Annotated in this window: 76 protein-coding genes and 1 tRNA gene (2 of these 77 running past the window's edge); 35 read left to right on the top strand and 42 right to left on the bottom strand. The window is 61.1% G+C overall.

Translation table 11 applies throughout. The features are described 5' to 3' along the window. Positions 1 to 5,480 carry the 3' portion of a T9SS type A sorting domain-containing protein gene (locus ABD903_RS22125; RefSeq protein WP_345227860.1) on the top strand. Its footprint begins 1,282 nt before the window's first position, so 5,480 of the gene's 6,762 nt are visible here — the last part of the coding sequence; its start codon lies beyond the left edge, outside the window; its stop codon occupies positions 5,478 to 5,480. Between the two features lie 98 nt (positions 5,481 to 5,578). On the opposite strand, the gene ABD903_RS22120 is transcribed toward ABD903_RS22125, so the two are convergent. Together ABD903_RS22120 and galK are read right to left on the bottom strand one after the other, a co-directional pair. Next, positions 5,579 to 6,634, bottom strand: coding sequence for a UDP-glucose--hexose-1-phosphate uridylyltransferase (locus ABD903_RS22120; protein WP_345227859.1), 1,056 nt, complete (start codon positions 6,632 to 6,634; stop codon positions 5,579 to 5,581). 21 nt (positions 6,635 to 6,655) lie between these two features. Beyond that, positions 6,656 to 7,819, bottom strand: coding sequence for a galactokinase (galK, locus tag ABD903_RS22115; RefSeq protein ID WP_345227857.1), 1,164 nt, complete (start codon positions 7,817 to 7,819; stop codon positions 6,656 to 6,658). A 745-nt stretch (positions 7,820 to 8,564) separates the two neighbouring features. On the opposite strand from galK, the gene ABD903_RS22110 reads away from it, so the two are divergent. Further along, a complete protein-coding gene (locus ABD903_RS22110) occupies positions 8,565 to 10,145 on the top strand; it encodes a family 43 glycosylhydrolase (RefSeq protein WP_345227855.1) in 1,581 nt (526 codons plus the stop codon). Positions 10,146 to 10,387: 242 nt separating this feature from the next. Next, a complete protein-coding gene (locus ABD903_RS22105) occupies positions 10,388 to 13,438 on the top strand; it encodes a M16 family metallopeptidase (RefSeq protein ID WP_345227853.1) in 3,051 nt (1,016 codons plus the stop codon). A gap of 84 nt (positions 13,439 to 13,522) precedes the next feature. On the opposite strand, the gene ABD903_RS22100 is transcribed toward ABD903_RS22105, so the two are convergent. Continuing rightward, positions 13,523 to 14,947 (bottom strand): T9SS type A sorting domain-containing protein, encoded by a 1,425-nt coding sequence (locus ABD903_RS22100; protein ID WP_345227851.1) that lies wholly within the window; start codon positions 14,945 to 14,947, stop codon positions 13,523 to 13,525. A 312-nt stretch (positions 14,948 to 15,259) separates the two neighbouring features. Between ABD903_RS22100 and ABD903_RS22095 the strand changes: the two genes are divergently transcribed. Further along, a complete protein-coding gene (locus ABD903_RS22095) occupies positions 15,260 to 18,271 on the top strand; it encodes a M16 family metallopeptidase (protein ID WP_345227850.1) in 3,012 nt (1,003 codons plus the stop codon). A 399-nt stretch (positions 18,272 to 18,670) separates the two neighbouring features. Here the strand turns inward: ABD903_RS22095 and ABD903_RS22090 are convergent, their stop codons facing one another. From ABD903_RS22090 to radA, 5 genes are all read right to left on the bottom strand, one after another. Continuing rightward, positions 18,671 to 20,485: a T9SS type A sorting domain-containing protein gene (locus tag ABD903_RS22090; RefSeq protein ID WP_345227848.1), complete on the bottom strand. Its 1,815-nt coding sequence runs from the start codon at positions 20,483 to 20,485 to the stop codon at positions 18,671 to 18,673. A gap of 376 nt (positions 20,486 to 20,861) precedes the next feature. Then, positions 20,862 to 21,350 (bottom strand): hypothetical protein, encoded by a 489-nt coding sequence (locus ABD903_RS22085; RefSeq protein ID WP_345227847.1) that lies wholly within the window; start codon positions 21,348 to 21,350, stop codon positions 20,862 to 20,864. A 268-nt stretch (positions 21,351 to 21,618) separates the two neighbouring features. Then, complete coding sequence (locus tag ABD903_RS22080; protein ID WP_345227845.1) at positions 21,619 to 22,641, bottom strand: SPASM domain-containing protein; 1,023 nt, start codon at positions 22,639 to 22,641, stop codon at positions 21,619 to 21,621. Between the two features lie 140 nt (positions 22,642 to 22,781). Continuing rightward, positions 22,782 to 24,251, bottom strand: a complete 1,470-nt coding sequence (locus ABD903_RS22075) for a TlpA family protein disulfide reductase (RefSeq protein WP_345227844.1) — start codon at positions 24,249 to 24,251, stop codon at positions 22,782 to 22,784. A 249-nt stretch (positions 24,252 to 24,500) separates the two neighbouring features. Then, positions 24,501 to 25,889: a DNA repair protein RadA gene (gene radA / locus ABD903_RS22070; RefSeq protein WP_345227842.1), complete on the bottom strand. Its 1,389-nt coding sequence runs from the start codon at positions 25,887 to 25,889 to the stop codon at positions 24,501 to 24,503. A gap of 218 nt (positions 25,890 to 26,107) precedes the next feature. Here radA and ABD903_RS22065 point away from each other — a divergent pair, with 218 nt between their 5' ends. The 5 genes from ABD903_RS22065 (at position 26,108) to ABD903_RS22045 (ending at position 35,522) form a co-directional block, all read left to right on the top strand. Further along, complete coding sequence (locus tag ABD903_RS22065; RefSeq protein ID WP_345227841.1) at positions 26,108 to 29,941, top strand: S8 family serine peptidase; 3,834 nt, start codon at positions 26,108 to 26,110, stop codon at positions 29,939 to 29,941. Positions 29,942 to 30,272: 331 nt separating this feature from the next. Beyond that, a complete protein-coding gene (locus ABD903_RS22060) occupies positions 30,273 to 31,670 on the top strand; it encodes a sensor histidine kinase (protein ID WP_345227839.1) in 1,398 nt (465 codons plus the stop codon). Positions 31,671 to 31,940: 270 nt separating this feature from the next. Then, a complete protein-coding gene (locus ABD903_RS22055) occupies positions 31,941 to 33,602 on the top strand; it encodes an FAD-dependent oxidoreductase (protein ID WP_345227837.1) in 1,662 nt (553 codons plus the stop codon). Between the two features lie 409 nt (positions 33,603 to 34,011). Then, entirely contained in the window at positions 34,012 to 34,860 is an 849-nt protein-coding gene (locus ABD903_RS22050; RefSeq protein ID WP_345227835.1) for a metallophosphoesterase family protein, read from the top strand. After that, complete coding sequence (locus ABD903_RS22045; RefSeq protein WP_345227833.1) at positions 34,860 to 35,522, top strand: hypothetical protein; 663 nt, start codon at positions 34,860 to 34,862, stop codon at positions 35,520 to 35,522. Before ABD903_RS22050 ends, ABD903_RS22045 begins: the two co-directional genes overlap by 1 nt. A 68-nt stretch (positions 35,523 to 35,590) precedes the next feature. On the opposite strand, the gene ABD903_RS22040 is transcribed toward ABD903_RS22045, so the two are convergent. Beyond that, the gene (locus ABD903_RS22040) at positions 35,591 to 36,973 is read right to left on the bottom strand and encodes a lysophospholipid acyltransferase family protein (protein WP_345227832.1); all 1,383 of its coding nucleotides are present in this window, start codon (positions 36,971 to 36,973) and stop codon (positions 35,591 to 35,593) included. 495 nt (positions 36,974 to 37,468) lie between these two features. On the opposite strand from ABD903_RS22040, the gene ABD903_RS22035 reads away from it, so the two are divergent. From ABD903_RS22035 to ABD903_RS22020, 4 genes are all read left to right on the top strand, one after another. Next, positions 37,469 to 38,023 carry a Riean_0653 family protein gene (locus tag ABD903_RS22035; RefSeq protein WP_345227830.1) on the top strand — a complete coding sequence of 185 codons (555 nt, stop codon included), beginning with the start codon at positions 37,469 to 37,471 and terminating at the stop codon, positions 38,021 to 38,023. Between the two features lie 106 nt (positions 38,024 to 38,129). Further along, positions 38,130 to 39,215, top strand: coding sequence for an aldose epimerase family protein (locus tag ABD903_RS22030; protein ID WP_345227829.1), 1,086 nt, complete (start codon positions 38,130 to 38,132; stop codon positions 39,213 to 39,215). A gap of 695 nt (positions 39,216 to 39,910) precedes the next feature. Next, positions 39,911 to 40,795, top strand: a complete 885-nt coding sequence (locus tag ABD903_RS22025) for a hypothetical protein (protein WP_345227827.1) — start codon at positions 39,911 to 39,913, stop codon at positions 40,793 to 40,795. Positions 40,796 to 42,180: 1,385 nt separating this feature from the next. Then, positions 42,181 to 48,771, top strand: a complete 6,591-nt coding sequence (locus ABD903_RS22020) for an MBG domain-containing protein (RefSeq protein ID WP_345227826.1) — start codon at positions 42,181 to 42,183, stop codon at positions 48,769 to 48,771. A gap of 175 nt (positions 48,772 to 48,946) precedes the next feature. On the opposite strand, the gene ABD903_RS22015 is transcribed toward ABD903_RS22020, so the two are convergent. The 10 genes from ABD903_RS22015 to ABD903_RS21970 all read right to left on the bottom strand — a co-directional run bounded on the left by ABD903_RS22015 (position 48,947) and on the right by ABD903_RS21970 (position 61,958). Next, positions 48,947 to 50,275: a sensor histidine kinase gene (locus ABD903_RS22015; RefSeq protein ID WP_345227824.1), complete on the bottom strand. Its 1,329-nt coding sequence runs from the start codon at positions 50,273 to 50,275 to the stop codon at positions 48,947 to 48,949. A gap of 18 nt (positions 50,276 to 50,293) precedes the next feature. Continuing rightward, positions 50,294 to 51,682: a sigma-54-dependent transcriptional regulator gene (locus ABD903_RS22010; RefSeq protein WP_345227823.1), complete on the bottom strand. Its 1,389-nt coding sequence runs from the start codon at positions 51,680 to 51,682 to the stop codon at positions 50,294 to 50,296. A gap of 103 nt (positions 51,683 to 51,785) precedes the next feature. Next, positions 51,786 to 52,970, bottom strand: a complete 1,185-nt coding sequence (locus ABD903_RS22005; RefSeq protein ID WP_345227821.1) for an ABC transporter permease — start codon at positions 52,968 to 52,970, stop codon at positions 51,786 to 51,788. Further along, positions 52,967 to 54,217, bottom strand: coding sequence for an ABC transporter permease (locus tag ABD903_RS22000; RefSeq protein WP_345227819.1), 1,251 nt, complete (start codon positions 54,215 to 54,217; stop codon positions 52,967 to 52,969). The genes ABD903_RS22005 and ABD903_RS22000 overlap by 4 nt, the downstream gene beginning before the upstream one ends. Positions 54,218 to 54,261: 44 nt before the next feature. Next, a complete protein-coding gene (locus ABD903_RS21995) occupies positions 54,262 to 55,695 on the bottom strand; it encodes a serine hydrolase domain-containing protein (RefSeq protein ID WP_345227818.1) in 1,434 nt (477 codons plus the stop codon). A gap of 69 nt (positions 55,696 to 55,764) precedes the next feature. After that, complete coding sequence (locus ABD903_RS21990; protein WP_425555554.1) at positions 55,765 to 56,508, bottom strand: ABC transporter ATP-binding protein; 744 nt, start codon at positions 56,506 to 56,508, stop codon at positions 55,765 to 55,767. Positions 56,509 to 56,859: 351 nt separating this feature from the next. Next, positions 56,860 to 58,032, bottom strand: coding sequence for a hypothetical protein (locus ABD903_RS21985; RefSeq protein WP_345227816.1), 1,173 nt, complete (start codon positions 58,030 to 58,032; stop codon positions 56,860 to 56,862). 313 nt (positions 58,033 to 58,345) lie between these two features. Further along, positions 58,346 to 59,020 (bottom strand): MCP four helix bundle domain-containing protein, encoded by a 675-nt coding sequence (locus ABD903_RS21980; RefSeq protein ID WP_345227814.1) that lies wholly within the window; start codon positions 59,018 to 59,020, stop codon positions 58,346 to 58,348. Between the two features lie 148 nt (positions 59,021 to 59,168). Beyond that, positions 59,169 to 60,683, bottom strand: a complete 1,515-nt coding sequence (locus ABD903_RS21975) for a TolC family protein (protein WP_345227813.1) — start codon at positions 60,681 to 60,683, stop codon at positions 59,169 to 59,171. Between the two features lie 27 nt (positions 60,684 to 60,710). Further along, positions 60,711 to 61,958 (bottom strand): efflux RND transporter periplasmic adaptor subunit, encoded by a 1,248-nt coding sequence (locus ABD903_RS21970; RefSeq protein ID WP_345227812.1) that lies wholly within the window; start codon positions 61,956 to 61,958, stop codon positions 60,711 to 60,713. A 271-nt stretch (positions 61,959 to 62,229) separates the two neighbouring features. On the opposite strand from ABD903_RS21970, the gene ABD903_RS21965 reads away from it, so the two are divergent. The 3 genes from ABD903_RS21965 to ABD903_RS21955 all read left to right on the top strand — a co-directional run bounded on the left by ABD903_RS21965 (position 62,230) and on the right by ABD903_RS21955 (position 65,460). Beyond that, positions 62,230 to 62,628 (top strand): hypothetical protein, encoded by a 399-nt coding sequence (locus ABD903_RS21965; RefSeq protein WP_345227810.1) that lies wholly within the window; start codon positions 62,230 to 62,232, stop codon positions 62,626 to 62,628. 126 nt (positions 62,629 to 62,754) lie between these two features. Then, complete coding sequence (locus tag ABD903_RS21960) at positions 62,755 to 65,271, top strand: DUF4132 domain-containing protein (protein WP_345227809.1); 2,517 nt, start codon at positions 62,755 to 62,757, stop codon at positions 65,269 to 65,271. Positions 65,272 to 65,286: 15 nt separating this feature from the next. Further along, complete coding sequence (locus ABD903_RS21955; protein WP_345227807.1) at positions 65,287 to 65,460, top strand: hypothetical protein; 174 nt, start codon at positions 65,287 to 65,289, stop codon at positions 65,458 to 65,460. A 102-nt stretch (positions 65,461 to 65,562) separates the two neighbouring features. On the opposite strand, the gene ABD903_RS21950 is transcribed toward ABD903_RS21955, so the two are convergent. Continuing rightward, on the bottom strand, positions 65,563 to 66,900 hold the full coding sequence (locus ABD903_RS21950; protein WP_345227806.1) for a M20/M25/M40 family metallo-hydrolase: 1,338 nt from the start codon (positions 66,898 to 66,900) through the stop codon (positions 65,563 to 65,565). 155 nt (positions 66,901 to 67,055) lie between these two features. Here ABD903_RS21950 and ABD903_RS21945 point away from each other — a divergent pair, with 155 nt between their 5' ends. Next, on the top strand, positions 67,056 to 68,543 hold the full coding sequence (locus ABD903_RS21945) for a nicotinate phosphoribosyltransferase (RefSeq protein WP_345227805.1): 1,488 nt from the start codon (positions 67,056 to 67,058) through the stop codon (positions 68,541 to 68,543). 586 nt (positions 68,544 to 69,129) lie between these two features. On the opposite strand, the gene ABD903_RS21940 is transcribed toward ABD903_RS21945, so the two are convergent. The 12 genes from ABD903_RS21940 to ABD903_RS21885 all read right to left on the bottom strand — a co-directional run bounded on the left by ABD903_RS21940 (position 69,130) and on the right by ABD903_RS21885 (position 83,176). Continuing rightward, the gene (locus ABD903_RS21940) at positions 69,130 to 70,248 is read right to left on the bottom strand and encodes an AIR synthase-related protein (RefSeq protein WP_345227804.1); all 1,119 of its coding nucleotides are present in this window, start codon (positions 70,246 to 70,248) and stop codon (positions 69,130 to 69,132) included. Between the two features lie 220 nt (positions 70,249 to 70,468). Next, complete coding sequence (purF, locus tag ABD903_RS21935) at positions 70,469 to 71,974, bottom strand: amidophosphoribosyltransferase (RefSeq protein ID WP_345227803.1); 1,506 nt, start codon at positions 71,972 to 71,974, stop codon at positions 70,469 to 70,471. Between the two features lie 75 nt (positions 71,975 to 72,049). Further along, complete coding sequence (purN, locus tag ABD903_RS21930) at positions 72,050 to 72,739, bottom strand: phosphoribosylglycinamide formyltransferase (protein WP_345227801.1); 690 nt, start codon at positions 72,737 to 72,739, stop codon at positions 72,050 to 72,052. Beyond that, on the bottom strand, positions 72,687 to 73,973 hold the full coding sequence (purD, locus tag ABD903_RS21925; protein ID WP_345227800.1) for a phosphoribosylamine--glycine ligase: 1,287 nt from the start codon (positions 73,971 to 73,973) through the stop codon (positions 72,687 to 72,689). Before purD ends, purN begins: the two co-directional genes overlap by 53 nt. Further along, a complete protein-coding gene (locus tag ABD903_RS21920; protein ID WP_345227798.1) occupies positions 73,960 to 74,472 on the bottom strand; it encodes a GNAT family N-acetyltransferase in 513 nt (170 codons plus the stop codon). Before ABD903_RS21920 ends, purD begins: the two co-directional genes overlap by 14 nt. Before the next feature lie 88 nt (positions 74,473 to 74,560). Continuing rightward, positions 74,561 to 75,508: a phosphoribosylaminoimidazolesuccinocarboxamide synthase gene (locus ABD903_RS21915; protein WP_345227797.1), complete on the bottom strand. Its 948-nt coding sequence runs from the start codon at positions 75,506 to 75,508 to the stop codon at positions 74,561 to 74,563. A gap of 58 nt (positions 75,509 to 75,566) precedes the next feature. Further along, complete coding sequence (locus ABD903_RS21910) at positions 75,567 to 76,955, bottom strand: phosphoribosylformylglycinamidine synthase subunit PurQ (RefSeq protein WP_345227795.1); 1,389 nt, start codon at positions 76,953 to 76,955, stop codon at positions 75,567 to 75,569. 12 nt (positions 76,956 to 76,967) lie between these two features. Beyond that, positions 76,968 to 80,009: a phosphoribosylformylglycinamidine synthase subunit PurL gene (locus ABD903_RS21905; protein ID WP_345227793.1), complete on the bottom strand. Its 3,042-nt coding sequence runs from the start codon at positions 80,007 to 80,009 to the stop codon at positions 76,968 to 76,970. Between the two features lie 524 nt (positions 80,010 to 80,533). Beyond that, positions 80,534 to 81,151 (bottom strand): orotate phosphoribosyltransferase, encoded by a 618-nt coding sequence (pyrE, locus tag ABD903_RS21900; protein WP_345227791.1) that lies wholly within the window; start codon positions 81,149 to 81,151, stop codon positions 80,534 to 80,536. Beyond that, complete coding sequence (gene pyrF, locus ABD903_RS21895; protein ID WP_345227789.1) at positions 81,114 to 81,893, bottom strand: orotidine-5'-phosphate decarboxylase; 780 nt, start codon at positions 81,891 to 81,893, stop codon at positions 81,114 to 81,116. The genes pyrE and pyrF overlap by 38 nt, the downstream gene beginning before the upstream one ends. After that, a complete protein-coding gene (locus tag ABD903_RS21890) occupies positions 81,881 to 82,750 on the bottom strand; it encodes a dihydroorotate dehydrogenase (RefSeq protein ID WP_345227788.1) in 870 nt (289 codons plus the stop codon). Before ABD903_RS21890 ends, pyrF begins: the two co-directional genes overlap by 13 nt. 45 nt (positions 82,751 to 82,795) lie before the next feature. Next, positions 82,796 to 83,176: a hypothetical protein gene (locus tag ABD903_RS21885; protein ID WP_345227786.1), complete on the bottom strand. Its 381-nt coding sequence runs from the start codon at positions 83,174 to 83,176 to the stop codon at positions 82,796 to 82,798. A 381-nt stretch (positions 83,177 to 83,557) separates the two neighbouring features. On the opposite strand from ABD903_RS21885, the gene ABD903_RS21880 reads away from it, so the two are divergent. Beyond that, positions 83,558 to 84,124, top strand: a complete 567-nt coding sequence (locus ABD903_RS21880; protein ID WP_345227785.1) for a DUF4468 domain-containing protein — start codon at positions 83,558 to 83,560, stop codon at positions 84,122 to 84,124. Positions 84,125 to 84,210: 86 nt separating this feature from the next. Here the strand turns inward: ABD903_RS21880 and ABD903_RS21875 are convergent, their stop codons facing one another. After that, entirely contained in the window at positions 84,211 to 85,980 is a 1,770-nt protein-coding gene (locus tag ABD903_RS21875; RefSeq protein ID WP_345227784.1) for a bifunctional lysophospholipid acyltransferase family protein/GNAT family N-acetyltransferase, read from the bottom strand. Between the two features lie 288 nt (positions 85,981 to 86,268). Between ABD903_RS21875 and ABD903_RS21870 the strand changes: the two genes are divergently transcribed. Further along, positions 86,269 to 87,060 carry a porin family protein gene (locus ABD903_RS21870; protein WP_345227782.1) on the top strand — a complete coding sequence of 264 codons (792 nt, stop codon included), beginning with the start codon at positions 86,269 to 86,271 and terminating at the stop codon, positions 87,058 to 87,060. A 185-nt stretch (positions 87,061 to 87,245) separates the two neighbouring features. Here the strand turns inward: ABD903_RS21870 and ABD903_RS21865 are convergent, their stop codons facing one another. Further along, the gene (locus ABD903_RS21865; RefSeq protein WP_345227781.1) at positions 87,246 to 88,127 is read right to left on the bottom strand and encodes a DNA/RNA non-specific endonuclease; all 882 of its coding nucleotides are present in this window, start codon (positions 88,125 to 88,127) and stop codon (positions 87,246 to 87,248) included. 548 nt (positions 88,128 to 88,675) lie between these two features. On the opposite strand from ABD903_RS21865, the gene ABD903_RS21860 reads away from it, so the two are divergent. Further along, entirely contained in the window at positions 88,676 to 89,539 is an 864-nt protein-coding gene (locus ABD903_RS21860) for a hypothetical protein (RefSeq protein WP_345227779.1), read from the top strand. After that, a complete protein-coding gene (locus ABD903_RS21855; protein WP_345227777.1) occupies positions 89,530 to 90,252 on the top strand; it encodes a T9SS type A sorting domain-containing protein in 723 nt (240 codons plus the stop codon). The genes ABD903_RS21860 and ABD903_RS21855 overlap by 10 nt, the downstream gene beginning before the upstream one ends. A gap of 85 nt (positions 90,253 to 90,337) precedes the next feature. On the opposite strand, the gene ABD903_RS21850 is transcribed toward ABD903_RS21855, so the two are convergent. Beyond that, positions 90,338 to 92,524 carry a T9SS type A sorting domain-containing protein gene (locus ABD903_RS21850; RefSeq protein WP_345227776.1) on the bottom strand — a complete coding sequence of 729 codons (2,187 nt, stop codon included), beginning with the start codon at positions 92,522 to 92,524 and terminating at the stop codon, positions 90,338 to 90,340. 311 nt (positions 92,525 to 92,835) lie between these two features. Between ABD903_RS21850 and ABD903_RS21845 the strand changes: the two genes are divergently transcribed. The 11 genes from ABD903_RS21845 to ABD903_RS21795 all read left to right on the top strand — a co-directional run bounded on the left by ABD903_RS21845 (position 92,836) and on the right by ABD903_RS21795 (position 106,593). Further along, a complete protein-coding gene (locus ABD903_RS21845; RefSeq protein WP_345227775.1) occupies positions 92,836 to 94,212 on the top strand; it encodes a sigma-54-dependent transcriptional regulator in 1,377 nt (458 codons plus the stop codon). 25 nt (positions 94,213 to 94,237) lie between these two features. After that, on the top strand, positions 94,238 to 97,855 hold the full coding sequence (locus ABD903_RS21840) for a PAS domain-containing sensor histidine kinase (protein WP_345227774.1): 3,618 nt from the start codon (positions 94,238 to 94,240) through the stop codon (positions 97,853 to 97,855). 93 nt (positions 97,856 to 97,948) lie between these two features. Continuing rightward, on the top strand, positions 97,949 to 98,365 hold the full coding sequence (locus ABD903_RS21835; protein ID WP_345227772.1) for a hypothetical protein: 417 nt from the start codon (positions 97,949 to 97,951) through the stop codon (positions 98,363 to 98,365). Positions 98,366 to 98,485: 120 nt separating this feature from the next. Continuing rightward, positions 98,486 to 99,205, top strand: a complete 720-nt coding sequence (locus tag ABD903_RS21830) for an ABC transporter ATP-binding protein (RefSeq protein ID WP_345227771.1) — start codon at positions 98,486 to 98,488, stop codon at positions 99,203 to 99,205. Positions 99,206 to 99,207: 2 nt separating this feature from the next. Further along, on the top strand, positions 99,208 to 99,711 hold the full coding sequence (locus tag ABD903_RS21825; RefSeq protein WP_345227769.1) for a hypothetical protein: 504 nt from the start codon (positions 99,208 to 99,210) through the stop codon (positions 99,709 to 99,711). A gap of 125 nt (positions 99,712 to 99,836) precedes the next feature. Beyond that, complete coding sequence (locus tag ABD903_RS21820; RefSeq protein WP_345227767.1) at positions 99,837 to 101,081, top strand: ABC transporter permease; 1,245 nt, start codon at positions 99,837 to 99,839, stop codon at positions 101,079 to 101,081. A gap of 337 nt (positions 101,082 to 101,418) precedes the next feature. Then, a complete protein-coding gene (locus ABD903_RS21815; protein WP_345227766.1) occupies positions 101,419 to 102,660 on the top strand; it encodes an ABC transporter permease in 1,242 nt (413 codons plus the stop codon). A 168-nt stretch (positions 102,661 to 102,828) separates the two neighbouring features. Next, positions 102,829 to 103,941, top strand: coding sequence for an efflux RND transporter periplasmic adaptor subunit (locus ABD903_RS21810; protein ID WP_345227764.1), 1,113 nt, complete (start codon positions 102,829 to 102,831; stop codon positions 103,939 to 103,941). Between the two features lie 113 nt (positions 103,942 to 104,054). Then, positions 104,055 to 105,317, top strand: coding sequence for a DUF3616 domain-containing protein (locus tag ABD903_RS21805; RefSeq protein WP_345227763.1), 1,263 nt, complete (start codon positions 104,055 to 104,057; stop codon positions 105,315 to 105,317). 53 nt (positions 105,318 to 105,370) lie between these two features. Then, positions 105,371 to 105,904, top strand: coding sequence for an acyl-CoA thioesterase (locus tag ABD903_RS21800; RefSeq protein WP_345227762.1), 534 nt, complete (start codon positions 105,371 to 105,373; stop codon positions 105,902 to 105,904). Between the two features lie 116 nt (positions 105,905 to 106,020). Next, positions 106,021 to 106,593 carry a type 1 glutamine amidotransferase domain-containing protein gene (locus ABD903_RS21795; RefSeq protein WP_345227760.1) on the top strand — a complete coding sequence of 191 codons (573 nt, stop codon included), beginning with the start codon at positions 106,021 to 106,023 and terminating at the stop codon, positions 106,591 to 106,593. A gap of 64 nt (positions 106,594 to 106,657) precedes the next feature. On the opposite strand, the gene ABD903_RS21790 is transcribed toward ABD903_RS21795, so the two are convergent. Both ABD903_RS21790 and ABD903_RS21785 read right to left on the bottom strand, forming a co-directional pair. Then, entirely contained in the window at positions 106,658 to 107,161 is a 504-nt protein-coding gene (locus ABD903_RS21790; RefSeq protein ID WP_345227758.1) for a DUF6992 family protein, read from the bottom strand. Between the two features lie 92 nt (positions 107,162 to 107,253). Next, on the bottom strand, positions 107,254 to 107,943 hold the full coding sequence (locus tag ABD903_RS21785) for an outer membrane beta-barrel protein (protein ID WP_345227756.1): 690 nt from the start codon (positions 107,941 to 107,943) through the stop codon (positions 107,254 to 107,256). Positions 107,944 to 108,139: 196 nt separating this feature from the next. On the opposite strand from ABD903_RS21785, the gene ABD903_RS21780 reads away from it, so the two are divergent. Next, positions 108,140 to 108,214: transfer RNA gene (locus ABD903_RS21780), tRNA-Val, on the top strand. A gap of 86 nt (positions 108,215 to 108,300) precedes the next feature. Continuing rightward, complete coding sequence (locus ABD903_RS21775; protein ID WP_345227754.1) at positions 108,301 to 109,227, top strand: histone deacetylase family protein; 927 nt, start codon at positions 108,301 to 108,303, stop codon at positions 109,225 to 109,227. Positions 109,228 to 109,300: 73 nt separating this feature from the next. On the opposite strand, the gene ABD903_RS21770 is transcribed toward ABD903_RS21775, so the two are convergent. The 3 genes from ABD903_RS21770 to ABD903_RS21760 form a co-directional block, all read right to left on the bottom strand. Next, positions 109,301 to 110,014, bottom strand: coding sequence for a methyltransferase domain-containing protein (locus ABD903_RS21770; protein ID WP_345227753.1), 714 nt, complete (start codon positions 110,012 to 110,014; stop codon positions 109,301 to 109,303). Positions 110,015 to 110,042: 28 nt separating this feature from the next. Further along, on the bottom strand, positions 110,043 to 111,158 hold the full coding sequence (locus ABD903_RS21765; RefSeq protein ID WP_345227751.1) for a type III polyketide synthase: 1,116 nt from the start codon (positions 111,156 to 111,158) through the stop codon (positions 110,043 to 110,045). A 146-nt stretch (positions 111,159 to 111,304) separates the two neighbouring features. Beyond that, entirely contained in the window at positions 111,305 to 112,441 is a 1,137-nt protein-coding gene (locus ABD903_RS21760) for an NAD(P)/FAD-dependent oxidoreductase (RefSeq protein ID WP_345227749.1), read from the bottom strand. A gap of 187 nt (positions 112,442 to 112,628) precedes the next feature. Between ABD903_RS21760 and ABD903_RS21755 the strand changes: the two genes are divergently transcribed. Beyond that, entirely contained in the window at positions 112,629 to 113,006 is a 378-nt protein-coding gene (locus tag ABD903_RS21755) for a T9SS type A sorting domain-containing protein (RefSeq protein WP_345227748.1), read from the top strand. A 336-nt stretch (positions 113,007 to 113,342) separates the two neighbouring features. On the opposite strand, the gene ABD903_RS21750 is transcribed toward ABD903_RS21755, so the two are convergent. Next, the gene (locus ABD903_RS21750) at positions 113,343 to 114,473 is read right to left on the bottom strand and encodes a flavin-containing monooxygenase (RefSeq protein WP_345227747.1); all 1,131 of its coding nucleotides are present in this window, start codon (positions 114,471 to 114,473) and stop codon (positions 113,343 to 113,345) included. 150 nt (positions 114,474 to 114,623) lie between these two features. Beyond that, positions 114,624 to 115,343, bottom strand: partial view of an FAD-dependent oxidoreductase gene (locus ABD903_RS21745; RefSeq protein ID WP_345227745.1) — the end only. 1,338 nt of this gene lie beyond the right edge of the window; only the last 720 of its 2,058 coding nucleotides appear in the window; its start codon lies off the right edge, out of view — the gene reads right to left on this strand; it ends in the stop codon at positions 114,624 to 114,626.

Raw genomic sequence — 115,343 nt, 5'->3', positions numbered from 1 at the left:
TCACGGGCTGGAGCGGCGGCTACTGGTTTGGAGAAGGCACCACCGAGGGCATCAACAACCCCACGGCCCCGCTCAGCACCCTGCAGTTAGCGCCCGTAAATACCACCGGCCGCAGCCTGATCAAGTTTACCCTTGCCGTGGGCGCGGCGGGCAACTGGCGGAGCTACATTAATGCGGCTAACCCGGAAGACGGGTTTGAGCTGTACTACCGGATCAACGGTGGCACGCCCGTCATCTTCGGCGCTTTCCACGGCGCGGGCGGTACCGCCCGGCTGGACACCGACAACAACCCCCTGACCACCGCCACCGGCACGGCCCTCAGCACCACACTTCAGGATTTCACCTTTGATCTACCCGCCGCCACGGCGGGCGTAGGCAACCTGGATTTCCTGCTGGTGCAAAAGACCCGTGGCTCCACGGAACTCGCCTTTGACAACATCCGCATCACCGGCGTGGCGCTTCCGACGGTAACGACAGCCGCGCCCACCAGCGTTACGGGCACCAGCGCCATTCTAGGCGGCGAAGTAACGGCCGACGGCGGCGCCAACGTAACGGAGCGCGGCGTGGTGTACAGCACCTCCAACACGACGCCCACAATTACCGACACGAAGGACACCAACGGCTCGGGGACAGGCACCTTCACGGAAACCATTACGGGCCTGCCCGCCGCCACCACCTACTACGTGCGGGCCTACGCCACCAACGCTGCCGGTACCAGCTACGGGACGGTGCAGACGTTTACCACCCAAACCAGCGTCGTGTCCATCGTGCGGGCCAGTGGCACCCCGACCAACGCCGCCCAGGTGAACTACACGGTGACGTTTGCCAACCCCGTAACGGGCGTTTCCGTCAACAACTTTGGCTTAACGTTTACCGGCAGCTTCACCACCTTCGGCAGCGTGTCGAGCGTGTCGGGCTCGGGCACGACCTACACGGTTACGGTGAATACCGGCGCGGGCAGCGGCACCTTGCAGCTGACCATGCCCAACTCCACCGGCATGTTGCCCGGCGTAAGTGGCTTGCCCTACACCAGCGGCGAAACGTACACCATCGACAAAACAGGCGCCACAACCATCATTACCAGCACGGCCCCCAACCCAACCAGCGTCGCGCCGATTCCCTTCGCGGTGACCTTCTCGGAGTCGGTAATCGGCTTCGTGGGCGGCGACGTGACGGTGGGCAACGGCACCATTACCACGGGCAGCTTCAGCGGCAGCGGAGCCAGCTACACCTTCACCGTAACGCCCACCGCGGCGGGTACCGTAACGGTGAACGTGCCAGCGGGTGTGGCCCAAGACGCGGCCGGCAACGTCAACAACGCCGCCACGCAGGTCAGCCGCACGTATACCCCGCCCACCGCCACGGTCACGTCCGTAACGCGCCTGACGCCCTCGCCCACGGCCACCACAACGGTGAGCTACCGGGTGACTTTCTCCGGTAGTGTGACGGGCCTGAGCTTAAGCAACTTCAGCCTGACTACCACCGGCCTGACGGGCGCCAGCATAGCCAGCGTGTCGGGCGCGGGCACGACCTACACCGTGGTAGTAAATACTGGCACCGGCAATGGCACGCTGACCCTGAACGTGCAAAACGGCAGCGGGATTTCGCCCACGGTGACCAACGTGCCCTACACCAGTGGCGAGCAGTACACCATTACTAAGGAATTCACGGCCGCGCCTCAGTTAGTGCTGCGGAGCGCGGGCTCCGCCAGCGGGGCCTTCGGCGACGTGACGGCCTTCGTGGACGTGGTGCAGGTGCTGCAAGGCGGAGCGGCCTTCACTGGCGGCCTAGCGAACAGCAGCTTTGAAAGCAGCAATGTAGGCCCCTTCAGCTTCCAGTATGCCAGCACCGTAGTGGCTTCGCCCTGGAGTTTTGCCGGCAATGCGGGCGTGTCGCGCAACAACAGCGGTTTTGGCTCGACGGCGAACCAGGGCGATGCCGTGGGGCTGCTGCAAACGTTTGGCGGTGTCGGGGGCAGCCTGGCCCAAACCCTGGCCGTGCCCACGGGCAGCTACCAGGTGAGCTTCCAGGCCGTTCAGCGCGCCAACAACGGCCCGAGCGACCAGGTCGTGCGCGTGTTCCTCAACAACGGGACCGACGACGTGTTCCTGGGCGCCGTCCAGCCCACCTCGAACAGCGCCTATCAGGCCTTCACCTCGGCTGCGTTCAACGTGACGGCCCCGGCCCTCACGGCTACCGTCAGCTCCTCGGCCGCCGCCCCAGGCGGCACAACCAACACCGCCCCGATTCCCTTCTCGGTAACTTTCTCGCAGAGCGTGGGCAGTACGTTCACGGCCGCCGACGTGACGGTGACCAATGGCACCGTGGGCAGCTTTGCCGGCAGCGGCGCGGGGCCTTACACCTTCTCGGTGACACCCACGACGCCCGGCACGGCCACCACGGTGAGCGTGGCGGCGGGCGTGGCCCAGGATGCCAACAACACCCCGAACACGGCCAGCAACTCGTACACCCTCACCTACATTCAGCTGGTGACGGCGGCCCCGGTTATTACGGCCCCGGCCAACAACACCCTCACCAACCAGTCCGTGACCATCAGCGGCACGGCCCCGGCGGGTAGCTCGGTGGTCATTTATGCGAGCCAGAACAACGGCGCGTTCCAGCCGCTTACCCCCTCCCTTACCGCCACGGCGGGCGGCACTTTCAGCAGCGCACCCGTATCCTTCTCCACCGCCACCTACCGGATTTACGCCACGGCCCAAAGCCCGGGCGCGGCGGTGAGTGCGGACAGCCCCATCATCACTTTCACGGTGGACCAGACGAGGCCGGCGGTGGCCATCAGCTCTACGGCGGGCGCTTCGGGTAGCGCTACTACAACCACGCCGATTCCCTTCACGGTGACTTTCTCCGAAAACGTGACGGGCTTCGTGGCCGGTGACGTGACGGTTACGGGCGGCACGATTGTCGGCAACGTCGTCACCGGCACCAGCCCCGGCACCACCTACACCTTCGCGGTAACGCCGACCACCCCCGGCACGCCTGCCACGGTGAACGTACCGGCCAACGTGGCCCAGGACGCAGCCAGCAATTTCAACACCGCCTCCCCCTCATCGTACAGCATCACTTACAACCTGCCGCAAACGGCGGCCCCGGTGGTAACGACGCCCGCCAACGGCAGCAGCGTGGCCACCAACACGCCGACTTTCACCGGGACGGCCCCGGCCGGCAGCACGGTAACTGTGTACGTAGACGGCACTAGCCGCGGCACGACCACGGCCGATGGCAGCGGTAACTGGTTGCTGCCGCAGCCGACGCCCCTGGCCACCGGCTCGCACACGGTGTACGCCACGGCCCAGCTTAGCGGGCAGAGCGTCAGCCCCAACAGCAACACGAACACCTTTACGGTGCTGAACGCAGCCACCTACACCAGCAGCACGGCCGATCAGCCTACCACGGCCCGCGTGGTGGCGGGCAGTACCAATCAGGAAATACTGCGCGTGGCCGTTGTTATCGGTGGTGGGCCCGCCCAGCCGCTGAGCGCGCAGTCGTTCTCGTTTACCACGAACGGCAGCACCAACCCGGCCGATATTGCCGCCGCCCGCGTGTACTACACCGGCACCAGCGGCACCTTTGCCACAACCACGCTCTTCGGTGGTAACGTAACCGCACCTAACGGCTCCTTCACCATTTCGGGCAGCCAGCAGCTGAGCACGGGCACCAACTACTTCTTCCTGGTGTACGACGTGGCCGCCAATGCCACGAACGGCAACCTGCTGGATGCCACGGTTTCCGGCGTGCGCGTGAGCGGTATCGACCGCGTGCCCACAGTAACAGACCCCGCCGGAAACCGCCGCATTGTGGCACCCAGCCGTGAGGCCGGCAACGCCCTGCGCCTGACCGGCGGCAGCACCCAAGGCTATGTAGACTTCAGCGCCAACACCACCAGCCTGGTACCCCTGGGCGGGCAGTACACGCAGGAAGTTTGGATGAAGCCCATCATTGGCACCGGCAGTGATTTTTACGGCGTACTTGGCAACGGCTCGGGCAACTCGGCGGCGCCCTACATCGGCATTACCGGCAACGGCCGCATTGAGGCGGGCTTTGGTACGGGCACCACGGTTCGTAGCGTGCGTACCAACCCCAACACCTTGACGTCGGGCACCTGGAACCACGTGGTAGCTACTTTTAACGGCAGCGTACTCACCATTTACCTCAACGGGGAATCGGTAGCTACGCTCAGCACGAGCGACGTGCCGGCAAACACCCGCGTGAGCTACGTGGGCGGCTTGTCGACCACGGGTACGGCTTTTTACCCCGGCGACATCGACGAGATAAGCCAGTGGAACCGGGCCCTTACGGCGACGGAAATCCGCCAGCTGCGTCATTTGGTGCGCAGCGGCCTGGAAACGGGTCTTGTGTCGTACCTGCAGTTCAACGAGAGCGGCAGCACCACAACGGACATGACCGGCTCCGTGGGCACCTTAACCGGCGCCGGCATAACGCGGGTAGCCAGCACGGCGCCCGTGGGTTTTGGCACGAGCAGCCGACAAACGGTAGCCACCAACGGCACGGTGGCCTTCACGGGTACCAGCACGATCATTGCCTTCGCCGGTGTTTCGGGTAGTTCCGAGGTGGTGGTAACCCGTTTGGGTGGACAACCGCTGGGCACGCAGCCCACGGCCACGGGGCTGGTGAAAACGTATCCGCGGGCGTACTGGATTATCAACCGGTACGGCACCGGCACCATCAGCAGCGCCAACATCACGTACACGCTCGGCGCCGTTGACATCAGCCCCGCCGATGCGGCCTCACCCGCCAACCTGAAGTTATTTGTGCGGGGCAGCAACAGCGACGCGGCCTTTGATGCACCCATTTCGGCTACCAGCGCCAACGCAGATGCCGGTACCGTCACGTTTGCGGTTACTTCCTTCGGCCAAACGGTGATTGGCACCAACGGCTCGTCGCCGTTGCCGGTGGAGCTGACCAGCTTCACGGCCGAGCATGTGGGCGAAGATGGCTTGCTGCGCTGGACCACAGCCCAGGAAAAGAACAACGCGTACTTCGAGGTACAATCGTCTATTGACGGCGTAACGTTCCGTGCCTTGGGCCGGGTAGAAGGGCACGGCAGCACCGCCCAGCCTCACTCCTACCAGCTCACCGATCGGAACCTGCACCGCTACGGAAGCCCGGTTATTTACTACCGCCTGCACCAGGTAGACACCGACGGCCAGAGCAACTACTCGGGGATTATAGTGCTGAAAGTGGCTTTGGGAAGTGTTTCGGTGGACGTGTTTCCGAACCCGGCTGCCGATCAGCTGACGCTACGCCTGGGCGGACTGGACGCTCGTAACGTACAGGTGCAGTTATTCGATGCCCAAGGCCGTGCAGTTCTCAAGTCCCGCCAGCCTGCCTCGGGCTCCGACTTTACCCTTTCGGTGGGTCACTTGCCCAACGGCGTGTACATGCTACGCCTGGTATTACCCGACCGCGTGCTGCACCGCAGCGTGGTCATCAGCCGCTAAATCTTCCTGAGGCAAGCAGCTGATAGAACCGAAAAAGCCCGGCCAATCGGCCGGGCTTTTTCATTGAATTAGAGTAAACAGAATTGATTTTTGAGTTTCTACCGTCCGTTTACAGCCTCCTGTTTGTAGTGCATTGCCGGCAGGCTTCGCAGCCGTTCGGCGGCCGATTCGGGCGTGATGTCGCGCTGGGGGTTGCCCAGCATTTCGTAGCCCACCATGAACTTGCGCACCGTGGCCGAGCGCAGCAGCGGCGGGTAGAAGTGCATGTGCAGGTGCCAGCCCTCGTGGAGCTGCCCGTCGGTGGGGCGCTGGTGCAGGCCGGCCGAGTACGGGAACGACATCTGGAACAGGTTGTCGTAGCGAATGGTGAGCTGCTGCAGGATATCGGCCAGGCCGTCTTTTTCCTCGCTCGAAAGCTGCGTAAGGTCCTGCACGTGGCGGCGCGGCACCACCAGCGTTTCGAAGGGCCACACGGCCCAGTACGGCACCAGCGCCACCCAATGCGCGTTTTGTGCCACTACGCGCTCCTGCTTTTCCAGCTCTAAGGCGAGGTAATCGGTGAGCAGGCTGCGGCCGTGCTCCTGGAAGTAGGCGGCCTGCTGCGGGGTTTCCTTGGCCGGCTCGGCGGGCACGGTGCGTTGGGCCCAAATCTGGCCGTGCGGGTGCGGGTTCGAGGCGCCCATCATCTGCCCGCGGTTCTCAAAAATCTGCACGTAGTTGATATCGGGGCGGGCGCCTAGCTCCGCGTATTGCTGCGCCCACAAATCCACCACTACCCGAATTTCCGGCACCGACATTTCGGGCAGTGTTAAATCGTGGCGGGGTGAAAAGCAGATGACGCGGCACACGCCCGATTCTGCTTCGGCCCGCAACAAGCCCTGCACGTTCACGTTGCCGGGCGGCACATCGGTTACCAGCGCCCCAAAGTCGTTATCGAACACAAAGGTGCTGCTATAAGCGGGGTTCTGCACGCCGCCCACGCGCTGGTTGCCGGGGCACAGGTAGCAGGTGGGGTCGTAGGTGGGGCGTTCGTCTTTTTCGGGCGGCTCCTGCTGGCCCTGCCACGGCCGCTTGGAACGGTGCGGCGAAACCAGAATCCAGTCGCCGGTTAGCGGGTTATAGCGGCGGTGCGGGTGTTCGGTGGGGTCAAACATATTCCAATTGATAATTATGAATTAAGAATTATTAATTAAGCCGGCGCCGGCCACAATGCGGGTTTGGTAACACTCCAGTTCCAAGTTCAACTGGCGCTGGTAAGCTTCCTTCATGTGCTGCTCGAAAGCGTCGGCATGTTCGGCCTGCACCAGGTTAATGGTGCAGCCGCCGAAACCGCCGCCCATCATGCGCGAACCGTACACGCCGGCTACGCCGCGGGAGGCTTCCACCAGCACATCCAGCTCCTTGCAGCTAACCTCGTACTGGTCGCGCAGGCCGGTGTGCGAGGCGTACATCAGCCGGCCTACTTCGGTAAGATTACCTGCCACTAAGGCCTGACAGGCAGCTTCTACGCGAGCATTTTCCTCTACCACGTACACGCACCGCCGGTACACCACCGGGCCGAGTTCCTGCTGGTGAGCGTGCACCTGCTCAAGCGTGGCGTCGCGCAGGGTTTGGATGTTTGGGTAGTGGGCCTGAAGCACGGTTACGCCTTGCTCGCACTCCTGGCGACGCACGTTGTACTCGGAGCTGGCCAAGGAGTGTTTTACGCCCGAGTTGCAGAGTACCACGCGCACGCCCTCGGCATCGAAGGGGTAATACTCATACTCCAGGGAGCGGCAGTCGAGGCGCACCACGTGGCCATCCTGACCAAACATGCTGGCAAACTGGTCCATGATACCGCACATTACCAGAGCAAACTCGTGCTCGGCTTTCTGGGCCATAAGGGCCAGCTCCATCCGGTCGATGCCGGTTTTCAACAAGTGGTCGAGGGCAAACGCCAGACCGCACTCCACCGCCGCCGACGACGACAAGCCCGCGCCGATGGGCACGTTGCCGCCGAACACGCAGTCGAAACCCGGTACCTGAATGCCGCGCTTCTGAAACTGGGCCACCACCCCCAGCAGGTAGTTGGCCCATTGCACCTTCTCCGAGCGTTGAACGGTTTCGGGTGTGGCCGTGACGGATTCCTTCAGGTCGTAAGAGCGTAGGCGGTACGTGCCTTCGTTGTTCAGGGCCACGGCAAACACCATTTCGCGGTCGATGGCGGCGGGCAGCACGAAGCCGGCGTTGTAATCGGTGTGTTCCCCAATCAGGTTGATGCGGCCGGGGGCACGCACCTGCAAAGGTTCGTGGCCAAACTGGCGGCGGAATTCTTCGGCAATGGCTTGGGCAAGCGTCATAGGTCAGAATTTGAGGCAAAAACCAGCGCAACAGCGCGGGCCATTTTTCTACAACGACAAAACCGGGTCTGCGCGTTGCGTTTACGGGCGCTTACCGCCGAAGTAACCAGTTATGGTGGGTACCCAAACTGGCTAAACGCCAACTTTCCTAGCCACTTCAGAATGTTGCAAGCCCTTATTAAAAGGCCCCAACTAGTTTCTTGGATTAATACAAGCTGACACCGGCTTATTCAGTGAAAAATATTCCGCAAGCAAATACTTGTAAAACACAAGATGCCCTGTCGAACTATCCAAGGCTGTGCGAGTGTCTGGCAGCATAATCAACTCGTCAAAACATGCGCACTTACCTATACAAAACCGTTTGAAGGGCCTTTTTTAGGTTCGCCCACCTAGAAACGTTTATCCTTTCAGCGGATGCGTTCAGCCGGTAAATCCAGTCGTTCGCATAAAAAAACTCCACTTAGCAACCGTACAACCAAATCGGTTCTGTATTTTTAAAAAACAGAGATGCCGCCAACCCAACAGTAGCCGACTGTTGCCGCCGTGTCAGTTCTCATTTGCGTGGTTACTCCGCCGAAAATTCCCTGGCACAAGCCAGAATTTTCCTCGTTTAAGGCCAATTCCCGCGGCAATTCGGCCCGGGATTTGTCGTTAACGGGTTGGTTCGGAGCCTGCGTGTGAATGGTTGCCGACGCCATTGCCTGAGAAGTTCTTCGTTTCCCACCACACCACTTTCCCCTTCGCTTTGTCTTTCGATCTGGAATCAGGAGCCTTGGCTTCGGATGCTGCATTGTTTTTCGATGCTCCCGAGGTTTCTCCGCTTATTTCTGCCGTAGCCGCGCCCGTAGCGCCTGCTCCGGTGCGCTACGACCGTCTGGTACTGCCCGGCGACTTTCCCGACCCCACCATTGCCAAAATCGGCGACACGTACTGGGCCAGCGCAACTTCTGCGGAGTGGGGTGCTGTGTTTCCGCTGTTCAAGTCCGATGACCTGATCAATTGGGAGCTGGTGAGCCATGTGTTTCCCGGCCGCCTGCCCGATTGGTGCGACTCGAACTTCTGGGCGCCGGAAATTTTCCACGAAGGCGGCAAAACCTACATTTATTACACTGCCCGCAAGAAAGGCGGCGTGCTGAGCGTGGCCGTGGCCTCGGCCGATAGCCCCGAAGGCCCCTACACCGACCACGGTCCGCTGGTGGGTGAGCGGGCCGGCTCCATCGACGGATTCCCCATTCGCGACGAGCACGGCGTGCTGCACCTCGTGTGGAAAAACGACGGCAACAGCCGCGGCAAGGAAACCCCTATTTGGGCGCAGCGCATCAACGAAAAAACGCTGAAGCTGGTGGGCAAGCGCGTGGAGTTGTTCCGCAACGACGCCCCCTGGGAAGGCACCTTGGTGGAAGGCTCGGCCATTGTGCACCACAACGACTACTTCTACATGTTTTACGCCGGCAACGCGTGCTGCGGCAAGTACTGCACCTACGCCGGCGGCGTGGCCCGCTCGCGCAGCCTGCTGGGCCCGTGGGAGAAGTGCCCGCAAAACCCCATCCTGAGCGACAATGCCACCTGGAAGTGCCCCGGTCACGGCACTGTGGCTGAAAAAGACGGCCGCTGGTTCCTGCTCCACCACGCCTACCACGTGAACAGCCACGAGTTTGTGGGTCGCCAAGGCCTGCTGAGCGAGTTCCGCTGGAACGCTGAAGGTTGGCCCGAGTTCGAGAACAACAGCCCGCAGGCCGAGCCGTTGGCCGACGTATCGGTGCTGAACGTGGACGAACAGTTCTCCGGTGCCGAGCTGGACTTGAACTGGCTCTGGCCGGTAGGTCACAAGCCCGTTACTGAGCTGCGCGGCGAGCAACTACACCTACAGGCCAGCGAAGCCCGCATTGGCTCGGTAGTAGCCCGCCGCACGTACGCAGCTACTTACAAGGCGGCCACTTCCATCGACTTCGCGTCCCTGGCGCCCGGCACCTTCGGCGGCATCGGCGCCATCGGCGACCCGTACAACGCCTTGGCCTTAGTAGCCGGCGACGGTATGGTGCAGCTCTGGCACGTGAAATCGGGCAAGCGCACGGTGGTGGCGCAAATGTGGCTCGACCCCTGCGAAACAGTTACGCTGCGCATTGAGGCCTGGGGCGGACAACGTTACCGCTTCGCCTATAGCACCGACGGCGCCACCTGGCAGCCCATGCCGCTCGACAGCTTCGCCGTGAACGGCACCTACCTGCCGCCCTGGGACCGGGGTATCCGCCTCGGCCTGCTGGCTTACGGCGCTGAATCGACGAGCGTGGCATTCAATCATTTTGCCCTGCGCAACCAGCGGTAAACAATCAGCTGAAGAGAATAGCCCCGGCTTTTTCCGTTTGCGGAAGAAGCCGGGGTTTTTTACGTCTCTGATTCAGAGTCAATTATTCGGTTTACTCTTTTTACCAAACCGCAAAAACGGGCCGCGCAACCTTGCATATACGGCGGAGTCTTTCGTGCGAACGAAACTAACGGCTTCGGCGGTTTAGTCTCCACAAGGATTTCTCTGCTTACTTCGCCTTTCTACTCACTTCTTTTTACTGTATGACCCGTAATCAACTGTTGATGCTGGGCCTGGGCGCGGCTCTTTCGGTGGGCACGCCCGCCGCCTCGCTGGCGCAGGCTAAGGCTGCTACGTCTAAATCGACTGCCACCGGCGGTGCTAAGCTCGTCGAGAAAGTGACGCGCAAAGGCTCGGAGCTGGTGATTCCCTACGAGAAGTACGTGCTGCCGAACGGCCTCACGCTCATCGTGACGGAAGACCACTCGGACCCGATTGCGCACGTGGACGTGACGTATCACGTGGGTTCGGCGCGCGAGACGATCGGCAAGTCGGGCTTTGCCCACTTCTTCGAGCACATGATGTTCCAGGGCTCCGACAACGTGGGCGACGAGCAGCACTTCAAAATTGTGTCTTCCTCGGGCGGTACGCTGAACGGCACCACCAACCGCGACCGGACCAACTACTTCGAAACCCTGCCCAACAACCAGGTGGAAACGGCCTTGTGGCTGGAAGCCGACCGCATGGGCTTCTTGCTCGACGCCGTCACGCAGAAGAAATTCGAAGTGCAGCGCTCCACTGTAAAGAACGAGCGGGGCCAGAACTACGACAACCGCCCTTACGGCTTGGCCGGCGAAGTAACGTCGAAAGCCTTGTACCCCTACGGCCACCCCTACTCCTGGATGACCATTGGTTACCTGGAGGATTTGGACCGCTCGGACGTAAACGACCTGAAGAACTTCTTCCTGCGTTGGTACGGCCCGAACAACGCCACCGTAACCGTGGGCGGCGACGTGAAAACGGCCGACGTGGTGAAGATGGTAGAGAAGTACTTCGGCTCCATTCAGCGGGGTCCGGCCGTGCAGAACATGAAGCTGCCCGCCCCGGTACTCACCCAGGACCGTTACGTGAGCTACCAGGATAACGTGCGCTTCCCGATGCTGCGCATGGTATTCCCAACCGTTCCTCAGTACCACCCCGACGAAACTCCGCTCGACGCCCTGGCCGAAATCCTGGGCGGCTCGCGCGACTCCCCGCTTTACCAGAGCCTGGTGAAGAAGCAGAAGGCCGTGCAGGCCAACGCTTCGCACCCCACTTCGGAGCTGGCCGGCGAATTCGCCATTACGGCGCTTTCGTACCCCGGCAAAGGCCTCGACAGCCTTGAAATTGGCGTGCGCAAGAGCATTGACGCCGTGGCCAAAGGCTCGATTACTGACGAGGCCGTAGCTCGCTACAAAGCCAGTGTGGAAGCTGACCTGATCAACTCGTTGAGCAGCGTGAGCGGCAAGGTGAGCCAGTTGGCCGCCTACCAGACTTTCGCCGGCAACCCCAACCGTTTGCCTCAGGAGCTGAAGCGCATTCAGGGCCTGACCAAGGCCGACGTGGTGCGGGTGTACGACAAATACATCAAAGGCAAAAAGGCTGTGGTGGTAAGCGTAGTGCCCAAAACCGCGCCCAACCTCGTAGCCAAAGCCGATAACTACACGGTTTCGAAAGACGGCTTTAAGGCCCCGAAAGACGAGTACGCCGGCCTGAAGTACACGAAAGCCAAAGACTCCTTCGACCGCTCCAAGCAGCCTGCCGCTGGTACCAACCCGGTAGTAACCGTACCGCCCACCTGGAACCAGCAGCTGCCGAACAAGCTGAAGGTAATTGGCACCCAGAACACCGAGGTACCAAGCACCACCCTGCTGCTCACCATTCGTGGCGGCCACCGCCTGGAGCAAAACATGCCCAACAAGGCCGGTATTTCGGCCCTCACGGCCGCTCTCATGAACGAGAGCACCGAGAAGTACACTGCCGAGCAGTTTGCCGCCGAGCTGGAGAAGCTGGGCTCGTCGATTCAGGTTAATGCAGGTGCCGAAAACACCACGGTGTATGTGCAGAGCCTGACCAAGAACCTCGACAAGACGCTGGCCCTGCTGGATCAGCGCCTGCTGCACCCCAAGTTCGAGCAGGCCGATTTCGACCGCCTCAAAAAGCAGACGCTGGAAGGCATTGCCAACCAGAACACGCAGCCGGTGGTAGTGGCCGATAAGACCTTCGCCCGCCTGCTGTACGGCCCGAACGACATCATGAGCACGCCCACCAGCGGCACCGAAGCCACGGTAGGCAGCATCACGCTCGACGACGTGAAGCAGTTTTACGCCCAGAACTACGCGCCCAACGTCAGCCACTTGGTGGTGGTGAGCGACGCCGACCAGAAAGCCATTGAGCCCAAGCTGGCCTTTATGCAGCAGTGGCAGCAGAAGGACGTTAAACTGCCCGTTGCTACGCAGCCCGCTAAAGCCGACAAGGCCCGTTTGTACTTCGTGAACAAGGACAACGCCCCGCAGTCGGAAATCCGCATTGGCTACCTGGGCATGCCCTACGACGCCACCGGTGAGTACTACCGCGCCACGCTGGCCAACTACATTTTGGGCGGCGCCTTCAACTCGCGCATTAACCTGAACCTGCGCGAAGACAAAGGCTACACCTACGGCGCCCGTTCCAGCTTCCAGGGCACGCACTACCCCGGCGCCTTCACGGCCCAGGCCGGCGTACGCGCCGATGCCACGGCCGCTTCGGTGAAGGAGTTCATGTCGGAAATTGAGAACTACCGCAAAAACGGTATTACCGACGAAGAGCTGCAGTTTGTGAAGGCCTCCATCGGCCAGAGCGACGCCCTGCGTTACGAAACCGGCCAGCAGAAAGCAGGCTTCCTGGCCCGCTTGGTGGAGTACGACCTGAAGCCCGACTACGTGAAGCAGCAGAGCGACATTCTGCAGGGCTTGACCAAGCAAGACGTAGCCGCTTCGGTGCAGAAATACTTGCCCGCCGAAAACATGTACCTCGTGGTAACCGGCGACAAGAAGTACCTGCCCGAGCTGCAGAAACTCGGTTACGAAGTGGTGGAACTGGACCTGAACGGCAACCCCGTTACCCAGGCTGCCGCTGCCCAAGCCGCCGTACAGGCTGCCGTGGAAGCTGCTCCTACCGCTCCTGAAACCCAAAAGGTGAAGGTGAAAACCAAAAAGGACAAGGACGGCAACAAGAAGGACAAGGACGACAGCCAGAAGAACGGCAAAGCGCCTTTCCGCATGAACGCCGGCTAAGTCGGTGTTGGGTTCAAATAAAAACCGGACGTTGCCGCTGTGGCAACGTCCGGTTTTTTTATGTGACCCGGCCAAAGCTTCGAGTTACTCTTTCGCCAGCTTTTTCACGATGGTTCCCTTATCAGTGGTAAGGTGTACTAGGTACATTCCCGCTGGCTGATTCACCAGATTCAGCTCCCACTTTGCTGCACCAGCCGCTGGCCGCAGCACTTGCCGCTGCAGTTCGCGCCCCAGCGCGTCGAGTACAATGGCCGTAACCGGGCCGCTTAAGTTGGTAGCGGTGAGCGTAGCGCGGCCGGTAGCGCTGGGATTGGGATGCAGCGTGGCGGCAACCTGCATGGCACCGGCTTTGCGGCCCGTTGTCACGAAGGTTTGAAAGTTGGAGTAGTAGGTTTTGGTTTGGTTGGCGAAGACGCTGGGATTTCCTCGGGGCACTTGGGTCACTCGGCGGATAATGTCGTTGGTGGCATTATAGCTGAGCAGGTCGCGGGAAAGGGCACGTAACACCCAAGTACCTGCTACCCAATCCTCCGATGTGGTGCCCAAGTAATTACCAAAGGCATCGTAATTCATACTGGTACGCGAACGATTCGTCCAGGTGCCGTTCCGCCATTGTTCCGTGGTATTCTGGCTGCTTGCAGTAAGTGGGTCGTAGCTCGTTGTGGTCCGTTCGTAGGCTTCCCATGCAGTGCCGTTCCACTGCTGCATTTCTGAGTATGTGGGGCGCTGCCGGGCATCGTAAACGAAATTGATGTTGCGCTCAGCATTAGCCCACGCTCCTTGCCAAGTTTGATAAAGCACGCTGGTAAGTTCTGGACCAGTACCGGCGTAGGATAAAAGTATCCGATACACCAGCACTGGGTTTCCATTGGCATCTTGCCCCGTGCGCTCCTCTTCCACCATACGGTTGGCCGTATCGTAAGCGTACTTAACATCAATCTGGGTTTGCCAGACACCCCCAACCCACCGCTGCTGCACGAAGCGCGTATTGTTTGCTTGGGCATCATAGGTCCTGATATTCCGCGAGCGGTTCACCCACGCATTGCCGATCCAGTCCTGATATGTCAGTTCACCGGGCCGGCCTTGGCTATTATACGAGTAGAAGTACTGGGTTTCATTTTGCCAAGCGGTGCCATTCCATCGCTCAAGCACATAAGTGGCTATTTGCCCGGCTGAAGTAAGGGTATAGTTGAAGCGGGTAATCGGGCGTTGCGTTGCCGAATCGGTCGTCAGCCCACTTAGAATATAGCCCTCCGCGCTGCGCGTATACTGGGTTATGGTAGCTTGGTCCGACCATTGATTGGCGCTGATTTGCCAGGAGTATGTGGAAAGCCGGTTGGCATAGCGTACCGTAGCGGCGGGCCGATTGGATTGCTGGTTTACTTCCGGCGCTTGGTTTTCCGAAAGGATAAGGTCCCGATAACGCGTTTGCCATGCGGTCAAGGAGCTTTGTGCCCAAGCTCCCGCCGCGCTGCCTAGGAACCCAAGAGTGAGTAATAGTTTCTTCATACAGGAGGAATTATGGATTTAGCAACGTGCCTTACCAGCTGAATCGAGCCTTATAATGTACCCGCAAGCTAATCGTCAGAATAAAGGTAGGGTGGCTTTTTGCAAACCACCTCGCCCAAAACCAGATTTTGCCACACACCATGCCCAGGGCGGTACCGACTTCGGTGCCGCCCTTTTTTGTGTTGATTTATTGTACTTGAGCTATTGAACCTAACCCGTAATTGTATTGCACTGAATACGGAATGCAACCAAAACTTATTCCGCAGAACCTTTACCTTGGGCCCATTCTCCGATCCATCATCTTTTCACACTATGCTGCACAAATCCTTATTATTGCTCGGCCTGGGCGCGGTCCTGGTCTCCCCTCCTTCGGCCCACGGCCAGAAGCGCCCGGCCACCAAGCCCGCAGCCTCTACGGCTGCCTCCTCCGGCACCCGGCTGGTAGAAAAAGTTACCGCCAAGCCCGGTGAACTGGTGATTCCCTACGAGAAGTACGTGCTGCCGAATGGGCTGACGCTGCTGGTGGTGGAAGACCACTCGGATCCGATTGCGCACGTGGACGTGACCTACCACGTGGGCTCGGCCCGGGAAACCATCGGCAAGTCGGGCTTCGCCCACTTTTTCGAGCACATGATGTTCCAGGGCTCCGACAACGTCGGCGACGAGCAGCACTTCAAGATCGTGTCTTCTGCCGGGGGCCAGCTCAACGGCACCACCGACCGCGACCGGACCAACTACTTCGAGACCCTGCCGAATAATCAGTTGGAAACGGCGCTGTGGCTGGAAGCCGACCGCATGGGTTTCCTGCTCGACGCCGTCACGCAGCCTAAGTTTGAAGTGCAGCGCTCCACCGTGAAAAACGAGCGCGGCCAGGGCGTGGACAATTACCCCTACGGCCGCGCCGACGAGGTTTTGCTGCAGGCCATGTACCCTTATGGCCACTCCTACTCCTGGCCCGTTATCGGCTACCTGGAAGATTTGGACCGCTCCGACGTAAACGACCTGAAGAACTTCTTCCTGCGCTGGTACGGCCCCAACAACGCCACCCTTACCGTAGCCGGCGACGTGAAGCCCGCCGAGGTGGTAAAGCTGGTGGAGAAATACTACGGCGCCATTCCCCGCGGGCCCGAGGTGCCGCGCGCCAAAGCCGTAGCGCCCGTGCTGGCTCAAGACCGCCGCACCAGCTACGAAGACGCCAACATCAGCCAGCCCATGCTGCAACTGGTGTTTCCGGGCGTGCCCCAGTTCCACCCCGACGAAGTGCCGCTGGATGCCCTGGCCGACATTCTGGGCAAGGGCAGCAACTCGCTGCTCTACAAAAACCTCATCAAAACCCAGAAAGCCGCCCAGGCTTTCGCCTACAACCCCTGCTACGAGCTGGGCGGCGAGTTTACCATGCAGGTGATGAACTTTGCCGGCGCCGACCTCGACGAAACCGAAACCTTGGTGCGCAAAACGCTGGCCGAGTTTGAGCAGCGCGGCGTAACCGACGACGACATTGCCCGCTTCAAAGCCCACCGCGAAGCCGGCGAAATCAACTCCCTAAGCAGCGTGCAGGGCAAGGCCACCAAGCTGGCCGCCTACCACTACCTCACCGGCAACGCCAACATGCTGCCCAAGGACATCCAGCGCATTCGGGCCGTTACCAAGGCCGACGTGATGCGGGTGTACAACCAGTACATCAAGGGCAAAAAAGCCGTGGTGCTGAGCGTGGTGCCCACCGGCAAAGGCGAACTGGCCGCCGGCACCGCCAACTTTAAGGTAGACCAAACCGGCTTCAAAGCCCCGAAAGACGAGTACGCAGGCCTCAAATACGTGAAGGCCAAGGACAGCTTCGACCGCTCCAAGCAGCCCGGCGCCGGCCCGAACCCCGTGGTGAAAGTACCCGAACTGTGGCGTGCCGACCAGCCCAACGGCCTGCGCGTGATGGGCGCCCGCAACACCGAGCTGCCCACCACCAACCTGTTGCTTACCATTAGGGGCGGCCACCGGCTGGAGCAAAGCACGCCGCAGAAAGCCGGCCTAGCCGAAATGACGGCCAAAATGCTGGGCGAAAGCACTGAGAAGTACAGCAGCGAGGAAATGGATGCGGCCCTCACCGAGCTGGGCAGCAACGTGTACATCTACGCCGGCGACAACGACACGAAAGTGTACGTGCAGAGCCTGACCAAAAACCTCGACAAAACCCTGGCCCTGGTGGAGCAAAGCCTGCTGCACCCGCGCTTCTCGGAAGAGGATTTTGCCCGCGTGAAAAAGCAGCAGGCCGACATGGTAGCCGATTTCGTGAACCAGCCCAACGTGGTAGCCGACCTCGCCTATAACCGCCTGATGTACGGCCCCAACAACATTGCCGGCACCGCCGTGGCCGGTACCCCTGCTACCGTGGCCAACATCACCCTGGCCGATATCAAGCAGTTTTACCAGCAGAACTATGCGCCCAACATCAGCCACTTGGTGGTGGTAAGCGACGCCGAGCAGCAAACCATTGCGCCCAAGCTGGCCTTCCTGCAGCAGTGGAGCAAGAAAGACGTGCAGATTCCGGCCGACCAGCCCGCGCCCAAAACCGACAAAACCAAGCTGTACTTCGTGAACAAAGACGGCGCGCCGCAGTCGGAAATACGGGTGGGCTACATGGCCATGCCCTACGATGCTACGGGTGAGTTTTACCGCGCCGGCCTAGCCAACTACCTGCTCGGCGGCGCCTTCAACTCGCGCATCAACCTGAACCTGCGCGAAGACAAGGGCTACACCTACGGGGCGTGGTCGTACTTCCGCGGCTCGCGCTACGCGGCGCCGTTTATGGCCCAGGCCGGCGTGCGCGCCGATGCTTCGGCGGCTTCGGTGAAGGAGTTCATGAAGGAAATCGAGAACTACCGCAACGGCATTTCCGACGACGAGCTGCAGTTCCTGAAAACCTCCATCGGCCAGAGCGAGGCCCTGAAGTACGAAACCGGCCAGCAGAAAGCTTCCTTCCTGGCCCGCCTGTTAGAATATGACCTCAAGCCCGATTACGTGGACCAGCAAGCCGAAATTCTCAAGCAGCTCAAGCGCGAAGACGTGCAGGCCCTGGCCCAGAAGTACATGGCCCCCGAGAAAATGAGCATCGTGGCCGTGGGCGACAAAAAGTACCTGCCGGAGTTCCAGAAGCTGGGCTACGAGGTGGTGGAAATTGACATGGAAGGCAACCCCGTGAAGCCCGCCGTAGCCGCCACCGAAACGCCCGCCGCTCCCGCCCTCGACGCGAAAAAGGACAAATCGAAAAAGAAAGCCAAGGACGACAGCCAGAAGAAAGGCAAAGCGCCCTACCGCATGAACGCCGGCTAAACCGGGTCGTTACGCGTTCTACTAAAAAGGGCAGCGCCACCATGGCGCTGCCCTTTTTGTTTTCCGGTGCAGTCGTCACCAACTAACCGAAGTTGCGGCGCACCCAGAGGCTAGGCTAGAGCCAGCTCACCTCCTCAGCTGAGGAGGGGCTGGGGGTGGTTGACGAGCTATTGAACAACAAAAAAAGCCCGTCATGTCGAGCTGGCCGAGACATCTCGCGTGCTGATGTCAGATACTAAACTCATCGTTCAACGAGCAGATTACTATTCGGCGAGATGTCTCGGCAAGCTCGACATGACGTTCTGCGGAAGCAACGATTGGTCAACCACCCCCAACCCCTCCTCAGCTGAGGAGGGGAACTAACCTTAGCCCTAACCAAAGGTCTGTACCCTAGGTTAGCTAGGGCCTGACGAGGCGGCGCACGGCCGTGCCCTGCAGAGTCGTCAGGCGCACCAAGTACACGCCCGCCGGCCGCCCGGCCAGGTCCACGGTACAGCGCCAGCGCCCGCCCGCTGCCCGCACCGTGTGCGTGCTCACCGCCCGGCCCAGCGCATCCGTCACCGCCACCGTGGCCACTGTTGCCCCGCCGGTCGGCGCCTCGGCGTCCAAGGTGGCGCGGCCGCCCGGGGCCGGGTTGGGGTAGAGGCGCACACTGGCGGCCAGCGCCGCGCTGGCCCGCGTGGCCGTGGGCTGGCCGAAGGGGTACAGGGTCACGGTGCTGGTGCAGCCCAGGTTGTTGGTGACGGTGAGGCGCACGGGCGTGCCGGCCGGCGGCACTTGCGCGTAGCGGTGCCGGGCCCGCGCCTGCCCCTCCACGGCCGGCGTGCCGTCGCCGAAGTCCCAGCGCCACACGGCCGCCTCCGCGTACTGCGGGCCCGGCAGCGACGTATCGAGCACCACCAAGGAGTCCGGCTGCGGCCGCGCCCACGCGAACTGCGCCGTCGGCGGCACGGCGCACAGGTTGGGCACGTACGGCGCCCCCACCCCCGCGTAGCGCGTGAACAAGCCCGCGTACGTGTTTACCACCGGCTCCACACTGCCCGCCAGCACGGCCGATCCGTCAGCCTCCAGGTGCAACGTCTCGTATAAAGCGTCGCGGGCGCCAAGCTGGCGCAGCAGGCTCCAGCGCGGCGCGCCGGCCGCCGAAAAAGCACTCAGGTAGCCGTTCCAGCGGCCCGGCTGCCGGTAGCGCCCGGCCAGCACCAGGTCGCCCGCCGCGGTGACTCGCAAGGCGCGCAGGTCGTGCTGCTTGGTGGGGTCGGCGCCGATGATGGTGCGCGTCCACTCGGGTTGCAGCTGGGCGTCGAGCTTGACGAGCTGCCCGTCGTCGGGGTAGTCGCCGTTGCGGTGCGAGGTTTGCAGCCCGGCCAGGGCCACGCCCCCGTCCGGGGTCAGGGCCAGGTGGTAGGCCTCTTCGCGCTCGGTGAACGTGCCCACCGTCACCGAGCGAATTGTATCGCCGGTGGGCCGCAGCTTGACCAGCCAGTGGCTGCGCCGCCAGAAGGGCGTGGTGGCCGGATTGACCACGTCGCGGAAGCCGGCGGCCAGGATGCTGCCGTCCGGGTGCAGGGCCAAGGCGTAGAAGCCGCCGATGCCCGCGAAGCCCGCGCTCGGGTAGCGGCGCTGCCAGACCGTGTTGCCTTGCCGGTCCAGCTTGGTGAGCCGCGCCACGGGAAACTCCGGCTGGCCGGGAACCGCCGCCGCGTTGGTCGTCAGCAGGTAGCCGTCGGGCAGGCGCAGCAGCCGGCCGGTGGTGGAGAAGTCGTTGAGGTTGAGGAAGCGCTGCCAGCGCACCCGCCCCAGCGTGTCGAGCTGCACCGCGAACTGGGTGTAGTCGAACGTGCCCGGCGCCGAGGCGGCCGCCTCGGCGTGGTAGCCGAACACGGTCGCGGCCCCGTCCGGCTCCAGCACCGCGTCCGACGGGAAGTCGTAGCCGCCCGGCCCGTTGCGGTTCAGCCGCACCACCCGCAGCGTGTCGCCCGTGGCCGCCCGGGTCAGCACCAGCCGCATTTCCGCTTCCCCGGCATTTAAATCCAAAAGAGACCCAACGTGCAGATGCACCCCAGGACGCAGCGGAAGCGTGGTCAGGTAGCCCCCATCTGCCCGCAGGTAAGTCCGTTCCCACGTGCGAGTAGGCTGGGCCTGGGCGGCTAAAACGCCCAGCAGACCAATCAACAGCAGCAGAAGACTACGCAGGAAGTTCATAAAGCTCATTCAAGTCGAAATAAAAGCACTTCCCACAACCAACCGCGCCGCCTTCCTCGTCAAGATACACCTCCTCGGCGCAACGGCCGAAGGGGTTACCTCGGGGGTACCCTCTCCCACCCCAAACACGCGGCGTCGCGTCTGCGAGACGGGCGGCCGCGTCTTCGGGACGCGCCCGCGCATCCAAACGACGGCCGCGCCTGTCTCCAAAACGGGGCCGCCCGTTTTGGAGACGCCCGCTCGCGTTCCGCAGACGCGGCCCCGCGTCGTTTACCCGGCCCATCGCGTATCCGGAACGCGCCCGCCCGTCATGAAGACGCGAGCGGGCATCTCCGGGACGAGCGGGCGCGTATGCGGGGCCCCTTGGGGTAAAGCGGCCCGCCGGTTAAACGGCGGGCACCGGTTTCGCCGCCTTGGCTGCCGGGGTGGGCTGCTCGAACTGCGTTTTCAGGTCGTTGGCCAGGGCCTGGGCGCCGGGCACGCTTTGCTTGGCGCCTTGCTGCACGCCGTTGTAGTAGCTCAGAGCCGCCACGTAAGCCTCGCTGCCCAGCTTCATCAGGGTCGAGTTGAGGTTGTCGGCCAGCGGGGTCAGCAGTTGCTGCACGCTTCGCAGCTGTTGCCAGGCCGTCAGGTCGAGGCGCAGGCCCGCAATATCGAGGTAGCCGGGGGCAAATTTGGGCTGCTGCTCGGCGTAGGTCAGGGCTTTCTGGATGAAGGGCAGCAGGCCGTCGTTGGCCTTGGGCAAGCGGCTTTTTTCCTTCGGGTTGAGCGAAATGAGCAGCGGCCCCAGCACCGTATTGAGGGTGGCCAGCGCATCGTTGATCTTTTGCAGTTCGGCAGCTGAGAGGCTGATTTGGAGGTTTTCGGTAGGCATGCGGCAAACGGGTTTAAAAGTGGAGAAAAAGAAAAAGCACGGGCCGAAGCCCGGAAAAAACGCAAACGCCCGCTCCGTCTGGCCGAAATCGGCAGAAAGGCGGGCGTAACCAAAAAGGTGTGTGAAAAACGGTAGCGGAGCGGGGCCGGTGGCGGGCTAAAAGCCCGGGAACCGAAGAATCATCCGAAGATGCGGCGGGTATAGCTGAACAGTAACGGGCTAAATATAGGGCAATTAATAACTCATAATGATCAATTATGAATTAATGTCAGCCCCACACTTTGGTGCCCTCGGTGCAGTTGCGGCACATTTCTACCTGGTCGCGGCCTTTCAATAGGGCTTTACGGAAGCCGGTGTACTTGGGGCCGTGCCAGAGCTGGCGGAAGGTCTGGCCTTTCAGGTCGCCGAGGCGGTACTCGGCGTCTTTGTCGAAGCAGCAGGGCACTACCAAGCCGTCCCAAGTAATCACGCACGAGTGCCACATCTTCCAGCAGTGGTTGAGCAGGCGGTTCTTGATGCTCCAGGTGCCGTTCTGGTTGTTCTCGTAGCGCGAGTAGTAGTCGATGGTGGGAATGAGCGGGGAGCCGTTCTGGTAGTCGTAAATCTGGGCGGTCTTAAACCATACGTCGTCTACGCCCAGCTCCTGGGCCAGGCGCTTGGCGTCCTCCATCTGGTGCTCGTTGGGGCGCACCACCAGAAACTGGAATATCACCCGCGGCGTCTGCGACTTCAGCTCCCGCTTGTACTTCACAATGCGCTTGGTGCCCTCAATCACCTTGTCCAGCTTGCCGCCCACGCGGTACTGCTGGTACACGTCCTGGGTTGTGCCGTCGAGGGAAATGATGAGGCGGTCGAGGCCGCTTTCCACCGTTTTCTTGGCGTTGTCCTCGGTCAGGTAGTGGGCGTTGGTGCTGGTGGCGGTGTAAATCTTCTTTCTGGAGGCGTACTGCACCATGTCCAGAAACTGCGGGTGCAGGTACGGCTCGCCCTGAAAGTAGAAGGTGAGGTACCAGAGGCGCGGCGCCAGCTCGTCGATGGTGCGGGTAAACACGTCGTCCTGCAGCATGCCGGTGGGGCGCGTGAAGGAGCGCAGGCCGCTCGGGCACTCGGGGCAGCGCAGGTTGCAGCTGGTGGTGGGCTCCAGGCTTACGGCCAGCGGCAGCCCCCACGCCCGCGACCTTTTAGTGACGCGGCTGAGCACGTACGAGCCTGTTACCTGCACGGCGTTTAGGGCCCGCAGAGGCGTGAGTTTCGAGAAGAAGTTTAGCCCGTCGGCCAGGGTGGAGCGCATGGTAGGGCAAAGGTCGGCAATGCGGGGTTAACCGGCGGGGCGGGCGGGAAGTTCGGCTGCCGGAACGCAGCTTGCATGAAACACAAAACCGCCTCCACAGCTAGTGCGGAGGCGGTTCCGGTTAACGAAGAAATCTTGTACTAGTTTTTGCCGTTCGTCGACAGCACGCTGGTGTACACGGCGGCTTTGCCGAACGATTCCTTGATTTCGTCCACGGCGGCACGGCTGCTCAGGCGCTTGGGCTTGGTGTTCAGGAAGGTACCATCTTCGGCAATGAGGAAGTACGCCGGCACCTCGCTCAGCATGTAGGAACGGGCCAGGGAGCCGCGCTGCCCACCGTTGGCGCGCACGTGCACCCCCGACAGCTTTTTGCTAACCACCAGCTGTTTCCAGGCCGGCTCGTTTTCGTCGAGGGCAATGTTCAGGAACACGATGTTCTGCCCGCTGAAGCGCTTGGCCAGATCCTGGGCGTACGGCAAGTCGCGCAGGCTCAGGCCGCTGGTGCTGCGCCAGAAATTCACGTACACCAGCTTCCCGGCGAAGGAACGCAGCGTAACGGTGTCGCCGGTGGAGGTAACCAGCTTGAAATCGGGGGCTGGCGAACCGATGGCGAAGTCCTTGTGGGCATCGAAATCGGCCTTGAGCACCGGGTAATACTTGTTTTTGGTATCGACGGAGGCGCGGAAGTTCTCCAGCAGCGCCGCCGACTGCCGCACGTGCCCGAAGCGGAAGGTTTCCTGCAGCACGCGGCCCATTACAATGGATTTGGCTGCCCCCGAGAGCTTCTCCTTGGCCAAGTTGTAGCATACCTGGTAGTAGTCGGGGTCGATTTTTTTGTGGTTACCGGCAGCGGCCAAGTAGTGCACGTAGTTCAGCAGAAACTCCCGGTAGGTCTCGTTTTCCAACGCCGCGGCGTTGTTCACCAAGCTTTCGTCTTTAAGAAAATCGTAGTAGGTGGGCGTCATTTTCAAGCGGCCTTCGGTGGCCACCACCTGCTCGCGCAGGTCCTGAAAGGTTAGCCGGTCGTTGGCGTAGCTGTAATCTATTTCAGCCTTCATGTAGCTGCGGAAGGCCGCCGACACGTTCTGGTCCTGGTTTACATCGTCCAGGAACTTGTTTTCTTCTTTGCGGCGGTAGTCCAAGAAGGAGAGGAAGCCCGGCTCGTAAAGCATGATGTTTTCGGGCAGTACCTGCAGGCCGTCGTTATCTACAAACTTTTGGTCGAAATCGGCTAAGTAGCCATTGGCTTCGGCGCCTTTGCCCTTGAACTTCACCGTACCCGATAAGTCGCCGCCCTTGAAGCGCACATCCATTTGGGTGCCGGGTTCCAGCCACAGGGCTGCCACGTCGTCGGCGTACACGAGGTCGGCTTTGGTAGGACCGGTTACCTGCAGTGCCAGCCGAAACTCCCCTTTGTTGTTCACAGCCGCGTACGTAAGCTGCTCCTTGGGGTCGAGGGCGTGTTCACGCACGGCTACGGCCACCGAATCGGCGGTTTTGCCGTTGATTTTGCCGGTGAGTACCACCGTACCCTGCGCCCAGCTGGCCAACGGCGCAAGCAAGGCCACCATGGCAAAGGGCAACGCTAGTTTAAAGAAAGAAGCAGCCATTAGAATACGAGTCGGCGGGGTGGGCTATCGGGCAATACGTTCATTCACTACACGGGGTAAACCATTCCGCGGTTACGTTGCCGTTAAAATTTAAGCGGCAAGTCATTCACGGTAAAAGTCAATTACCGGGCCTAAGTTAAGGCATATAGGTTTACAAAGTCCAATCTTAGGCATCACATTTTCGGGTGTCGCATAAAAAAGTGATGCCGAGGATTGGACTTCTTACGCCCCAAACGCTGGGGCGGCCGGTTATCCAAACAAGCCCGTCAGTACCTCGTCGAGGCGACCCACGGGGTGAACCTTTAGCCCAAAACGACCCAGGTCGAGGCCGCGGCCGTTAAACTGCGAAATGTACATTTCGGCGAAGCCCAGTTTCTCGGCTTCCGACAGGCGCTGGTCGAGGCGGCTTACGGCCCGAATTTCACCGCTCAGGCCCACTTCGGCGGCCAGGCACACGTCGCCGGGCACGGGAATGTCGTTGAGGCTGCTCACCACAGCGGCGCACACGGCCACGTCGAGGGCGGGGTCTTCGAGGCGCAGGCCGCCAGCAATGTTCAGAAACACATCGTGCTGGCCTAGGCGCAGGCCCGAGCGTTTTTCCAGCACCGCCAGCAGCATTTGTAGGCGCTTGCTGTCGAAACCGGTGCTGGTACGCTGGGGCGTGCCGTAGGTGGCGGGCGTTACCAGGGCCTGCACTTCCACCAACAGCGGGCGGTTGCCCTCCAGCGTGGCCCCAATGGCAATGCCGCTGAGCATTTCGGTGCGCTGGCTGAGCAGGATTTCCGAGGGGTTCGATACCTGCCGCAGGCCTGCGCCCTGCATCTCGTAAATGCCCAGCTCGGAAGTAGAGCCGAAGCGGTTTTTCACCGTGCGCAGAATGCGGTAGGTCAGGTGCCGGTCGCCTTCGAACTGCAGCACGGTATCCACCATGTGCTCCAGAATTTTGGGACCGGCAATGGAGCCGTCCTTGGTGATGTGGCCGATGAGCAGCACCGGCACGCCGGTTTCCTTGGCGTACTTCAGCAGCTCGGTGGTGCATTCGCGCACCTGGCTCACCGAACCCGCCCCCGACTCTACCAGCTGGCTGTGCAGGGTTTGAATGGAATCGACGACGACCACATTGGGCTGCAGCGCGTCAATCTGCTTGAAGATGTTCTGGGTGCTGGTCTCGGTAAGAATGTACAAGCCCTTGTGCTGCTGCCCGAGGCGCTCGGCGCGCATCTTGATCTGCTGCTCGCTTTCCTCCCCCGAGATGTAAAGCACGCGCAGGTTTTGGAGCTGCATGGCAATTTGCAGCATGAGCGTGCTTTTGCCAATGCCCGGCTCACCGCCGATGAGCACCAACGAGCCCGGCACCAGGCCGCCGCCCAGCACGCGGTTCAGCTCCCCGTCGCCGGTATCGAGGCGCGACTCTTCTTCGAACAGAATATCGCCGAGGGGTTTGGGCTTGGCCGATTTGCTGGGGCCCGCGCCAATGGTCGTCGACGCTTTCCAGGCCGTGGCGGGCGTTATTTCGGCCTTTTCCACTACCTCTTCCACGTAGGTGTTCCACTCGCTGCAGGAAGGGCAGCGGCCGATCCACTTGGCCGACTGCGCGCCGCAATTCTGACAGAAATAAAGGGTCTTGAGCTTGGCCATTTACAAAGGTCGGGGTGAAAAGAGGTAATGCGCGGCGGCGCGAAAAAGTTTGCCAAGATCAGGGTTTCCCGCAGCAACCGGCCCGGATTATGGTGCTTATATGATTTCGTTGCATTCTCGGCAATAAGGACTCAACAACATAGAATTAAGGTTATATATTGAGCCCGCAGCGTCATAACTAGCTGAAAATATCCGCTTTCCTTTTCCTGACTCAGCTTATGAAACAACTTTACTTCCTGGCTTTTCTACTGCTTGGCGCCCTAGCCGGCCCGGCAGCCCACGCCCAAACCCGGCCCGTGCCGCAGCTGCGGCTGGCCAGCGGCACGGTAACGCCCGCCGCCAACTTTGCTACCTGGAGCATGCAGGCGGCAGCCCGCCCCGCGGCACGAGAGGTATGGGCCAACCGCTACTACCGCCTGCTGCAGTTCGATGCCTTGCCCACCGAAAGCCAAAAGGCCGAGCTGGCCCGCCTGGGAGTGCAGCTGCTGCAATACCTGCCAGATAACGCGTGGGTGAGCACCTTGCCGGTAGGGCTGAACCCGCGCACCCTGCGGGGCTTTGGTATCCGGAGCGTGCTGCCGGTGGAGCCCCGCTGGAAGCTGGCTGGCGAAATGGCCGAGGGCGTTACCCCGGCGCATGCCCTGCGCGGCGGCGGACTGGTGGAAGTAGTGGTACAGCACCACAGCTCCATTACGCAGGCCGAAGCGGCCCGGCAGCTGATTTTAGCCGGCTACCGCATCACGGCCCGCAACGAGTTCAGCGCGCAGCTCACCTTGGTTTGTCCGGCCACGGCGCCGCTGGCTATTGCAGCATTGCCTTGGGTAGCCTCGCTGGAATACGTGCCCGCCCCGGCCGTACCTGAAAACCAGCGCGCCCGCACCGACCACCGTGCCAACGTGCTATCTACCGATTACGGCGCCGGCCGCAAGTACGACGGCACCGGCGTAAACATTGCCCACGGCGACGACGGCGCCATCGGCCCGCACATCGACTACCAGGGCCGCTTCGACCAAAGCAGCTCCGGCCCCGACCGCGGCACCCACGGCGACCACGTGGCCGGCATCATCATGGGGGCGGGCAACCTTAACCCCCGCCAGCGCGGCCAGGCCACCGGCGCCTTTAACTACTACTACGACTACCCCAATAATATCAACAGCATTACCTCGCACTACACCACGCGCAACATTCGCGTTACCAGCAGCTCGTACGGGCAAACCTGCAACGCCGGCTATACCTCCGACGCACGTTCCATGGACCAGCAAACCCGGCAAATGCCGCTGCTGCTGCACGTGTTTTCGGCCGGCAACTCGGGCGCTACTACCTGTGGCTACGGAGCTTCAGGGGCGGGCTGGGGAACCATTACGGGCGGCCTCAAGGCCGGGAAAAACGTGATTACCGTGGGCAACGTGGACCACACCGATGTGCTTTCCGGCAGCAGCAGCCGTGGCCCGGTGAAAGACGGCCGCATCAAGCCCGAAATCTGTGCCGTAGGCAGCAATGTAACTTCTACCATCAACCCCAACACCTACGACGTCTTTTCGGGCACCTCCATGGCTTGCCCGGGGGTATCAGGCGTGCTGGCGCAGCTCATCCAGGCTTACCGCAGCCTGAACGCCGGCGCCGAAGCCCCGGGCGCCTTGCTGAAAGCGTCGCTCATGAACACTGCCGAGGACCTGGGCACTGCCGGCCCCGATTTCCGTTTCGGCTACGGCCGCATGAATGCCCTGCGCGCCGTGCGGGTGCTGGAAGACCGAACCTACCTGACCAACACCATTACCCAGGGCCAGGCGCTTACCCACACCATTACGGTGCCCGCCGGCAAAAAGCAGCTGCGCGTAATGCTGTACTGGCACGACTACGAAGGCGCCGCCAACGCCGCCGTACCGTTGGTAAACAACCTCGACTTTACCCTCACCGCGCCCGGCAACGTTACCTACCAGCCGTGGGTACTGAACCCAGCCCCCACCGCGGTAGCCGAAGCCGCCGTGCGCGGCACCGACAACCTCAACAACAGCGAGCAGGTGACGCTGAACGACCCGGCCGCCGGCACCTATACCTTCACCGTAAACGGCACGGCCGTTCCGCAGGGCCCGCAGAGCTACTACATTACCTACAGCTACATTGAAGACGGTGTGGAGCTAACGCACCCCATTGGCGGCGAAGCCTTCGTGCCAGCCGAAACCGAGGTGATTCGCTGGGACGCGGCGACCAACGGCACCGGCACGTTCTCGCTCGACTACAGCACCAACGGCGGCAGCACCTGGACCGCCATTACCACAGGCCTGAGTGCCACCACCCGCCACTACAACTGGACGGTTCCCAGCGTGGCTTCGGGGCAGGTGCGGGTGCGGGTAACGCGCGGGGCGGCCAGCAACCAGTCGGCCGCCAACTTTACCATTGCGGGGGTACCCACGGGCATTCAGTTCACCTCCCTTTGCAGCAATTCCACTACCCTGCAATGGACGGCCGTGAGCGGCGCCACCAGCTACGAGGTGCTGCGGTTGGGCACCAAATACATGGACGTGGCCGCCACCGTAACCGGCACTTCGGCGCAGGTGCCGGCCACGGCGGGCACCGAGGAATGGTACAGCGTGCGGGCCCTGGGCGCCAACGGGCTGCGGGGCCAGCGGGCTGTGGCCGTGCGGCGCGCCGCTGTTGTTGCCACCACCTGTGGGCCACCCGTGGCCTTTTTTACCAGCAACACGCTGAAGGCCTGCACTAACATCCCCCTCACGCTCATTGACCAAAGCGCGGGGGCTCCTATTACCGCCTGGAACTGGAGCGTTTCCCCCAGTACGGGAGTCTCTTTTGTTGAGGCTACCACGGCTGCCTCTGCTTCTCCCAGGGTGCAGTTCAGCCAGCCCGGCACGTATTCGGTAAGCCTAAGCATTACCAATGCCCTGGGCAGCAATACGCTCACTCACAACGCGCTCATCACTGTTACACGTGGTGCTTTTATGCCAGTGGTGGAAAACTTTGCCGCGTTTCCCCCGGCGGGCTGGGAGGTGCGCAACCCCGCGGGAATCACCTGGCAGCACCGGGTTGGGGTGATGGGACCAACTGGCTCAGTTACGGCCGCGGCCTGGGTTAATAACTACGACTACGATAACGCCGGCGCCGAAGACTACCTGCTGACCAAGCCCGTGGACCTGCGCAGCCGCAGCCTGCCCAAGCTGGAGTTCTGGGTTAGCTACGCTCAGTACAACGCGCAATACAGCGACGCCCTGCGCGTTGACATCAGCACCGATTGTGGCCAGACCTTCCAGCCCGCCGGCTACCTGAAAGCGGGCGCCGCGCTGGCCACTGCCACCGCCACCACGGCCTCTTACACCCCCACCCTGGCCAGCCAGTGGCGCAAGGAAACCCTGGACCTGACGCCCTTTACCGCCGGCACGGCCGGCCGGGAGGCCATACTGCGCTTTACCAACATTACCGCCTATGGCAACAACCTTTACCTGGCCGATGCCCGTGTTACCGGCACCGGCCCGCTGCCGGTAACCCTGGCCGCGCTTAGCGGGCAGTGGCGCCCCGACGACGTGCGCCTGCGCTGGGCCACGGCCAATGAAAAAGACGCCGCCAGCTTCGATGTAGAGCGCAGCAGTGACGGCCAGCAGTGGAAAGTGGTAGGCAACGTTCGGGCGGCGGGCAACAGCTCCTCCCGCCGCGAATACGCCTGGACCGATGCTGACGCCAACTACCTCGGCACCAATCAGCTGTATTACCAGCTGCGGCAGCTGGACGAAGACGGTACGGCCCACCTGAGCCCCGTGGTTACCGTGTACCGAGACGCAACCACCGACCAGCAGCCGTATCTGGCGGCTTACCCGGTACCGTTCACCAACGCCCTGAACGTGGAAGTGGCCCTGCCCACCGCGGGCACGGCAACGCTGGTACTGGTTGATGCGCTGGGCCGGGAGGTTAGGCGCCAGGAGCTGCCGGCGGCCACTGGTTTGCAGCAGGTACAGGTGCCCGTAACGCTGTTGCCGGCCGGGGTGTACACCCTGCGGTTACAGAGTGCCAGTGGTGCCCGCCAGCTGCGGGTAATCAAGTAGCCTTTCCATTCGTAATTTCTGCCCAAGCGGCGGCGCAACTCCTGCGGGTAGTAGCGCCGCTGCTTGTGGTTTTGGCCGTATCGGCCGAAGGCTTGGTTTTGTTGATGCTTTCGTCCAGCCACACGGGGCCTGTACCGGTATTTGCGTTCAGCAGAATCGAGGAAAACCGCACAGCGGGTAATGGCGCAACGAGGTACAATCAGCCATTCAGCAAGGAACGTGGGGAAAAAGCCAGGCGACATTTAAAGCAAAAAGCCCGGTGCGGCGTCTGCTATTTCAAAACTGCTATACTGCTCATCCGTTCCGTTTCTGCACCTCAGCTCTTGCCGCTATGCCCACCACCGCTACGCTGACCATTGAGGACCTGGCCGAGGTACCGGCGTTTCAGGACCTGCCCCCCGACGTGCTGGCCTGGCTGCTGGCCCACGGCGAGCGGCGCGACTTCAGTCCTAACGAAACCTTTGTGCAGCCCGGCGAGCCGGCCGAGTACATGATGGCCTTGCTGCAGGGCAGCGTGCAGTTTTCGGTGGTGCGCAACGGGCAGCGCGAAGCTATTTTTCGGACTGAAAAGGGCACGGTAACCGGCGTGCTCCCCTATTCCCGGCTGCGCACCTTCGGCGGTTACGGCGTGGCACTGGAAGCCACCACCGTGTTTGCGCTGCACCGCAACTGGTTTCCCGAGCTGGAACGCGTAAGCCCCGAGCTGGTGCAGCGTTTAGTGGGCCTGATGAACGACCGCGCCCGCGAAGAAGTGCGCGGCCAGGAACGCGACGACAAGCTGCGCGCCCTGGGCAAGCTGGCCGCCGGCCTCGCCCACGAACTCAACAACCCCGTGGCCGCCATCAGCCGCGCCGCCGATACCCTGGCCAACCACGCCGCCGCCGAGCCCGAACTGCTAACCGCGCTGCTAGCTGCCCAGGTCCCGCTCGATACCCTCGCGCCGCTGCTCGCGCTGGCCAACCGCACGGCCATGCCCGGGGCCTCGCTCTCGGCCCTGGAACAGTCTGACCGCGAAGAAGAGCTCATCGATTGGCTGTATGCCCAAGGTATTGCCGACGCTACCGTGCTGGCCGGCGGCCTGCTCGCCGGCGGCCTCGAAGCCGACGACCTCGCGCCCGTACTCAGCGCATTGCCTGCTGCCGCCCGCACGCCAGCCTTGCGCTGGCTGGAGTTACAGCTTGGCAACCGCCAGCTCGTGCGCGACGTGAAACAAGCCTCGCACCGCATCAGCGAGTTGGTGGGCAACGTGAAAGACTACTCCCATATGGACCGCGCCGCCGGCCGCGTGCCCACCGATTTGCACGCCGGCATCGATAGCACCCTGGCCTTGCTGAGCTACCCGCTGCGCAAGCAGCGGGTGCGCGTTTCGCGCAACTACGCCCCGGGCCTGATGCTGGTAACCGGCCAGCCCGGCGCCCTCAATCAGGTATGGACCAACCTCATCGACAATGCCATTGACGTACTTCCCGAAGGCGGCGAGTTAACGATTAAAACCCGCCGCGACGGTGACCAGGTCTGCGTTTCCGTCATCGATAACGGCCCCGGCATTCCACCCGATGTATTGCCCCACATCTTCGAGCCCTTTTACACCACCAAGCCCGTTGGCGAAGGCTCCGGCCTCGGCCTCGATATTGTTCGCCGCATCGTACTCAGCCACAACGGCCGCGTGCAGGCCCTTTCCCAGCCCGGCCGCACCGAATTCTGCGTGTGGCTGCCTGTAAATGAGTAGTGGAACGGTTCACTGCCCTTCTCTGCTGAGGCCGAGACGCCGTGGCAAAGCCGTGGCAGGGGTGGTTGACAATCGTTGTTGACAGTAGCCAGCAACCTTACGCAGAAGCACCTCCTGCCGAGAATCGTAGCAGAAACAACTTGCGCGCTGTTGCCGGGTACAGTTCTTCCGCCCACCGAATGCGGTACGCCCAGCCATAACCCCTTAACTACACAACACCCATTGCCCGCAAGGGCCCTTCCCTCACTCCGCGCCTCTTCCGCTTCACCCATGGAAAAGAAACCCGTACTCCTGGTAGTCGACGATGATCCGCAAGTCCTGTCGGCCATCGACCGCGACCTGCGCAGCGAATTCCGGCGCGACTACCGCATTCTGCGCGCCAATTCCGGCACCGAAGCCCTGGAAGCCTTGCATCAGCTGAAAACCCGCGCCGAGCCGCTGGCCCTGGTACTGGCCGACCAGCGCATGCCCGACATGGAAGGCGTGCAGCTGCTGGAGCAAGCCCGCACGCTTTTTCCCGAAGCCAAACGGGTGCTGCTTACCGCCTACGCCGACACCGAAGCCGCCATTCGCGCCATTAACGACGCCCGCCTCGATTACTACCTCATGAAGCCCTGGGACCCACCCCAGGACCTGCTCTACCCCACGCTTCACGACTTGCTAAGCGCCTGGCAGGCTACCTACAAACCGCGTTTTAGCGGCGTGCGGCTGGTGGGCTTTCAATGGTCACCACTTTCGCACGAGCTGAAGGATTTTCTGGCGGCGCACATGGTGGCGTTTCAATGGTACGATTTCGAAACCAACCCCGAGGCCCCGGTCCTGCTGGCCAGCACGGGCTACTCGCCCAGTGAATTGCCCGTGGTGCTGGGCGCCGACGGCCAAACCCTGGCTCAACCCAGCCGCGGCGCGCTAGCCGAGTTGCTGGGCCTCTCGCGCAAGGCCTCGCAGGAGCTGTACGATGTGGTAGTCATCGGGGCTGGGCCGTCGGGGCTGGCGGCAGCCGTGTACGGGGCTTCCGAAGGACTGAAGACGCTTATTATTGAACGGCAGAACCCCGGCGGGCAGGCCGGCACCAGCTCGCGCATCGAAAACTATCTGGGCTTTCCCACCGGCCTGAGCGGGGCCGAGTTGGCTCACCGGGCCTGGGCGCAGGCCGTACGGCTTGGGGCCGAGTTTCTGCTGTCGCAGGAAGTAACCAAGCTCTGTGTTCAGGACCAGTACAAGGTGCTCACGCTGGCCGACGGCAGCGAGGTGCGTACCCGCGCCGTGGTGATGACGCCCGGCGTTAGCTACCGGCAGCTAGAGGTGCCGGGCATAGAGCACCTCACCGGCGCAGGCGTGTACTACGGCGCGGCCCGCACCGAGGCCCGCTCCTGCGGCGACCAGGACGTGTACGTGGTAGGCGGCGGCAACTCGGCGGGGCAGGCGGCCATGTACCTGGCCACCTACGCCCGGCGGGTGTTCATCGTTATCCGGGGCGAGTCGCTGGCCGCGTCCATGTCGGCATACCTGATTGAGCAGATTGGGCGCACCCCCAACATCGAGCTGCTGCCCTTCACCGAAGTGCAGGAAGTGCGCGGGCAGGACCATCTGGAGGAAGTGGTGCTGCGCCAAAACCGCACGGGCGAGGTGCAAACCCGGGCGGCGCGGGCGCTGTTCGTGTTCATTGGGGCCAAGCCCAGCACCGAGTGGCTCTGCGACGTGCTGCTGTGCGACGGCAAAGGCTTTGTGCTGACGGGCCGCGACCTGGTGGCCGACCCGCGCTACGCCGGCCAGTGGAAACGCGGGCGCGAACCGTTTGCCCTCGAAAGCAGCGTGCCCGGCATTTTCGCGGCCGGCGACAGCCGCGCCGGGGCCATGGCCCGGGTGGCGTCGGCCGTGGGCGAAGGCTCCATGGCCATCAAGTTCGTGCACCAGTACCTCGACGAGTAACTCACTCTACTTCCACTGGCAAACCCAATACAAAACTCCGGCTGGCTTTGCCAGTGCCGGCAGCTAAACCGTGCCCCGTTTCGGCAGCTGTGCCTGTTGCTCGCGGCAAGTTGGCGAGTGTTTTAAGCAGCACCGCAAGTTCCGGTCAGTTCACTTTATGGCGCGCCAAACAGCTTGACTTTAAACCAGCTAGCCTAAGGGCTTAAGCTCGTCGGCAAGGTGAATATCAATGAGCTTGCAACCTTACACAACTACTTAGTAATCATACCCCTGTCAGAGCCCGAAATTTATTTTCACAACCTCTTGCATATTAGTCAATATTAATTAAACAAAGTATAGACTTAGCCGGTATATGCAGACGGCAAGAATATGCTATTACCCATTCCTCAGCTGATTTTGTGCGGCCGCTATGAACCCTCTCTCCTCACTAATACGGCCCGTTGCGCGGCTTTTGCGCGGCATAGTGCCGGCCCTGTTTTTTCTTCTCTTTTCCGGCTGCGACCTGTTAGAGTTCAGCCCCAACGAAACCCGGTCGCCGGCTAAGTACCGCGACCTGACGCGCAAGAACCTGGAAGCCCTGGCGGCCAAGCCCAACCCCTCGGGCGGCGACACCTTGCGCTTCGTGTTTATCGGCGACTCGCAACGCTTTTACGACGAGGCCGAGGAATTTGTAAAAAGCATCAACCGCCGCCGCGACGTGGCCTTCGTGGTTATTGCCGGCGACATTTCCGATTTCGGCATGGGCCGCGAAATGCGCTGGGTAGATGAGCGCCTGCGCAAAATGAACATCCCGTACCTCACCGTTATCGGTAACCACGATTACGTGGCCAACGGCCGCGGCGCGTACGAAACCATTTACGGCCCGCTGAATTACACCTTTACGTACGCCGACACGCGCTTTGTGCTGGTGGATACCAACGGCCGCGAGGTAGGCTTTAACGGCTCGGTGCCCGATATGTCGTGGGTAAACCGCACCCTGGCTACCTCGGGCGGGGCCCGCCGCCAGATTGTGATGAGCCACGTGCCCCCCACCGACGGCGACTTCGACCCGCAGCTGGTGGGGCCTTACGTACAGGCCCTTGAAAATGCGCCCGGCCTGGTGTTTCAGCTGAACGGTCACCAGCACGATTTCAGCGTGCGGCAGCCTTACGAAAATGGCATCACGTTCGTGAATTCGTACAGCTTTGAAAAGCGCGAATACGTGGTGTTTACCCTGTGGGGCGACAAGGAATTCAAGCTTGAAACCGTTTCATACTAATGCGCGCGCTCCTGCTTTCCTTGCTGCTGGCCGCCGGGCTGCCCGCCGCCGCATTCGCCTTCACCGATCCGCCACTTGGCACCACGGCTACCGACGCGCCTACCGATAAACCGAAAAAAGAAACCGGGCTGCTGGCCCAGCCTTGGTACCGCCCGCACCATGCCATTGCCCAAATTGCGGGCGGGCAGGGCATGGCAACCGTGGGCGTCGGCTACACCGCTTTCCGCAACCGCCTCGATGTGGACCTGCTAGCGGGCTACGTGCCCCGCAAGTACAGCATTACGCCCATGGGCATTTTCACGGCCAAGATTACGTACTCGCCCTGGACGCTGGACCTGGGCAATTCGCGCTGGCAGGCGAAACCCCTCTCGGTGGGTGGGCTGCTGAACTATACCGCCAGCCGTGGCTTGGTTGCTACGCAAGACAATAAGTACCCCAAGGGCTACTACTGGTGGCCTTCGCACTGGCGCATGGGTGCATTTGTGGGTGGCCGCCTGGGTTACGCCCTGCCCAACAAAGCCAACGGCCAGCCCCGCACCGCCTCGTTCTATTACGAGCTGGGCACCAACGACATTTACCTTGTTAGCTGGTTCAATAACCGCAAAGCCCTCAGCGCCCTGGACATTGCCACGCTGGCCCTGGGTGTTAAGGTGGACTTGTAACCCGTTACTCGAAGCTTGTAAAAAAGCGCCCCTCCTTTTCGTTAAGGAGAGGCGCTTTTTCGTCCTGGCTAGCGGGCAGTGGCTTGCAGGTACTCCCGGCGGGCTTCGTCTAGTTCGTGAAGCACGGTGGCGCGCTGGCGGAACAAATCTTCCACCACGGCGGGCTGCCGGCGGAACAGGCGGTAGAGGCGCAGGCGCTCCAAGCGGTCGGCGAGGCGGTTCCAGTAGCTGAGGGCGTAAAAACCGGTAACGGGTAAACTCAGCAGGTATAACATGGCCAGTCCGGCGCTGCCGCTCAGGCGGTACACCAGCCAGGTTTGCAGCGGGTACAGCACCCCAAAGGAAAACATGCCGGTAACCAGCATAATGGGTGCTATAAACTCTACCTCATTGGTGAGGCGCTTGGCTACCTGCGAGGGAATAATGTAGGGCATGTAATTATTCACGGCCCCGTACACATACACAGGAAAGCCGAGCAGCAGTTTGGCGGCCGTGGTAACACCGCGCCAAGCGCGCTGCTGCGGGGTGCCGCGGCGCATGGCTTCGTCGCTGAGGCGGTGTTGCTTGAGGTTGGCTTCGTACTGCTGCACGTGCTGGCGCAGGGCGGCGAAGTGTTCCGGGTCGTGGTGCTCGTACCAGGCCACGGCGCGCAGCAGCAGGCGGGTGAGGCGGAAGTTTTCGAGGGGCGTGGCCGCGTCGTTGTGCTCGGGCACGAGGTACTGGCCGAACGTGGCTTCCACCCGGCGCACGAGGTCGTCTTCGTCGTCGTCGCGGGTAATAACGAGCCGGCTTTCCAAGCGGCGGCGCAGTTCCTCGGTGAGGGCATCGGCCGCCTGCTCGGGGTCTTGGCGGTAGAGGTCGGCGTAGTCGGCTACGCGAATGGGCTCGGCGGTATTCACCAGGGCATCGGAGCGGAAACGGCGCGGGTCGGAGTAGTTCAGGCCCACAGGCAGGATGCGCACATCAAGGGCGAAGTCGCGGCGAGCGGCGGCGCCCAAGGCAATGCGGGCGGCCCCGGTTTTCAGCGGCCGCAGCCGCCGCTCCGAAACACTGCTGCCCTCGGGGAAAATCATAATGGCGCCGCGGGCGTCGAGGTGGTCGTAGCAGCGGGCGAACATCTGCTCGTTGCGGCGGGCCATTTCGGCGGGAGTTTCGCGGGCGTCGCCGGTTTCGGCGTCCTGGCGGCGGTACACGGGAATGCACCGCGACACTTCCATAAACCAGCGCGACACCGGGTTCTGGAAAAACGTGCTTTTGGCCAGAAACGCAATTTGCTGTTTGCGGTGCGCCGCTACCAGCAGCGGGTCCATAAGCGTGTTGGGGTGGTTGGCGGCAATAACCAGCGGCCCCGGCGTGTTTAGGCGCTTGGGGTGGTGCAGCTGCAGCTGCCGAAAAAACACGCGAAGCGCCAGTTGCACCGGCGGCTTCACGAGAGAGTAGAAAAGCGACATAGAAGCGAAACGGGCGGCACGTGCGCGGCGGCTGAAACCCGGCGCAGCCCACCCTGGTGCAGATTACGGCATTTTAAGCGAAATGCTTGGGTACGGGGCGTGAAAGGCGGCTTTCGGCGTGACAATACTATACTCTGAACTGCTGCTGCATGAATTAACCGGCTGGCTACCTTGTTTGTACTACCGCGCTGTTACGCCTACTTACACACACCGCCAACTACTGCGTGCCCTTGCTGCTCCCCTGCCGGAGCCGGGCGCAGCCGTTGGCGGTTTTGCTTTTTCCACCATTGCATGATTTATCCTTTCACTCGCCTGCATAAAGTCCGATGCAACTCGGCACTCAGGGCTGTTAATGCCCATTCAACACCCATTAATGGCGGCGTCAGCGTTTCTGTAATGTCTGATGTGCCGCCCGATTGTTTTGGGTACGGCCCGGGCAGGCAGCATCTTTCCACCCGCTACCGTTGCTTCGTTCCCACACGAGTTCCTGCGCCCATGAAACCGCCAGTCATTTCCCACCTGCTCCTGAGCCTGCTGCTGTGCGCCGGCTGCAAAAAAGAGAAAACGCCGCTCGAAACGCTGCCGCCCGCCACGCAAACGGGCCAGAACCGCGCCGGCTGCCTCATCGACGGCCAGGCCTGGCAGCCCGCGTACGTCTCCTCCACTTCTTCCGGCAACCCGTTCTTTGTTTCCTGGCGCCGCCGGCCATCCGGCTATGCACTTACACTGACGATGATGCGCATCACTAATAGTCAGAACATGCGGCTAGTGTTTTGGGTACCGAACATCCGCCGCGCAGGCACGTTCGCGCTGGACCAAACGGCCGACCCGCGCATCACCAGCGCCAACCCGCCTTATGGTCAGTTCATCGATTACGAACCCTTTCCCGGCCGCGACTACCTGACCGGCCCCGCCGCCGCGGGCACGCTCACCATCACCCGCTTCGACACGGTGGCGCGCATCGTCTCGGGCACCTTCGAGCTGACGCCCCAGACCGACGACGGGCAAACGGTGCGCCTCACCGACGGCCGCTTCGACGTGACTTTTTAAACCTTGTTGCGCTACCCGTCACGCCAGCCAAAGGCAACGACGCGTCGTATAGCCCGTACCGTTTTTCAGTATTGATTGCTTTCTTCTCCCGCTAACCCGGTTGCGCATGGCCTCTTCGTCTACTCCCACGTCGGTTTCGTTTGGCACCGCGCCCACGGGCGAGGCCGTGCCGCTGTTCAGCCTCGTTAACGCCCACGGCACCGAGGCCCGCATTACGCCTTACGGCGGCATCCTCACCCATCTGTTCGTGCCCGACCGCCACGGCAACCTCTCCGATGTGGTGCTGGGTTTCGACTCGCTTGAGGGCTACCTGAGCCCGGCCTACCAGCAGGCCAATCCCTACTTCGGAGCCCTCATTGGGCGCTACGCCAACCGCATTGCCAACGGCCATTTCACCCTCGATGGGCATACTTACCAGCTGGCGGTAAACAACGGCTCCAACCACCTGCACGGCGGCACCCGCGGCTTCAACCAAGTGATGTGGAACGCCACCCCGCACCTGGCCCCCGACGGCAGCCCGGCCCTGCGCCTGGGTTACCACAGCCCCCACGGCGAGGAAGGCTACCCCGGCACCCTACACCTGGAGGTAGAGTACGTGCTCTGCGCCGACAACAGCCTGCGCATTGAGTACCGCGCTTCCACCGACCGCGCCACGCCCCTGAACCTGACGCAGCACAGCTACTTCAACCTCGCCCACGGCCAGGTGCCCAACGCCCTCGGCCACGAGCTGACCATTCCCGCCGACCGCTACACCGTGGTCGACGACACGCTGATTCCCACCGGCGAGCTGCGCGCCGTGGCCGGCACGCCCTTCGATTTCCGGGAGCCCACCGCCATTGGGGCGCGCATCGCCCAGGTGCCCGGCGGTTACGACCACAACTGGGTGCTGCCCGCGCCGCTGGCGCCCTCGGGCCTGCACCGCGCCGCGTTTGTGTACGAGCCCACCAGCGGCCGGACGCTCACGGTGCTTACCAGCCAACCCGGCATACAGTTTTACGCCGGCAATTTCCTCGACGGCTCGCTAGTGGGCAAAGACAACGTGCCCTACACCCAGCACTACGGTTTCTGCCTGGAAACCCAGCACTTCCCCGATTCGCCCAATCACCCCGCGTTTCCGGGCACCATTCTGCGCCCTGGGCAGGTATTTCGGTCTACCACCGTGTACCGGTTCGGCGTGCGGGCCGAAGCGTAGCCGCCTTGTAGCAACAAGACTCTACCGTTACAGCATCTGACGGGCCTGTTTCCGTTCGCATAGCCGTGGCTGTCTTTCAGCCAGTCAGGTCAGTCATTCACCCAAGAAGCCCACGCAACGCGCTGGGCCGGTAGTAGCTTTGAGACGAAGTTGATGTCCGAGGTACTGCGGTGGTTCCGCCGCCCGGTGCAATGGCTTCGCTACCTACTGGCGCCAGGTGTGGAGACACCGGGGAAGGTTTGAAACCGTTGGTTTTGGCTACGGCAATAGTAGGTAGGGTGGAATTCGGCCATAGTCAGCCCTGGCTGTGGTGCCGCTGGGACAAGGAAGTTAGGGTGAATGGACTTTGCACCAGGGGCCAGGGCCGCTGCTTTCGAGCAGCGGCTTTTTGCGTTTGATGGGCAGAGGCCGTATTCTATTCCGCCGTGCTGCTCCGTCTCGAAAGCCTAACGGCGGCTTCACGCTGGGGTAATATACCGGCTGCACCTTTGCCCCGGGAAACAGAAACGCTTTGGTGAGTGAAACACGTTCCTGGTGAGTGGAGCCCCGGCTAGTGACCGGGGCTTTTTGTTGCGTTACAATGTCGGAATCCGTAGCTGCCTGCTAACCGGGTGCGGCGGCAGCAGCGTAACCTTCCGGCCCGCGGCGGGGTACATTCTAGCCTACCACAACCAACCTCCTAACGACTCGCTGCTATGGCCAATTCCCCGAATTCCCGCCGCTCACACCACCAGGACGACCACCGCGCCGGCCAACGCCACAACGACGAGGACGACCACGGCGCACCGGCCTCCCGCAACGCCCCCAACGCCCGCAACCGCCCGAACGATTTCGGCGGACAGTCGGAGAACCGGCCCCGGGGTTACGAAGGCGACTACCGCGGCGGCAATGACCGCGGCCGCCAACAGGAAGCCGACAACTACCGCAACGGTCCGCAGTACTACGACTCGCACAACGACCCGCAGCGCCCGCACTACGACCCGCGCTCCAACTACGATTTCGACAACTCGCGCCACGGCTACAGCAACTACGGCATTGCCGGCCGGCCCGGCAGCGCCGCCCGCCGCCTCGAAGACGACGATGCCGACCTGCGTCGCCGGCGCGAATCGAGCCGCGAGGCCAACTACCGCTACCAGAACGAGCCCGACTCGGCGCGCTACGGCGCCATGTACGAGCGCGACACCCGGGGCTGGTCGAGCCCGCAACCGCGCGACGACAACCGCAACGATTACCGTGGCACCAGCTACGAACGCGCCCGCGGCGGCCAGGAATCATACGGCTCTTATTCCGACCGTTACGACCAGGGCGAGGAGCGTACCCGCCCCGCCGATAACCGTCGCCCCAACTCCCGCGACACCGACGGGCAGCCCGAACGCCGCTACGATGGTAGCAACCGCAACGGCCGCCGCTCGGACTTCGGCTACGGCGACGACTATTCCAGCAGCCTCTACGACGACGAAAGCCGCAACCGCACCAACCGCGGCTACGACCACCACGACGATGACCAACGCCGCCGCAACGACCGTGACGACCGCAGTGACCGGTTTGGTGAGTACGGCGCTGGCAGCCAGCGGCGATAATCGGCTTTGCTGCATTGGTAATCAAGAGGCCCGGCAAAATGCCGGGCCTCTTTCGCGTTTATAAACCAGTTGGTAGCCAGTTCAATTGCCCGGATTTGCCCGCTAAACAGGCCACGTGTAGACACACATTTGGCCGGTAGCCTGCAACTATGCTCTTTCAGATTCTGGACATGGAAGCCTTGCTCTTATGCAACATGAACTGGGCGGCCTTTTGCCCGCATCTGCCGCTGTGACTCTGCTTCTTTTATATGACACTACTCATTAAGTCGACGAACATCAGGCACCAAATTATTTAATAAAACCCATATACATTCTATTTTTCACAATAGCAACCTCGTGCATGAGCGGTCTAAGTAGACTTTTTGGCTAGTAGACAAAACGCCCTTGCAGGCTACAAGAGGCTTTTTACGTCTTCGGCGAAAGAAAGTTTTATATTTTTTATTGATTTAATACCTAAGTTATTACCTTATGACAAGTCATAGAGTATTTCTGCCTTAAAACTGCCCTAATCACCTTGCTCGAATTCCCCGCTTAGACGCTGGGCAGGAATTCCTATGCGCTTACCGAAACGGTTTCAACACCTTAACTCGCTTGCCCCCATGAACACACCTTTACACTATTCACTTTGGAGAGAAACAAGTAAGATCCACCGCGTTTTCTTTCTCCTGTTCTGCCTTACTATACCCCAGATTTCTTTTGCCCAAGTCCATCAGTTTGTTCAACAACCAACGGATAAAACAGTATGCGTTGGTGGGCAGGCCTCCTTTACTGTATCTGCATCTCCTATTGCGGGAGTCAATGCTTCCTTGGGTTATCAATGGCAGGTAAACACGGGAACTGGAGCTTTTAACAACTTACAGAACAACTCTATATACAGTGGCAGTAGCACATCCGTTTTGACGGTATCAAATGCTTTAGCCGCGATGCACAATTATGAATATCGATGCATTGCAAAACAGTCCAACATCACAACCTTTTCAAGTGTAGCCAAACTTACGGTCTCCGAAGTTTCGGTTGGCGGCTCAATCAGAGGGTCTACAACCATTTGTACGGCAAGTGGCATCAGCCGTTCACTAACTTTAACTGACCATAGAGGTGAGGTGTTGAAGTGGGAGCAATCTGTTGACAATGGGAATACCTGGACTTTTATCAGCAATACGACTCCTACGCATTCGTATTCGGGTTTAACGGCAACTACTCAGTTCAGGGCTTTGGTTCAGAATGGAGCTTGCGCTACTGCTCTATCACAACCTGCTACTATAACTATAGACCCCACAGTTGGCACACCTGTTTTTACATCGGGCAACACGTCTTCGCGCTGCCAAGCGGGCGGTACCGTTACCTACAGCGCCACGGCTACCAATGCAACCGGCGTTTCGTACGGCTTGGACGCAGCATCGGTAGCTGCGGGCAACAGCATAGTAGCTTCTTCCGGAACTGTAACCTACGCGGCTGGCTACAGCGGCACCAGTGTTATTACGGCCAGCGCGGCAGGCTGTAATGGTCCGATTACCGCCACGCATACGGTTACGGTGCTGCCACTGCAGACCTATTTCCTGGACAACGACGGCGACACCTTCGGCAAAGCGGCGGCATCAGTTCAAGCCTGCTCCGCTCCCTCGGGCTACGTTAGCAACAGCAACGACTGCGACGACGACAGCAGAGCTGTGTACCCCGGCGCATTGGAAGTGTGCGGCAATGGCATTGATGACAACTGTAATGGGCAGATTGACGAAGGCTGCGCCCCAATTATCACGGCCGTATCGCCTGCATCGGGGGCCGTTGGGGCCAGTGTAGCGGTTAGTGGCAGCTTGTTCACTGGCGCCACAGCGGTACGCTTTAACGGTGTATCGGCCGTTTACACGGTGAACAGTGACGCCAGCATTACGGCAACGGTACCTGCGGGAGCAAGTTCTGGCCAGATCAGTGTGGTTACCCCAAACGGAATGGGCGTGAGCAGCACGTCGTTTACTGTGTTGGTACCACCTACAATTGAGTTTGCCGACATCAGCAAAATGTATGGCGACGCCGGGTTTACTGTTTCGGCAACTTCCAACTCGGCAGGTACCATAACCTACTCACTGGCCTCGGGCAGCAGCGCCACGGTTTCGGCAAGCGGCCAGGTACTTATTACTGGGGCTGGCACTGTCACTATTAAAGCGTTACAGGTTGCCAGTGGCAGCTACCTTGCAGCTGAGAGAACTGCTACCCTTTCAATTTCTCCCGCGCCGCTTACGATTACGGCCAATAGCCGTAGCAAAACATACGGTGACTTGGTCAACTTCGCAGGCACCGAATTCACGCCTACTGGCCTAGTTAACGGCAACACGGTAACCAGCGTGACCCTTAGCAGCACAGGTGCTGCCCGCACGGCTTCCGTAGCCGGTTCGCAGTATGAAATTACGCCGGATGCGGCGACAGGAACGGGTCTGGAGAACTACACCATTCGCTACGTTTCCGGCAGTTTGACTGTCATTCCCAAAGAGCTGACCATAACGGCGAATAACCGCTCTAAGGTTTACAACCAAGCACTGGTGCTTGGCACTTCTGCCTTTACCACTACCGGCTTGGCAAATAGCGAAACCGTGGGCAGCGTTACACTGACCAGCACGGGTGCTGCAGCAACAGCAAGTGTGGACGGGGGACCATACACCATTGTCGCATCGGGAGCCAGCGGAGGCACTTTTACAGCGGACAATTACGACATAACCTACGTCAGCGGGCAATTAACCGTGGACCAGGCAATAGCCGAAATTGTGCTCAGCAATACGGAGCGCACTTACACCGGTTCGGCGTTGGCAGCCACAGCTGCTACCGTTCCGGCGGGCCTGAGTGGCGTAACGCTGGCTTATTTCCAGGGAACCGGCGCAAGCCGTACGGCAGAGCCAGCGCCTACTGCTGCGGGCGACTACGCCATTGAGGCAACGCTTGACAATGCGAACTACAAGCTTGCCGATGGAACTACGCCGGTAACCGGCACGCTTCGCATTGGAAAGGCTACGCCAACGGTTAGCTGGTTGCCCACGCCGCTGGCAGCCATCGGCTACGGAACCACACTGGGCGGGAAACTAACGGCATCGGCCAGCTTTAACGGCCAAGTACTGCCCGGTGCTATTACCTACTCCCATACCGGAGGAAGCAACGTTACCGAGGCCACTGTACTGGCTGCAAAAACTGGAGCTTATGGCCTAACTGCCGCTTTTGCCCCGAATGACACCCGCAACTTCAATTCCGCTTCTACCACAAACAGTATTGTTGTAAACCGGGCAACGCAAAGCATCACGTTTGCCAACCCCGGTGCCAAAACGTTTGGCGACGCGGCGTTTGACCTGGGCGCCACGGCATCCTCGGGACTTACTGTTAGTTACAGCATTGTTGCCGGCAACGCTTTTGCCAGCCTTAACGGCAATATGCTTTCCATTTCTGGTGCCGGCAGCGTAACGGTGCGGGCTACCCAGCCTGGCAACGACAACTTTGAAGCGGCCGAAGCACAGGACCGGACCTTTATCATTGCTCCGGCCGGGCAGAGCATTTCGTTCGGCCCATTAACTGACAAAACCTACGGCGCCGCACCGTTTATGGTCAGTGCCAGCGCACCGGGCGGCCCCGTGACATTCAGCATTACCGAAGGCAACACCTTTGCCAGCATCAGCGGCAGCACCATCACCATTACCGGTGCCGGTACGGTGGTTGTACGCGCTTCGCAAGCAGGCAGTGCCAATTATAACCCTGCCGCCAACGTAGACCAGCGCTTCACGGTGGATAAGTTCACCCCAACCATTACGCTTACCGTGGGCGGGCCTTACCTGTACAATGCCTCGGCCCACTTTGTGCAAAGCGCAACGGTAAGCAGTGTAAATGATGATGTGCTGGTGCCTGCCGTGAGTTACTCGCTAGCCGGCAACCCCGAAACAGCACCTACCAACGCGGGTAGCTACGGCGTGCTGGCAACCTTTGCAGGCAATGCGAACTACAATCCGGCCCTAGCGGCCACTGGTACGCTCGTCATTGGCCGGGCACCCGCTACCATTGCGCTAACCGCCGCCGACTTGACTCAAACTTATACCAATTCACCAAAAACGGTACGCGCCTCTGCTACACCACCGGCGGCGGGCGTGCAAGTAGCCTACAGCCAACATGCCGCTCCCGTTATTCCGCTTAACGCCGGCGACTACGTGGTAACGGCAACCCTCACCAATGCTAACTACCAATTGGTAAATGCCAGCAACCAACACATTGCAAGCGTAACCGGTCTGCTTGCCATTGGCAAAGCCACACCTGCTGTTGCTCTAAACATTGCCTCGTCTTACACTTATACGGGCAGTAATCAGGAAGTAAGCGGCAGCGTAACAGGCGTGGACAATGTTAGTCTGGGTGCCGCCTCGGTTACTTACAAAGCCGCCGGCGCCGCCGATTTCAGCGCGACCAAGCCGCTTAACGCCGGGACTTACGCAGTAAAAGGTTCGTATGCCGAAACCGATAACTACCTGCCCGCGGCCATTACGGGCAGCATGACCATCGACAAGGCCACCGCGACGCTTTCTTTCGACGCATCCAGCTTAACGGCTACCTATAACGGCCTTGTACATCCGGCATCGGCTGCCACCAGCCCCCAAGCAAACGGCGCTAACCTAAGCGGGGTAGGCCTGATGTACACCGGAACAGACAACAACCAGGCAGCCTACGGTCCTAGCACCACAGCCCCAATTAATGCCGGCACCTACACCGTCACCGCTTCGCTGAACAACCCGAATTACCAAGCTGCCAATATCCAAGGCACGATGACGATTGGCCGGGCCGCAGCGAGTATTTCGGTAGTGGTGGGCGGCCCCTTTGTGTACACCAACACCGCCAAAGCGGTAAGCAGCGCCACGGTCCAAGGTGTCACGGTCAACCAAACCGTCCAGCAGCTGGGTAATGCAGTTGTGGTTTACCGGCAGGGCGGCGCAAATGTCACCCCCATAGACGCCGGCACTTACGAAGTACATGCTTCCTTCGCAGGCAATGGCAACTATGAGCCTGCTGCTAACCGTTCAAACACGCTTTCCATTGGCAAAGCCACGGCCAACGTTACCGTAGTGGGCAGTTCCACCATTTACGATGGCCTCGAACACGGTGCGACAGGCAACGCAACCGGTGTGAATGGAATCAGCCTGAACAGCTCGTTGAACTTGGGCGCCCGGTTCACGGATGCACCCGGTGGAACAGCCAGTTGGGTCTTTTCCGGTGGCACCAACTACTTCGACCAAAACGGTAGCGTAAACATTGCCATTGGCAAGGCCACACCCACGGTGGCACTTCACTTGAACCCCACAGGGTACACGTACACGGGCAGTTCACAAGCCGTAACGGGGAGCGTAACTGGCATAAACGGCGCAGATTTAGGAGCCGCCGTAGTTACCTACCAGCCTTCGGGCGCTAGTGGGTTCAGTGCCACTGCTCCCCTGAATGCCGGCACATACGCGGTGAAAGGCGCTTACCCCACTAGCACCAACTACCTGGCCGCCGAAACAAACGGCAGCATGACCATAGGCAAGGCCTTGGCTACCATTTCGTTTGGCAACCTAGCCCATACGTACACCGGAGCGGTAAAGGCAGCCAGCGCTGTTACTGAACCAGTTGGACTGGGTGTGGTAGCAATCAAGTATTACCAAACGGTGGGGGGCATCAAAACAGAGGTGCAGCCTATTAATGCCGGCACCTACGCCGTAGAAGCAACCTTAACCAACAACAACTACCAGCTGGGTGCTTCCAACAACCCCACCACCGGTTTGCTCACCATTGCCAAAGCCGACCAAAGCATTGCGTGGGATACCCCTGCTAACATTACCTACGGCACCCTGCTAAACGGCACCCAACTAAACGCCAGAGCCAGTGGCGTGGCCGGTGGTTCAGCAGCCGGCGGCCTGACTTACTCGCCCGCCTCGGGCGCTGCTTTGGGTGCCGGCAACCACACGCTGAGCGTTAGCGCAGCCGCTACCGACAACTATAACGCAGCGTCTAAAACTGTACAGCTAACGGTAAACCCGGCTGTGCTGCTGGTAACTGCCGACAACAAGGGCAAAACCTACGGCGACGCAAATCCTCCGCTCACGGTGAGCTACAGCGGGTTTGTGCTTGGCCAATCGGCAAACGTATTGACCACCGCCCCCACTCCCGCCACCACTGCCACTACCGCTAGCGGGCATGGCAGCTACGATATTACGGTGAGTGGCGGCGCGGCTACTAACTACAGCTTCACCTATGCCAAGGGCACACTTACCGTGGGCAAGGCGGCGTTGTTGGTAACTGCTAACAACCAAAACCGGACTTACGGAGCTGCTAACCCTGCGCTTACCGGTACGCTTGTGGGAGTGAAGAACAACGACGCCATTGCGGCCAGCTACACCACCTTAGCAGGTCTAACTACGGGCATCGGTCAGTACCCCATTGTGGCCGCGGTGGTAGCCTCCGAGGAGATACTCAGCAACTACAACCTAACCCCCACCAACGGCACCTTAACCATTGGCAAAGCCGCCTTGGCCGTGCGTGCCGACAACCAGCAAAGAATGTACGGCGTGGATAACCCCACGCTTACCGGGGTGCTTACCGGCGTGCTGAACGGCGACGACATTGTGGGGGCTTTCAGTACCCTTGCTTCGAAGTACACCAACGTGGGCACGTACCCCATTGTGGCCGATGTAACGGCAACTCCCGCCGTGCTCAACAATTACACTCTGACGCCGACCAACGGCACGCTTACCATCATTCCGCAAACCTCTAACCCGGTAGCCGACACGTACTACATCGGCTCCAGCTTCTTCTGGACCACCGGCCCGAACAGCAGCACCGCTACCCTGAACCTGGTGGCTACCCTGAAGAACAACGCCAACTTCGACGGTGACATCAGAACTGCCCGGGTGTCCTTCTTCATTCGTAGCGGCCAAACCCGTATTCCAATTAACGGCGCGCAAAACCTGCCCGTAGGCCTGGTAAACCCCGGCGACCTGAGCACGGGTACCGCTGCCGTTAACGTGCAGTACAACATCAGTGGCCTGGCTTCCATCCTAAACATTGGCGTGGAAGTAACCGGCAATTACCGCAACAACCCCAACGACCCTTCTACCGACAAAGAGGTAATGGTGGCGGCACCTACCCCTGGCGGCCTAATTGCCGGTGGTGGCTCGTTTACCAATACCGGCTCGGCGGGGTATATCAAAGGTTCGGCGGGCTATGCTTTCTACGTGCAGTACAACAAGAGCATGAAGAACCCGCAGGGCGGCGCGGAAATAACCGTGAAGAGCTACTACGACCGCAACGGTGTACTCACCTCCGTACCGCACACTTACAAACTGAAGAGCAATGCCATTTCGGTGCTTGCCGTAACCAGCCCGAGGGCTCAGTTCAGCAGCAAGGCCAACGTAAAGGAAATTGTGAACGGTGTGGAGGTAAGCATAGAGGGCAACTGCACCATGCAAATGGAAATGTTCGACAGCTTCCAGAACCCCTCCGCAACCCTGGATAGCCTGGCCGTTACGGTATACCGCAGCAACGGTGGCATTTGGTACTCCAGCAACTGGAAAGCCGTTAAAACGGCTCAGCGTAGCGTAGTTGCTCCCGACTGCATTACGGTAACGGGCAGCGGCAGTGCCTCGCGCACGCCGGGCGAAACCACGGCGCCACTTGCGGCATCCGCTGCTCCGGCCAAAGCCGCACCTGCGCAAGGCGCAACCACCAACTTACTGGAGCTCTACCCAAACCCCATGACGGAACGTGCGACCATCCACTTCCAAACTCAGAAAGGTGGAAAGGTGCAAGTGTACCTGTACAATCAGCTGGGTGTTCTGGTAGCCACACTCTTTAACGCTGAGGTGCAAAGCGGACAGGAGCACTACCTAACGTTGGAACGCAAAGACCTGCAAACGGGAGTATACTTCTGCCGTCTGATCATCAACGGTCAAGTAATCAACCAACGCATTGCCATATCAGCGCGGTAAGCCGCCGGTGAACTGAGAGTAGCGAGCAACCTACCGGCAACTGAGCTATTCAAGCCTTCTAAAAAGCCCTCTGCTTGGTGGCAGAGGGCTTTTTGTTTGACTAACGCACCTAATTCAAGTACCGACGAGGCGTTACGTGGGGTTTTCAGCCCCTGGGCTCGGGCGCATGTACAGACTACGCTGAAACACGTACCGTGCCTCCCGTTAAGCCAATAGTAAACGCGGTGCGGCCGGTATCCGGTGCCGTAGCCAGGCTGAATGCGAAGCCGTGTTGCAGTAGGATGTCGCGCACCAGCGTAAGGCCGATACCCTGCCCGTCGCGCTTGGTACTGAAGAAGGGCGTGAACAGGCGTGTCTGCGCTTCGGAGGAAATACCGGGCCCATCGTTTTCGATAACCAGGGTGGGCGGTTGCGCCGTGGTGCGTACCCACACGTTGCCGTTTTCGCCAATGGCTTCGAGGGCGTTTTTGCAGATGTTGAGCAGGGCCTGCTCCAGCTGCTGCCCATCGAGCGGCACGAACAACGGCCCGGGCGCCAGTTCCCAGTGCCACTTGATGCCGCGCTTCTCGCTTTGCACCTGCAGCAGTCGGCAGGTCGATTTCAGCAGCTCGTGCACGTCGGTGGGGCGCGGCGTGGGCGGCGGCAGGCGTACCAGGTTGGCGAAGTTGGCAATGAAGTTGGCCAGGTGCGTGCTGCGATTCACCGACACTTCCAAGGCCTCCGTGAAGTCGGCGCGGTCTTCGTCGCGCAGCTGCGGGGCGTAGTAGTGGAAGCTTTGCAGAATGGAGTTAACGGCCCCAATGGAGTTGTTAATCTCATGCGACATCATGCGAATAAGCTTTTCGTAGGCCTGTTTCTCCTGCCGAATCAGGTCCTGCGTCAGCTCTTCAATCAGGATGAAGTAGCGCGTGAAACCGCGGTCCAAGAAATGCGAGGTGCTGGCCCGGTAGGTTTGCACGCCCGAAAGCTGCACCACCCGCGGCTGGCCCGGTTCCAGCACCGCTAGCGTACTGCCCCAGGCGCCGGGCAGCACGGCCGGCGTTTGGCCCTGCAACGCCGCGGCGGGCTGCTGCAGGTAGCGTTCGGCCGCGGGATTTACGGCCTCTATGGTCCCATCGAAAGTGAGCAGCAGAATACCGGCCGGCGAGGCATTGATGAGCCGCTCCAACAGGTAGTTTTTCTCCTGCTGGCTTACCCGCTCCTGCCGCAGCTCGTCAATCATGTGGTTGTAGGTATCGATGAGCTGGTCCATTTCGGGCTGGCCTACGGGCAGAAACTTCATGGTAAAGTCCCGGTCCCGAATGGCCTCGGTGCCGGAGGCAATGAGGTTGAGAGGCCGCACAAAGCCCCGGTACAGCTGCACGCTAATGGCAGCCGTAATGAGCAGCAGCACTTCCGTGCCGAAGAACAGCGGTAGGTTGGTCTCGCGGAACTGGAACGCCAGCCCCGCCAGCGCCGCGTGAATGATAACAACGAACAGAATGTACTTGGTACGAAGGCTCATAGGCAGCGCCCGGGGCGGCTACTGCGCCGCGTCGTAAGGAATGTTGAATTTCTCTAAGCGGCGGTACAGCGCGCCGCGGCTTAGCCCTAAGGCCTTGGCCACGCGCGAGAGGTTGCCGGCGTAAAAGTCCACCGTTTTGCGGATCATCTGGGCCTCTATTTCGTCCAGGGTCATGGCACCCACGGCGGGCAATTCACCCTCGGCGGCTTTCACGGTAACCTTCTGGGTTTGGGCCTGAAAATCCTCGGGGCCCAACTCGTCTTTGCCGCTTACCAATACGGCCCGCTCCACCAGGTTTTTCAGCTCCCGAATGTTGCCCGGCAGTGGTTGTTCGCGTAGCCAGTGCAGGGCACGGGTGCCCACTTTCAGGGCCGGACGGTTATAAGTGGTGCGCAGGTTTTGCACGAAATGCTGCACCAGCAGGGGCACGTCGTCGGGCCGTTCGCGCAGGGCGGGCAGGCGCACGGTAATCAGGTTGATGCGGTAGAATAGGTCTTCGCGGAAGCGGCCTTCGCGTACCATCTCGGCCAGGTTGCGGTTGGTGGCGCAAATCACCCGAATGTCGAGGGAGCGAGGGCGCGAGTCGCCCAGCACTTCGTAGGTGCGGTCTTGCAGCACGCGCAGCAGTTTTACCTGGCTGCCCAGGTCCAGCTCGCCAATTTCATCGAGGAAAATGGTGCCGCCGTTGGCCATTTCAAAGCGGCCTTGGCGGTCGGTTTTGGCATCGGTGAAGGCGCCGCGGCGGTGCCCGAACATTTCGCTTTCGAACAGCGACGCAGAGATGCCGCCCAAATTCACCTTCACAAAAGGCTTGTTGCGGCGGTGGGAGTTTTGGTGCACGGCTTCGGCAATGAGTTCCTTGCCCGTGCCCGATTCGCCTTCGATTAGCACCGAGGCATCGGTAGCGGCCACCTGGCCCACGTTGCGCAGTACGTGCAGCAGTTGGGCGTCCTGCCCCACAATGCTCTGGAAGTGGTACTGTTTATCGAGCTGCCGGCGGGTGGGGTTTACATCGTCGTCGGCGTGGGCCGCGGTGGTTTCGGCTAGGCTGATGACGGTGCGAATGGTTTGCAGCAGCGAGTCGTTGTTCCAGGGCTTGGTTACGAACTCGGCGGCGCCGGCCTTCATGCCTTCCACGGCCAGCGTAATAGAACCCCAGCCGGTAATGAGAATAACCGGCACCTGCGGCGTGGCGCGCTTTACCTGCGCCAGCAGGTGCAGTCCGTCCTGGCCCGAGGTATCGAGCGAGTAGTTCATGTCCATGAGCACGAGCTCCGGCGCGGCTTCCTGCACCACGCGCAGCGCGTCTTCGGGCGTGGCTACGGCCTGCGTAGCGTAACCGGCCTGCTTGAGCAGCAGCCCCAGGGAGGTGCGCACCGCAACGTCGTCGTCAACAATCAGAATCATGGGTAACGGGCTAGGCTGCGAAGGAAGGAATTTGAAAGGGGAAACAGAAGCTGCACGGCCGCAAATACTCCCGCCAGGCAAGAGCAATGCGGCCGTGCAGCGGTTATTCTTCGCGCAGCGAAACGGCGGGCTGAATAGCGGCGGCCATACGGCTGGGCTGGAAAGCACACACGGCCGTAAGGGTGAAAATGAGCGCGGTGGCCAGCGCCATGCCCGAGAGGTACACCGCCGGGGCTACATCGAGCACGCCCAGCAGCGGAAACTGCGCGGCCAGCAAACTGCCAACCAATACACCCAACGTGGTTACCACCAGCATTTCGCCCAGGAACTGGGCGCCAATGCCTTGGCCGGTAGCCCCAAAGGCTCGGCGCAAACCTATTTCGGCGCGGCGCTGGCTGATGTTGTACCACAGCACCCCAAACAAGCCCAGGGCCACGTTAATGATGAGAAACACACACACCAGGCCCAGGGCGTACAGCGGCGTGAGTACAAACTTAAGCTTGTTCTGGCGCAGCTTGTTGAGCGTTTCCACGTTCGTCGACCAGCCTTTGGTTACGGCCTTCACTTCCTTCACCAGCTGCTGCTCCAGCACCGCGCCGCTGCCGGGTTGCACCCGAATGAGCAACAGCGGCTGCTCGGAAGGGTGAATGGTATCGGCTAAGGTATTGCGCACAAAAAAGCTGGGGTCGTTGGCGGCAAAGTCGTTGCCCGAACGGTAGTTCTCTATTACGCCTACTACTTTGTATTTGTCGGCGCCCTCCCGGTCGGCTAGTACCTTGCCCACGGCGGACTCGTCGCCGAAAACCTCGTTGGCAAACCGGCGGTTCACGATAATTGGTGTGTGGGTGGCCGCGTTGTCGCGGCGGTCGAACCAGCGGCCCTCCGTTACCGCCATTTGCAGCACGTTCTCAAATTCGTCGTCGGCGTCGTAGTGCTCCGAAACGGGGCTTTGCTGCTTCTTGTACCACAGGTGGGTGTTGTGGGTACTGAACGAAAACGGCGAGTTATTGCGGGTCCGGCTTACTTCCACCACGCCCGGTGTGGCCCTTAAGCGCTGCATGAGCTGTTCCACGACGGCGTTACGGTCGGTGCTGTCCTGGCCGGGGGTGAGCTGCATTTCCCATACGTTCTGGTACTCGAAACCCATGGGCTGGCGGTAGTTCATGTAGTTATAGAGCAGCAGGCTGCTGATGACAAACAGCACGAAGAACGACAGCACGATTTCGCCGATGAGCAGGAAGTTGGACCGCTTGCGGTTCCAGATGAGGGTGAACAGGTGGCGGATCATTTGCTGTTGCCCTTCAGGGCCTGTACGGGTTGGAGACGAGACATTTTAAGGGCGGGGTACACGCCCGACAGCACCCCGAACACCAGCGTTAGCAGCAGAGCCCAGGCAAACACGCTCAGGTTAAGCTCGAACTGCGCGTAGGCAATCAGGTCGGAGTTGCTCAGGAGCTGCAGAGCTACGTAAGCCAGCCCCAGCCCCAGCAGGCCGCCAATGAAGGTGAGGAAGATGTTTTCCACCAGGAACTGCCCGATAAGCGCCGTGCCGGTGGCCCCAAAGGCCTTGCGCACGCCAATTTCGGAGGAGCGCTCCATGATGCGCGTTACGTTGATGTTCACCAGATTCAGCGCCGGCAGCGACATGAACAGCAGCGCCAATACTCCCAGAATGGTGCTGAACAGGACCATACCATTGTCGCCCGGGGAAGCAAAGCCCATGAGCTGGCGCGTGTACGAGGCCATGAGCGGATCGGCGTAAGCCGTTAGCTCTTCCATGCTTTTTGGATCGGGCAGCGGCACGCGCTTTACTATTTGGGCAAACTCGGCCTGCACGGCTTCCGTTTCGGCAGGGCTTTTGGCCAGCACAATGGCCAGGAACATCCCGCTCAGGTCTACCTGCTGCAGGTTAAACGTGCCGGTGGTTAGCGGCACCCACACGTCGGAATAGGAGTTGAAGCGGCTCACCGATACGTCGGCCACCACGCCCGCCACGCGGTAGTTGCGCTGGTCAATTTGAATGGTGCGGCCCACCACGCCGCGCGCCTGTCCAAAGTAATTACGCGCCGTGCTTTCGTTGATAACGGCCACCCGGGCGGCGCGGTCCACATCGTCCTTGGTGTAGGGCTTGCCTTCGAGGAAGGAAAACTCCAGCACGTCCCAAAACGCCCCGTCGGTGTACTTCAAATCGAGGTTCACTTTGCGGTTGCCCACGTAAGTCGGCGAGGAGTTGAACATCGAGCAGATGGTCACGTTCTCGGGGGTGCGCATGGTGCGCACGTACTTGTTGAGGAAGTAGTAGCTGGGCAGCGTGTTGCTATTGCCGCCGTCCTTGTACTTGAGGTGAACAAAGTTCACGAACAGAGTACGGTCGAGGCGGGATTCGGGCGCGTGGGAGCCCACGGCGTGGTCGAGGAAAGCCACCACCACCAGCAGCACCATGAGGGTAAAGCTGATGCCAAACAGGCTGATGAAGGTGAAGAGCTTGCGCCGCAGGAGCACCTTCCAGGCAATTTTCAGATAACTAAGCAGCATAACGCGGGCTGTTGAGAAGATGGAAGTCGGGAAAGAAAAGCGGGTCAGATTTCGACCACTTGGGGAATGCGGCGGGGCAGTTGGCGGGGCGCAGTTACCAGCCGGGCCCGCAGCTGTTGCAGCGGCGCCAGCACCTCGTGGCTGGCCTGCGCCGCCGTGGCCGCAAAAGCCGATAGCACCACCAGCGCCGCAGCGGGTTGCTGCCGGGCCTGCAGCTCGTGGCTGAGCTGCTCGAACTCGAAGGCGCTGGCGTAGTAGCGGGCCGTATCGGTGTGTACCGAGGCGTAATGCAGCACGGCCGCTTCAATGCCCTGCGTGGCTACCAGCCGGCCCATGGTGCGGGCCATCGAGCGTTTGGGCAGGTCTACTGGCTGGCCGTGCAGGGTGCTCTGCATGAGTGCGGCGGTAGCCAGCGTGCCGGGCGCGTCTTCGGTGTTGTTCAGCAAAATCACCACGCGGTCGGCCGTTAAATCGAAGCCGAGGTAAGCGAAGTAGCCATCCTGCCCGCCCGAATGCCAGGCAACGTGCTGCCCAGTGGCCGGCTGGCTTAAAAACCAGCCCATGCCGAAGGCCGCGCGCTGGCCGTTTAGTTGGGTTTCCGGGAAAGAGCCGTTGCGTAGGCGCACCGGGGCAAACAACTCTTTTACCGATGCAGGCGCCAGCAGTTGGCCGCTACGCAGGCCCTGCACCCAGGCATGCAAATCGTTGAGGGTGGAGTAAATGCGTGGGTCAGCGAAGGACACCTCGGCCGGCGCGCCGGTGGGCGCCAGGTACGAGGGCCGCTCGTAGCCCACCATGCCGGGCGTGGGCGCCGTGCCGCGGTCGGCGCGCAGCACCCGGGTGTCGCGCATGTTCAGGGGGCCGAACACGGCTTGCGTGAGGTAGTCGGCGTAGCTCATGCCGGTTACTTTCTCCACTACTTTCTGCAGCAGGGCGTAGTTGGTGGTGGTGTACTGCCATTGGGTACCGGGCGCAAAAGCCGGCGTGCGGTGCAGGTAGTACAGTTCCGCCGCCACGTCGTTGCCCGACTCGCGCACGTCGGCCTCGGGCACCCCGGAGGTGTGGGTGAGCAAGTGGCGCAGCGTTACGCCGGGGTACGGCAGGTTGGGTACGTACTGGCTCAGCGCGTCGTCGAGGCGCAGCTCGCCTTGGTCGCGCAGGCTCAGCACGGCGGCCGCGGTGAAGGTTTGGTTCAGGGCCGAAACATCAAACTGCGCATCGGAGCGCAGCTCCTGGCGGTTAACCACGTTGGCAAAACCGAAAGCCTGTTGGTACACCACCCGGCCCTTTTCGGCTACGAGAGCGGCCCCGCTGAACTGGCCGCGCTGGTGGAGCTGGTTCAGGGCCACATTTAGGGCCGGAACCGCCGTGGGTACTGCGGCTTGCTGCTTGGGAGCAACTGTGCGGCCACAGGCCCCGGCCGCCAGCAGCAAAGCGCCGGCAACCAGGGAGCGAACAGAGAAATGGGGCGTTTTCATAGCGGTAAGAGAGGTCGAGTTGGGTTTGGCAATGCGGGTGCGGCGGGAGGTGCCCGCCATCGGCAACGACTAGTTTACCTGGCTGCCGTCGAAGAAGCGAATGAGGCGCTCCGTTTTCTGAGCCATGTTTTCGTCGTGGGTTACCATCACAATGGTGGTGCCCTCGTGGCGGTGCAGGCTCAGCAAGAGGTCCATGATTTCCTCACCCATTACCGAGTCCAGGTTGCCGGTGGGTTCGTCGGCCAGAATAATTTCGGGCGAGCCGGCCAGGGCGCGGGCAATGGCTACGCGCTGGCGCTGTCCGCCCGAAAGCTGCCCCGGAAAGTGCTTGGTACGGGCGCTCAGTCCTACTTTTTCCAGGGCCGTTAGGGCCAGTTGCCGCCGCTCTTTGCCGCTGGTGCCGGCGCGGTACAGCAAGGGCAGCTCCACGTTATCGAGCACCGAGAGGTCGTTGATGAGGTGGAAGCTCTGGAAGATGAAACCGATTTTGTGGTTGCGCAGGCGGGCCAGCTCTTTATCGGAGTAGCTAGTTACGGCACGGCCGTCAAGCTCCAGCGTGCCGCCGGTGGGCTCGTCGAGCAGGCCCATCAGGCTCAGCAGCGTGGACTTGCCGCAGCCCGAGGGCCCCATCACCGACACGAACTCGCCCTTGTTGATGGTTAGGTTCACCCGGTTCAATGCCACCGTCTCGATGGTGTCCGTCTGGTACACCTTCTCGATATCGATGAGCTTGAGCACGGGGGTGTTTTTGAGCGACGGAGCAAGGGCCGAATCGGTTTGCACGCGGGCGGCGGAGGTCAGCGTTGGTTCCATAGAAGCAGGAGCGTTGAGAGGATGCGGTTAGAAGAAGCTGTTGAAGAAAGCTGCCGGAACCCCTGCTGTCCGTTTTCGTGCGGGATACACCGGGCTCCTATACTAGGTAGCCAAGCCGCATGCCAAAACCATATTTATCTAACTATCAAATATTTATAATTCAAACGCCTTAATAACAGAAGTAAAATATCGTCCAAAAACGGACACCCTGTTCGGTTCCGCAGCCGGTCGTGGACACAGCGCCCACCACCATCCGTAAATCACGGCCAAAACGCAGCGCCCCCGCAAAAGCCCTGATAATTCAGGGCCTTTGCGGGGGCGCGTAACAACCGTACAGATCAGCAGCGTAAATTAATTGCAATGCGCAGGGCCACCCGGCAACCGGCCGTTGTTAAACATATCCAGCCGGCTGGTGAGGGCGCTGGTGGTTGAGGTAGGCACGCTGGGGTAATTGTCGGGGTTCCCCTTCAGGGAGTACCCATTCATAATGGCATCGGCCGCTGCAATGTCAGCCGCAATGGCCGAGCCATTGGCACCGGCGGCAATGTTCAGCTTGGCGGCAATGAGCTGGTGCGCCAGCGAAACCAGGCCGTTGCCCTTCACGGGACTGTTAAATATTTGCTGCAGTTGCGCCGCGGTGTAGCTCACGCTGCCCAGCATCATGGGCGTAGCGCTTGCCGGCCACATGTTGGCGTTGTTGCCCGAGGGCGAAGGGCCGTGGTTTTTCCAGTAGCCCTGGGTGCGGGTGCAGCCCATTCCCATTGGCCGGCAGAAGCTCAGGTTATCGATGCCCACCGAGCCGCCAATGGTTACTTCAATGTACCGAACGCCGGGCGTGTTGCCGAGGCTGAGGACGTTAACCCCGTTCGGGCCGGCATCGGCAAACGAGTAGGTCATGCCTATTTGGGCACCGCCTTTGCTGGCATACAGCCGCACGTAGCCGTACTCCAGCTCGTTGTTGTAAGTGAATTCGTTGTCGATGATGGTGATGGAAGTAGCCGTAATGGGCGTACTGAACTCAAAACCCATGCGGCCGGGGGCCTCGGTTGCATTAAAGTCGTCGTCGTTCGGCTCGTTCACCAGCGGATTACTGGGGTCGGGGTTGGGGTAGCCGGCAAAGTTGTGCAGCACCAGAATATTGCCCAGTGCCTCGGTGTTGGCATACGCGCCGGGGCCACCTCCCGCCCCCACGCCAATGCCACCGTAGGCCACGTTCGGGCTGCCCAAGTCATCGTCCTCGGCCGACGACAACGTGGGGCTGCTGCGGAATACCACGGCCGCGTTGGCGGTGTCCGGGTAATGCGGGTTGTAGCTGCTTACGGCGGCCGTCAGGCCCCCGTCGCTGGTGGCGCTGGTTAAACGCGTGCCGGGCACTATGTTGTTAAAGCGAATTACATCGGGAGTGCAGTTTACCACCTCGGCACTACGCGCGGCCGTGGGCGCGTCGGGGTTGATGTCGTTCTTCTGACAGCTTGCACCCCAGAGGATGCCGGTGGCCAAGGCCATGAAAGCAAGTTTGCGCATGGTTGTAAGGGTTTAGGGTAAGAAAGGGCAACGGGTTTCAAGCCAGCTTCCGCAATGGCGAAGCCGGGTTTCGGGGAGCAGGATGACGGTGGACTGGCGGCAGTAACAGGTGAGTAAATATAACCCTAACAACAATAAATATTGTGTTTTATATAAAAAAGTTAGCCATTCATTGAAAGGCTTTGCCTAACCTAAGTAAAGAACGGTCAGCTCGCGCAAGCAAAAGCCCCGTTTCCGGCCTGGAAACGGGGCTTTTGCTTGCGCGAGCTGCAGGCGACAGGTAGGCCTTTTAAGGCATGATACCGGTGGCCAGTTAGTTCAGGCGGAAGTTCTTCAGGCTTTTGGGCACCAGCGGATGCCGATCCAGCAGCAAGGCCTGCTGAATGGCAAGGGTTAGGAGTACCACCAAGGCAATTTGCACGTTGCTCAGCAGCGTGGCGTTGCCCTCAATGGCAGCCGACCCATCGGATAGCTCTTGGCCCACTTGCAGCTGAATCTGGCTTAGCCGCGCCAGCTCGCCGTGAATGGCGTCAAATTCGCGGTTCAGCTTTTGGGCATCGGCGGGCGTAACGGCGGCGGAAGCCGACAACAGCTGCTTTTCTACCTCGTTGTACTGGCGCAGGTTGGCTTTGAATTCGCCGAACACCCGGTTTTCCTCGGCTACCAGGTAGGTGCTTTCGTAACGGCTGATCAACGAATCGATTTGCACGTTGCGGCCCGCAATCTGGATGTAGGTGTGCTGCCGCAGCTGCGCCTGGGGTTGCGCCAGGTACTGCTCTAGCAGCTGCCGCTTGGCGTACATCAGGTCGTTCAGCTGAAACAGGCCGGTAGCCGGGTGCAGCCGGTCCTTGTAAAGCGACGTCACCGACGTGTTCATGTCGTGCATGAGGCGCTTCTCTACCATGCTGGTTCCCAGCACAATTAGCATAACCACAAGAAAAATAATGGCGGGCTTTGCTTTATGATGAATGCGATGCAGCAGGTTCATAGAGGTCAGACGTTCAGTACAATCTATAATTTAAGGAAAATAACTGAATCCCGCCGTTTTGGCGGGATTCAGTGGGGTAAATCGTCTTGGTAATGACCGCAACGGTCTGGTTAACTGCCCAGCACCGCTCCGCTGAGGTTCCAGGGTGTTACTGTGCGGCCAGCAGGGGCTGCTGCCGTTCGTAATCGTAGAGAGTGAGGCTGCGCAGTTGGTAGTACGCTACCCAGCAGGCCCGCAATGCCGCGATGTATGCCCGCTTGGCGCGGTCTTTATCCTGCTGCGCAATGTTGAGGTCGGTGAGGCTGAGGCGGCCCACTTGGTAAGTAGCGCGGGTAATGTCGTAACGGCGCTGGGCCAGTGAGTCGGCGCGGGCGGCTAAGGCCCGCTGCTGGTTCAGCCCGCTGAGTTGCGCGGCCTGCGCCAGAACCGATTGCTCGAAGGTCATTTGCTCCTGCTCCACGGTGTGTTTCACCTGTTGGCGGGTTAGTTCGGCGGTTTTCACGGTGGCGCGCGTCTTGCCCCAGTCCACCAGCGGCATGGTAAAGCCGAGGCGCACCTGCTGCTGGTTGTTGGGGTTTTGGTAGCTGTTGGGCAGGTTGTCGGCACTACTGGTAAGCCCGAAGGAGGCCGTGAGGTCGGCTTGCAGGCCGGTGGTGCCTTTGGCCTGGGCCACGCCGCGTTCGGCTTCCAGCAAGCGGCGCTGGTAGCTCAGCGGCTCGCGGCGGTACTGGCGCGCGTGGGCCAGGGCTTCGTCGGGGTTAATGGTGAGCGACGACGCGGCCGCGGGCACGGCCAACGGACGAGCCACATCCACCGTGAGGCCGGTGTAGCCTTTCAGCTGCAAGGCGGCGGTTTGGGCATCTACGCTGGCCTGCACTTCGGCCTGCTGGGCGTTCAGCAGGTTTTGCTCGAGCAGCAGCAGGTCGTTTTCGGAAATGCGGCCTAGCTTGTTTTTCTCGCGGCCCATGCGCAGCATGTCCTGGCTTACTTCGCGGTTTTGGCGAGCTACATCGGCGTTTACTTGCTGCAGCAGCACATCGAAGTACAGCTCGGTTACGCGGCGCGCAATGGTTTCGCGCTCCTCCACAAACTGCCGCTGCGACTCCTCGAACCGCAAGGGCTCGATGCGCTTGGCCCAGGCCAGCGTGTTAAATCGCCCGATGGGCTGCACCAGGCCCAGGGAAATCGGGTTGCTGTTGTACAAGCGTTGCCCGGCGCCCTCAAAGTTGTCGAAGCGCTGCAGGTAGGAGCCCACCGTAACCGTGCCGCCCGTGGGCCCAATGTTCTGGCTGACGGTAGTGCCCAGGTACGAGTTGTTGATGCGCACGTAGCGGAAGGCGGTGCTGCCGTCTTGCTGCGTTACGGGCGTAATGGTGCGGCTGTAGTTGGGCAGTGTGCCTTCCAGCGCCAGCTGCGGCTTGTAATCGGCGCGAAACGAGCGGTACTGCCACAAGCTGGTTTCGCGGTTGGTTTGCGCCTGCTTGGCTACCGACGATTGCGCCAGCGTCAGCTCGATAACCTGCGGCAGGGTTAGCTCTGCGGCGCTGCCCGCTGGGGTTTGCGCCGCAGCCCTAAGCGTGGTAATCAGCAGCAGCAATACCGCGCCCAGCGTCAGCAGAAAAGCCAACAACAGCGAGTACAGTAAGTAGGAAAGGCGTTTCATGGCTCAGAAAGGCGGGGGCGGAAAGGGTTAGCGCGTAATCTTCAGCTCGGTGGCCTGCTCGTGGTTCTTCATGTCGGTCAGCACGATTTCCTCGCCCGGCTTCAGTCCCTGCAGCACCTGCACATAATCGAAGTTGGAACTGCCGAAACGCACCGTGCGGCGCGTGGCTTTGCCGTCGGCCACCACAAACACCAGCTGCTCGTGGCCGCCCTTGTAGAAGGGGCCGTTTTTCACCCGCGTTACGCCGCGGTGGGCGCGCGTCACCACAAACACATCGGCCCGCAGGTTGGGGCGTAGCGCGGCGTGGTTGTTCTCGTTCAGGGCCACGTAAAACGTCACCACGCCTTTGTCCACGGCGGGGCTAATGGTGCTAACGCGGCCGCGCAAATCGGTGCCATTCAGGCGCACCACCACGTCGTCGCCAACGTGCAGGGAATCGGCGTAGGTATCGGCAATGGTGCCGCGCACCCGAAACGCGCTTAAGTCGGCAATGCGGGCAATGACTTGTCCTTGATTTACCGTGGAGCCAATGTCCTCATTCACCCAGGTAAGCACGCCGGCCTGGTCGGCGCTGATGTTGGCCTGGCGCAGCTTGCCGGCCAACTCAGCAATGTTGCGCTCCTGAATCTGCATGGTGTAGCTAAGCTCCCGCTCGTCGGCCACGTTGGCCTGCCGCTGGTTGCGAATCTGGTCGTGGAGGCGCTGCAGTTCCAACTGGGCAATCTTGAGCGTCAGCTCGGCCTGCCGCACGCTTTCCTGGGTGCCGCTGCCAATTTTCAGCAGGTACTGCTCGTCGCGCAGGGCCGACTGCAGGCTGCGCACTTTCTCCTGCTGCACCTTTTCCTGCGACTGAAGGTCGTTCAGGCTGCGCTCCAGCGTGAGCTGCAATTGCGTGGATTTGTTGCGGTTTTGCAGCTGCTCGTCCTGCAGCTTGGCCAGGGAGCTGCTGGTCAGCTCGCGGTCCAGCTCCAGAATGGCCTGCCCCGGCTGCACCTTAGCTCCCACCGCCAGGTTCACCCGCCGAATGGTACTTTGAATGGGGCTGGTAATAACCGCCTCGCGGGCCGGAATAACCAGTCCCGTGGCGGTAAGAGAAGCTTCCACGTCGCCGGTTTCCACGGAGGCGGTCAGTAGTTCGTCGGCGCTAATGCTGGGGCGCAACACTCCCCGGAAGGCCCACAGCCCGGCCGCAACGGCCAGCAACGCGGCCACAGCAATCAGCCAGCGTTGGCGACGGCGCTTGGCCACAATGGCGGGGGATATAGCTCTGTCCATTTTCGTTCAGCTTGGGTACTTGTGCTAGGTGAAGTAGCCAAGACCAATGCCAAATGCACAATTCGCTTTATATCAAATAATTATCCGCGAACACATGCGCATCCCACGAGCAAAACCTGTCCATTTCTGGACACAGTGTTCGGTTGTATCTTGGCTTTTCAAACTGTTTTTGTAACAACAGAACCAGGGCTCGGAACAGCTTCAACGAACCACTCAATCGTTTTTCAAAACAAACCGCATATTTAGCATAATACTAAATATATTAGCACATATGAAAACCCACACCCTTCTTATTCAGGACGAAACGGCCACGGGCTCGGTGCTGCACCGGCTGGCCCTCGAAATCAGTCAGGAAACACTCACCGTGCGGGAGTTGATTGCCCAGCGGGTGCACCAGGAAGTAGCTGCTTACAACCAACGTTGCGAGGAGCATTACTTCGGCCTGGTGCAGCCTACCGATTCGGAGCGGACGCTAAACGGCTACCGCATGCGGCAGCGCAAACCTATTGACTTCGAAAAGCAGCTGTACCAGGCGCTGCAGGCGTTTCAGCAAAACGGCTACTTCATTCTGGTAAACGACCGGCAGGTGGAAACCCTAGACGAGCAAATATGGCTGGGCGAAGGCGCCACGGCCAGCTTTGTGAAGCTCACGCCGCTGGTTGGTGGCTAATATTGCTGGCTCAGCAACCGCTAAAACTTACCATTCCCGCTTACTCATTGTGCATCCTTTATGGAGAATACCGCAACTCCCATAACCTACCCTATTTTGAATGGTAGCTCTCCGGAGGCTGTTGAAATGCAGCCCATCCTGCAGGAAATCCTAACCCAAAGCGCACTTTACGATACCCAGTATTACGAACTCAAGCTGGCTGGTATTTCCACCTACCAAGCCATCGGGAATCCAACCCCAGCTTTCAAAGGACGTCTGGCTCTGGCCACGGCAGAAGCCATTCAGGCTAGTTGGGCACCCAATCAGCATACGCCGTACACGACGCGGGCTGTACTTGAAGCCCTGCTGCAACAACTGTTGCGCTCGGCCCTGGAATTAACGCCGGACCAGTTTACTCGTCTGTTCCACCTGTATGGCTTCGACTTCGAGAAGAAAGCAGGTGGCCTTGGCGGAGCATTTACGCGGGCCCCGATACTACTGAGCTTGGCCCAGGCAGAAAAATTCAAGAAGAAACACGGACTCAATGAGGAGCTGATGAACTACTTCACGCAGCTGTTAGAAGCCGCTAAAAAGTTTGATGCAGGCTACGGCACCACCACCATAGCCAAAATTCGCGCGAAGCTGGAAGGCATGCTGGAAGTAAAGGAAGCAGGTGCCCTACCTACCGTGCGCTTTCCCACTGGCGATGCATTGGGCCGAGAACTGAATGCTTTTGCAACTGCGCTTCCGGCCGGCACTGATGCCACTTTGCCGTGGCTGCAACTGCTGCAACTCTGGCAAAAGGCCAGCGGCGCCCAGCCCACCGCGAAGTTTAACAAGGAAGCAACGGCAGCAGTAAAAAACATCGGAGTCGAGCAGGTACAAGAGCAAGCTCAGCAGTGGCTCACGCTGCTAGTGGAACTCACAGTAGAAGTAAAGCACCGAAGCCACGAATACGGCAACGGCACCACGTACGATTACACTGAATACCACTTTCTGCACGAGCCAAGCTTGAACGCAGCCAAGGGCATGGTCTGGACGGTAGCGCCGCTAGCCGACAGCGGAATGCACCAGGCGTTGGCTGACTTGGCGGCCAAGTGTCACCAGAAAATTCCCGGCCAAGGTCCGCTTGCCGCCGGGCTTGGCAACGCTTGCCTGCTGGCCCTGTCGCAGGGCGGCTTGCCGGGCGTGGCCCACTTGTCGCGGCTGCGGCTGAAGGTGCGCCAAACCAATACGCAGGAGCTGATCGGCCGCTACATCGAGAAGGTTTCGCAGGAGTTGGGCGTAACGCCCGCCGAAATCGAGGACATGGCCGTGCCCGCCGGTGACCTCACCGACGGCCGTGCCGAATACCACTACGGCGACTACCGCGCCACCCTGCAGCTCCGCACTGGTAAAGCCGAGTTGCAGTGGCAGAAAGCCGGCAAAGACCTCAAAGCCGCGCCGGCCGCGCTCAAACAAAGCCACGCGGCCGAACTGAAAGAGCTCAAGTTCCAACAAACGCAGGCTCAGCAAACCTTCACCACCCAGCGCGACCGGCTCGACCGCAGTTTCGTGGAGGAGCGGCGCATGCCGTTTGCGTGGTTCCGGCAGTATTACCTGGAGCACGGGCTGATGAGCCAGTTGGTTAAACCGCTGATCTGGCGTTTTCATTACCCCGATGGCTCTTACCACGATGCCCTTTGGCTCGACGCGGCCTGGCGCGATGCCCACAGCCAGCCCATTCCCGGCCCCACCGACGACGCGCAAGTTCAGCTCTGGCATCCGGTGCTGGTTTCCACCGAGGCCGTGCTGGCGTGGCGCGAACTATTGGAACAGCACCAGCTGCGGCAGCCGCTGAAACAGGCCTACCGCGAAGTGTACCTGCTGACGCCGCCCGAGGAGCGCACCGGCACTTACAGCAACCGCATGGCGGCGCACATTCTCAAGCAGCACCAGTTCAACTCGCTGGCCAAGCTGCGCGGCTGGAAATACAGTTTGCTTGGGGCTTACGACAAAGGCTACGAGTCCGAATCGGCCAAGCTAAAGCTGCCGCGCCTGGGCTACCAGGCCGAGTTTTGGGTAAACGAGGTGAATGCCGACAACGCCTGGAACGACACCGGCATCTGGAACTACGTCAGCACCGACCAGGTCCGCTTCACCCGCACCACCGACTTCGACCCGATTCCCCTGCGCGAGGTGCCGCCGCTGGTGTTTAGTGAGGTGATGCGCGACGTGGACCTGTTTGTGGGCGTGGCCTCGGTTGGCAACGACCCGGCGTGGCAGGACAACGGCGGCCTACCCGCCTTCCGCGACTATTGGCACTCCTACTCTTTCGGCGAGCTGTCGGAAGTAGCCAAAACGCGCAAGGCGGTGCTGGAACGGCTGGTGCCGCGCCTGAAAATTGGCAAAGTGAGCGAGGTGCAGGACAAGTTTCTGGTGGTGCGCGGCAAGCTACGCAGCTACAAGATTCACCTCGGCAGCGGCAACATCCTGATGTCGCCGAACGACCAGTACCTGTGCATCGTGCCCGACAACAGCAAGCGCAACAACGCTCATGATGTGTTCCTGCCCTTCGAAGGCGACGCGGTGCTGTCCATCATCATCAGCAAAGCCCTGCTGCTAGCCGACGACGATAAGATAACCGACACGACCATTACCAGCCAGATTGGGCGCGGACGCTAGTTACGCCAATGCCTCATGAACGCATTTACAGGAAATGGACAGGAAATTATTGCCGGCTGGCGCCTTTACATGGACGAGGTTTCGAACGGGGTGTACCGCGTAAAAGTCGTGGACGCAGCCGGGTGGAAAGCCGAAACCACCGGTACCAATCCCCAGAGCTTATCGATTGGTGCGTACAATCCGCCCTGAATATCGACCAACAGATTAAAGCACGCTAAACCTCACACGAACGCGCCCCGCTTGCTCGGTAGCAGGCGGGGCGCGTTCAGGTTGGCGGGCGTTTCCGTTTGTTTACTTCCGCGTGCCGGCGTCTGCAATGCGCGTAGGCGTATCCTGGCCGCTCACAATGCTCTGCGAGCTGCGGGCAATGGCCTCGATAACGGCCGTCATGTTCTTCAAGTCCAGGCTTTCCACTTCGTCGTCCACGGAGTGGTAGAGCTTGTCAGTGGGAATGGGTGCGGTGCTGATGCTGTGCGCGGGCACGCCCAGGCGGGCTAGCGTGGCGTTGTCGGAGCGGTAGAACAGCTGCTGCTCGGGGTACGGGTCGGGCTCAAACTTGAACATGGTACCGGCCAGGTTGCGCTGCAGAATAGGTCCGAAATCCGATTTGTCGAAGCCCGTAATGAACGCCGCGTTCGGGCCGAACTTCGAGATTTTGCCAATCATTTCGATGTTGAACATGGCCGTGACTTTGGCCGGGTCCAGCTGCTTGGAGAAGTACTGGGAACCGAAGCCGCCGATTTCCTCGGCCGTAAAGGCCACGAACACCAGCGTGCGGGCGTTTTTCTTCTGCTTTTTAAAGTGCTCGGCCAGGGCTACCACGGCCGTGGTGCCGGAAGCATCATCGTCGGCGCCGTTGGCAATGGAGTCGCCGGCGGTGGGCGCCATAATGCCGATGTGGTCGTAGTGAGCCGAGAAAACGACCTGCTCGGCGGCGCGGTCTTTGTCGCGGCCGGGCAGCACGCCCACCACGTTGCGTATTTCTATTTGCTTAATGCTGGTGGCGGCCGTCAGCTCGTAGGTAGCGGCATCCGTAGGCGTGCTTGGCGCCAGCACTACGGCCACTGCATTGGCGGTAGGCCGCTCAGGATGGTACTGACTGCCGTGCCCAAAGCGGTGCGCTAGTGACTTGAAACGCTGAGCATGGGCCGGATCGAGCAAAATCAGGACGTTTTCCTTGCTGTACAGCAGCGGGCCTACTTCCTTCCGGAAATCAGCCTGCGGACCAATGGCCACTATGCGGGCGGCACCGGCTTGCCCGCTAACCCAGTTGGTTTGCTCTTGCCCGGAAATGACCACCACGTTTTCGGCAGCCACGGGCGTGCCGTTTAGGGTGGCGCGTACGCTGCTGTTTTTTACTTCGAAAACCGGAAACGTCTGCTCGAACGACGTCAAACCGGTCATCGGCTGCAGCCCAATGCGCTTAAACTCGCCGGCCAGAAAAGCGGCAGCCTCGTTGGCGCCCGTATTCAAGGCCCGGCCGCGCATCTTGTCGTCGGCCAGGGTCTTCTCTACGCGCTCCACCGTGGCGGCAGAAATCTTGACTTTAGCAGGCTTGCCCGCCTTTTGTTGCCCGTGGGCCAGTTGCGCTGCTCCCAGCAAAGCCAGGCCGAAAAAGAGTCCTTTCATACCGCAAAGTAGCTTTGCCACGCACTTGCGCTGCACGGGGCCTTGTCTCTTCCGCGTATCAATCTGATCTGCAAGCGGTTCAATTACTGAAGCTGCCGCCGGGGCTCCGCGTCCGTAAGTGCTTTACTTTGCCGCACCAACTGCGCCCTTCTGCCATGCCCGACGCCACGCCTTCCAGCCTCTACCGCCCTTCCCTTAGCCTGCTCACCGACCTCTACCAGCTCACCATGGCCTACGGCTACTGGCGCAAGGGCATGCAGGACCGCGAGGCCGTGTTTCACCTGTACTTCCGCAAGCCGCCCTTTGCCGGCGGGTACGCCGTGTGCGCCGGCTTGGCCTACGCCGTGGATTGGCTGGAAAACCTGCGCTTTACCGATGAAGACCTGACGTATTTGCGCAGTTTGCACGGCCAGAAAGGCGGCCGCCTCTTCGAGGAAGGCTTTTTGGACTACCTGCGCGACCTGCGCTTCTCCTGCGACGTGGACGCCATTCCCGAGGGCACCGTGGTGTTTGCCAACGAGCCGCTGATTCGCGTGCGGGGTCCGTTGCTGCAGGCCCAGCTGGTGGAAACGGCGCTGCTCACGCTGGTAAACTTTCAGACGCTAATAGCCACCAAAGCGGCCCGCATCCGCGAAGCCGTGGGCCCCGACGACCAAATTCTGGAGTTCGGCCTGCGCCGCGCCCAGGGTTTCGACGGCGGCCTTTCCGCCACCCGCGCCGCGTATCTGGGTGGTGCCGATGGCACCTCGAACGTACTGGCCGGGCAGCAATTTGGCATTCCGGTGCGCGGCACCCACGCGCACAGCTGGGTTATGGCGTTTGAGGGCGAGGAAGAAGCCTTTGAAGCCTACGCCGATGCGTTTCCTGACGACTCGGTGTTCCTCGTGGATACCTACGACACGCTGGAAGGTGTGCGTAATGCCATAAAAGTGGCCCGGCACCTGCGCGCCAGCGGCCACGAGCTGGGCGGCATCCGCCTCGACTCCGGCGACCTTACCTACCTCAGCCGCGAAGCCCGCCGCCTGCTCGACGATGCTGGTTTTCCCGCGGTACGCATCGTGGCCAGCAACGACCTCGAAGAGCAGCTCGTAACCGCCCTCAAGCTCGAAGGCGCCCGCATCGATACCTGGGGCATCGGCACCAAGCTGGTAACGGCCTACGACCAACCGGCCCTAGGCGGCGTGTACAAGCTGGCCGCCCTGCAACGCGCCGACGGCAGCGGCTGGGATTACACCGTGAAAATCTCGGAGCAGCTGGCCAAAACCAGCATCCCCGGCGTGCTACAAGTGCGCCGCTTTTTCAACGAAGAAGGCAAACCCGTGGCCGACATGCTCTACAACACCGCCGAGCCCCTGCCCGAGCAGCTGACCATTGTGGACCCGCTGGACCCCACGCGCCGCCGGCCGGTGAAATCGGCGCAGTACCGCGAGCTGCTGGAGCCGGTGTTCCGGCAAGGTCAGCGCGTACTGGACCTGCCCACGCTGGAAGAGAGTCGGCAGAAAGCCCGGCAGGAAGTCACTTCGCTCGACCCCGGCACCCGGCGTTTCCTGAACCCGCACACCTACCCCGTGGGCCTGGAAAAGAGCCTGCACGATTTCCGCACGCAGCTGATTCTGGACAAACGGCCACAACGGCCGGCGTAAGTAGAAACGGGGCAAAAGCTTAACCCAACTTAATTATGCCAAGCCAGAAGATTCGTCTTATGCTTGTTCTGAGCGCACTGCTAATCACGGCTACCAACTGCCAGCAAAGATTGAATGCGACCGAGCCTGCTCATTCGACTAAATGGCTTCTTGGCTCTACCAGAGACACCAATGCGGTACTGGTGCAGGGCACAATGCTTCGCAACCATACAGAGCTTATGCGAGGAGTCCAAGCTGTATTTAGCCGAGTGCTGCCTGATAAAACTTTGGAGCGAATCGGCGACAAATCTATGCCCAGAAAGGGGGGTTATCAGGTTCGGTTAGCCGCCAATCAAACCTATCTGGTATACCTCATTTGCAAGAAAGAGCAGATGAGGTTGTCGGCGGAGGAAATATTCGTTTCTCGAAAGCATCTAGACTCCTCTTGGACAAAAAACTTTCACCTGCCGTATTATGACACGATTATGACGGGGTCGTGTTTTACAGAAGGCCACACAAAGTCTTCCTTTCGGCTACTAAAAAATCCAAAGCCAAAGCGCCGCTGACTATGCAGTCAGCGGCGCTTTGGCTTTTGCTCAGGCTGCGTTTAAATATCGTAACGCAACTCGCCCGCACCCACTCTCAGCGTAATAGTCGGCTCGGCGATGATGCGGCCGGCCACCTGCGCGTCATACCCTTTGGCGGTCAGTTCAGCAGCTACGGCTTCGGCTTTATCGGCGTCCGTTACCAGCAGCATGCCGTTGCCCATGTTCCAGTACAGGTAAGCATCGGTGGGGCTGATGCCGCCCAACTCAGCCAGCTGCGCCATGGCGGGCAGCGGCTCAAAGAGGTTGTCCAGCTCGGCGCCCACGCCGTTTTTCAGCACGCGCTTGAAGTTATCGGCCACGCCGCCGCCGGTGATGTGCGCGGCGGCGTGCAGGGGCAGGCCCGCATCGAGCACCGCGGTTACGCCGGGCGCGAAAATGAGCGAGGGCGCCAGCATCACGTCGCCCCAGGTCGGGCCCATCACGTCGGCATCGGCGCCGGTGTAGGGCGCGATGTGCCAGTTCTCCCCGAAGGCTTTGGTGAGTACGCGGCGGGCCAGGGAGTAGCCGTTCGAACGGAAAGAGGGCGAGCGAAGCGCCACCACGGCTTGCCCGGCGCGCACGTTAGCTCCGCTCAAAGGGCGCTCCAGGCTGGGGTGCAGCACGCCCACGGCGGTAGAGCACCAGTTGAAGTTCATGCGGGCGCCGGGGTAGCCGCCAATGCGGTTGCCCAGCTCGGCAATTTCGCCGCCGGTCACGGCAATCTGGCTGAACTGCGCCGCATCGTGCAGGCCGCGCATGAGCTCGTCCACCACCTCGTAGTTCAGCGTGTTCACGTCGATGATGTTCGACAGGTTCGTGGGGATGAAACCAGCAACTATTAAGTCGTCGGCTACCATGGCAATGAGGTCGTAGCCCAGCGTGTCGTAGCGGTCCACGCGTTCAGCCACTTCTATTTTGGTACCGATGCCGTCGGAGCCGATGCCGAGGCGTTCGTTGCCAAAGCGCACTTCGTTGGAGAAGCCGCCTTCCAAGTCCTGCGCCGGCTCGCCGGGCTTACCGGCGCGGGTGGCGAAGGTTTTCTTGGCCCAGTTGTAGGCGCAGCGCGAGGCGGCGTTGCCTTCTTCAATGGAGTAGCCGGCGGTTTCTTTGAGGTTGGAAGCGGCGGTAGTCTGGCTCATGCGGGAGTAGTGAACGAAACTCCCCTCCTCAGATGAGGAAGGGACGCCACCGCTTTAGCGGGGGCTGGGGTGGTTGACAATCGTTGCTGATGTTGTTTGGCTTGGGCGACGGCGGATGATTGAAGTTACTATATCCAGCGGCGCGGACGCTGGTCAACCACCCCCGCTTTGCCTGCGGCAAAGCATCCCCTCCTCGTCTGAGGAGGGGAGCTTGACGTTCTTAATGCTCCGTGGGTGCCGGGGCTTTGGCGCTGACCGACGTTTCCGTGGGCCGGTCCTCTTTCTTTTCCCGGTGGCTGGTGCGTTCTTCCTGAATGTGGCGCAGGTACTTGGTTACGTCGCCGGTGGGGTACTGGCCCGAGAAGCAGGCGAAGCAGCTGCCGCCGTGGCCTTTGTCGGCGGCGAAAAGCTCCTGCAAATCGGCCAAATCCTGGTAGATGACGCGGTCAGCTTCGATGTAGCGGCAGATTTCTTCTTCGGTGTAGTTGGCCGCAATCAGCTCGGTGCTCATGGCCATATCAATGCCGTAGATGCAGGGCGAAATAATGGGCGGCGCGCTGCTGATAAAGTACACCTCCTTGGCCCCGGCTTCGCGCAAAATGCGCACGATGCGCCGCGAAGTGGTGCCGCGCACAATGCTGTCGTCGACCACGGCCACTTTTTTGCCCTCTACAAACTCCCGAATGGGGTTCAGCTTCTTCTTCACCACATCTTCGCGCCCGGCCTGGCTGCTCACGATGAACGAGCGGCCCATGTGGTTGTTCTTCACCAAAGCGCGGCGGTACGGCACGCCAATGGCTTCGGCCAGCCCAGAGGCAGCAAAGTAGCCGGAGCTGGGCACGTCAATCACCATATCCGGCTCGATGCCCGACTCGATGACTTTGCGGGCAAGCATTTTGCCCAGGCGCACCCGCTCGCGGGCTACCAGGCGGCCGTGAATCACGGAGTCTTCGCGGGCGAAGTAAATCTGCTCGAACACGCAGAACGCTTTGGGTTTGGCGTAGGCGTTCTTGAAGTGCACGTTGAAATCCTTGTCGATGAACACCGCCTGCCCGGGGCCGATGTCCTGCACGAACTCAAAATCGAGATAGTCGAAGCAGGTGCTTTCGGAGGTGAAGGCGAAAACCGGTCCGTCGGGCGTGTCGCGGCGGCCCATGACGAGCGGACGGATGCCGTTGGGGTCGTTGAAGGCCAGCAGGCCGTGCCCGGCAATGACGGTGATGGTAGCGTAGGCACCTTTCACCAGCTCCTGGGTCGTCTCCACCGCATCGAAAATATCCACCACCGACAACGCATCGAGATTTTTCAGGCGCAGCTCCGAGGCGAAGGTGTACATGATCAGCTCCAGGTCGTTGCTGGTCTTGGGCAGCACGTGGTACTTCTCGTGCAGGCGCTTGGCGGCCTGGCGGAAGTTAATGACGTTGCCGTTGTGCACCATGGACAACCCGAAGGGGTAGCTGGTGGTGAAGGGCTGGGCCAGCTCGGCGTCGTTCGAGCCCTGCGTGGTGTAGCGCACGTGCCCGATGCCGATGTTGCCCTTCAGCTTCTTCAGATGCTTGGGCTTAAACACATCGTTGATGAGCCCGTTGCCCTTGTGCAGGTGAAAATTATCGTCGAAGGTGGCAATACCGGCGGCGTCCTGCCCGCGGTGCTGCAGGGCCGTGAGGCCGATTACGATGTCGCCAACGACGTCATCTGGGCCAAAAAAACCAACGATTCCGCACATATCAAGTTGTCAGTTGCCAGTTGTCGGTTATCAGGCCGACGGGAGCTGGGGTACTAGGGAAGGGAAAAGGGCAGGCTACTGCGGAAGGGCTGTAGCGGTGGAAGCAGGAGTTTGAGGGTGCAGCTCGCCGCGAATGAGGCGGGCCAGGGTATCGGCGTAAAAGCGGTGCTCCACGGCAAGGCCGCGACGCTCCACATCGGCTAAGGACTGGGCGCCGCGCAGGTCCACGGGCGCTTGGGCCAGCACGGGGCCGGTGTCAAGGCCCTCGTCAACAAGATGCACCGTGATTTTTGTTTCGGGTAGGCGGTTTTCCCAGGCCCACTCGTAAGCGTGCAGGCCTTGATGCTGGTGCGTATCGGCGGGGTGAATGTTAAGGATGCGCCCTGCAAAAGCCCGGATGAACGTGGGCGAGAGGATGCGCATGTAGCCGGCCAGAACGATGTAGTCGGGCTGAAACTCCTGCAACTTGGCCACCACCTCGGCATCGAACTCGCTGCGCTTGCGCCCGCGCGAATCGATGCTGGCCGTGGCAAAGCCCAGCTCAGCCGCCGCCGCCAGGCCCGGCGCTTCGGGAATATTGCTGAACACCACCGCTACCTCGGCTAGGCCCTGCAGCACACCCGCGCGCACTTCGCGCGCCAGCGCCAGCATGTTGGAGCCGCGCCCCGACAGCAAAATGGCCAGCCGTGCCGGCCGCCGGGTGGTGGCCGCCTCAGACAAGCTGCGGGGCCGGCCGTTGGCCGATATCGGTTCGGTAATACGCATCCTGAAACGTGATTTTTTTGACCTCGGCGTAGGTTTTCTCCACGGCTGTTTCCAGATCGGGCCCACTAGATACCACCGTTAGCACGCGGCCCCCGCCGGTCACCAATAACCCAGCGGGCCCCGGCCGCGTGCCCCCCTGAAACACCAAGGTGCCCGGGGATACGGTGTCGATACCTTCAATAACAAACCCGGTCGGAAACTCCGCCGCCGGGTACCCGCCCGAAGCCAACACCACGCCCACAAACGCCCCGTGCTTCTGGCGCACGCCCACCTCGGCCAAACGGCCATCCAGCGCGGTGGTAATCAATTCCACCAAGCTGCTTTCCATAGAGGCCAGCAGCACCTGCGCTTCCGGGTCGCCGAGGCGCACGTTGTATTCCAGCAGCTTCGGGCCCGAGGGCGTGAGCATGATGCCGAAATACAGAAAGCCCATAAACGGCAGCCCTTCGGTGCGCAGCCCGTTCAGCGTGGGCTCGATGATAACCTCCCGAATGAGGGCCAGCACGTTGTCGTCGGCGAAGGGCACCGGGCAATAGGCGCCCATGCCGCCGGTATTCGGGCCCTGGTCGCCGGCATGCAGCTGCTTGTGGTCCTGCGACGGAGCCAGCAGCCGCATGGTGTTGCCGTCGGTAATGCCGATGATGCTGATTTCGGGGCCGGTGAGCTTTTCCTCCACCAGGAAAGAATACCACTCGTGGCCAGCCGGGGCCAGCGCCTGCATTTCCCGCAGGGCGGCGTCGAACTCCGCTACCGAGGAGCACACCCACACCCCTTTGCCAGCGGCCAGTCCGTCGTATTTCAGCACTACTTGCCCGCCTTGCTCGGCCGCTGCCGCACGCGCCTGGTCGAGCTGGTCGGAGCGGAACGTCCAGGCCCGACCCGTGGCCACGCCGTGGCGGCGCATGAAGTTCTTCGACCACACTTTGGAGCTTTCCAGCACCGCGGCGGCCTTGCGCGGACCAAACACGCGGATGTCGGTGTCGGCAAAGAAATCAGCCACGCCGGCGGCCAGCGGGGCCTCGGGGCCGACCACGATGAGCTTCACTTCGTGCTCTTGGCAGAACTGCTGGATGGCCGGAAAATCGGTAGCGCTGATACCGGGCACCGAGCCCGGAATGCCGGCGTTGCCAGGCAACACGTGCACGCGGGCACCGTCCTGGGTGAGCTTCCAGGCCAGGGCATGCTCACGGGCGCCGCTGCCGAGCAGCACGAGGTTGGTCTTAGAAGTTGCCAAGGGTGGATTGTAATTCAGGTTGAGAAGTAGCGGCCGGCACCGGGCCCAAATAGCGGCCGAAGCAGGCCGCCTCTTCGCGCCCCACGTAGCGGCCGTAATTGGGAATGCGCCGGTAGCCGCGCTTTTGGTAAAAGCTGCACGCTTCCGTGTTGCTGGTACGGGTTTCGAGCCACAGCTCGGCGTAGCCCGCCTGCCAAGCCGCCGCCTCCAGCCCGGCCAGCACCGCCCGCCCGATGCCCTGGCCGGGGTACTTGGCGTACATGCGCTTTACCTCACCGATGCTGTCCGAAATGGGCCGCACCGCGCCGCAGCCCACGGCTTCGTCGTCGTTGCACACCAGCAGGAACACGTGCTTGGGGTCGTGCGGCTGCCAGTCCTGAAACGAGGCGCGGCCGTCGCTGCCGAAGCGCGTGTCCAGGTCAGCCGACAAGGCGTCGATGAGCGGCCGGGCTTCCGGGGCGTCGGGGTGCGAGGCGACGAGGTACAGGGACTGGGGCATCAGGCTTCGCGTATGGTCAGTGAGTGGGCTTCGATTACTGAATTATCAGCGGCGGGCTTACCGCAGCGCAGTCTTACCGGTTCTGGGTTTATCCGTTCAGCTGCTCCACCGGGGCGTCCTGCATGTAGCCGGCCTTCACTAGGTTCTGCACCAGGCGAGCAGGCACGTTCACGTCAGCTTCGGCGGCGCCGGCCAGGGGCTGCCCGGTGATGCGCTGGTAGATGTCGAGGTAGCGGCGGGTGGCTTCGGCGGTTACTTCCGGCGTCAGGCGAGTGGGGTAGTTGCCGTCGACTTTGTGGGCAATCAGCCACTGGCGGATGTACTCCTTGTCCATCTGGGCGGCGCCTTCGGGGTTGCGGGCGTAGTCGGCCGCGTCCCAGAAGCGCGAGGAGTCGGGCGTGTGGATTTCGTCGATGAGAATCAGCTCCCCGTTCAGCAGGCCGAACTCGTACTTGGTGTCGACTAGGATGATGCCGCGCTCGGCCATCCACGCCGAAGCGAAGTTGAACAGTTGCAGCGCGATGACACGCATCTGCTCGTAGAGTTCAGCCGATACCCAGCCCTCCGCCACGAGGTTTTCCGGCGTGATTTCGCGGTCCGACTCTTCCTTGGTCGTCGGCGTTACAATGGGTTCGGGGAAACGCTGGTGCTTGGTCAGCCCATCGGGTACGGTCACGCCCGAGAAGCTGCGCTGCCCCTGCAGGTAGCCGCGCAGCATGGAGCCGGTGAGGTAGCCGCGCACCACCATTTCCACGCGAATCGGCTCGGCTTCCTTCACCAGCATGGCGTTCGGGTCGACCACGCGGATGACGTGGTTGGGCACGATGTGCCGGGTCTTCTCGAACCAGAAGTCGGCCAGGCCGTTGAGCACGGCGCCTTTGTAGGGAATAGCGGTTTCCAGCACCGAGTCGAAGGCCGAGAGGCGGTCCGTCACGACGATAAGCCGCTCGCCCGAGGGGACGCGAAACGAGTCGCGGACTTTGCCGCGGTGCAGCAGCTCGAGCTGGGTCGTGTTGAATTGCGGGAGCGTGTTCATACGGGAACCTCACCCCCCGGCCCCCTCTCCCGTGGAGAGGGGGCCGGGTGGCTTATCGTTAGGCGTTAGGGTTTACGGTTCGAGGCGTTGCGTGAAGTTCATCTTCGATGCGGCGGAGCACGGCCGGCAGGCCGTGCAGAACTTCGTCGTTGGTAAAGCGAATGACGCGGTAACCTTTGCGAGCTAGCTCATCGGTGCGGCTGGTGTCGTAGGCAGCTTGTTCAGGCTGGGCGTGCACGGCCCCGTCGACTTCCACTACCAACTGTTTTTCGGCGCAGAAGAAATCGACGATAAAGGAGTCGATGGCGTGCTGGCGACGGAACTTCACGCCGCCAACTTTCTGGCCGCGCAGGGCTTGCCAAAGAGCGTCTTCGGCCTGGGTAGGGTCGTGGCGCATATCGCGCGCCACCGCTTTCACTACCTCCCAACGTTTGGCCGACGTGGTAAAGACATCGTCGTGTAGGGTGTGGGGCCGTTCAACCCCACCCCCGGCCCCTCCCCCGTAGGGAGGGGTGCGTTCTGCAGTAGCGTCCAGCGTACCCTTATCCTCGGCTGGCGTCTGGCTCCCCCTCCCTACGGGGGAGGGGGCCGGGGGGTGGGGTCTGCGGCTCTGGCTGATGTGCTCCACGATGTTGCGGAACAGCTTCAGCCCGTCGCCTTCCTCCGACACCGTGGGGTCGAGGCGCTTGCGCCGGGCCCAGTCGGGGTGGTTGTAGAGCGAAAGGAAGGCCTCGGGGTGCGGCATCAGGCCGAACACGTGGCCGGTGGTGTCGGTCAGGCCGGCGCAGTTCAGCTCCGCCCCGTTGGGGTTGTGCGGGTACAACTCGGTTTCGCAACCCGTGGCGTCGCAGTAGGTCAGGCAGTTCAGGCCTTCGGCCAGGATGCGGCTTCGGATCTGCTCGTCGCGGATAACCAGCCGGCCTTCGCCGTGGCGCACGGGCACTTCCAGCGAAGTCAGGCCTTTCAGGAAGGGCGAGCGGTTATTGGGGTTCACCGCCAGGCGCACCCACCGGTCTTCGTAGCGGCCCGAGGCGTTGTGGGTCAGGGTTACTTCGCGCTCCTGCTGGCCGGCAAAATCGGGCAAGAGGCCCATCTTCACCAGCATCTGGAAGCCGTTGCAGATGCCCACCACGTAGCCGCCGGCCTCGATAAAGGCGCGCAGCTCTTCGAGCAGCGTGCGGCCCGAAGGCAGCTTGCGGAAGCGCACCTTGTTGGCCATGACCACGCCCGAGCCCAAATCGTCGCCGAAGGAAAAGCCGCCGGGGAAGTTGAGCACGTCGTAGTCGTGGATGCTGGTTTCACCGCTGAGCACCTGATTGAAGTGCACGATGGTGGCCGCGCCGCCCGCTAGGCGGTAGGCGGCGGCCAGCTCTTCTTCGCAGTTGATGCCAAAGCCGGTCAGGACCAGGGCGTGGACCGAATGGGTCGTTGCAGTCAGTTCGTTCATCGTCTCCACCTCCTAAGCGTGCAGGGTTAGTTCTTCGCCGGCCATCACGCGATTTACCGGGCCGTTCGACCAGGCTTCGCGCAGGTCCGCGGTAGCGGCGTCCACCACCGTTTGGTCCTGGTGCCGAATCACCAGTCTGCCGCCGTCCGTCACCACGCCGAGGCGGGTGGCGCGGCCGGCCAGCAGGGCTTCAAAAGCTACCACGTCTTCCGGGGCCACGGTGGCCACGAAGCGCGAGTGGCTTTCCGAGAACAGCCCCGTGAGGGCCGGCAGTTCGCCTTCCAGGGTCAGCTCGGCGCCCAGGTTGTCGTCGCCGAACAGGCTTTCGGCCACGGCAACGGCCAGGCCGCCGTCGGATAGGTCGTGGCAGGACAGAATCAGGTTCTGCTCGTGGGCCTCCCCTACTTTCTGGTACAGGTCCTTGGCCTCGGCGGGGCGCACGCGGGGCACGTTCTGGCCCAGCTCCCCGAAGAGGTGGTACAGCTCCGAGCCGCCCAGCTCGTCGTAAGTGTCGCCGAGCAGGTACACCACGTCGCCGGGGGCCTTGAAGTCGGAGGTGACGGCGCGGCGCACGTCGGGCATCAGGGCGGTCATCGAATACAGCACCGTGGGCGGCACCGAAATCTTCTGCCCGTCGGCCTTGAAGTCGTTTTTCATCGAGTCCTTGCCTGAGGTCAGCGGAATGTGGTAGGCCACGCACATGTCGCGCAGGGCCTCGCAGAGCTGCACCAAGGCCGCCAGCTTCTGCTTGCCGTCGGGGTTGGTGACGGGGTCGTACACCGAGTCGGGCACGCAGAAATTGTCGTTAACCGACCAGAAAATCCCGTCGCCGGGCGTCAGGTTGGGCAGCTTGCCGCCCACCGACACGATCTGGCGCACGGCCTCGTCGAAGGCGCCGGCCGACATCTGGTAAGGGTCGATGTCGCCGTAGCGCGGCAGGATGCCGTTGCTCACCGCCACGCCTTCCCACGACTCGAAGTTGAACTGCACCACCGCCGCGTCCTGCGGCGCCTGCCCGGTGCGGCCCATCAAAGGCTTCACAACGGTGCGGCCTTTCACCTCGTGGTCGTACTGCCGGATTACCGCCTCGCGGGAGCAGATGTTGAGCGCGCCGAGCAGCTTGATCAGCAGGTCAGTGGCGTCGAGCGAAGCGGGCAGCTTGGGTTCGTGCAAAGTCGGCAGCTGCCACTCGGCGTCGAGCACCTTGCGGGGCACGCCTTCGTGCAGGAATTCCAGCGACAGGGAAGCCACCGGCTGCCCGTCGAAGGTCACGTCCAGTCGGCCGTTGTCGGTAAACTCGCCGATGTCCGACAGCTCTACTTCCATGTCGGCGGCCAGGGCGTTCAGCTCGGCCAGCTTCGCGGGCTCCACCACCAAGGTAAACCGCTCCTGCGACTCGGAAAGGAAAATCTCCCAGGGACGCAGGCCAGGGTATTTCAGCGGCACTTTTTCCAGCTCCACCGTGGCGCCGCCGCTGATGCCGGCCAGCTCGCCCACCGACGAGGACAAACCGCCCGCGCCGTTGTCGGTGCTGCACTTAATCAGGCCGCGGCGCGTGGCCAGCAGCAGGAAATCCATGGCCAGCTTCTGGGTAATGGGCGAGCCGATCTGCACGGCCGTGGCCGGCGCGGCTTCGTCCAGCTCGATGCTCGAAAACGTGGCGCCGTGGATGCCGTCCTTGCCCACCCGGCCGCCGGCCATGATGATCCGGTCACCCGCGTCGATGTTCTTTTCCCAGGCATCCTGTCCGGCCAGCTGCATGGGCAGCACGGCGCCGGTGCCGCAGTACACCAACGGCTTGCCGCGGTAGCGCTCATCGAACACGATGGCGCCGTTCACCGTCGGTACGCCCGACTTGTTGCCGCCGTCCTCGATTCCCTTGCGCACGCCCTCGAACACCCGGCGCGGGTGCAGCTGCCCGGTCAGCAGCGGCCCGGCCCAGTTCGGCGGACCGAAGCAAAGCACGTTGGTGTTGAACAGCAGCCGCGCGCCACCGATGCCAGTAGCCAGCGGGTCGCGGTTGTTGCCCAGGATGCCGGTAATGGCGCCGCCGTAGGGGTCGATGGCCGAGGGCGAGTTGTGGGTTTCGACCTTCCAGACGAACAACGAATCCTTGTTGATGCGCACCGCGCCGGCGTTGTCCGAAAATACTTTGATGAGCCAGTCGTTGCCGTTCGCGCGCAGGAGCCGGTCGACCTCCGACGTGGCTCCTTTGATATAGGTCTTGAATAGCCCGTCAACTTCCTTCTCCTCGCCCGTGACGGCGTTGCGGTAGCGGATGACGGCCGCAAATTCCTTGTGCTTGCAGTGCTCCGACCAGGTTTGGGCCAGGATTTCCAGTTCGCAGTCCGTGGGGTCGGGCGTGAGGCCGGCTTCGGCGCGGCTGATCTGCGTTTCGCGGGAATAGAAATGGTCCCGAATGGCACGCATTTCCTCCAGGTTCAGCGCGTACACGTTTTCCTTCGAGAGCTGCATCAGTTCCTCGTCGGTCAGGTGCTCCAGGCGGATGGTGTGCGTGGTCGAATCGGCGCCGCCGCCGGGCTGCGGGGTGAAGTCGCGAATACCCTGGGCGGTGTGGCCCACCACGAAGCGGTTGATGAGCTTGTTACCCAGCAGCTCTTCGGCCAAACGGCGCAGATCGACTTCCGGCAGTTCGTTTTCCAACAAATACAGGCGCTTGCTGAAGATGTGTTGGGTGCGGATATCCAGGTCCAGGCCCAGGAAGTCCTGCAGCGCGTTCTGAGCGGAGGTGCCTTCGTCGTCGGTCACGCCGGGGCCTTTCGCTACGAGGATGTAGCTTTTGAATTCCGGCGCCACGGCCCACTGGTCCAGCGCGGCGTCGTTGAGCAGCGGGTCCTGCAGGCACTGAGCGGCGAAGCTTTCGAGCTGCTCCGAAGTCAGCGGGTAGCGCACGGTGTACACGGCACTGGTTTGTACGCGGCCGGTGTGCAGGTGCAGATGGCGCCGGGCAGCTTCGGCCACGCGGGCGCCTTCGCCGTCGTGCTGACCAGGGCGCGGAATCAGTTGGATGGTATGCGAAGCGAGGTTTTCCAAAGCTCAGAGAGGGAGTGGCATGTAGCGCGAACTTTTAGTTCGCGTATCGTTGAACGACGGACGTTCGGAAGCTTGAGGTTCTGCGAAACGCTCACTAAAAGTTTGCGCTACAAACCCCAAGAATGCGGTAAGCCGCCCCGGGCCCGACAAACGGGCCGCAAGGCGGCTTACAGAATGATGCGGAGCAGAGTCCGCGGCAGTATGCAGGGAGGCAAGAGATTCGGCGGCACCGGCTGCACCTTCGTGCAATAATGTTCGGTGCTCCGCCAAATCAGTTATTCCGGCGTTGGGCAGTGGTTGCGACCAGGTTCTGAGGCGCTGCTGCCGCTCGGCAAGACCTTCTTCAATTTCGATCCGCTGTGCATCCAACCGGTGCCCCTCGGCCACGCTCAGCAGCATGTCGAGGCGCCACATGCTGTCGAACTTAGCCTGGGGGCGAAGCCGAATCAGCTCAGGGGTGGAATGGAGAGTACTTCGTTGCACAGGGTCAAGAAGGAGATACAAAGGAACGACAACCGCCGCCCTTACGCAAGCGCCGGCACCGCATCGGGCCGACTTCCGGGCTTCACCGCGGGCAGGCCCTTGGCGCACAACGGACAAGTTTCGGGCTGGTAGGTGGCGGCCTGAACCGGTAACAACGCAAACAGGGGGAAGTCTAGTTCGTGCCGGCCACCGGTGCGGTCGATCAGGCAAGCCACGCCCATCACTTCCACGCCCATTTGGCGTAGCACGGTAGCCACTTCCAGCGTCGATTTTCCGGTGGTTACCACGTCTTCGGCAATGATGACTTTCTCGCCGGGGCTCAGCGTGAAGCCGCGGCGCAGCACCATTTTCGTGTCGGCGTCGCGCTCGGTGAAGAGCGAAGGCGTGCCCAACTGCCGGGCCAGCTCGTAGCTGACTACCACGCCGCCCATGGCCGGGCCCACCACCACATCGGGCTGCAGGCCGGCTTCCTTAATTAAGCGGGCCAGCTCGGCCAGCGCCGGGGCCGCCAGCTCAGGACGGCGCAGAAAACGGGCGCACTGCACGTAAGTATCGGAGTGCAGGCCGGACGACAGGCGGAAATGGCCGCTGAGCAGGGCATCTTCGCCGCGCAGCTGTTGCTCAAACTGCGTCTGAAACGCGCTCGGTGCGTAGGGCATTGATTTGTTGGGTTAGGTCGCGGGCAGCGGCGCCGGGGTCGACGGCCTGCCAGATGCTGCGGGAAGTATTGATGAGCAGGCCGAGGCCGTCGGAAGGGCGGCAGCCGGCGCGCACGGTGGCGGCTAAGTCGCCGCCCTGGGCACCCACGCCGGGCACCAGAAACCACAGCTCGGGGCAGCGCTGGCGCAGGTGGGCCAGGGCTTCGGAGTTAGTGGCACCTACTACCAGACCTAAACCGGAATGCTCGGAACTGAGCTGCTGCACCACATCGGCCGAAAAGTCACTAACGGTGCCGCCGCGTACCAGCTCCTCGTCTTGCCAGGAGTGCGCGGGCTTGTTCGACGTTTTGGCCAGTACGAACACGGCTTTATCCGGCCGGGCAAAGGGCAAAATGGCGTCGTCGCCCATGTAGGGATTTACCGTCACGCCATCGGCGCCGATTACGTCGTAGGCGAAGGCGGCGTAGCGGTCGGCGGTGTTGGCAATGTCGCCGAACTTGCCGTCGAGAATCATCGGCACGTCGGCCGGAATCCACTCGCGCAGGCGCTGCAGCAAAGTCACCCCGTCGGGGCGGGCGAGGAAGAAGGCCAGGTTGGGCTTGAAAGCGGCGGCAAATTCGGCGGTTTGCAGCACCACGCCGTGCAGGCGGGCGGCCACTTCGGTTTCGGAAGTGCCCACCGGGTCGAGACCCACGCAGAGCAGGGAGCCGGACGATTGGGCGCGGCGAATCAGCTGTTCCATGCTTCGGTGGGGTTTGAGGTAAGTGAGGTAGCTTCTTCCCATTCGGCCGCGAGGCGCGGCGTGAGGCCGGGCTCCAGCCATTCGCCGGTGGCTACCTGCACGGCCGCAGCGCCGCAACGCAGGTACTCGCTCACGTGATTGGCCGTGAAAATGCCCCCGGTACCGATGATGGGCAAGGTAATTTTTTCGTCATGGGCCAGCTCGTACACGCAGCGCAGCGCAATGGGCCGCAGCGCTTCACCCGACAGCCCGCCGAGCAGTGGTTCGCCGTTTTCGGGAATGTGCAGGGCTTTCAGGGTGTTGGCTGCGGCAAGCGCCGAGGCTCCGCCGTCCTGCGCGCCCAGCGCAAGGGCCCGCACATGGTCGGGCCAGGGCGGTAGTTTCACGAGCACGGCGGCTTGGTCGCCCAGCTCGGTGCGCACGGCTTCGGTTACGTCGCGCACGAAGCGCGGCGTGATATCGAAGCCGTTTTGGGTGGTAGCGGTGCTGATGTATACTTCAACTCCGGCTATCTGTCCAGCAGCTTCGCGGGCCAGGTAGCGGGCTATTTTTCGGAATCCGGGAATACCGGGCGCGGTAATGCTTACCAGCACCGGCACGGCGTAGCGCCGCAGGCGCGGCAGCTGCTCCTGCACCAGTTGCTCGGCACCGTCGGTGCGGCGGTCGGTGGTGTTCAGGAGCGAGGCATCGGCCACGCGAATAACGCCGTCGCCACGGCCGCCGGGGCGGGGCTCCATGATGACGGTTTTGGTGAAAATGGCGCCCAGGCGTTCGTAGCCGAAGCCATCGGGCAGGTGCCAGGGCGCAGCGGCCAGGCACACGGGGTTTTGCAGAATGAGGGAGGGTCCGAGTTGCATAAAGGGGAAGGATTTCGGGTCCTCGATTGGTTGAATGAAACTTCCCTACTTGTTAAAGGCAGGGAGGCTTTGGCCAAAGCCAAAATGGAAAAGTTGTTCGTTAGCTCCGCTGACCTGCAGTTGCCGATGCGGAAACGAGAGCGTAGACGTGGGTGTGCTGGCTAAGAAGTCGGGGCCGGCGCCCGTCTGCCCTCGCCTTCCCGACCCGAGCGGACACAAAAAAACCGCTCCGGTAACAACCGGGCGGCCAACGAGGAAAAAGAAGGAAAACGAACCGAAATCAACGGCGGGGAACGGGTTTCGAGCCCGTTGCAGAAGCAGCGGATTGGCCGTTCTGCGCTTCATCCGAAGTTGATTGACTGAAAGCACGTCGCAAAAGTATCCAAGTTCTGTAAACCGACAAGCTCCAGGCGGCGAAATTTTCATGTTACCGGAATGTTAAGTATGCCAGCTCCTTGCACTCCTACATCATTTTACCCACCACGCTTGGCAAATGCTTTATCTACTTGACCAACAAGGATATTTACAGCAACCTGTTGCTCCCGTCGCTCGTTGCCTCAAGCTGTAGACGAAGCATTATATTGCATTATTTACCTACCAAGCCTTCATCTTACGCAGAATCTTACTTTCACCCATGGTTATTAAAGTACAAATTTCATATATTCGCTTTGTCGCCCTACGTTGCAGACGGCAACATCGGAAGTAGCCAAAGTTCATGTTTTGACAATGCAAGCTTAACCCGTCGGAAATTCCTTGTTTGGAATTTTGCCGGGCCTAATGATTCAACTTTGTTTGCGCCACTGTTCTATGAAACACTTCTTCTTTGCGTTGATGATTTTGGGCACGTTGGCTGCCCGCCCTGCCACCGCTCAAACGGCCGCGCCGCTGGAGTTCAGTGAGCAGGTAACCACCGAGGACCTCAGCCGGCAGGTGCTGCAGGCCCGGGTGCTGGACTGGGCCAAAAACAAGTTTGCTTTCGGTCCCCAAACCGGGCTGCAATCGGATCCTCAGGCGGGCACCGTACGCCTTAACGGTATCGTGAAGCTGAAGCCCCTGGCCGCCAATGGCAAGGAGCGGGAAGTAACGGCTCAGTTCCAGTTTACTTTCCAAGCCTCCGACCAAGGCTATAACTACAGCGTGGGCTCGTTTCAGGTAATCCCCAATGCCAAAGAGCCCACCGTGCTCATTCCCCTCGATCAGTACCTCACCCAGCTGAGCACCGAAAAAGGCATCGAGCGCACCAAGAACGACCGTCGGGTTGCGGCCCAGGCCAACGCCCGCGCTAACGACGTAGCCCTGAGCTTCCGCTCGTACATGAACAGCATGCCTTCGATAGAAGACGGCAACGTGGGCATTGCCGCCAGCGAGCAGTAAACCACCCCGAACGAAGTAACGCAAAGAGCTGCCCCGGAAGAGGCAGCTCTTTGCTTTTATGCATGGCAAGCAAATGCCGCGCATCCTTACGCTGATTGGTAGCGCTCCAGCAAGCGGTGCGTGCGCGTTGGCAGCTCTCGAGCATCCAGCACCAGAAACCCGTCGAGGGCGTTGCTGAAGGCCGGGTCCAGGTTAAAGCCGATGAAGCGGGCATTTTGGCGCAGGTACTGCCGCAGCAGTACCGGCACACCCGAGCCGCCGGGTTCAATGCCTGCCACCAACCGGTTGAGGGCTTCCACGCTATCGAGGCCGGCTTGCAGCACGGCCGGGGCTTCGGCCGCATCGAGCGGGCGGTAGCGGAACTGCTTGCGCGGCCGTACATACGCGGCCAGGGCAGCGTCGAAGCAGTGACGCCTGATGAACTCCACCATAATGGCTTTCGACACGGCCGAAAAGCGGTTGCTGATGCTTACCGGCCCAATGAGGTAGCGGTACTCGGGGTGCGCCTGCAGATAGGCGGCAATGCCTTTCCAAAGCAAGGCCAGCGGCAACGGCTGGCGCTGGTACTCCTCCCGAATAAACGAGCGGCCCAGCTCCACCGACTGCTCCAGCACCGGCCGCAGTTCACTGCGCATCCGAAACAACGAGTGCAGGTAAAACCCACGCTTGCCGTGCTGGGCCAGAATACTGCGGCCCGGCCCAATGCGGTACGCGCCCACCAAGCGGCGGGCGGCGCGGTCGTAGAGAAACAGATGGCGGTAATAGGTGTCGTAGCGGTCGAGGTCGGTGGCTTGCTGGGTGCCTTCGCCCTCGCGGCGGAAGGTTAGCTCGCGCAGCCGCCCTATCTCGCGCAGCACGTGAGGAATTTCGCCGCTTTTGGCCACGTACACTTCCCAGTTCTGGCAGCTTAACAGGCGGCGGCTGGGGCGCAGCGTGGCTAAATCGGCTTCCAGCAGCGCGGCACTGGTTTCGGCTACCACAGCCGGCGCGGGCGGGGCAACCAGTGCAGCCAGGGAGGCTTCGTTGCCGGCGGCGGTACCTGGGGTGCCGAGGGCGTATACGCGGGCCCGCAGGTAAGGCATGCGCACTTTGGCGGGCACACCGTGCAGCTCGGCGGCCGTTACGGGCGTGCCAATGCGCACGCGTACCGTTTGGCCGCGCTTGTTTAGCAATTCGGCCGGAAGGCGGGCCGTGCGCAACAGCGGGTGCATCAGCCCTAGCCAGCTAAACGAAGCGCTGTTCTGGCCACTAATCCAAATGGGCAGCACCGGCACACGCGCCGCGGCCATCAGCTTGCCCGAGGTGGGGTTCCAGGTAGAATCGGAAGCAGGCCGGAAGGGCACGGGGCGATGCGCTACTTCGCCGGCGGGAAAAAGCAGCAGCGGCACGTCGTTGTTGAGGTAGCGCAACAGGCGGCGCAGGCCGGGCACGTTGCGCGGGGCCTGGTTGGCATTGGGTTGCACGAGCACGAACTGCTGATGTAGTTGCGGCAGCAGCGGCGCCAGTAACTCGTTAGCCACAGCGCGTATTTCGGGCCGCACTTGCCCCAGTACGTGCAGCAGCACCAAGCCATCGAGCATGCCGCAGGGATGGTTAGCCACCGCAACAAAGGCCCCACTGGTGGGAATGCGGCGCAGCTCGGCCGCGTCGTACTCCAGGGTAATGTGCAGGTGCTCGAGAATGGCCGCCACGAACTCCAGCCCCGTTAGCGTGTGGGCTTGGTCGTAGAGTTGCTGCAACTCGCGCAGGCGGGCAAACTGCTGGAGCACGGGCTGAAACACCGGGCCCAGCACGGCGCGGGAGCGGGGACCGAACGAAGGAGGCAGCGGCAGGCCCGAAGCAGAAAGTAGATCCATGGGCACAAATCGTAACCGGCTTGCAACGCACTGCGGCCCGGTTATCAAACTTCGGCACCACACATTAGCCCGTCATTATTACGTCGTTACCGAATCATTACATCTACCGAGCGGGGCGGCGGCCCCAACTCTGCGTGAACCGATAAATGGTGCTCAGCAACTGCTCTGCGGCGTTTTTTTTCCGTTTGGCACGGTTTTGAATTATCGACCCCACAGCCGGCCCGCGCAAGGCTCGAGACGCCGCGGCGGCCCTGTCCCTTCTTCCTACTTTTTGTTCGCTCCGTGGTCATGAAAACGAACCGCGCCTCCTCCCTATTTGCCTTATCCGCCGCTTTGCTGCTGGGCACTTCCACCGCTGCGCTGGCCCAAATCAAGCCTCACGTTGTACCGCGTGCTTCGTCGGCGCCGGTGCGTACTTCGGCGCCTGTCCGCGCCACGTATTCGGCTCCGGCCAACACCGCTAATTCCGCCGACGGCGTACGCTTCGGCCTGCGAGCCGGCGTAAACGTGGCCAACTGGTCGGGCGACGCGGTGCAATCCGTAAAGGACCTTGCCGAGCTAACTAACGGCGCCGTTACCCAGGAGCAGCGCACTGGTTTTCACGCCGGGGCCTACGTAAGCCTGCCCTTGGGCGCACGTTTCACCATTGAGCCGGGCTTGCAGTACTCCGAAAAAGGCATGACGCTGTCCGGCCGCGTGCCGCTGGAGCGTTTCGATTTCCTGAACGCCCGCGTAACGGCCACCTCGCGCATGGCTTATATTGATTTGCCCATTCTGGCCAAGGCCTACCTTACGCCGGGCTTGTACGTGTACGGCGGCCCGCAGGCCTCGTATTTGGTGAGCAATAAGGTGCGCGTGCAAGCCGGGGCACTGGGTTTTTCGGCCTACTCAAACGATTTCGACGTGCGGAACCAGTTCCGGGAGCTGGACTTTAGCCTGACCGGTGGTGCCGGTTACCAGTTCGGCAACGGCCTGGGCATAAGCGCCGGTTACGACTACGGCCTCAGCTCCCTCGACAAAAACAACCGCTTCGACGCCCAAAACCGCGTCATCAAAGCCTCCGTCAACTATACTTTTTAGGGCCGCGTCGGCGTTAGGAGGCCAAGCATTTCTTTTCCGCGCTACTCCACCACCTCTGCTCACATAAACCATGTAAAAAGGCCGCCCGTTTTATGGGCGGCCTTTTTTTGTTGGTCTTCGGTCCTAATGGTGCCCCGCCAGAGCTGGTTTTCGGACCGACGTACCGGTACTATTCAGCTCAAGCCTTACAGCGTGGGGCCGTTATCTACGCGCGCCTCAACGGTGGCCTGCACGGTAGAGGAAACGTTCGAGAGCAGGTTGTAGCCGGTAGCGGCCTCAATGGCATCGACGGTGGTGCGGGAAGCGCCCCAGTTGATGATGGAGTTGTCGTTCGGCGTGTTGATGGCAATAACGCGGGTGCTGGTGCTTACGCGGCTGGCATCGGAGGAGCCTTCGGGCAGTACCACTACCACTTTCCAGATGCGCGTGGGCACCGTTACGCGGCCGGCATCGATGGTGGTTTTGTAGCCGTTTACACCAGTGCCGCCTTTGCCGTAGCTGCCGCAAATGATGTAGAGCTCATTGCCCTGGCTGGCCAGCTTGCGGCAGTAGTCCTCCAACTGAGCCCAGCCGCGCTGGTTGTTGTTGGCGGCCTGCGGCATCATGTTGGTCATCAGGAACGTGGCCGAGTTATCGGCTACCGACCCAGTGCGGTCGGCGGAGGGGCAGTTGTGGCCGCGGTCGAAGCCCGAGCCGGTGTAGCTGGAGCTGGTGGGGCGGTACCAGCCCGCGGGCAAGGTGGCGTCGGCCGCGAAGTTGTCCTGCCGCGGCGTGGAGCCCAGCCACGCGGAGCTCAGGTGCCACGATACCCAGTTCGGCGTGCCCCGGTCGCGGTGGTAGCTCAGCGCGAACTGCGACTTGGACATCAGGTAATTCCAGTAGTAGTACGGGTCGGCAGTGGCGCCACTGGGGTTGCCCAGGGCCAAGTGACTGTCGCGGGTAGCGTCGCTGCTTTGCGTGGTTTCAACCGTTGCCTGGGGCTTGATGTCGTCCTGTTTGGCGCAGGAAACGGCCAGTAGTACCAGCAGGGCGAGGCTGCTGATGCGGGTAAAGGTGTGCTTCATCATTAAGCAGTGGAGGTGTTGGTTGGGGAGATGGGAATTGGCGGGGCAAAGTTCTGGCAAGCATGTTAGGCCGATGTAACGGGAGTGTTACCCCAATGTTACCTTTTATTTCCTATATATAGGTTTGTAAGTGGGGCAGTTACGGGTGTCATCAGCCTGCCAAAAACCGTCCTCTTCACCAGCAGCATTGCCTTTCAAGATGCAGGTGTTTTGCTAGGGCACGGCTACTCGGGACGTGGCGACGACCGACGGCACGCCTGTGGCCGTTGTAAACAGAATTCGGTGCGCTCGGAAGACGGCCAGCAGTACGCCCCGCCTATTGTGTCAACCCATAGAAAACTTTATGGCCGGCATTACGCCGGGCATGGCACCGCCGCTTGCAAACCCGGCCATTAGTAGTATCATTATTCCCTTATGCAACTTATTGTCCACCCACTCTTTATGCTTTTCGATGAACCCACACGTACGCTTTACTTTATTGCTGCTAACTTCTGTGCGGTAGCTATGCCCGCGCCTCGCATTACCTAGGCGGTGACCTTACCTACCGCGCCGTGGGTCCCGACCCGAACGTGGCCGGAAACACCCGCTACGAAGTCAGCCTAAACGTCTTCCGGGACTGTGGCGGCGCCACGCTCGATTTGAGGTATAACGTGGCAGTCCGGCAAGGCTGTGCAGGTGCCGTAGCTCCCGGTTCGCCCTTTTTGCTCAACCGGGTTGGTATACCCGCGTACGGGAGTCCTTATTGCCCGTCACAAGCCGCTAATGCCGTGTGCAGTTCAACGGGTGGTCAGATTGCAGGCGCGCGCCCCAACTACGAGGTGGCGCTCTACCGCGCTACCGTCAGCCTGCCACAGGCCCCCGAGTGGCTGCTGAGCGTGGAGGTTAATGCGCGTCCCGCTTTGGCCAACATCGAAGGATTTAGCAACCTCCGGTTAGAAGCCGTAATGCGCAACCGAATTGCAATGGGTGGTCAGGTTCACAGCGTGCTGAACACCTCCCCTACGTTTAGTACGCTGCCCGTATCGTTTGTGCCCTGGAACAAGCCGGTGCTCATGAACATGGGCGCCTTCGATGCCGATGGTGACTCACTCCGGTTCTCGCTCGACCGGCCGCTGGAGGACTGTAACATTCCCGACGTTTACAAACCAATCCCCAATCAGCCTATTGAACGACTCGATACGGTGATAAATGGCTTTCCAATAGTCTGTGCTGCTTTTGCAACCGCGGGCACCCCCACTACATTTTCGGCAGCGTTTCCTCTGCCCTCGTACTCAGTAAGTGGCGTTTGCCCGGTGAGGACGGCTTCGCCTTATTTCAACTTTAATTCCGCCACTGGCTCCCTGGCTTTCAAACCGGCTTTTTACGACGCAGCTACTCCCAGCTCCGCGGGCAAAACAAGTACGCCGTGGTGGTGAAAGTGGAAGAGTGGCGCCGCCTGGGCGGTAGCCACACGTTGGTAGGCACCACCCGGCGCGAAATGGTACTTGTGGTGTCTGATTGCGGTACGAACATACCGCCGCAGTTCGCCGCCAACTTGCAGCTGAACGGCTCCACCTCTCAATCTGTGAGCCGGCTGATTCCGGTGCAGCGCGGCCAAACGGTAACGGCACTGCTGCAGGCCACCGATGCCAACGCCGGCCAGACCCTTGTAACCACTGGCAACGACACCGGCGTACCGGGTGCGCAGATATGGCCCCGCGGCAACGGCGCCGTTGAAATTGAATTTACCCCGCCCGCTTCTCTGCCCGATGGCACCTATTACGTAACCGTAACTGCCACCGATGACGCCTGCCCAGTGAAGGGCTTCAGCACCCAGGTGGTAGGTTTCCGCGTAGGCAACTCGCCGCTGAAAAGCCGCAACCAAGCTGCCCGTACCCTGGTTTCGGCTTACCCCAACCCTTTTACCGACCGCGTGACGTTCACCCTGATGCGGGCGGCAGATAAAGCCGCCGTAGTGTTGGTTGTGGACCAGTTGGGCCGCGTAGTAGACCGCCTGCCAGCTCCGGCCGGCAGTTCCCCCGATGTTCAGGTGACGTGGCAGCCTGCTGCCGCCGTTCCGGCCGGGGTGTACCTGGCGCGCTTCGAAAACGGCCAACAAACTGCCCGCCTGCTGCGCGTTAAGCCCTAAGTGCCCGGCTTTTGTTTCCGGCACACAAACGCCCCGCCCGGAAACCGGACGGGGCGTTTAGCATGTGAGCAGGTAGTGCAGTGAGTTAGCGTCCTTGAACCATCAGGCGCTGGGTTCCAATTTTATGGCCCGCTGCATCTTGCAGCACCACGTAATACAGGCCCGTTTTCAGGCCGCGCAACGGCACCTGCTCCAGTGCACCGTGCATGGCTTGGCGGCGTAGCAGCTCTCCACGGCTGCCGTATAGGTGTAGGGTAGCCCCCGGCGCCCAGGTGCCACCGGCTACCTGCACGGTAGCGGTTTCGGAGGCTGGGTTAGGGTATACATCCAGACTAAGAGCCAAACCGGGCTGCCAACGCACGGCCACAGGCGCCGTGTACACGGCGGTGCCGTCGGTATCTACCTGGCGCAGCCGGTAGTAGAGCGTGCCGGCGGGCAGCTTGGCTACATCGGCGTCGCGGAGGTTATAGCGCTGGCGCGTGGCAGTGTTGCCAGCGGCTTCCACACGCCCTACGGGCACAAAACCCTCCTTGGCATCGGTGGCGCGTTCCACTTCATAATGGCTGCTGGCGCGCTCCGAAGCTGTTTCCCAGGCTACGTCAACGGCGTTGCCCGCGGCTTTGGCAGTGAATGCGCTGAACTCAACAGGCAAGGGCGCGGCAGGCACCCGAATGTCGGTGGGGAATCCTTGGGCAGGGTCGTCGGCGAAGGCGTAGAAAATCTGAGCTTCGCTGAACAGGTTAAGACCGCCACGCACTTCCACTTCCACCCATCCGAAGTCCTGGGTGGTGAGGAAACCGATTTCTTGCAGGCCGCCCCCCAACACACCCGTGGTGAGCAGGCTTGCGCCCGAGGCCGTTTCCAGCAGGTCACCGCTGGCAGAATACGTGCGCAGGGTAACGTTCGAGAGCAGGCTGGTGCTGAGCAAACCGGTGTTGGTGCGCAGTACCACCCCGGCGCGGTTACCCGCCTCACCGTCGCCGTTCAGGCGCAGCCGAATGCGCTGGGTGCCTACGGCCGTAAGCGGAAACTGCATTTCAGCGTAGTCGTTCACGTTGAACACATTGTCGGCGGCTCGTTCGGGGTTGATGATGCGGCAGTTCACGCACGCCAGGCTACTGCCGCTGGTTTGGTAGTTAACGTTAGGCTGCGGCGCGGCAAAGTCCGATAGCACCGGCTCGTCGTCGCGGAATGCGCGCGGCTCAATGCCGAAGCCGTAGTACACGTTCAGGTTATTGAGGGCGTTTAGCAGGCTGCTTTGCTCCAGCTCCACGCGGTCGAAAGCAGTATTGGTGGGGAAGCTTACCTGGTAGCGGTTGTTGGGCAGCAGGGTAAACTGCAGCAGATCGGCGGCCGTGGCCGACTCCTGCGCCACCCCGTTCAGGTACGTTGTTACCTTCAGCGTTTTCAACACATTCAGATCGAGCACGCTGCCGTTGCCAATAACAAACCCCGCCTGGTAACCGGCGGGGGACTGCCCCTCCAAGCGCACTTGCAACGACGACTTGCAGCCGACGCCCACGGCCGTACTGAGCACGGCGAAGTCGTTCAGGTCGCTGCTCACCGCGTTTTCGGCACCCGTTACACCCGTTCCCGCGCATACCAGCCCCCCGCCCGACATGATTTGGTAGTCCGCAGCCGAAGGCGCCGTGAGGCGCGAGAGGTAACCGGCCGCCGTGGTAACCACGTTGGCTTCCACGCCAAAAGCGTAGTACACGTCCAGGGTGTTCAGCACATTTAGTGTAACGGCCACGTCCACCTCCACCGCATCAAAGGCACTGGCGGCGATGAACTCGAGGCGGGTGCGGCCATCGGAGAGGGCGGTGGCGGTTACGCCATCGGCGGTGGCCAGGCGCTGCTCTTTCACCGCGCCGCCGGCATAGGTGCGTAACACTATTGCGCCCAGGGCGGCGGCATTTAATGTGCTGCCGCTGCTCACCACCACCCCAGCCCGGAAATTGGGTGCTGCCGTGCCGTTGAGAGCCATACGAATAGCGGCGCGGTTGCCTACTCCCACACTGTTCTGAATGGTGGCGTAATTGGTCAGGTCGAGGTCGGCCACCCGGGAAGCATTTTGTACCCCGCAGTCAGCCAAGCAAACTATTCCTCCTACCTGTACGGAGTAATGCGTGGGAGTAACAGGCGCGGCAAACGTAGAATAGTACGTTGCAGGTACTACCTGAGCCTGTAGTGGAGTGCCCGCGGCACAGGCAAGTATGGTCGCAAACAGGTAGGGCACCCGTAATAGCTGGAAGTAGAGGTAGCGCGGCATAGGATATTGAGGTGTGTAGCCCAACGGGGCCGGTGAGACCCCCACACCCTGGCAATTCCCCTACCGCAACGAAGTTCTTTGTTTTATTACCTGTATATCAGATTGTTAAATAAATATGTATCTTCGTATATATTCCCACAATGGGAATTCGGGTCCAATTCCTACACATTTGAAGAAGCCGTTTTTGTGTCTTATACTGCGGTTGCCACACCATCTGCGTACCAAGCAAGTAAGTAGAATTACCTGGGAATGGTACATTCCCAAGCCAGCCCCTTAACCTTATTGTAAGAGGCCAGCCTTTTTTCCCCGTTATGCCCATTGCTTTGCCGCCACTTACCATATTCATTGTTGAGGACAATACCTGGTACCGGGAATTGCTTGCTTACCGCCTAGGCCAGAACCCCGAATACCACGTGCGCCAGTTTGGCACCGCCCAAGCGTGCCTCGACCACCTGCACCAATCCCCGGAGCGGCCCGACCTTGTTACCCTCGATTATTCCCTGCCCGACGGACAAGGCGACGAGGTGCTCAAGCGCCTGCGGGTTCCGTTGCCCACCGTTCCCATCGTAGTAATATCGGCGCAGGAAGACGTGAGCACGGCCGTGGGCCTGCTGCGCCAAGGTGCCTACGACTACCTGGTGAAAGACGAGGAAACGGCCGACCGCCTGTGGCACATTGTACACAATGTGCGTCAGCAAGTGGGGCTGCAACGCGAAAACGAGCTGCTGCGGGAGCAAATTGGCCAGAAGTACGACCCCACGCACGCCATTTTGGGCGAAAGTCCTCAAATACGAAGCATCTGGACGCTGATCGACAAAGCCGCGCGCACCAACATTACGGTGTCGGTGAGCGGAGAAACGGGCACGGGCAAGGAACTGGTGGCCCGTGCCATTCACTACCGCTCCGAGCGCCGCAACCAACCCTTTGTGGCCGTTAACGTGGCCGCCATTCCGCGTGAGCTAATTGAGAGCGAACTGTTTGGCCACGAAAAGGGTGCATTCACCGGGGCCATCAGCCGGCGCATTGGGCGGTTTGAGGAGGCCCACGGCGGCACCTTGTTTCTCGACGAAATTGCCGACCTCGACCCCAACCTGCAAGCCAAGCTATTGCGCGTGCTGCAGGAGCGCGAGGTTTCGCGCGTGGGCGGCGGTAAACCCATTGCCTTCGATGCTCGCCTGATGGTGGCAACCCACCGCGACCTGGCCGAGCAAGTACAGCAGGGCCTGTTTCGCGAAGACCTCTACTACCGCCTCATGGGCCTGCCCATTAAGCTGCCGCCCCTGCGCGAACGAGGCCAGGACATTCTGCTTCTGGCTGAAAACTTCCTGCGCAAATTTTGCCTGCTTAACCACCTGCCTGCCTTGGGCTTTTCAACGGAGGCGCGGCACAAGCTGCTGCAGTACGCTTTTCCCGGCAATGTGCGCGAGCTGAAGGCCGTGGTAGAGCTAGCGGCAGTACTGGCCGAGGGCGACACCGTGCGGCCCCAGGACTTGTCGTTGCGAAACGCTGCGCTGGGATACGCCTCTGAATCGGCCGGTAACGAAACCCTGCGCGAGCAGGTGGCCGGCATTGTGCAGCGCTACCTGGATGCCCACCACGGAAATATTTTGCAAGTAGCTCAACTATTGCAAATCGGGAAGTCTACCATTTATCGTATGATTCAAAACCACGAGGTGCGGGTACGTTAGCCCACCGCCGCCGGGGTAGTGAATCATGAAGAATAATTACGCGCGAATCACCCGTTTCACCACGGTTCAAAACCGCCGCCGCCGCACTCCTAACGGCCAATTACGAACCGCACTCGTTAAAGCCCGCGCCGAAGCCGCTAGGCTGCGCGCCCAGCTGCTTCGCTACCACACCGACGCCGCCCACCAAACCGTGGCCTTGCTGCACACGCTGCCCACCGCAGTGCTGGCCGAAAGCCCCGAAGGTTACATTACCCTGGTAAATCAGCGGTTTTGCGACTTGCTGGGCCTGGACAGTGCCCCTGCCTTGCTGATGGGCCAGCAAACCGCGGCCGTCCTAACCCAGGCCCAGCACGCTTTCACCGACTACCCACGGTTTGCGACTTGGGCGGCGGCCTGCGTTGCGGCCGGACGGCGCACCGCCGAGGGCATCTTCGCCCTGAACAACGGCACGGTGGTGCAAATCGATTACCTGCCGTTACGGCGCGACAACCACACCGTACTGCACCTCTGGAATTACGAAAACGTAACCCAGCAGCACCACGCGCAGGAAAGCATCCGGCGCCTGTCGTTGCTCTCGGAGCGCAGCCCCCACCCCATTATTTGCTTCAGCAAGCACGGCGAGGCGCAGTACACTAATGCTGCGGCCGGTCCCATGCTGGCCCTGCTTACCGCGCCGCACAGCGAAGAGCACACTTTGGTGCGCCGCATGATAGCCGAAGCCTTGGCCGCAGGTACCACGCGCACGGCCGAACACCCCCTGCTCAACCACTTCTACATTTGGACGGTGGTGCCGCTCCCTAACGAACAGGGGGCTAACCTCTACCTAACCGACATTAGTGTGCGGCGCCGCGCCGAAGCTGAGTTGCGCCGCAGTCAGCATTTTCTGACGCGCATCAACGACACCCTGCCCACGCTCGTGTTCCTTTATGATGTGCAGCAGCAGCGTTGCGTGTACTGCAACGACCAGGTGGAAGCCCTGCTGGGTTACACGCCGCAGGCCATGCAGCAGTTGCCAGCCGAGGCTCTTCGCGGCCTGCTGCACCCCGACGACGCCGACCTGACTGCGCACACCATGGCGGCCCATTTCGGCCTGCCCGAAGGCGAGGTAACCGAGGCCGATTTGCGCCTGCGCCACCGCAACGGAACGTGGCGGTGGCTGTCGGTAAAAACCACGGTATTCATGCGCGACGACCAAGGGCGGGTTCAGCAGGTATTGGGGGCCGCCGAGAATATTTCGGCCCGCCACGCAGCTGAGGAGGCGTTGGCGCACAGCCAACGGTTTCTGGAGCGCATGGCCGATACCGTGCCGAACACCATTTACCTCTACGACTTGGTAGAACACCGAAACCTGTACACCAACCGCAACATTTTCACCACCCTCGGCTACACCTCAGAGGACATGCTACGTATGGGCAGCCGCCTGAACGAGCACTTGGTGGTGCCCGAAGACCTGCCCCGCACCATGGCGCACTACGCCGCCCTGGCCGCCGCCGCCAACGACGACGTGCTGACGCTGGAATACCGCTTGCGCCACCGCAACGGCTCGGTGCGGTGGATCCGGCTGCGCGACTCCGTGTTTGCCCGCGACGCCCACGGCAAAGTGCTGCAAATCATCGGGGCCGGCGAAGACATTACCGAGAGCCATGAAGCCCAGGTGCAGCGGCAGAACATCATTGATCAGCTGGCCGAGCAAAACCGACTGTTCCGGCAGGTTATTGATTCCACGCCGCACCTGATTTACCTGAAAGACGTCGCCGGCCGCTACGTGCTGGCCAACCAAGCTACGGCCGAGCTGTACGGACTACAATCGGCTCAGGAGCTGGTGGACACGCCGCCCGAGCACCTGCCCGTTAGCCCCCACGAGGCCATGCGCTACCTCGAGCAGGACCGCTACGTTATCAACCACCGCCGGGAGCTGGATCAGGAGGAAACCTTTCACCGCCCCGACGGCAGCCACTTGTGCTTTCACAGCATCAAACGGCCCTTCGTGCAGGCCAACGGCACGGTGCTCGTGCTGGGCGTTGACAGCAACATTACCGACCTCAAACAGGCCCAACTGGAGCTGCACGCCGCCAAGGAAGCGGCCGAGGAAAACGCCCGCGTTAAGCAGGAGTTCCTCACCAACATGAGCCACGAAATCAGGACGCCGCTGAACGGCATCCTGGGTATGGCCGGGCTGCTGGCTAAAACCGAACTGGACCCTACCCAAACCGATTACCTGGGCCACATTCGCCAGTCGGCGGAGCACTTACTGGTGGTAATTAACGACGTGCTGGCTACCACGCAGTTGGGCTCGGGGCGGTTGCAGCTGGAGCGTATTCCTTTCAATTTGCACACGCTGCTGCACGATTCCCTGCACAGCTTTGGGCCGCGGGCCACCGAAAAAGGTCTGGACTTGCTGTTGGATTTGCCCAAGCTGGCGCACCCACCCATTGTGCTGGGCGACCCGCACCGCCTGCGCCAGGTTGTGCTTAACCTGCTCGGCAACGCGCTCAAGTTTACCGAGCGCGGCCACGTGCTGCTGAACTGCCAGCAACTCACGCACGCTCCCGGCCACGCCACGTTCCGCATCAGCGTAACCGATACCGGCATTGGCATTCCGCAGCATCAGCTGGAGGGCATTTTCGAGCCCTTCACGCAGGCGTCGGCCAGTACCGCCCGCGAGTACGGAGGCTCGGGTCTGGGTCTGAGCATTAGTCGGGGACTGGTGGAGCTGCTGGGCGGGCGGTTATGGGTGCAAAGCGAGGCCGGGCGTGGCAGCACGTTTTTTGCCGAGCTACCGCTGCCTTTCGCCGATTTCCAGACCGAGCTACCGCCACCGCCCGCCCCGGATTTTCAGCAGCTACGCGGACGCCGCGTACTGCTGGTCGAAGACAATGCCGTAAACCAGCTGCTGGTGCGTACTCTGCTTGAAAGCTGGCACATGCACGTTGATACGGCCGCTAACGGCCCGGCGGCTCTGGTGCTCTTTGGCCAATACGCCTACGATGCGGTACTGATGGATATTCAGATGCCGGGTATGGATGGCGTAGCTGCCGCGGCCCACCTACGCGCCCACCCGCAGCCCGAGCGCGCGGCCACGCCCATTGTGGCCCTTACCGCGCATGCCCTCCCCGAGGAAGAAGCCCGCTGCCGCGCCGCCGGCATGGACGATTACCTGGCCAAGCCTTTTCGCGAGGAGCAGCTGTTTTACGTGCTTCGAAATGCCTTTGTGCGCGGCTTGCTTCCGTCTGATGAAACGCCCGCGGCGGAGCCCTCCTCCGGCTCCGAGCTGCTGGACTTGCCACAGCTCCGCCAGCGCATGAGCGGCTTCGACCCCGCTTTTGCCCGCCACATGGCGCAGATATTCGTGCAAACCACTCCGCCCGTTCTGGCCGATTTGCAGCTGCATTTAACTCATTGCAACTGGCAGGCCCTGAGCGAAACCGCCCACTACCTGAAAAGCTCGGCTGAAGGACTGGGCTTGCGTGCGTTGCGGCCGCTGCTGCTGCGCCTGGAACAGTGCGGCCCCACGCCCCCCCAAAACGCGCAGGAAATAGCGCCGCTGGTACACCAACTGGTGGCGGCACTGGAGAAAGTGGTAAGCTTGTTTGAACGCGAATACCCGAGCGCCCCAACCGACGTTGGCGCGCCCAACCTCTAGCCCGAGCAGGTGGATGTGGAGCAAATAGCCGAGCTCGTTGACTTCCGGCCGGGTTTTCGCGTATGCAGGCCACACCCTTACCCCTTCACTCGTATGTCATTTCGCTCTTGCCTACTGATGCTGATGGTGTTAGCCACGCTTTCGGTGGGCTGCGCCCGACGTAACAGGGCGGCTTCCAACGCAAGCTCTGCCGTAGACAACCGCAAGCCCGAAGAAATTCGGCGCGAAAACGCCCGCGACCTGGCCTCGGTTATGGCCGATGAGCTGCAACTTCGCGACGACCAGGTGCTGCGCGTGCGGCAGGTGCTGGCCAATACCGTGGAACAGGTAAACGCGGCCCAAAAGAAATTCGGCGACGACAAAGCCGGCCTTACCACGGCGCTCAAGCAAATCAACGCCGCCTCGGAGTCCCAGCTGAAATCGGCCATGACGTCGGCGCAGTACAAGCTCTACCAGCAGCGCAAACCCCAAATTCAGCAGAAGCTCCGCGAGCAGCAACAGCAGAAATAAGTCCCGCCTGGGCAACCCTTTCCAACCGCCCCGCATCTGATGCTGGTGTAGGCCCTTCGTAACCCACGAGGCGGCCGACACCAGCATTTTTCTTTAACTTAAAGCAACTGCGGACGGGCCATGATTCAACTGCGCGGAATCGAGAAAAGCTACGTCATGGGCCAGAATCGGCTGCAAGTGCTGAAGGGCGTAGACGTAGAGGTGCAAGCCGGTGAGCTGGTTAGCATCATGGGCTCGTCGGGCTCGGGCAAAAGCACGCTGCTCAACATTCTGGGCATTCTGGACGATTACGACGCCGGCGAGTACTGGCTGGCCGGCACCCGCATCGACAAGGGCCTGACGCAGCGCCGAGCTGCCCAGCTGCGCAACCAGTTCCTGGGCTTCGTCTTCCAGTCGTTTAACCTGCTGAACTTCAAATCGGCCCTCGAAAATGTGGCCTTGCCGCTGTACTACCAGCAAGTGGGCCGCCGCGAGCGAAACCGCTTGGCCATGGAGTACCTCGACCGCGTGGGCCTCGCCGACCGCGCCGACCACCTACCCAGTGAGCTGTCGGGTGGGCAACGGCAGCGCGTAGCGCTGGCCCGGGCCCTTATTCACCAGCCCAAACTCATCCTGGCCGACGAACCCACCGGCGCCCTCGATACGCACACCACGCAGGAGGTGATGGACATCTTCAAGCAAGTAAACGCCGAAGGCATGACGGTTATCATCGTCACCCACGAGCACGACATAGCGGCGCAAACCCAGCGCGTCATCCGCATCAGCGACGGGCTCATTGTGAGCGACCACGCCGACGAGGCCACCATTCTTCCCCTCACAACTTCCTCCTCCCCCCTATAACCATGAAAAATATACTGCTACTGCTGGCCGCGGCTTTCTGCCTGAGCACTGCCGCCCAGGCCCAGGCGCCCGCCGCCGAAACCAAGGCCCTGATGCTGCACATCAACAAGCTGATGCGCGACCCGGCCAAGCCCAAGCAGGAAATTCGGCTGGACATGAACGGCTGCCACGCCACGCAAACCATCCGCGACAACGACGCCAGTAACGTGCAAACATCGGCTCCCATTTCGGTGAGCTACAACAAGGGCGGCGAGGCCGGGTGGTCGGCCAAAGTAGCCGACGGCAAGTTTGAAATGACGCTGGACTTTGAGTGGCGCGAAGTGGAGTCGCTGAGCTATTTCCGCAAAGACGACAAAGACGACGCGCCCTACAAAGTAAAGATCAAGCGCATGCGCAAGGGCAGCTCCACCAACTTTGAGCTGCCGCTGCACACCACCGATGAGCGCGTGGTGCGCGACGTGGTGGCCCGCCTGGAAAAGGTGCGCCAGCAGTGCGGCGGCAACTAGTTAAAAAGCCGCTGGCTATTGGCTGTTAGCTGACTGCTTTGGGTGTACTTCTTCATCTGAAGCCGAGAACCAGCAGCCCGTTTTAGCCTCCGCGAAACCCGACCCATCCGTTTAATCCGCGTCCCATGTTCGACCTCGATAAGTGGCAGGAAATCCTCGGCACGATGAGCCGCAACAAGCTGCGCACGGGCTTAACCGCGTTCGGCGTGTTTTGGGGCATTTTTATGCTGGTGCTGCTATTGGGCGCGGGCAAGGGCATGGAAAACGGCATCTGGAAAGAGTTTGGGGCCGGCGCGCAAAACAGCTTGCTGGTGTACGGCGGCAAAACCTCCATGCCGTGGCAGGGCCTGAAACCGGGGCGCGAAATCAAGTTCACCAACGCCGATCTGGAGGCCGTGCGCCAGCGGGTGACCGGCTTGGAAATGCTGGCCATGCGCAACCGCTTATCGGGCGAGTACACCATTATGCGGGGCACCAAAAACGGCTCGTTTCAGGTGTTCGGGGCCAATGGGGAGTTCTTCCGCATCAACGGCGAGCAGCTGCAAGCCGGCCGGATGCTGAGCCCCCTCGACGTGGCCGAACGGCGCAAGGTGATGATTATAGGCGAACGGGTGCGCAAGGTGCTCTTCAAGCCCGAGGAAAACCCCATTGGGCAGTACGTGCAGGTGAAGGGCGTGCATTTCCAGATTGTGGGCGTGTTCACCACCAACCAAAACCAGGGCCGCAACGAGGAGCGCGCCTACGTGCCGTTCTCCACGTTTCAGTCGGCTTTCAATCAGTACAACCAAGTACAGCTGCTGGCCCTCACCACCACGCCCGGCACGCCGGTAGCACAGCTGGAAAGCCAGGTGCGCCAGCTGCTGGCCGGCCGCCACAAGTTTAACCCCGCCGATAAGCAGGCCATCGGCCTCGAAAACAACGAGGAGGAAGTGGCGCGCTTTGAGGGCCTCTTCAACGGCATTCGGCTGTTCGTGTCCATTATTGGGGTGCTCACGCTGATTGCGGGCGTGGTGGGCGTGAGCAACATCATGCTGATTATTGTGCAGGAGCGCACCCGCGAAATAGGCGTGCGCAAGGCCATTGGGGCCACCCCGTGGAGCATTGTGAACATGGTGGTGCAGGAAAGCATCGTTATTACCGGCCTCTCGGGCTACCTGGGCCTGCTGGCCGGCGTGGCCCTGCTCGACGGCCTGCGCTACGCCATTGAGAAATCGGGCGCCGAGCTGCCGTACTTCACCCGGCCCGAAGTAAACGTGGGCGTGGCTGTGGGCGCTACGCTGCTGCTGGTGGTAGCCGGCGCCTTCGCTGGTTTCGTGCCCGCCCTAAAAGCGGCGAATATCAAACCCATAGACGCCTTACGAGCCGAATGATACATGAACGACAAGCTCCCCTCCTGTTTGTAGAAGGGGACGCGGTGCCGAAGGGGGCGCTGGGGTGGTTTGCCGTTGCTGACGCTGGATAGCAACCCCTTAGCAAAGCCGCTTTACTGCTACCAATCAGACACATGTAGTTGAGTGTATGGGCCTGAAAAAACGGTTGAGCGGCTTTTGCTTAGCGGGCGCAAAACGAAGCCTAGTATGAGGTTATTAACCAACGTCAGCAACGTCGGACCACCCCAGCCCCCGCTAAAGCGGTGGCATCCCCTCCTTCAAACTGGAGGGGAGCTTGTCGTTCTTATTCCCTCTTTTCACCCTTCCGCCTTTCATCATGTTTGACCTCGACAAATGGAGCGAAATCTGGAGCACGGTGCGGCGGCATAAGTTGCGCACGGCGCTGACCGCGTTCGGCGTGTTCTGGGGCATTTTCATGCTGGTGGTGCTGCTGGGCGCGGGCAAAGGCTTCCGCAACGGCGTGGAAAAGGAGTTCGACGTGGCCAAGAATGCCATCTTCATCTGGTCGCAGCGCACGAGCGAGCCTTACAAGGGCATGAAGCCGGGGCGCTTCGTGCAGTTCACCAACGACGACGTGGCCGTGCTGCAGCGGCAGGTACCCGAAGCGGCGTTGGTACTGCCCCGCACCTCGCTGCACGGCACCTTCACGGTGCAATACGGTACCAAAAGCTCCTCTTTCTCGGTTAACGGCGAGTACCCCGGCTACCCGCAGGTAGAGCCGCTGGCCATGACGTCGGGGCGCTTCATCAACGAGCCCGACGTACGCGACCGGCGCAAGGTGGCCGTGGTGGGAGAACGGGTAGCCGAAATCCTTTTCGGCACCAGCAAACCCATTGGCCAGCAGATTCGCATCAAGGGCACCTATTTTCAGGTAGTGGGCACGTTCAAGGGCACCGGCAAGGCAGAGGAAGCCCAGGAGAAAGCGCAAACCATTTTCATTCCGCTCACCACGCTGCAAATTGCCTTCAACCAGGTCAACAAGATCGACTACTTCGCTTTCCTGCCCCAAACGGGCACTCCCGCCAAGGTGGTAGAAACCAAGGCCAAGCAGGTTCTGGCCCAGCAGCACCGGGTTTCCCCTACCGACGCGCGGGCGTTCGGCTCGGCCAACGTGGAGGAGGAATACGCCCGCGTGCAGGGCCTGTTTATTGGCATTGCGGGCTTTAGCTGGTGGGTAAGCCTGGGCACCATTGTGGCGGGCATTATTGGCGTGAGCAACATTATGCTGATTGTGGTGAAGGAGCGCACCAAGGAAATCGGAATCAGGAAAGCCATGGGCGCCACGCCGGGCAGCATCGTGAGCATGATTGTGCAGGAAAGCATCGTCATTACTGCTGCCGCCGGGCTGTTGGGCTTGCTGTTCGGCACGGCGCTGATGGCCGGCATCAGCAATTTGATTGAAGGCCAGGACATCAACTTCTTCTACAACCCGCAGGTGGACGTGCAGGTGGCCCTCACGGCCGTGCTCATGCTGGTGGTGTGCGGTGCGCTGGCCGGGCTGGTACCAGCCACCATTGCGGCCCGCGTGCAGCCGGTAGTGGCCCTGCGCGACGAATAGCTTCACCCCCCGGCCCCCTCTCCCAAAGAGAGGGGGAGTCACGGCGGCGCAGCTAAACATAATTTGACGCAACTCTTCTCTTCATCATCAACCTACTGACGTAAATCCCCTACGCAATTCGTCAGGCTCCCCCTCTCTTTGGGAGAGGGGGCCGGGGGTGAGGCTTCCATGAAACGCATTTTCTTCATTCTGCTGCTGGTGGCGCTGCTCGGCGGTTTTGGTTGGCTGGGCCGTTACTTTTACCTGCAAGCCCACGCCGATCCGGTCACCTACAAAACCGAGAAGCCCTTCGTGGCCGACATCACCAAGAAAACCGTGGCCACGGGCAGCATTGTGCCCCGCCGCGAGGTGCAAATCAAGCCCCAGGTATCGGGTATTGTGGAGGAACTGTTTGTGGAAGCTGGCCAAACCGTGAAGGAGGGCCAGCTTATTGCGCGTATTCGTACGGTGGCCAACGCCGGCAGCGTGAACAACGCCCAGAACCAGATTCAGCAGGCCCGCGTGGCGCTGGAAATCAGCCAGCAGGAGCTAGACCGCCAACGCCCGCTGTTCGAACAGAAGGTAATTGCCCAGCAGGAGTACAACCGCTTGCTGGCCGACGTGCGCGCCAAGCGCCAAGCCTTAACCGCCGCCGAAAACGACCTTCAAATTGCCCAACGCGGGTCCTCGCGCAACACCGGCGGCGCCACCAACGTGGTGCGTTCCACCATTACCGGCATGCTGCTCGATGTGCCCATTAAAGTGGGCTCGTCGGTAGTGGAGCGCAACAACTTCAACGAGGGCACCACCATTGCCACCGTGGCCGATATGAACAGCCTCGTGTTCGAGGGTAAGATTGACGAAAGCGAAGCCGGCAAGGTGCGCGAAGGCATGCCCATCAGCCTCACGGTGGGCGCTATCGAGGGCAAGGTTTTTCCGGCCACGCTGGAATACATTGCCCCCAAAGGCGTGACCGAGGAAGGCGCCATCAAGTTTCAGGTGCGCGCCAAGGTAAACCTGGCGCCCGGCGAGTTTCTGCGGGCCGGTTACTCCGCTAACGGCGACATCGTGCTTGACAAAAAGCAGCAGGTGTTGGCCATCAAGGAAAGCCTGCTGCAGTTTGGCAAGGTGAACAAAGACAGCGTGTTTGTGGAGGTGGAAACCGCCCCGCAGCAGTTCCAGAAGAAATTGGTGAAAACCGGTATTTCCGATGGTATCAACGTGGAAATCGTGTCCGGCATCAGCAAATCCGATAAGCTGAAAGTCCTTGGTCCGACGGACGACAAAGAGAAGAAAGGGTAGCGCCCACCAGCTATTCTGAGCCGAAGCCGCCACCAAACGCGAACTACGGCCGCGCGGCGTAACCCATGCGCGGCTGAATTACGTTGTGGACACCACACCTCTTGCTCCCGTCTATGCCCGCCGCCCACCCCACTTCTTTTCTGCTGCAGTTCGACCCTAAGCTTAGCCTTACCGAAGACGGCAAGCACGTACGCGACGGGCTTTCCACCGCCCTGCGCACCGGCGACAACCTCTGGCTGGCCTGCGACGAACACGCCACCGTGGAGCGCCTGCGCCTCACCGGCCCGCACACCTTCAGCCAGCACTGCACCTTCCGCCTCGCCGATTTGATCGACATGCCCGACCCCGATGCCGAGGCCGAAGTGGATATTGAGGGCATGGCCGAAGGCGGGGGCTACCTCTGGCTGGTAGGCTCGCACGGGCTGAAACGCAAAGACCCCAAGCCCGAGAAGGACGGCCGCGAGAAAAGCATTGCCAAACTGGCAAAAGTCAGCACCGACCCCAACCGTTACCTGCTGGCCCGCATTCCGCTGGTGCGCAACCCCGAAACCGAGGACTACGAGCTGCATCCCACGGCCTCGCACCCCAATAAAAAAGGCCACAAGCTGCGCGCCGCTCGCCTGGGCAGCCACACGCTGCTGCGCCTGCTGGCCCGCGACCCGCACATCGGCCCGTTTCTGAAGCTCCCGGGTAAAGACAACGGTTTCGATATCGAGGGCCTGGCCGTGACCAACGACGGGCGGCTGTATGTGGGCCTGCGCGGCCCGGTGCTGCGCGGCTGGGCCATTGTGCTGGAGCTGCAGCCCGTAACCGGCCGCCGCGGCCGCCTTAAGCTGGCCGAAATTCCGGGCGCCCAGTACACCTACTACCGCAAGCATTTCCTGGACCTGGGCGGCATGGGCCTGCGCGAGCTGCGCTGCGTAAACAACGACCTTTACCTGCTGGCCGGCCCCACCATGGACCTCGACGGCACCATTGCCGTGTACCGCTGGCCCGACGGCCTGCACCAAAAGCACGACAGCATTACCCCGCTCAACAAAATCGAACGGCTCTTTGACGTGCCCCACGGCCACGGCCGCACCGCCGGCCGCGACAAAGCCGAGGGCATGGCGTTGCTCAATGAAAACCACGTGCTCATTCTCTTCGATAGCCCCACCGACGAGCGGAAGCAAGGCAAAAACGACGTGCTGGCCGATGGTTACCGCCTGGTGGCCGAAACCTGGGACGACGAAGAAGCCGACACCAACGCGAAAGGCACCAAAACCACTGCCACCACCCGCAAACCCGCTGGCAAGCTTACCGCCGCCGACCGCGCCATGGACGCCGCTCCGGCCGGCCCAGCCACGGCCACGTCCGAAGCCAAATCGGGGCAGTAAGGTCCGTCAGCAGCCGTTTAGCGTACTTTGCCCCGCACCTTTTCACTTTCTGTATGTCGGCTACTCCGTTGCTGCGCACGCCCGAGTCGCGCCACCGCGTTTACTTTCAGGACTGTGACCAGCTGGGCCACCTCAACAACGCCCGCTACCTCGACTACTTCCTGAACGCCCGCGAAGACCACACCACCCAGCACTACGCGCTTAACCTGGGCCAGCTGGCCCGCGAGCAGCGCGCCGCCTGGGTTATTACCAAGCACCACATCAGTTACCTGAAGCCCGCCAACCACGCCGAGGAAGTCCTGATTCGCACCCAACTCATTCATTTCGACAATACCTCCCTGGTGGTGGAAATGCAAATGCTGGACCGCGAAGGCCTGCGGCTGAAGGCGCTCCTGTGGTCGGAAATGGCGTTTCTGAACCTAACCACTGGCAAGCGTACCGACCACTCCGACGCCCTCATGGACATGCTGGAAGGCCTCGACGTGGAGGAAGTAAACTACGAGCCCGATGGCTTCGATGAACGCATACGCGAGCTGCGCCACGAGCTAAAAGCCCAGCGCAAACAGGCGGGCATTGCCGAGGAATAAGCCACCGTATCCACAACCCGCCCGTCGAGCTTGTCGTTAATACATAGCCGGAGCCAGCCCCCACGGGCGGCTCCGGCTATGTGTTTTTAAGTACCTCACCCACAACCAACCACACCATGAGCATTTTTGGCAGCGACAAATTGAAAGGCAAGAAAATAGCCATTGTGGCCACCGACGGCTTCGAGCAATCGGAGCTGGAAGAGCCCAAGAAATACCTCGAAGGCCAGGGCGCCGAAACCCACGTGGTGTCGCTGAAAAGCGGCTCCATTAAAGGCTGGTCCAAAACCGACTGGGGCGACAAAGTGAGCGTGGATAAAACCATCGACGAAGTAAATGCCGCCGACTACGACGCCGTGGTGCTGCCCGGCGGCCAGATTAACCCCGACAAGCTGCGCACCGAGGCCAAAGTGGTAAGTTTCGTGGGCGACTTTATGCGCGCCGGCAAAGTGGTAGCCGCCATTTGCCATGGCCCCTGGACGCTCATCGAAACCGGCCTGGTGAGGGGCAAAAAAATGACCAGCTGGCCCAGCCTGAAAACCGACCTTACCAACGCCGGTGCCCAGTGGATCGACGAAGAAGTGGTGGTCGACAAAGGCCTTATCACCAGCCGCAAGCCCGACGACATTCCAGCCTTCAACAAGAAGATTACCGAGGAAATTCTGGAAGGCGTGCACGCACCGCGCGCCTAGCACTTGAGGCCTTCTGGCACCGCAAAACGCCCCCGCCTGCACCGTGCTGGCGGGGCCGTTTTGGTTAGGCCACCAGTGCTAATAACTGAGCGGCGTAGCGGTGGTACAGCACGTACAGGCCCACATCGAAGAGCAGCAGAAACCCGCCCTGCACCCACAACGAGCGGCCAAAACCACTCAGGCGTTCGGGCAGCTGCGCGGTGGTGGCGGCGCGGGCGCGCAGCCACGCTCCGGTGGCTATGTACGCTACATCGAGGCCGGCATTAAAGAGCAAAATGCTTTCGAGCGAGCTTTGCGCCGCCAGGCTTTCGGCCAACGACAGGCCGGCCACGTGCAGCGGGCGGGCGCGCAAAATTCCCCACACCGCCAGCGCCAGGTTTACCACGTTCCAGGCCACGTTCATCTGGTGGAAATAGTAACGCTCACCGCTACGCGGCCGGTTGGCTATGAACCAGCCGCTCACCACAAAATTTAGCAAGGCCCACGCACCAAGTACGCCCATGCCCTGCTGAGCCAGCGTTTCGCGGTGGTAATTAATAGCATCGAGCAGCTCGGCGGTTTCACTCATGCAGGCAGCAACAAACGAGGTGCAAAATGAGCACAAAAAAAGAAGCCCGGCACAAGGCGCGGGCTTCTTTCAATACTGGAAAACGCAGCGGCTTACTGGGAGAAACCAATGCCTACGTACACCTGAATAACACCGTTTTTGATGTTGTCGAGGTTCTCGTTAGGCGTCTGTACGCCATTCACCATCTTTGGGTCGTTGTAGATATCGGCTAAGCCCAGCACGTAGCGGCCGCCCACGCGGGCCGGCCCGATGCGGCCTTCCAAACCAACCACTCCGCCGTAGTCCAGGGAGTTGTAGTTGTTGTTGGCAATGTTTACCGTGCGGGTGTCTTCCTTCACGTTTACCAGCAGCGACACCTGCGGACCGGCATGGATACTCACGTTATCCACGATGTTGTACACCAGCATGAGGGGTACCTGGATGTAATCCAGCTGGGTTTCGTACTGGTTCTGCTGGCCCGTCGGCCGGAACGACGAAGCGGCTTTAAAGCCCTGGCGGCTGTACAGCGCCTCCGACTGCAGGGACACCTTGGGCGACAAGCCAAATTGGTAGTAGAAACCGGCGTGGAAGTTCTGGCGGTTGGCGTCGTTGCTGTAGTTGCCCTTGTCGTCGCCGCGGAAGTCGGAAGAGTTCCAACCGCCTTTCACGCCGAAGCCATTGTTACGCGACTCGGGCGTGGTTTGGTAGTCGGTCGACTTTCGTACGCCTTCAACGCCGCGCTGGGCAAAGGCTCCCGTGCTCAGCAAGCCGCACAGGGAAAACAGGAGTGCAATTTTTTTCATGTTGTAGTGTGGATCTATGGTGGTAGCCGGCCGGCGGGAAGTGGGTGGTGCGGCGGCATTCGCATTTGACTATACTTATAGTGGGCAGTGCAGGTTACGCTTGGAGGCCGGTAGGGTGCAAAATTTTCCTTTCGACGTGCTTTGCCCATGCCACCCGCTGGGCGTAAGTTTGTGCCTTCCGGCTGCTACACTACCCGGAGCGTTAGCTCAGTTGGTTCAGAGCGCCACCCTGACACGGTGGAGGTCACTGGTTCGAGTCCAGTACGCTTCACGCAGCGCGCCCGCACGGCCCCGTGCGGGCGCTTTTGTTTTCGCCCCGATGGCAACCCGCGGCCCGGTTTTGCGGTTGTAGCCCGCGTGAGCCTCGCCTGTACGCCTCCTACGCTGCCCGTGGCCTGGGCCCCGCTTTACGCGCACCCACTACCCACCGGCCACCGGTTTCCCATGCTCAAGTACGAGCTGTTGCCCGAGCAGCTTGTGCGCGAAGGCACGCTCAGCGAAACCAGCCTGTTTGCGCCAATTCCCCTGCCGGAAAAGTACTTTCTCGACACCCACGATGCCGCATACTGGCTGCGGCTGCAGCAGGGCCAGCTCACGCGCGCCGAGGAACGTGCCACCGGCTTTCCGTGGTCGGAGGCGTTGGTGCAGCGCGAGGTTACCATATTGGGTGGCACCGTGCAGTGCGCCAAACTGGCCCTGCATACCGGCGTGGCGCTGAACGTGGCCGGCGGCACGCACCACGCCTTCCGCGACCGGGGCGAGGGGTTTTGCCTGTTAAACGACCAAGCCGTAGCCGCTAACTACTTGCTTCACCACGAAGGCTTCCAGAAAGTGCTCATCGTGGACCTCGACGTGCACCAGGGCAACGGAACCGCAGCCATTTTTCAGCACGAACCGCGCGTGTTCACATTCAGCATGCACGGCGCCCGCAACTACCCCGCCCGCAAAGAGCAATCCGACCTCGACCTGCCCCTGCCCGATGGCACCGACGATGCCACTTACCTCAAATTGCTGGCCGAAACCCTGCCCCGCCTGCTCGACGAGGTGCAGCCGCAGTTCGTTTTTTACCTCGCCGGTGTCGATGTATTGGCTACCGACAAGCTCGGCAAACTGGGCCTCACCCGCGAAGGCTGCCGCCAGCGCGACCGGCTGGTGCTGGAGCTCTGCTACCGCAACCGGTTGCCCGTGGTGGTGTGCATGGGCGGCGGTTACTCCGAGCGCGTAGCCGATATCGTGGAAGCCCACGCCAATACCTTTCGGCTGGCGCAGGAGCTGTGGTTTTGAAGCGAGGTTTGAATGGTCAAATGGTCGAATGGCTGGTCGTTCAGGAACGCAGAACGAGCACCCATTCACTCATTCACCCATTGCCATAAATAACCACTTGCCAGCGAAAGGCCCACAGCCACCGCACTTCGTAGTGGCTGGCGCCGGAGGCGGTTAGCAGCCTTTCCCAGTCGGTGCGCCGGAAGGCACGCAAAACTGACAGCGGCGCGTCGTGCTGCACCAGGTATGAACCTTTGAACAAGCGCGTGAGCCACTTAATGCTGTGGTAGGCCAGCGGGTGCCGATGCAAGTCGTTTATGACCACCGCCACGCGTGCCTGCTGCCGCCACTGGCGCAGCATGGCCACCAGTTGCTCGTCGGTGAAATGATGGCAGAACAGGCTGCACGTCAGCACATCGTAAGGCTGCTGGCTGAAATCAGCCGAAAAAATATCCTGCTGCGCAAAGCGAATTTCGGGGAAAGCGTGACTCCTGGTGGCGGCGTAATTCACCATAAAGGCGTTGGCATCGATGCCCACGAATTCCATCGGCAGGTGCCGGCGCCGCGCCCATTGGGCCAGGTAACGCAGCGTATCGCCGCCCCCACTGCCGAGGTCGGCCACGCGCAATGGCGGCGGCACCGGCTGCTGCCGCAAAATGCGCCGCAGGGCGTCGGTTACCACCCGGTAGCCGCCGAGGCGGGTGTTGATGACTTCCAACTCGTCGAGGTTCTGGCGCAGGGCATCGGTGGCCAGCGTGAGGTCGTCCATCAGCTCGGCCTGGGTAGAACGCTGCGAGAAGTCGGGCATGGGCGAAGTCGGCGGACGAGGTAAGGCCTTACGCGTAAGTCACGCGCAGCAACATGGCTTCCAGCGTCAGGCCAGGGCCGAAGGCAAAGCTGAGCACGGGCGCGCCGTCTTCGGCGGGCTCCAGCGTGCCCAGCAGTTCGCGCAGCACAAACAGCACCGTGGCCGACGACAGGTTGCCGACTTCGCGCAGCACGTGGTACGCGTGCCGGTTATCGGCTGGCGTGAGGCCCAGTTCCTGCTCAATGGCTTCCAGAATGCGTCGGCCGCCTGGGTGAATGGCGAAATGGCGCACATCGGGCAGGCGCACAGGTAGCTGCCGCAGCAGGCCCTCGGTGAGTTGCCGAATGCCCTGGCGCACCAAGCGCGGAATGTAGCTGGACAGTGTCATTTCGAATCCAAAGTCGTTGACGTGCCACGCCATGTCGCCCTGGCCGTCGGGCTCCAGGCCGCAGTGAAACGCCGCCAGCTCCAGGTTAGGGCGGCCGGCGGCCGGCTTGGCCAGCACCAAGGCCGCCGCGGCGCCGTCGCCGAAGAGGGCGTTGGCAATGAGGTGGTCTTCTTCGTTGCGCTTCTGAAAATGCAGCGTGCACAGCTCGGTACATACCACCAGCACCCGCGCCCGGGCATCGGCCCGGCAAAAGGCATCGGCCAGCTTCAGGGCGTTGAAGGCGGCATAGCAGCCCATAAAATTCACGCAGGTGCGCTGCACATCGGGGCGCAGGCCCAGGTGCTGCACCAGCTCAATATCCAGCCCCGGCGCGTACATGCCGGTGCAGCTCACCGAGACCAAGTGCGTGATGGTATCGGCGGCAATTTCGGGGGCTTGCCGCAGGCAATCGAGGGCAGCTTCGGCGGCCAGGGGCAGCGCTTCGCGGCGGTACACACGCATACGGGCGCCCACCGTGGGAAAGGGCTCTAAGTCGGGCGTGTTCGGGAAAAACGTAAAGGAACCGGGCTGCCGGCCGTAGTCGGGCAGCACCGTGTGGCGGTAGCCGATACCGGACATACGGTAGATGGCGCGCAGCTTGCGCGAACCAGCTTCGTCCATACCGTGGGCACGGGCCATGAAGTCGGCAATCTGTGGCTGCGGGAGTCGGTGCACCGGCGTGGCCGTGCCGATGGCGCTGAGGTAGCTGGTGGTCATTGAGGGCAGTATACGCAAAAAGCAAACGGTTGGGGTTAGGCTAAATTCAGCCTTGGTGTTACCATTTGCTTTTCGTTAACAACCGGTTGCCCAAATTGGCCCGCGGCTTTGGGTAGTTGCTCCGCTAAGCACACTTCGGCCCGGCGTCAGAAGCCCGAGCCGTGGGTACGTTTCATGAGCGTTTGCACCACGCCGGGCGCGTACCGTAATGTTCCCACAACGGCGTCGGTAAGGCGCGGCCCACCAAAAAGGCTTTGTACCCAGCGTCCCACGCGCAGCCGGGCGGCAAAGGTGCGGTGCCAGTCGCGGGTGTAGGCCGCCTCCAGGGCCGGGCGGGTGAGTTGGCCTTGTAAAAACGCGCTGCTGTGCCGCACGGCCAGGGCCGCGCCATGCATGGCCATGGCCATGCCGTTGCCGCACAAAGGCGTTATCAGGCCGGCCGCGTCGCCGCACATCAGCACGTGCCGCTCCACGCAGGTTTTGGGCGCGAAGGATATTTCATTGATGACCTCGGGCTGAGCGTACAACTGCTCCGCTTCGGCGAATACGCGGCGCAGGTGAGGGTTTTGGCTCAGCACATTTTCTTCCATGGCCGGAATGCTGCCGTGGCGGCGCAACTGTTCGCGGGTGGTGAGGTAGCAGAAGCAGAAGCGTCCATCTTCCACGGCCGAAAGGCCCGCGTAGCCATCGGCAAAGTTGTGCAGGGCTATTAGGTTGCGAGGGAAGTCCAACCGCAGATGATACTTCACGCCGACAAAGGGCGAGCGTTGCCGGAAAAAAGCGCGGTCGAGTTGCCGGTCGAGGGTGGCACGTTTTCCATACGCGCCCAGCACCACCCGCGCGGTTAGCTGCTGCCCATTGGCCAGGGCCACCCGAAAAACATCGGTTTGGGGCTCCAGCTGCACATCGGCGGCGGTGGCTTTCAGGTAAAACTGCACGCCCCGCTGCCGGGCGCGGTCGTAGAGAAACTCATCGAGGGCGTAGCGGCTCACACCAAAACCGCCCAGATCGAGCGGAGCGGTGAGCGTGCGCCCGCCCGGCGCCGAGAGCAAGAACTGGCTGATGCGGGCCGGGTCCAGCGCTGCCGGATCGGCGCCCAAGCGCTGCAGGTAGGGCAGCACTTCATTGGAAATGTACTCGCCGCACACCCGGTGAAACGGGTAAATCCGCTTCTCAACCACGGCAACGCGGTGGCCTCGGCTGGCTAAGTCCAGCGCCGCCGTAAGGCCCGCCAGCCCCCCGCCAATAATCAGCACGTCGAAATCCGGAGTGGAAGTGTTCAAGCGAAAAACGGCATGAAAAAGAGTGCAAAACGAAAAAGTAGAAGAGAATATTATCCAATTATCGAAAACTCACCACAAGCTCCCTATATTTTGATAACCTATTTCAAAATAGCGCGTTAATTTTGCAGACGGTTTGCCCAGCAAATCAGTCCGGTCATGTGGTCGGGTACTTTCCCCTACGTTTTCTATGTCCAAACAACTACTTAACGCAATCCTCCTGGTCGTTTTTAGCGTGTGCTGTTTACAAAGCAGTTTACCAGCCACCGCCCAGGCCGCCGCTCCTGTCGCCGCTCGTCCGGCCGGCGGCAGCGACGAAAAAAGCATTCTGGTATACCCGAACCCTAGCACTGGTATTGTACACGTGGCCGTTTCAGGCTTCGAAGGCCGTAAAACCGAGTTGCGCGTGCTCAACGTTATCGGCACCGTGGTGTACCGCGAATCGATGACGGAACTCGATAACCGCTTTACCCGCACGCTCGATTTGAGCCGCTTTACCAGCGGGCTGTACTATGTAAAAATCGACTCCGACAACACCAGCGTAATGCGCAAACTGGTTATTCGCTAAGGCGGGAATACCGGCTTATTCGGCTTACGTCAAAAGGCCGCTGCTCCTCCCGAGCAGCGGCCTTTTGCTTGCGCTTTTACCACCAAATGGTTCCGGTAAACACCCGAGCTTAGTTGAGCCTAATAGCAAAAAAAAGCCCCTCCGGAACCGGAGGGGCTGAGAAAGTCAACGTGGAAGTTTAGCGTTTTACCCGAACTGGTATGGGCTGAAGCTGGGGCGCGCGGCCTCCCAGCAAACGGTCGAGCAATGCGGCTAGCTGCTCGGCAAGCGAAGGAAAAATCATAGTCAGCGGAGCAAAAGAAAGCGAGAAAAGCCTCTATAGTAAAGGTACGTTTTCTAACGTAGCACAGCCACGTTTACGTTCATTTTTTCGACGGGTGCCATGCGCCCCGCTGCCAACGCCCGAATTACCCGGCGGGCATCGCGCCCAACGCCTTCCAGCAGAGCAGAGCCCCGGCTGTCGAGCCAGGGCAGCCCAAGGAAAGCCAAGCCGGGAAATTGAGTAAGCCCCCGATAGTGAACAGGATGCCCGGACGCATCGAGCACGGGCAACTCAATCCATTGGAAGTCGGGGGCATAGCCGGTGGCCCAGAGCACGGCATCCAGCGCGGGCGTTGTGTGGTGCTGGCCCTGCAGGCTGCTGGGCGTGGGCGCGGTTACGGCCCTGCCAATCAGGTGCACGTTTGGCAACCGGCGCACTGCTCGTAAATCGGAGCTGACCACGGGCTCGGGGCGGGCAATCATTTGGGCACCGATGGGCCGGTGGCGCGATGCCCGCAACAGGCCACCCACCTTCAGCATCACCCACATGAGAGCATTGTTGGGCATGGCCGGCGTGCGTTCATCAAAAGCCAGGTATACCGACCGACCGGCGCGAGCAAGGTCGGCCGCAATTTGCAGGGCCGAGTTGCCACTGCCTACCACCGCTACGGGGCCGGAACCCGGGACCTGGGAGGGTTGGCGGTAGTCGCGACTGTGTAGCTGCGTTACCTCAGAGCCAAGCTGCTGCGTCAGGGCCGGCACTTTGGGCGCCTGAAAGCCGCCGGTGCACACCACCACTTGCCGGGCTATGTATTGCTGCCCCATGGCCGTGGTGGCCCGGTAGCCGCTGTTGCCCACTTGCTGCAAACGCACCACACGCTGTTGGTGGTGAATTTGAAACTGAAACCGAGCCGCGTAAGCCCGCAGGTATTCGGCGGCCTCCTTGCCCGTGGGGTAGCGCAGTGGGTTACCGGGCCAGGGCCAACCGGGCAGGCTGCTGGCCCAGGCCGGCGAGAACAGCCGCAGGGAATCGTAGCGCAAGTTCCATACGTCGCCCACAGCCGCCTGCTCGTCGACCAGAATGCACTCCAGGCCCGCCCGCTGGGCGTAGTATGCCGCTGCCAAACCCGCCTGCCCGGCCCCGATAATGAGGGTATCGGTACGATAAGCAGAGCTTGAGAAGTCGGTAGAGTAGATATTGGGCATACAGAGCGGTGAGCTACCACGGTCCCGAAACAAGTTCAGGCGTAGTGCAGGGGAGCAGTACTTGCGTTGGCCAAAGTAACAACCAGAACCAGCTAACGGTTATGCATCCTTTTTTCGCATGTTGAAGTCGGGAAATGGCCTAAAGTTGCTTCACGCCACCGTTTGCCCCACATTGGCTGCTTGGGCAGGGGCCTGCCGGGGCATTTCAGCTTTGATTTGCTGGGCCGTGTGGTGCGCCAGCGCCATAATGGTAAGCATGGGGTTAACGCCGCTGCACGCTGGAAAGGCCGAGCCATCGGCCACGTACAGCCCGCGCACCTCGTAGGTTTCGCCGCTGGGGCTGGTGGGGTGCGTGGCCCGGTTGCCGCCCATGCGGCAGGTACTCATTTGGTGGGCGCTGTACAAGCTGAACTGATTGGGCTTCCAGCCCAGGTGCGGCAGCCCGTCGAGCACCTCCTGGTTTTCGATGCGCCCCTCGCGCACCCGCAGCGTGGGCAGTGTGCCGTGCGGCAGGTACACGGTATGAGCACCCGCGGCCGCGTGAATTTCGGCCGCCGTGCGCACCGCCGTGAGCATGTGGTTGCGGTCGTAGTCGCTGAGGCGGTAATCGATGAGTGGGGCGCCGTGGCGGTCGGTGCGCACGCGGCCCCCGTCCCGGTCACGGGTCAGCACAATAAACGAGCCCAGGTTTGGCACCTGCTGCATCAGCTGTTTATGCTGCTCGCCCGAAGTCCAGGGCAGCGTCATGGCCATCAGGCCCACATGGGCCGGCGGTGTTTCTATTTTGGCGCCGAAGTTGGTTCCGTTCAACCGGGTGCAACTGTCGTTTACAACCGACATGCTGGGGCCATACCACGCCTCAATAGGCCA

It is taken from the genome of Hymenobacter koreensis (assembly GCF_039541855.1).
Taxonomy (GTDB): Bacteria; Bacteroidota; Bacteroidia; order Cytophagales; family Hymenobacteraceae; genus Solirubrum; species Solirubrum koreensis.
Note: the sequence above shows the minus strand (reverse complement) of the source record. Positions and strands in the feature narration are given on the sequence as shown.

Excerpts from the sequence above, each read along its gene's own strand:
- ABD903_RS21995 (WP_345227818.1), bottom strand. The coding sequence starts at position 55,695 with ATGAAAACGCCCCATTTCTCTGTTCGCTCCCTGGTTGCCGGCGCTTTG.
- ABD903_RS21880 (WP_345227785.1), top strand. The coding sequence starts at position 83,558 with ATGAAACACTTCTTCTTTGCGTTGATGATTTTGGGCACGTTGGCTGCC.
- ABD903_RS22095 (WP_345227850.1), top strand. The coding sequence starts at position 15,260 with ATGCTGCACAAATCCTTATTATTGCTCGGCCTGGGCGCGGTCCTGGTC.
- ABD903_RS22045 (WP_345227833.1), top strand. The coding sequence starts at position 34,860 with ATGCGCGCGCTCCTGCTTTCCTTGCTGCTGGCCGCCGGGCTGCCCGCC.
- ABD903_RS22065 (WP_345227841.1), top strand. The coding sequence starts at position 26,108 with ATGAAACAACTTTACTTCCTGGCTTTTCTACTGCTTGGCGCCCTAGCC.
- ABD903_RS22005 (WP_345227821.1), bottom strand. The coding sequence starts at position 52,970 with ATGATCCGCCACCTGTTCACCCTCATCTGGAACCGCAAGCGGTCCAAC.
- ABD903_RS22030 (WP_345227829.1), top strand. The coding sequence starts at position 38,130 with ATGGCCTCTTCGTCTACTCCCACGTCGGTTTCGTTTGGCACCGCGCCC.
- ABD903_RS22080 (WP_345227845.1), bottom strand. The coding sequence starts at position 22,641 with ATGCGCTCCACCCTGGCCGACGGGCTAAACTTCTTCTCGAAACTCACG.
- ABD903_RS22040 (WP_345227832.1), bottom strand. The coding sequence starts at position 36,973 with ATGTCGCTTTTCTACTCTCTCGTGAAGCCGCCGGTGCAACTGGCGCTT.
- ABD903_RS21830 (WP_345227771.1), top strand. The coding sequence starts at position 98,486 with ATGATTCAACTGCGCGGAATCGAGAAAAGCTACGTCATGGGCCAGAAT.
- ABD903_RS22050 (WP_345227835.1), top strand. The coding sequence starts at position 34,012 with ATGAACCCTCTCTCCTCACTAATACGGCCCGTTGCGCGGCTTTTGCGC.
- ABD903_RS21850 (WP_345227776.1), bottom strand. The coding sequence starts at position 92,524 with ATGCCGCGCTACCTCTACTTCCAGCTATTACGGGTGCCCTACCTGTTT.
- ABD903_RS21970 (WP_345227812.1), bottom strand. The coding sequence starts at position 61,958 with ATGGACAGAGCTATATCCCCCGCCATTGTGGCCAAGCGCCGTCGCCAA.
- ABD903_RS22035 (WP_345227830.1), top strand. The coding sequence starts at position 37,469 with ATGAAACCGCCAGTCATTTCCCACCTGCTCCTGAGCCTGCTGCTGTGC.
- ABD903_RS21840 (WP_345227774.1), top strand. The coding sequence starts at position 94,238 with ATGAAGAATAATTACGCGCGAATCACCCGTTTCACCACGGTTCAAAAC.
- ABD903_RS21945 (WP_345227805.1), top strand. The coding sequence starts at position 67,056 with ATGCCCGACGCCACGCCTTCCAGCCTCTACCGCCCTTCCCTTAGCCTG.
- ABD903_RS21980 (WP_345227814.1), bottom strand. The coding sequence starts at position 59,020 with ATGAACCTGCTGCATCGCATTCATCATAAAGCAAAGCCCGCCATTATT.
- ABD903_RS21910 (WP_345227795.1), bottom strand. The coding sequence starts at position 76,955 with ATGAACGAACTGACTGCAACGACCCATTCGGTCCACGCCCTGGTCCTG.
- ABD903_RS21950 (WP_345227806.1), bottom strand. The coding sequence starts at position 66,900 with ATGAAAGGACTCTTTTTCGGCCTGGCTTTGCTGGGAGCAGCGCAACTG.
- ABD903_RS22060 (WP_345227839.1), top strand. The coding sequence starts at position 30,273 with ATGCCCACCACCGCTACGCTGACCATTGAGGACCTGGCCGAGGTACCG.
- ABD903_RS22025 (WP_345227827.1), top strand. The coding sequence starts at position 39,911 with ATGGCCAATTCCCCGAATTCCCGCCGCTCACACCACCAGGACGACCAC.
- ABD903_RS22085 (WP_345227847.1), bottom strand. The coding sequence starts at position 21,350 with ATGCCTACCGAAAACCTCCAAATCAGCCTCTCAGCTGCCGAACTGCAA.
- ABD903_RS21960 (WP_345227809.1), top strand. The coding sequence starts at position 62,755 with ATGCAGCCCATCCTGCAGGAAATCCTAACCCAAAGCGCACTTTACGAT.
- ABD903_RS22100 (WP_345227851.1), bottom strand. The coding sequence starts at position 14,947 with ATGAAGAAACTATTACTCACTCTTGGGTTCCTAGGCAGCGCGGCGGGA.
- ABD903_RS21810 (WP_345227764.1), top strand. The coding sequence starts at position 102,829 with ATGAAACGCATTTTCTTCATTCTGCTGCTGGTGGCGCTGCTCGGCGGT.
- ABD903_RS21835 (WP_345227772.1), top strand. The coding sequence starts at position 97,949 with ATGTCATTTCGCTCTTGCCTACTGATGCTGATGGTGTTAGCCACGCTT.
- ABD903_RS21795 (WP_345227760.1), top strand. The coding sequence starts at position 106,021 with ATGAGCATTTTTGGCAGCGACAAATTGAAAGGCAAGAAAATAGCCATT.
- ABD903_RS22105 (WP_345227853.1), top strand. The coding sequence starts at position 10,388 with ATGACCCGTAATCAACTGTTGATGCTGGGCCTGGGCGCGGCTCTTTCG.
- purF (WP_345227803.1), bottom strand. The coding sequence starts at position 71,974 with ATGTGCGGAATCGTTGGTTTTTTTGGCCCAGATGACGTCGTTGGCGAC.
- ABD903_RS21985 (WP_345227816.1), bottom strand. The coding sequence starts at position 58,032 with ATGCGCAAACTTGCTTTCATGGCCTTGGCCACCGGCATCCTCTGGGGT.
- ABD903_RS21920 (WP_345227798.1), bottom strand. The coding sequence starts at position 74,472 with ATGCCCCAGTCCCTGTACCTCGTCGCCTCGCACCCCGACGCCCCGGAA.
- pyrE (WP_345227791.1), bottom strand. The coding sequence starts at position 81,151 with ATGCCCTACGCACCGAGCGCGTTTCAGACGCAGTTTGAGCAACAGCTG.
- ABD903_RS22010 (WP_345227823.1), bottom strand. The coding sequence starts at position 51,682 with ATGATTCTGATTGTTGACGACGACGTTGCGGTGCGCACCTCCCTGGGG.
- ABD903_RS21770 (WP_345227753.1), bottom strand. The coding sequence starts at position 110,014 with ATGCCCGACTTCTCGCAGCGTTCTACCCAGGCCGAGCTGATGGACGAC.
- ABD903_RS22090 (WP_345227848.1), bottom strand. The coding sequence starts at position 20,485 with ATGAGCTTTATGAACTTCCTGCGTAGTCTTCTGCTGCTGTTGATTGGT.
- ABD903_RS21790 (WP_345227758.1), bottom strand. The coding sequence starts at position 107,161 with ATGAGTGAAACCGCCGAGCTGCTCGATGCTATTAATTACCACCGCGAA.
- purN (WP_345227801.1), bottom strand. The coding sequence starts at position 72,739 with ATGCGTATTACCGAACCGATATCGGCCAACGGCCGGCCCCGCAGCTTG.
- ABD903_RS21875 (WP_345227784.1), bottom strand. The coding sequence starts at position 85,980 with ATGGATCTACTTTCTGCTTCGGGCCTGCCGCTGCCTCCTTCGTTCGGT.
- ABD903_RS21865 (WP_345227781.1), bottom strand. The coding sequence starts at position 88,127 with ATGATGAAGCACACCTTTACCCGCATCAGCAGCCTCGCCCTGCTGGTA.
- ABD903_RS21940 (WP_345227804.1), bottom strand. The coding sequence starts at position 70,248 with ATGAGCCAGACTACCGCCGCTTCCAACCTCAAAGAAACCGCCGGCTAC.
- pyrF (WP_345227789.1), bottom strand. The coding sequence starts at position 81,893 with ATGGAACAGCTGATTCGCCGCGCCCAATCGTCCGGCTCCCTGCTCTGC.
- ABD903_RS21750 (WP_345227747.1), bottom strand. The coding sequence starts at position 114,473 with ATGCCCAATATCTACTCTACCGACTTCTCAAGCTCTGCTTATCGTACC.
- ABD903_RS21915 (WP_345227797.1), bottom strand. The coding sequence starts at position 75,508 with ATGAACACGCTCCCGCAATTCAACACGACCCAGCTCGAGCTGCTGCAC.
- ABD903_RS21755 (WP_345227748.1), top strand. The coding sequence starts at position 112,629 with ATGTCCAAACAACTACTTAACGCAATCCTCCTGGTCGTTTTTAGCGTG.
- ABD903_RS21990 (WP_425555554.1), bottom strand. The coding sequence starts at position 56,508 with ATGGAACCAACGCTGACCTCCGCCGCCCGCGTGCAAACCGATTCGGCC.
- ABD903_RS22000 (WP_345227819.1), bottom strand. The coding sequence starts at position 54,217 with ATGCTGCTTAGTTATCTGAAAATTGCCTGGAAGGTGCTCCTGCGGCGC.
- ABD903_RS22015 (WP_345227824.1), bottom strand. The coding sequence starts at position 50,275 with ATGAGCCTTCGTACCAAGTACATTCTGTTCGTTGTTATCATTCACGCG.
- ABD903_RS21800 (WP_345227762.1), top strand. The coding sequence starts at position 105,371 with ATGTCGGCTACTCCGTTGCTGCGCACGCCCGAGTCGCGCCACCGCGTT.
- ABD903_RS21955 (WP_345227807.1), top strand. The coding sequence starts at position 65,287 with ATGAACGCATTTACAGGAAATGGACAGGAAATTATTGCCGGCTGGCGC.
- ABD903_RS21845 (WP_345227775.1), top strand. The coding sequence starts at position 92,836 with ATGCCCATTGCTTTGCCGCCACTTACCATATTCATTGTTGAGGACAAT.
- ABD903_RS21965 (WP_345227810.1), top strand. The coding sequence starts at position 62,230 with ATGAAAACCCACACCCTTCTTATTCAGGACGAAACGGCCACGGGCTCG.
- ABD903_RS22075 (WP_345227844.1), bottom strand. The coding sequence starts at position 24,251 with ATGGCTGCTTCTTTCTTTAAACTAGCGTTGCCCTTTGCCATGGTGGCC.
- ABD903_RS21870 (WP_345227782.1), top strand. The coding sequence starts at position 86,269 with ATGAAAACGAACCGCGCCTCCTCCCTATTTGCCTTATCCGCCGCTTTG.
- galK (WP_345227857.1), bottom strand. The coding sequence starts at position 7,819 with ATGACGCTTGCCCAAGCCATTGCCGAAGAATTCCGCCGCCAGTTTGGC.
- ABD903_RS21825 (WP_345227769.1), top strand. The coding sequence starts at position 99,208 with ATGAAAAATATACTGCTACTGCTGGCCGCGGCTTTCTGCCTGAGCACT.
- ABD903_RS21890 (WP_345227788.1), bottom strand. The coding sequence starts at position 82,750 with ATGCAACTCGGACCCTCCCTCATTCTGCAAAACCCCGTGTGCCTGGCC.
- ABD903_RS21805 (WP_345227763.1), top strand. The coding sequence starts at position 104,055 with ATGCCCGCCGCCCACCCCACTTCTTTTCTGCTGCAGTTCGACCCTAAG.
- ABD903_RS22120 (WP_345227859.1), bottom strand. The coding sequence starts at position 6,634 with ATGTTTGACCCCACCGAACACCCGCACCGCCGCTATAACCCGCTAACC.
- ABD903_RS21815 (WP_345227766.1), top strand. The coding sequence starts at position 101,419 with ATGTTTGACCTCGACAAATGGAGCGAAATCTGGAGCACGGTGCGGCGG.
- ABD903_RS21820 (WP_345227767.1), top strand. The coding sequence starts at position 99,837 with ATGTTCGACCTCGATAAGTGGCAGGAAATCCTCGGCACGATGAGCCGC.
- radA (WP_345227842.1), bottom strand. The coding sequence starts at position 25,889 with ATGGCCAAGCTCAAGACCCTTTATTTCTGTCAGAATTGCGGCGCGCAG.
- ABD903_RS21975 (WP_345227813.1), bottom strand. The coding sequence starts at position 60,683 with ATGAAACGCCTTTCCTACTTACTGTACTCGCTGTTGTTGGCTTTTCTG.
- ABD903_RS21785 (WP_345227756.1), bottom strand. The coding sequence starts at position 107,943 with ATGAAAAAAATTGCACTCCTGTTTTCCCTGTGCGGCTTGCTGAGCACG.
- ABD903_RS21885 (WP_345227786.1), bottom strand. The coding sequence starts at position 83,176 with ATGAAAATTTCGCCGCCTGGAGCTTGTCGGTTTACAGAACTTGGATAC.
- ABD903_RS21765 (WP_345227751.1), bottom strand. The coding sequence starts at position 111,158 with ATGACCACCAGCTACCTCAGCGCCATCGGCACGGCCACGCCGGTGCAC.
- ABD903_RS22055 (WP_345227837.1), top strand. The coding sequence starts at position 31,941 with ATGGAAAAGAAACCCGTACTCCTGGTAGTCGACGATGATCCGCAAGTC.